Genomic DNA, 115,343 nt, shown 5'->3' with positions numbered 1-115,343 from the left:
GGGTAGAGAAAACCAAAATACGTGCCACTTTTACAGCTTGCCCATCCTGTCCATTACAAACAGGATAACAATAGGAAGCGCCAGCCCCGCAATAAGCAGTGGCTCAGTAGAAAACAATTCGGGTTCACGGCACAGCGTAATTACATAACCACCTATAGCTCCACCAAAGTGTGCATGGTGGCCTATATTATCTCTTTTGGCACGCATACCGTATATAGAAAACAGCAGGTAACCGATACCGAAGAGCCATGCAGGGATTATAAAATTAATTTCAGCATCCGGGTTAATAAGTATACCGGAAAACACCACCCCCATTACCGCACCCGATGCTCCCAGTGCTGTATAGTTATAGTTGTTACGGTTCATGTACAGGGTAAGCAGGCTTCCTGAGGCAAGGCTGACAAAGTAAACCAGCATAAAGCCAAGATCGCCCAGCTTATATAACACTGTAGGTCCAAAGAAATACAGGGTTACCATATTAAATATAAGGTGCTGCCAGTCGGCATGAAGAAACGCACTGCTGAACATGCGTATTTGTTCGCCGGCGCGGATGCTGCCGATATGGAAGTAATACTTTCTAATAAAATTTGGGTCGGTAAACCCTTTGTAACTCACTAAAACATTAATACCTATAATAACCAGTAAAATGAGTGAATGTCCTTGTAACATAGAATAAATTTTGTTCCGCTAAGTAAGGAAAAATTTACCATTTGTGTAAAACAAGACATCTTAAATTGGCATTAATCTTTTTCAACCCTAAAGTAAAAAGCAATAGAGCTACCGAAAAACAGCCGGTACAAGGGTATAAAAAAAAGCCCCCACGCTGTTCTCGTGGGGGCAGGCAAAACGCTATTTAACCTTTTGAAACAGATCCTCCTGATGATGCCTCGGTGTCGGCCGTAATACCACCTTCTGTGTAGTAGGTAACACTGGCCCCTGACGATGCCGAAGCTTTTACGTGCTTAGACGGGCTTACGCTAAGGCTGCTGCCACTCGATGCCTGGGCTTTGGCTTCTTCCACCTTTAATCCCTTTGCGTCGAGGCTACTGCCGCTGGTGCTGCTTGCCGTTATACTCACGGCAACACCCTTAAGCGCCATACTACTGCCACTACCCGACGTACAGCTTACATTTGTAGCCTGCAGGGTTACGTCTATTTCGCTGCCGCTGCCACTTTCCAGTGTAATGGCACCCGATTTTAGCACCGTTTTACTTTCCAGCAGTGAGCCTGCCTGCGCCTGTAACGAATTAACCTGAGGCAGGGTAACATATACATGTACCGAACTACCGTTTTGCAGGTTTTGTTTGCTGTATATTTTCAGCACACCATTACTCACCTCAGTTTGTATCAGTGGCAGCAGGTTGTCATCGGCTTCTACGGTAATGCTGGTTTTATCGCCCTGGCTTACATAAGCAGACAACCCCGAAGAGACTTCTATACCGGTAAACGATTGGTCTACAACCCTGTTATCGGCTTTAATTTTACCGTTTCCGCTTACCCCTGTACACGAGCCAAACAGCAGTGCTGTTATGGCTACAATAAGGGTTTTAATAAGATAAATGGCTGTACGTATCATGGTTTAATGGTTTAATGGTTTTTGATGGCGTCTTGTATGTCTTTTTTAGTCTCCTTTGCCATGTTTTTAGCATCTTCCTTCATTTGCCTGGCTTGCTCCTTCATGTCCTCTGCCTGTTGTTTCAGGTCTTCGGCCTGTTGTTCCAGGTTTTGCTGCATGTCCTTATTCATCTGGTTTATTTCATCCTCGCTCATAGGCGGTGACGGCGGTGCATTAGGATCTTCAAACGGTGAATCTACCGGGTTCCCGTCTTCATCATGACAATCAAGGCAGTACACTTTGGTTTTTCCCATTTCGTAGATATGGTTTTCACTATCGTACCACAAATTAAAGAAATCATTATCACTGTCGTCATAATCCGTTACGTTAGCGCTGGCTGTAAAGTGAAAACCTTCCGGCAGGTACAGATACACTTCTACTTTTTGCGCCCTCCATTTAGAATCTATAGGGGTAGTAAGGTAGTTGTCCAGCAACAGTTCATCGCCAATAAGGGCATAAGTATATTTTATAGCCTTAGACAGGTTTTGTGCCTCGGTAAGGCTCCTGCCTCCTGCAATTTTTTCTATCTGAACATAAGGTACCTTACCTTCTGCCTTCATAATGAACAGGTCAATGTTATTACTGTATATGTGCTGCCTGCCCAGTGTATCCTGTTTCAGGGTAAAATCAGTATGGTGGTCTGCATCTTTGGCATACATGCTGTTGTAACGGAAACGTATGTTAAGCGTGTCTGTTTTGGCAATGTCCAGTTCGCTCCTTTCTATGGTTTTACCCTGGTTAGAATATTGCGTTGTTTGTTCAAAAGTAAAGTAAACACAGGCAGCAAAGCTTACAAACCATAACAATACCAATGTAAGCGAAACGTAACCTTTTACCGGTTTAATATGCGGGATTAATATCCTTAGCCCCAGTAAAAAGAAACCCAGTACCGGTATGGTAACAACAAAGAACGCGCAGATGGTTATAAGCCATATAGGTGCCCCGGTAATATTAAACATTTGCATATACGGGTACCATATAGGCGCAGTAGCCGCAGTAGCAAACATGGTTACCAGCATACCCACAAGCAGGGCTCCCAACCATATACCTGAAACAGTTACTATAAAAGCACCTACTATACGTAGTAGTACATTCAGTATTTTACCCAGGCCGCTTGTTACGCGTTCGGCACCGGTTTTTAAGGGACTGAAATCGGTATTTTTTATTTTGTCGCCTACACGGTCAAACTCTTCGCGTACTTTTTTTTCAATATTCGAAATGTTTATGGCCTCCCCTTTCATTTCCAGCTTTTCGGCAGTGGTTATAGCGGGTGGAATTAATATCCAAAGCAGCACGTATACAATGCTGGTTGTACCTACAAATACCAGCAGCGTAAGGATAAAAATGATGCGTATCCACAATGGGTCTATCCTGAAATAGTGACCCAGGCCGGCGCATACACCGCCTATTACTTTCTTTTCCTCGTCGCGGTAAAACTTCTTGGTACGGTAGTACTCAAATGTTTCTGCCGCCGATGACGAAGCACTACTGCTTTTACTGTTGTCTTCCTCGTCTATACGGTAGTCTTCGGGCTGTCCCATAACGGTAATAACCTCTTCCACTTCGCGTATGCCTATTACCTGTTTTTCTGATTTTACTTTTTCAGAAAGCAGTTCGGCTATACGTGCCTCTATATCGCTCATGATTTCATCTTTGCCATCAGGCGAAAGCGATCGCCTTATCGCGTCGAAGTAGCGGTTCAGCTTCTGGTAGGCGTCTTCATCGATATGGAAGAACATTCCTCCTAAATTGATACTTACTGTTTTATTCATGGCTGTTAGCGTTTTGAGTGGTAATAATGGTTACTGCGTCAGACAGTTCTGTCCAGGTGTTTTGCAATTCTTTTAAAAATACTTTTCCGTTCTCCGTAAGGCCGTAATACTTGCGTGGCGGCCCCGAGGTAGATTCTTCCCAGCGGTAGCTGAGGAGCCCGTCGTTCTTTAGCCTTGTAAGCAGCGGGTACACTGTACCTTCCACCACCAGTAACTTGGCATTTTTTAGTGTGTCCAGTATTTCGCTTGTATAGGCTTCATGTTCTTTTAGTACCGATAGGATACAAAACTCCAGCACGCCTTTGCGCATCTGGGCTTTGGTGTTTTCAACATTCATAGATCCTCATTTTTTATTTGTTAAGGGTTAGCTTTTGCGTATCCCTTTGTATACTGTATGTGTTGGTTCCCGTAATTGTAGTTTTCGGCTCTCCGTAGTAGGTAACGGTAGAAGTACCGTCGGCTTCAGCCTTTATATAGTTATCTGCGTTTACAAATACCACCGAATTTTGTTGTGCCTGTACATCGGCTTTGGTACATAATAGTTTGCCCACCTGAACCGAGGCATTGCTTACATAAAGCTTCACGTCGTTTACACTTCCGGTAGCCCTTATAAAAGAGCCACCCAGTACATCGGCGGTAAGTGTACCGCCGTGCAGCACACCCCTAAATCCCGAACCTGTAGCAGCTTTTACACTACACGTGCCGTTTACTTCCAGTTCACCTATAAGGGTAGCACCTCCACTAAGGCGAATGTCCAGGTTCTCTGCTTTTACTTTTCCATTTAGCTTTAGTAAAGAACCATTTGAAAGATTAAAGTTGGTAATTTCATTTTCAGAAACGTATACTTTTACTGTATTTGCATTGGCAAGGGTATTTGCTTCATCGTTTTTAAAGTAGATTTTCAGTATACCTTTTTTGTATTCGGTAGCTACATTATCCAGCAGCTCCCTGCTACTGGCCTCTACTGTAAGCGACGGGGTTTCACTTTGCGTAAAAACCACTTCTATACCTTTCTTAACTTCAATACCGGTAGCATTTTCTGCCGCTCGGGTTTCTTTTTGTTGTGCCTGCGCCGTAAATCCCATAAAGGCTGCAAAGGCTGTGATGATTGTTGATTTCATGTTACTGTTCGTTTTTTGATGATTTGATGATGATGATGATTGAACCCCTACCCTTTAAAAGCCCCGCGCTGTGATTGATTATTTGACTGATGATTGCTAACTCCTGTTTATTCTTGCGGGGCTTCTATCGGAATATATAATAGCTGTATTTACATAGTATATTTTTATAACCATTAATTTCTTATGCAAATATATATAGTTTATCAGGTAGTTTGTATTACATAGTAGTTTGATTTAACAAAACTTTAACATTTGTAATATTACTAAATAGTTGTACATTAGTGTAAAACCTCAGTATACAATGGAATTTACACCATCTAAGCTTAACACCTTTTTATTGTTGAAGTTGCCTTCGGCATACATAAGCGGCGTAAGGGTTAAGCAAATAAGCCGGGAGCAGTGCACAGTTACCGTAAAGCACCGCTGGATGAATCAAAACCCGTTTAACAGTATGTATTTTGCCGTACAGGCCATGGCTGCCGAGCTAACCACCGGGGCAATGGTAATGCTGCACATAAAAGAAAGTGGTAAAAAAATATCGATGCTGGTAGCTAACAATAAGGGTACGTTTACCAAAAAAGCCCGCGGACGCATCACTTTTTTATGCACAGACGGGCACCTTATTAAAGAAGCAATAGACCGGGCAATAGCCACGGGTGAAGGGCAAACCTTCTGGATGAAATCTACAGCAACAGACGAAGCCGGAGATATTGTTAGCCAGATGGAATTTGAATGGAGTATTAAAGCAAAATAATACAACCCATAAGTATATAAAAAAACAAGGGCAGCAAGTTCCCCCTTTGCTGCCCTCTGTACTGACAAAAATTTGTGTATGTTACTTTCCCCCTTAAGAAAAGTATTGAAAATACCACCTGCTACTCAGTAACAGTACTTATTGCAGTATTGTTTTTTATATTAAGCACCTGACCCGGTTTAAGGCCGCTGCTAAGTTCATTTTTATTTATAGCCGTAATATCTTCTACTGTAGTATGATACTTTGTAGCTATGGTATTTAGCGTTTCGCCGCTTTCTACCTTATGTGCTATAGTACCGGTATCAATATCAGCTTTAGCTATCATACCTCCAGCATTATCAGATATATCACCCGGAAGTATCATAAGGTGCTGCCCGGTCATAAGACCTTTTTTAAGCACATCCTTGTTACCTTCAGTAATAGCAGCTACTGTAGTGTTGTATTTACGCGCCAGTGAAAACAGGGTTTCACCCGCAGCCACATCGTGGGTAATGTATTTTTCAGGATCTCCTACCCTTGGCTTAGTAGTAATATTAAGCACGGTTCCTGTCTCAAGCCCTGACGCAAGCTTATCTGCATTTTCATCTTGTATGCTCCTTACCGAAGTATTGTATCGGCGCGCCAGTGAATATAGTGTTTCTCCACTTTTTACAGTATGCTGAAAAGTTTGCAGCGAACTTGAAGAAACTATTATTGCTTTTGGTGCAACAGGTGCTACAGTTGGTGCCGGTGCCGGTGTTGTGGTAGCTACAGCCTCTTTCTTTTGAGGTGCTACATCACCGTACATTTCATCCGAGTAGCCTGTAAATTTTGCCTTAGCAGGTGTAGCGGTATTTTTTACCGGCTTTTCCTCACTGGCAAACTGCACTTGTCTGTGCATGGGTATCCTTAATATACCATTTGGTGTTAAACCATTTACGGCATCAGGGTTATAATCATAAATATCACGAGGGGTAATGCTATATTTTTTGGCAATCATTATTACCGTTTCACCAGTGTAAACCTGGTGCGTTTTGATGTTCTCTTGCTCTTTTGCCTGCCCTTCTCCCTGGGCAAAAGACATACCTGTTACGGCAAACATCAATGCGAGTGTTAGTAAAACCTTCTTCATACGCATAAAGGCTTTTAGTTAATCAAAATACTTCTAAGAAATTCAGGTCTCCGGATATAAAGGTAATGTAGATTAGGGGTTTCACCAACATTTTTATTAGGAAATATTAGGCAAATAGCCATATTTCCGATAAATAACCTATAAAAATCGACAAAATGCATTTTTATTTAAAATTTGAATAATATCAAGTTAAATAAAAGCGCCTGATTATAACAAATCAGGCGCTTTAAAGTTATTTATATAACAAATAATTATGTTATTCCCACTCTATGGTAGCTGGCGGTTTAGAGCTAATGTCGTAAACAACCCTGTTTACGCCTTTAACTTTATTTATTATTTCATTACTTATACTCATTAAAAATTCATAAGGTAAATGAACCCAGTCTGCCGTCATACCGTCGGTGCTTTCTACAGCGCGCAACGCTACCACCTTTTCATAAGTACGTTCGTCGCCCATAACACCTACACTGTTTACCGGTAGTAGTATGGCGCCAGCCTGCCAAACCTTATCATAAAGACCATGGTTTTTCAGCCCTTGTATAAATATGTAGTCTACCTCTTGCAGTATGCGTACTTTCTCCGGTGTTATATCGCCAAGGATACGGATAGAAAGTCCAGGACCCGGGAATGGGTGACGGCCCAGCAGCTCAGGATCTATACCCAGGGTACGGCCCACGCGGCGCACTTCGTCTTTAAACAACATACGAAGCGGCTCTACCACCTGAAGTTTCATAAAATCAGGAAGGCCACCCACATTGTGGTGCGACTTAATGGTAGCCGACGGCCCTTTTACAGAAACTGACTCAATTACGTCAGGGTAAATGGTACCCTGACCCAGCCACTTAACATCGGTAAGCAGGTGTGCCTCGTCATCAAATACTTCTATAAATACGCGGCCTATGGTTTTACGCTTGGTTTCAGGATCTTCTATACCGGCAAGCTGCGAAAGGAAACGCTCAGATGCATCAACACCCTTAACGTTTAGCCCCATGCCTTTATATTGATCCAGTACGTTTGCAAACTCGTCTTTACGCAGTAGTCCGTTGTTTACAAATATACAGTACAGGTTATCGCCTATTGCTTTGTTTAGTAATACTGCCGCTACGGTAGAGTCTACTCCACCCGAAAGGCCAAGTACTACTTTATCATTACCTATTTTAGTTTTTAGCTCGGCTACAATTTCCTCTACAAACGAGTTTGGTGTAAAGCTTTGCTCCACTCCTGCTATCTTCACCAGGAAGTTTTCCAGCATCTTGGTACCATCAGTACTATGGTATACCTCAGGGTGGTATTGTATGGCGTAAGTAGTTTCACCTTCTATACGGTAAGCAGCATTTGCCACATCTTTAGTACTGGCAAGCACCACACCGCCTTCAGGCAGTTTTTTTATGGTATCGCTGTGGCTCATCCATACCTGGCTGTTTTCAGAAACGCCTTCAAGGAACGGCTCACCTTCTTTAATATAGCTCAGGTTAGCACGGCCATACTCGCGTATGTTACTTGGGGCTACCTCACCACCGTTAAAGTGGGCCAGGTATTGTGCGCCATAGCATACGGCAAGCAATGGTTTTTTGCCACGTATTTCACTAAGGTCAGGATGTGGTGCATCTTCGGCGCGTACCGAAAACGGACTGCCCGATAGTATTACGGCCTTGTATGATGAAATATCGGCCGGAGGATTGTTGTAAGGGAAAATTTCGCAGAAGATGTTTAATTCGCGAACCCTGCGCGCAATAAGCTGTGTGTATTGCGAACCGAAATCTAAAATAAGTACGTTGTGTTGCATGCGCAAAAGTAAGGCAATATTTGAAATTTTAAAAATATTTTAGTGATTAGCTGTCAGCCATCGGCTTTCAACTTTTTTTAAACATACACAACAGGCTAATCGCTAACAACTAAAAGCTAAAAGCGCTACAAATTTCTATTAACAATATCATAATTAATATAATGTTAGGCAAACATCGCTGTACCTTTAATGTATAAATCCAACGGATTATGAAAAAGCTTTTTACCACCCTTATGCTGTTAGTGATGATTGTAGCTAATGCACAAGAAATACAAAAACCCGACTACAATAGTATAGAGCAGAACATACACGATAGTGCTTCAAAGTACTACTACCCTAAACTTTTTGGGCGTTATAAAAAAGCCGACACTACCCTAACATTAGAGGAGGCTCGCCACCTATACTACGGCAGTGCCTACATACAGGCTCCGGTTTCTACCGAGGAAGCTGTGGAAGCCTTGCAAAAGCTAAACGGTATACTTGCCAAATCCGCCCCTACCCAGGCCGACTGCCTTACAGCGCTGGAATATACTGATGTGATACTGGCTTACGAGCCCTTTAGCCTTACGGTAAAACAATACCGTATGGCATGCTATAGGCAACTGGGACGCTACGACGAAGCCATTTTAGAGCGTACCCAATGCGAAATAATAGCCGATGCTATACTCAGCAGTGGCGATGGCACCACTAAAGACCGCAGCATACACGTACTGGACACCGACAACGAAATGGAAGTACTAAGCCTTATGGGATTTAAACCTGCTGCCGGCGATTACGCTGTTACGGGCAACCATGACTATATTACACTTCAAGACAATGCGTACCGTCGTCCTGGCGTGTACTTTTATATAAATAATGCCCCGGTAGCGGTAAGCGGGCTTTAATTTGGATTGTTAGATTATTTAGATTGTTGGACTACTTAGACTACTTAGATTTCTGGATAGCTATAATGAATTCTAACCTTCTAACAATCCAAAAATCTAAAGATCCAATTACCACATTTGGCACAAAATTGGCTGTATCGGAAAAAAATGTAAATTCGCACAATGATGACAAGCGAAGCGATACTTACGGCACAGCAGCTGCTGGCCGAACCAAAAAAAATTGCCATAATACACCACCGCAACCCAGACGGCGACGCACTGGGTTCTGCTTTAGGACTTTACCATTTTTTACTACAACTGGGCCATAAACCTACCATAATAAGCCCTAACGACTATCCTGATTTCCTGGCATGGCTGCCGGGAGCCGAAACCGTGCATATTTTTGAACGCGATATACACAACGGCATAAAACTGCTGGACGAAGCCGAGCTGGTTTTTACACTCGACTTTAACCACCTGAGCCGTACCGGAGATACCATGGAACCCGCACTGCGCAGGGTACAGGCACCGTTTATAATGATAGACCACCACCAGAAGCCCGATGATTATGCCACGGTTACCTTTAGCGATACCAGCTATGGCAGTACCTGCGAAATGGTGTACCACTTTATAACACAGCTGGGCCACAAAGAACTACTGAACAAAACCATAGGTACCTGCCTGTATACCGGAATAGTAACCGATTCGGGGTCGTTCAGGTTTCATACCACTACCGGAACCACACACCGCATAGTAGCCGAGTTTATAGACCTGGGCGTAGACAACAGCGCCATACACAGCCTTTTGTTTGACAACAGCTCGCCAAGCAGGTTGAAAACCCTGGCAAAAGCACTGGAGAATATGGTAATTATGCCCGAACACAGCGCCAGCTATACGTACCTTACCCAGGAAGAGCTTACTACCGTAAACCACGTAAAAGGCGATACCGAAGGTGTGGTAAACTACGGCCTTAGCATTAAAGGCATTGTATTTACAGCCTTTTTTACCGAAAATAAAGATGAAGGCATCATAAAAATATCATTCCGATCAAAGGGTGATTTTGATGTAAACCAGTATGCCCGCGAACACTTTAGCGGCGGCGGACACATTAACGCGGCCGGAGGAAAAAGCACCGAGAGTATGGAGGCTACTATACAAAAATTTATTGCTACATTAGCGGACATTAAAATAGCATAACATGAAGAAGATTACAGGTATAGTACTTGCTATGGCAGCAATGGCTGTTACGGCCTGCTCACAGCAGCAGGCGCGCAGGCCGGTTTCGCACAGCGAAGGGTCGTTTATGGAGGAGAGCATAGAGCGCAATAAAAAACTGATAGCCAATGAGGAGCAGGAAATAGACTCTATTATAAAAAGTACACCAAGTGTAAAATATATAGCCTCGGCAAAAGGCTATTGGTATACTTATAACACCGAAGTGGTAGACGACACCATCAGCCCAAAACTTGGCGACATTGCCTATTTCGACTATGAAATAAAAGACATAAAAGGCAATGTAATATACAGCAAGGCCGAACTGCGCCCGCAGGTATACAAAGTAGACAAGCAGAATATAATGATGGGACTTCGCGATGGCATTAAGCTGATGAACACCGGCGAAACCGTAACGTTCTTATTCCCGTCGCATATGGGTTTTGGTTACCACGGCGATAACAACCGCATAGGCACAAACCAGTCTCTTATTTGTACAGTAACACTAAACGACATAAAAGCCGACACACAGGCAAAGCAGCATTAATTAACTATAAATGAAACCGATGACAAGTCTTTTTTTAAGCCTTATTGCTTTATTTTCTTCTTGCATGGGAGCTCCTTACAAATCAGAAGGACAACCCGTAGTACAACAAAAAATAGAACTTGATAAACTGGGCGATGGCCTATACGCAGAAATGGTAACCAGCAAAGGAACCATATTACTGCAACTGGAATACAAGAAAACCCCGCTTACCGTAGCAAACTTTGTATCGCTTGCCGAGGGTACTAACCCCCTTGTAGAAGAAAAATACAAGAAAGTGAAATTTTATGACGGACTGAAATTTCACCGTGTAATAAAAGACTTCATGATTCAGGGTGGCGACCCTGTAGGTAACGGTTCAGGTGGACCGGGTTATAAGTTTGCCGATGAAATAACCGATCTTAAACACACAGGCCCGGGCATACTTAGTATGGCCAATGCAGGCCCTGCTACTAACGGTAGCCAGTTTTTTATAACCCACAAAGCTACCCCGCACCTTGATGGTATTCACACTATTTTTGGCCACGTAATACAAGGACAGGAAGTAGTAAACGCCATAGAACAGGACGACGTAATAAAGACTGTAAAAATTATACGCGTAGGTAAAGAAGCTAAGAAATTTGACGCTCCTAAGGTATTTAAGGAACTGACAGAAAAAGCTATTGCCGAGCAAAAGAAAAAAGAAGAAGCACTGGCTAAAGCAAAAGCAGATAAAGTAGCTTACTTTGCAAAAATGAAGGCAGAAGGTACTAAAACCGAATCGGGATTAGTATACACCGTTATTAAAAAAGGCGCCGGCGCTAAACCTGCTGATGGTACTGAAGTACTTGTAGACTACTCTGGTTACCTTGAAAAAGATGCTTTCCTGTTTGATTCAAGCATTGCACAGGTAGCTAAGGATATGGGCAACTACATTCCGCAGAAAGATGCAGCCAAAGCATATGTGCCAATACCTTTTACTATTGGTACTAAAGACGGTATGATTCCCGGCTTCCTGGAAGGCCTTGCCAAAATGGCTCCCGGCGACGAGGTTATCATCTTTATCCCTTCGCACATCGGTTACGGCGAGCGCGGTAACCCAAGGGGTAAAATACCGGGTAATGCCGACCTTGTTTTCGAACTGAAAATGGCATCTAAATAGAACATTAGATTTTTAGACTGGTTGGATTTTTAGACAACCGTTTATCATAGATACAGAAAGCCTCCGCTGCAGCGGAGGCTTTTTCTTTTTAGCCACAATGATTATTGGAAAAATGGACTACTTTGATAGTTAGAATATTGGATTATTAGATTTGGGGCGATTCCTGCAAGGTCTTTAATACCTTGTAGGTGTTACAATTAAGTAAAATTAATGAAATCCCCTTGTGGTCACTAGCAACATCCTTCTCTACAAACACAACGCACTCAACCACCTTGTTCACAAATACCTTAGGGATAACTATATGGTCGATATTTTGTTCCAAAGCATTTGTTGGCACATACAAACCTAAACTGTCAAACAAAGCAGTAAGTACGTGTGTGGCAGCCGAATTAATGCAATATTGTTTTTCATTTTCCCTGAACGAAGTATTCAGGTCGCCCACAATAATAAGGTTTTGATTCTTATCGTAAATCCTTTGGCAATCGGTAATAAGATTATCCAGCTCAGTCTGGACATAAGGCTTTTTACGGAACTGCGTACCTACAATTGATGCGTAAATTACATTGCTTCCCGAATCCGTTTCAAATTCAAGCGCTAATGAAGTTCTATTGTCACGCACCTCAAATCGTTTAGTATAAGGATATTTAGAATAGATTACAGTACGGTAAGCTGTTTCACCTTCGAGATATTCGGTATAATTCAGTCCCTCGTATAGTGTATTCTCAGGAATCGGTTCGCAAAGACATTTGTAGGGATAGCCGGGCAGGTTAAGATCAATCCCTTCAGTAATTACCAGTATATCAAAATCAAAACCACTAAAAAACTGCTCTGTTTTATGGCGTTTCAGTTTCCTTGCCCAGTCGATATTTAATGTGGCTATTTTCATTAATGGTGGGTTTGTTCCGTTCAAAAATATAAGTATAAATATTAATCTTAGATTTTTTCGAGTGAAACAATTAAATTTAGCTTCAAAATTTTACAATCTTTAAAAATTTCCTAAATTGCATGCGTAAAATTGAATATAATTCAGGATGGAACCCGTAAAACCCTATATTCCTAAAAATAAAATACGCATAGTAACCGCAGCATCGCTGTTTGACGGCCATGATGCCGCCATAAACATTATGCGCCGCATCATACAATCTACCGGTGTGGAGGTAATCCACCTGGGGCACGACCGTAGTGTGGAAGAAGTAGTAAATACTGCCATACAGGAAGACGCCAATGCCATAGCCATGACCTCGTACCAGGGCGGCCACAACGAGTACTTTAAGTATATGTACGACCTGCTGAAGGAGAAAGGCGCAGGCCATATTAAAATATTCGGCGGCGGCGGAGGTGTTATCCTTCCGTCGGAAATCAGCGAGCTGCACGAGTACGGCATCACCCGTATCTACTCGCCTGATGACGGCCGCGAATTGGGCCTTCAGGGCATGATAAACGACCTTGTACAACGTTCGGATTATCCTATTGGCGAAAGCCTGAACGGCGAGGTGAAGCACCTTACCGAAAAAGAACCAACTGCTATAGCGCGTATCATTTCGGCAGCCGAGAACTTCCCTGAAGTAGCTGCTCCTACGCTGGAAACCATTCATAAAGAAAATGAGGGTGTTAACATCCCGGTGCTGGGTATAACCGGTACGGGTGGTGCGGGTAAATCATCGCTTGTAGATGAGCTGGTGCGCCGCTTCCTGATTGACTTCCCGGAGAAAACCATAGGGCTTATTTCGGTAGACCCGAGTAAGCGTAAAACGGGAGGTGCGCTGCTGGGCGACCGCATCCGTATGAATGCCATAAACAACCCAAGGGTGTATATGCGTTCGCTTGCCACAAGGCAGAGTAACCTTGCCCTTTCTAAATACGTAGCCGAAGCCATTCAGGTACTTAAGGCCGCTAAGTACGACCTGATTATCCTGGAGACTTCGGGTATTGGGCAAAGTGATACTGAGATACTGGACCACAGCGATGTGGCACTGTATGTAATGACACCTGAATTTGGTGCTGCTACACAGCTGGAAAAGATTGATATGCTAGACTTTGCCGATGTAGTAGCCATTAATAAATTCGACAAGCGCGGTGCCCTCGATGCGCTGCGTGATGTAAAGAAACAGTACCAGCGCAACCACAATCTGTGGGATGCCAAACCCGATGATTTGCCGGTATTCGGCACTATAGCTTCTCAGTTTAACGATCCGGGAATGAACACATTGTACCGTAAAATTATGGATACAATAGTTGAAAAGACCGGCGCAGAACTAAAGTCCGATTTTACGATAACACGTGAAATGAGCGAGAAGATTTTTGTAATCCCGCCGCACCGCACGCGTTACCTGAGCGAGATTGCCGAGAACAACCGTAAGTACGACCAAACCGTTGTAGCACAGCAGGATGTAGCCCAAAAACTATATGGAATTTACAAAACCATAGAGTCGGTTACCGGGGTAAAAGCACCGCTGACCAAGTTTGGTTTAGATACTGAATCGCTTGCTAACACTCAGGCTAACAGCGACTTTGTAAAGCTATTGGTAGGTGAGTTTGACCGTGTAAAAATGAACCTTGACCCGTACAACTGGGAAGTGATTTTTACATGGGATGAAAAAGTAAACAAATACAAGAATCCGGTGTATACCTTTAAGGTACGCGACAAGGAAATTAAGATACAAACACATTCTGAATCGCTGTCGCACAGCCAGATACCTAAAATTGCCCTACCGAAATACCAGGCTTGGGGCGATGTACTGCGCTGGTGCCTGCAGGAGAATGTACCGGGTGAATTCCCTTATACCTCAGGGCTTTATCCTTTTAAACGCGAAGGTGAAGACCCTACCCGTATGTTTGCCGGGGAGGGTGGCCCTGAGCGCACCAACAGACGTTTCCACTACGTGAGCCTTGGTATGCCGGCTAAGCGCTTATCTACTGCCTTTGACAGTGTTACGCTCTACGGAAACGACCCGGGGCACAGGCCTGACATCTACGGAAAGATAGGTAACGCGGGGGTTTCCATCTGCTGCCTTGACGATGCCAAGAAGCTATACAGCGGCTTTAATTTGGCACATGCCATGACATCGGTAAGTATGACCATAAACGGCCCCGCCCCTATGCTGCTGGGCTTCTTTATGAATGCCGCCATAGACCAGCAATGTGAGCTTTATATTAAAGCGAATGGTCTTGAAAATGAGGTAAATACTAAGATAGAAGCCATTTATAAAGCCAAAGGAACTGAGCGTCCACGTTATAACGGCGACCTGCCGCAGGGTAACGATGGCCTTGGCCTGATGCTGCTTGGCGTAACCGGTGACCAAGTGCTGCCAGCCGATGTATATAACGATATAAAAATCAAAACGTTAAGCCAGGTAAGGGGTACGGTTCAGGCGGATATTTTAAAGGAAGACCAGGCGCAGAATACTTGTATTTTCAGTACCGAATTTGCCCTGCGTTTAATGGGTGACGTACAGGAGTACTTTATACAGAAAAACGTAAGAAATTTCTACTCTGTTTCGATTTCAGGATACCACATTGCAGAGGCTGGTGCCAACCCTATTACGCAGTTAGCCTTTACGTTAGCTAACGGATTTACGTATGTGGAGTACTACCTGAGCCGAGGCATGGACATCAATGATTTCGGGCCAAACCTGTCGTTCTTCTTCAGTAACGGCATTGACCCTGAGTATGCCGTAATAGGCCGTGTGGCGCGTCGTATTTGGGCTAAAGCCTTGAAAAACAAGTATTCAGCTAACGAACGTGCCCAGATGCTGAAGTATCACATACAAACCTCAGGGCGTTCACTGCATGCGCAGGAAATTGATTTCAACGACATAAGAACCACGTTACAAGCACTTTACGCCATATACGACAACTGTAACTCACTGCATACAAACGCCTACGACGAGGCCATAACCACTCCAACGGAAGAAAGCGTACGTCGTGCCATGGCTATTCAGTTGATTATCAATAAGGAACTTGGTTTAGCTAAGAACGAAAACCCTATACAGGGCTCGTTTATTATAGAAGAACTTACCGATCTTGTAGAGGAAGCGGTACTTACTGAATTTGACCGTATTACAGAGCGTGGCGGGGTGCTTGGCGCTATGGAAACCATGTACCAACGCTCTAAAATTCAAGAGGAAAGCCTTTATTATGAGACACTTAAGCATACAGGCGAGTTCCCTATCATAGGGGTAAATACCTTCCTGAGTAGCAAGGGGTCGCCTACAGTGGTTCCGGCGGAGGTTATCCGCGCTACCGAGGAGGAAAAACAATTCCAGATTCACACGCTTGAAAACCTACATCAATCTAATTCACAGAAAGTTACAGAACAACTTTCGCTGATTCAGGAGGCTGCTATCCAAAACAAAAACATCTTCGAACAGCTTATGGAAGCCACCAAAGTATGCTCATTGGGGCAGCTTACGGCAGCCTTGTTTGAGGTAGGCGGACAGTACCGACGCAATATGTAATTTTTGGTTGATTTGTGGATTTACTTCGTCCGTTCGGTTTTTAAACCTCGGGTGTTAATTCGTTAATTTGACCTTTTACGCATAAAAATCAGTCCCGCTTCGGCGGGACTTTTTTTATATTTAAATTCTTACAGAAAACAGTAAACAAGCGTTTACACACCCGTTAACATAGTGCCAACAATGTATACACTTTGTATGCACTTTGCATACACTTTGTGTACACAAAGCGTACACAATTAGTCTACAGGGTAGCAACAGCAAAAACTCCTGCCTGGGCATGCTGATTTTGGGGTTACAATTTTAGGAATTGGCTCTCAAAAATTACTGAACGATTGCCTTCAGTACTCCTGTCCAAAAGGTGTTGTAATTTTGCGGTGTGAAGTTTTGCACCCAAGCGGTAAAAGTTCTCCGGGTTTTTCATATTTTTAGTCAACCAAAATCCATCCGCCATGAATGATGCTTTCTTACTTTTTGTTTTTGTAGTTTTCGCAGTGATTGTTTTCAAGGGTATCTTTGGGACAATAAATGAATCAGGGAATCCTGAAAGTCAATCATATAAAAATGACGGCGCTGCTACTGATACCAGCCAGCAGTTTTTCGACCCGCCCACCGATGATGCCCTGCTGCACCATCAGCACATGATACATAACCATGACAGCCACAGTAGCAGTCATCATGACAATCATCATAGCAGTCATCACGACAGCAGCCATAGCAGCCATCACGACAGCCATCATAGCGGCAGTGATTTTAGCGATACCGGCCACAGCCATTCGCACAGCGATTTTTAAAGAAAATACCTTCATAAAGTAATTGCGGCTACAAGCCTGTAACCGTATTTTCATTACCTTTATTACTAACTGTCAACCAATTGACATACAACCCAAACAGGGACACAACCAAACATTGCACTTTTTGTATAAAACAGGATGTTTATGAAGTGGTATAATAGTATAAAAAAAATACCCTCTCTCGGCTTCGTTAAGATCCCGAAACACTATCGCCGGCATAAGGAACCTCATCTTGGGCCGTTGTACGCGTTGGGATGCTTCATGTTGTTTCTCTATACAAACCAAAGCTTTGCGCAAAAAGACACCATAACCAATCCGTACTTTTATTCGTATGACGATAAGCTTTCGGTAGATACTTTTATACTGAGGACATCCAATGAATGGAGCATGCAGTTTGGCGACCGCGACGAGTCCATAAAGCTAAAGCCCAATAAAAAAACATCGTTAGGCATTGCCGCCCGCTACGATTTTATTTCGGTTGCGCTGAGTTATGCGTTCGATTTTTTTCCGGGGAATAAGGATAACGACACCTCAAAAACGTTTTGGTACAGTTTTGATTATTGCCGCGGCCAGTTTGTGCAGCACTTTGATTTTTACTACCAGAAAGGCTTTACCCTGCAAGACAAACAATTGCCCGAAGCCACCTACTACCCTGATTTTAAATCGACCAAGATAGGCGGCAGCACCCTGTACGTGTGGAACAAAAACTTCTCGTTCAGGACCACAGCCGTGCGCAGCGAAAAGCAGCTTATCAGTGCAGGGTCGTTTGTGTCGTCCGTTGGTTATTACTACACCTCGCTTAATGCAGAGGATGTGGAAGACCTTAGCTCTAAGGCTACTTTTTTTGATATGGCTTTTTCTCCCGGCTACTACTACAACTGGGTTATTGCAAAAAATTACATGATATCGGGCGGAGCCACCCTGGGCGCCGGGTTTACCGTTTCTGACTACAACGGCGAAACAAATACCAGCCTGCTTACCCAGGGCGCAGCGCGACTATCAGTGGGCTACAATGCCGAGAACGTGTATGCCGGAATAAACTCGCGTGTAAACCTGCTGAACCATATTTATAAGCAAAAAACCTTTGTAAACGATGAGCTTACCTATGTTTCGTTTTTTGTAGGCTATAGGTTTAATGCGCCCCATTTTGTAAAGAAAACCACTAAGGATATTAAAGACGCTACGGGGTTGTAGGTTGAGGGATGGTTTTCAAACTTTATGATTTACATTTTTTATTAACTCAAAGCTTATAAAAAAGAATTCTCCTATTTAAAAAGTTTCTTTGAAAGCATGTAAATTTCAATTCTAACAGGTAAGTAATTGGATTTTTTACTAATTTGCATTTAATTATTACCAGCCTATGCAATTAACATTAGAAGAACTTAAAGATACCTTAGTTTTTTTCAGCCCAGTGCAAAGTGAATTTTGGAAAGAAAATTCAATAGTAGCTTTGGAAAGCCAAAAACATAAAACGGGGTGTAATTTATCTTTACAAGGCGACGATGATAGAAATATTTTAATCGAATGGAGTTCTGATTTTAAAAGGGCAGGGTATACTGAAAAGAAAAAATATACAGAAAAAGGTGCTGAAGCAATATCTTTTCTATTAGCAACTAAACTTACAGAATATGATATTGTTGAGGAGTCTACAATTGGAACTGGTATAGATTATTGGTTAGGATTCACTGAAGGTCACGAACAATATGATGATCTAAATATCTATCATGCGCGTTTGGAAATCTCAGGAATTTTAAAAGAAACAAAGACTAATAATTTGGAAAAAAGAGTCAAGGAAAAAAAAGAACAAACAGACAGTGGAGATAGCGCTTTCAACCATTTGCCCGCTTACATTTCAATTATAGAGTTTTCAACACCTAAAGCCCATTTTTCTAAGAAATGAACTTACGAGAATTACATAGGGAGGCATTAACTAAGTTTAAAGAAGCTAACTTAGAAAAGAAAAATGGTAATAAAGGACTGTATAAACAGCTTATTGAGGAAGCTTTTGATTTAGAAAAAAAGGCAGCCGAACTTCTTATAGATGAAAAACAAATAGAACCGACAAGATCTGTATTGTTTAGAAGTGCTGCAAACTTAGCATTATTATGTAATCGTTTTGAAGAAGCTAAACGACTTGCCGAATTAGGGTTAGAAGGGTCACCTTTCATAGAGTTGAAAAACGAACTAGAAGAAATTATTCAGAAAACGTTACCAGTTGCTTTAATACATAAGCCAGCTGAATTATTATTTGACCTCTCTGAAAAAAATATTATACAACAAGTAGAAGAAAATGCATACTTAGCTTCTTTAAGGAAGAATGCTATACAAATAAAAGTTGAAGAAGAATCACCTAAATTCGGAGGAGCAATCGCTGTAGGTAGTGTTGTGAATTTCCTACAAAACCTTAACGAATCTTTTAAACATTTTGCGCAAGTCAACTTCATAAAGGCTTTACTCGACTCAAAACCCGATAGTGTTTATCAAGATAGTAAACAATTTAGTAAAAATGCTAAACTATTAGCGGTCGATTTGAACTTTCAAAGTTTTGGGATAAGCGTTGCTGCTGATGAAGGTATTATGGATAGCTATAAAGACCATAGTCAAGAATATAAGACTATGCGTAAACAACTTTTCACTGAATTTAAAGAAGATGTCTTAACGGCAGACTATAATGACTACGATTTTCAACAGAAAATTAAAAAAAAATACACAGAAGAGGAAAGGTTAAAAATTTACTCTCCGGTAGTGAATAGTATTTCAAATAAATCTTACAGAGTAGCAATTACAAATGAAGATTATAGTAAAAAAACGAATTCATTTAAACCTTTAAATGAATCTGCTAAGAAAATTTTTAAGCCTTCTTTAAGTAACAATGAGAAGAAAGAAGAAAATAATATTGAATACTTAAATGTCATTGTAGCAGTTGAAACAGGTAAAGCTTTAACAAAGAAAATCAACCTTGAAAACTCACTATTCGACTCAGCAAACACTCTTAAACTAAACAATGAAAAATTTACCGAATTAGGTTTCAAATATGAATTCCCTATTGATATAAATGTTAGCCTTTCATCTGTATCGGGAAAATCACTACTTGAAGCAGTCTATGACGGTATAACTTTTGAAATAATTGGAGATGCTAATAATTTGAGAGATTTATATGAAAAACTTATAAAAAAAGTAGCTGAATATATTGCAAATCGAGACAGCTAGAAGACTACTCTTTAAAAGACTTTTTTTCATAGTACAGTCTAAAAACTAATCTTACATCCTCTCACAATACCCCAGCAGGTAGTACAATATTAAAAAAGCGATAATGGTGCCTATACAGCCCCCTCCTATTTTCTTGGCACCCCAGCCTGCTATAAGGGCGCGAATCAGTTTATTCATGGTCGTAATTTTTTATGTTTGTAGTAAAATTAGCAAGCCTGTGGTATACGGCAACAGGGTTTAACGCAACTATAGCATTTGTAAGAAAATCCACTTAAAGGCGTTAACTTAATGCTGTGCTAATTGGCTTTTTGTTAGCAAAAACATTGGCTAACTTTAGGCTACACACAAAATGAAGAAAATGCTATGAAAAAGATTTACCTGCTTTTAGTACTCCTGCTGCTGGCACAAATGGCCGATGCACAGGTATACGGCTGCACCGATCCGCTTTCGGCTACCTATAACCCCGATGCTACCATAAACGACGGTTCGTGCACCTACCCTTCTACATCAGTTACCCCGGTAGCCAATGTTACCCTGCCCGGCACGGTCGACGAAACATCGGGCCTTGTATTATGGGACAGTTATATATACACCCACAACGACGATACCGATACCCACCTGTACCGCATAGACCCCACTAACGGCGAAATAACACAAACGCTTAATGTGGCAGGCAGCGTAAACCAGGACTGGGAAGACATAGACCAGGACGAGGCGTATGTTTACATAGGCGATTTTGGCAATAATGTAAATGGCAACCGCACCAACCTGCACATACTTAAAGTTGCCAAAGCGGGGCTGCTGGCGGGTGCACCCGTTATAGAAAGCATTAACTTCACCTATTCAGACCAGGCAAGCCTGGCAGCTACGGTTAACAACCATACCGATTTTGACTGCGAAGCCATGATTGTGGGTACTAATTACATTTACCTGTTTACAAAACAATGGGTGAGCAAAAAAACCAGCCTCTACCGCCTGCCCAAAACAGCAGGTAACCAAACGGCCCAACTCCTGGCTACCTATAACGTAAACGGACTTGTTACAGGGGCTACCTGGCTGCCACAAAAGCGCGTTATAGCGCTGTGCGGGTACAGCACTACCCTTTCGCCATTTATATACCTGCTGTACGATTTTCAGGGGGAGGATTTTTTTGGCGGAAACAAACGAAAGCTGAATGTTTCGGTTAATTTCCTGCAAACGGAGGGCATAACCACTAAAGACGGCGTAAATTACTACCTGAGCAACGAGCATTTTGAAAAACCGCCGTTTTTAAACAGTACAGCGCGGCTTTTTACCGTAAACCTTACCCCATACCTGCAAGGCTACCTTTCTACAGCGGCTATAGCCGAAGAAAACGGGTTGCTGCTGTACCCTAACCCGGCTAAAGCTACGGTAACACTGGAAGCCCCCGAAACCTTTAAGGGCAGCACCTACACTATTTTTGACGTGGCCGGCAAAGAGGTGGCCGACGGCGACATTACTGATGTAGCCACAAGCATTGATGTTTCTACCCTGAGCACAGGCATATACACCGTGCGTATAGAAGGCACTGCAAATGGTACTGTGCGCCTTATAAAGCAGTAGTTTTGCTATCTTTGTGCAAAACAAACGCTTTATGAAAATCAAATTAAAATCAGGTATAGACGGGCTACTGTTTGGCATGCGCGAAAAAGACGTTAAGGAGCTGTACGGCAACCCTTCGCGTTCTTATAAAGACGACGAAGACAACACCATATACCTGTACAACGATAAAAAACTGCGCCTTACCTTTTATGCCGATGAGGGTTTCAGGTTGGGCTACATCATAGCATCGCACCCCGATACCGAGCTTTCGGGTACAAAAATCATCGGGCAGGAATGGCCTGCACTGGAAGCCCAACTGCAACAAAACGGGCTAAAAGCCTTTGAACACGAAACCTTCGACTCGGTAGACAACTACTTTAATGAGGACAACTGGACTATTTTCCAGGTAGAGTTTGGCACAGTAGTACGCGTAGAAGTGGGCGCTATTATTAATGCCAAAGACGAATTTGACTGGAAATTTAAATAGAAAGCCGGATGGTTAGATTATTGGATTTTTGGACTTCTTAGATTTCTGGAAATCCAACAATCTAAAAATCTAAGTGGTCTAATAATCCTGAAAACTTACTACCTTTACAATATGAAAGTTACCTTCACTACAAAACAAGAAAGCAAAGCTGCCCAACAGGAAGCCTTTTTAAAGCTGTCCGGTGGCGAGCGATTTGCCAGTTTTGTAAGGCTTTCAAATACTATCCTTTCTACCTTTCCCAGTAACGCACCTGCTAACGACAAAGGAAACTTTGTCATCGATGCTTCAATGAAAAAGAAATGATTGCAGGTAACTGGGATAAGGAAATAGCACAGTTCATACTTCTTGCCAAAGAAGAAAATGTACGTATGCTTATGGTAGGCGGTGGTGCAGTAAACTTTCACGGCTATCAACGCCATTCGGCAGATGTAGACTTCTGGATAGAAACCACCGAAGAAAACTTTGCTAAATTGGTACGTGTATTTACTAAAATTGGGTACGAGATTGATGATTTCCCCGAGGCTGTAAAAAAACAGCAACAAAACATATCGGTAAAATTTTCACCTGAATCACTTTCACTTGAACTTATTACCAATTTTTCGGTAAACCGCCCTTTTGAAACAGCCTACAAAGAAAGTAGGAATGCAGCCCTGGCAGGAAACCCGGAAATTACATGGAAAGTACTATCTATTGACGACCTTATTACCAGCAAAATAAAGGCAGGAAGACCAAAAGACCTTTTAGACATACAGCAATTGAAACAGATAAATAAGTTAGACTAACTAATTTATCATCCCTCAATTCTATTTCCTGTTCACCATTTGCCTCCCCCCCCCATTTTTCTTGACATAGTTCAATGCACAGGCGTATTATATACCTGAAATTTGTCTTGCACAACTATAATACGCAACAACATGGACCGCAAAAGTTTTTTAAAGAAAGGCCTTATGGGTACCGGGATGTTTATAACATCGGCGGCCCTGGGCGATGCCATAACAAATGACATAGACGAACTGAAACCCCTGGAACCTATGGGGCATAACCACATTCCTAACCCCGAAACCACGCTTAACGATTACAGCGTACTGCACCGTGCCGAAACCCGGGGCCATGCAAACCACGGCTGGCTGGACACCCACCATACCTTTAGCTTTGCCAATTACCACAATGCCGACCGTATGCACTTTGGCGTACTGCGCGTACTGAACGACGACCGCGTAAGCGAAGGAATGGGTTTTGGTACCCATCCGCATGATAACATGGAGATCATTTCCATTCCGCTGGACGGGGATTTGGAACACAAAGACAGCATGGGTAACAAAGCCATTATAAAACACGGCGACATACAGGTAATGAGCGCCGGTACGGGCATTACCCACAGCGAATACAACAAGAATACCAATAAGCCTGTAAAATTCCTGCAGATATGGGTGTTCCCTAATAAAAAAGGCGTTACTCCACGCTACGACCAGATAACCCTTAACGTAGCAGACCGCCACAACAGGTTGCAACAAATACTGTCGCCAAACCCCGAAGATGCCGGTGTATGGATTCATCAGGACGCGTGGTTCCACCTGGGAAGGTTTGATAAAGATAAAGGCACTGACTATACCATACAGCGCAAGGGCAACGGTGTGTATGCGTTTGTTATTAAAGGAAGTTTTACACTGGGCAACGTTACCCTAAACGAGCGCGATGGCCTGGGTATATGGAACACTAACAGCATTAACCTTAAAGCAAACTCAGCCGATGCCGAGATACTGCTTATGGATGTGCCGATGGCTTTGTAAAAAAATTGATAAAAATGTTTTTCTTGTCCTAGTTCAATGCGGGGGCAGCGCAGAGTACCGAACTTTGCTTCATCAAAATTGATAAACAAATTATAACCATAAAAAATTTAAAATCATGTCTACAGTAAAATGGTCAATAGACCCAACCCACTCAGAAATAGCGTTTAAAGTAAAACACATGATGTTTACTAACGTAACCGGTAAATTCCAAAACTTTACCGCTGAGGCGACAACAGAAGGCGACAACTTTGAAAACGCTTCATTTGAATTCAGCGCTGATATCGATTCAGTTTCTACCGGTAACGCAGACCGCGACGGCCACCTGCTAAGCCCTGACTTCTTTGATGCTGCCAGCTTCCCGAAACTTACATTTAAATCTACTTCATTCGTTAAAAAAGACGAAGGTGATTATATCCTTACAGGCGACCTTACCATCCGCGACGTTACCGGTTCTGTAACCCTTGCTGTTGACTTTGGTGGTATTGCAAAAGACCCATGGGGTAATGTAAAAACAGGTTTTACCGCAGAAGGTAAACTAAACCGTAAAGACTTTGGCCTTACATGGAACGCAGCCCTTGAAACAGGCGGTGTACTGGTAAGCGAAGAAGTGAAACTGGTTATCGACGCTCAGTTTGTAAAACAGGCTTAATTTTTCTCAAGAGAGAACTATCTACTACCTAAATATTTTTTCACTCCCAAAGCCCCGTACGCAAGTATGGGGCTTTGTTTTTTTAGAAAGCTTCTGAGAGGCTGAGCTTCTAAGCTACTTAGCAGCTTCATCTGATAGCGCGGATCTGTGATCCGTGCCTTATATCTGTTAAAGTACAAAATAGCACGGATTGAAAATCCGCGCTATCGGGTTATATATCAGTACATATGTATTAAGCTTTGTTTTTTTAGATTACACACCCCTAACCCCTCTCAAGAGGGGAATAGCTTCACTCTTACTTGAAAACTACAACCTCGTTGAGTGAAGCTTAAAGAGAATGAATGGCAGCTCACCTCCTGAGTGGGACTGAGGGTGTGTCAATTCCGATAGTACGAATCTGTAATCAGTGCCATCGTGGTTAGAGATATTTATTTAGTTAACTACTTCGCTGCTTTCTTCACGCTCCTTTACGGCCTCATCTTTTTGGCGTTAAGCAAATCGTGAGGTTTGGCGTTAAAAACGATTTGCTGTTTGAGCGCAGCGAGTTCAAATCGTTTAGCCAAAGCGAATGATTTGTAGCCGAAAAAGATGCAGCCTTGATTTTTTGGTTCTTTTGTATCAAGACAAAAGAACAACTAAAACGAATTAACAAATAACCCGTGCCAAACTAATAATAACATAAATATGGATTGAAAATCCACGCTATCGGGGTCGCTTTTTGAGCTTGTTTAGCTTTCCAAAGGAAAGCCCTTGTGTTCATGCTGTGTATATTTCATTCGTTTGTGTGCTTTGTGAAAACTTTGTGAAACTTGTGGTAAAAATTTTCTCGCAAAGGCTCTAAGTCGCCAAGATGTGCCCACACAATAGCCAGAGGATGAGTACACGCGGCGGCGGGCAGGGTGGTTACTTTATCAGTCTATTTACAATAACCTCACAATCCGATTGCGTGGATTTGGTTCTTTTGTATCAAGACAAAAGAACAACTAAAAACGAATTAACAAATAACCGCATCACCAAATAACCAAAAAAATTTGCACATTAAAAAACACTTCGCTAATTTAGCATTCATGATTTCGATAGCACAAAATATAGTTAATAACAGCTGGTGGTGGCACTTTCACAACTCCGTGACGGTGGCCTAAACACGCATATACCTATATGACCTTATATAAACGGCTTGTCACATTTGGCAAGCCGTTTTTTTATACCCATAACTATGAAAATTTACACACAACAATACACCTTTAACGCCGACCTGTATACCCCCGTGGGGTTGTACCTGGGTCTGCGCAACCATTACCGCAAACCCTGCCTGCTGGAGGGTAACGACTACCATTCGCGTACCGACAGTACCTCTTTTGTAGGGCTTAATCCTATAGTTGAGATAACAGTGTTTAACGACCGAATTGTAAAGGATATAAACAACGCTACCTCAACCGAAGCTATAAGCAACCCAAAACAGGTTACGGCACAATTAAAAGGTATTTTAAACAGCTTTGAATTTGATGCCATTCATAACCACAACTCGTTTTTAAGCTACTTCAGTTTTGAGTACGCGCATTTTGAGGAGTCGGTTAGCGGGGCTAAATCATCTGCAAATACATTGCCTTTGGCACAGTTCATTTTGTTTGAATACCTCATCGTGCTCGATCATTTTCACGATACCGGAACTATTTTTCGCAATTCATTTTCGGAAGATGTATTACCCGACAGTGCTTTTGAAGCACTGCTGCGCAGGCAAACCTTCACCCTCCTACCCTTTGAAACCAAAGGCACAGAAACCAGTGTAGACACCGATGCCGATTTCCTTAACCTGGTAGAAAAAGCCAAAGAGCATATTTACCGTGGCGATGTGTTCCAATTGGTAGTGTCGCGCCCGTTTGAACAGCCATTTTTTGGTGATGACTTTCAGGTGTACCGCCAGTTGCGCAGGCTAAACCCATCGCCCTACCTTTTCTATGCCGATATGGAAAGTTACCGTCTTATGGGCAGCAGTCCCGAAACACAAATAGGACTGCAAAATGGCAATGCAGCCATACACCCCATAGCGGGTACCGTACGCAAAACAGGCAATGCCGCAGCCGACCAACTGAGCACCGAAGCCCTGCTAAACGACGAAAAAGAAAACGCAGAGCACACCATGCTGGTAGACCTTGCCCGTAACGACCTGAGCCGTTTTTGCGATAATGTACACATAGCATCGTATAAGGAAGTGCAGCATTTTTCGCACGTTATTCACCTGGTGAGCAAGGTAGCCGGGGAAATGCGCAGTGACGATGCTTCTCTTGATTTGTTTGCGGGTACGTTTCCGGCAGGAACGCTTTCGGGTACGCCCAAGCCTAAGGCATTGGAACTGATAAGCCGCTACGAAAGCACCCCGCGCGACTATTACGGCGGTGCCATTGGCTTCATCAACCCAAATGGAAATGTAAACCTTGCCATAGTTATCCGCAGTATTTTCAGCCAGAATAATACCCTGCATTATCGTGCCGGAGCCGGTGTGGTCATAGACAGCAAGCCCGAAAACGAACTACAGGAAGTAAACAACAAACTGGGCGCGGTACGCCGTGCTATAGTTGCAGCAAACAAACTTTAAATTTTAGACTTTACAACTTTCGACTATGAAAATCGGTATAATAGATAATTTCGACTCTTTTGTATACAACCTGGTGCGCTACGTGCGCGAAACCGACAATGTGGAGGTGGTTGTGCAACGCAACAATGAAGTAGACTACGACGAACTGGACACCTGCGATGCCCTACTATTGTCACCCGGCCCGGGTATTCCCAGTGAGGCAGGCGAACTGCTGAACGTGATTAAGCGCTATTCGGGCAAAAAGAAGATGCTGGGCGTGTGCCTGGGGCATCAGGCGATAGCCGAGGTTTTTGGCGGCGTGCTGGAACAATGCCCGGCACCGGTTCACGGCAAGGCTACAGACATGACCATTTTAACCGATGACCCTTTGTTTGCAAACCTGCCGCAAACCCTTGCCGTAGGAAGATACCACAGTTGGAAAATAACCCCGGCCGACAGCCCGTACCTAAAAGTAACAGCACAAACCGAAGACGGTACGGTAATGGCACTGCGCCACACATCGCACCCTACCTGCGGGGTACAGTTTCACCCGGAATCAGTACTTACACCACAAGGCAGGCAGATTATAGAAAACTGGATACATGAGGAATTTTAAATTACGAATTATAAATTTTGAATGAACTTCCACAGAGATACACGGAGGTACGGAGATACACAGAGATTTTTCCACTTAAACATACACTCAGAAATGACTCCGTGAAACTCTGTGACTCCTCTGTGAAACTCCGTGAAATAACTCACTATGAAAACGATACTCGAAAAAATAATACACCATAACCACCTTACCAAAGCCGAGGCGCACCAATGCATGCTGGCCATAGGCAATGGTGAGGTGAACGATGCCCAAACCGTAGCCTTAGTTACCGGCATACAAATGCGCGGCTTGCAGCTAAACGAACTCATGGGCTTCCGTGAAGCACTCTTAGAGCTTGCCCTGCCTATGAAGTTTAACGTAGGCGACAGCATAGACGTGTGCGGCACGGGCGGCGATGGTAAAAACACGTTTAACATTTCTACGGCTACGGCGTTTGTGTTGGCATCATTAGGCTACAAGGTCGTTAAGCACGGCAACTACGGCGTGAGTTCGCTTTGTGGGTCGAGTAACGTGCTGGAGGCATTGGGGTACACTTTTATAAACGACCGCGACAGCCTGCAACGTCAACTTGATGAGGCCAACATTTGTTTTATGCATGCGCCTATGTTCCACCCGGCACTAAAAGCGGTGGCCCCCTTGCGTAAGGCACTGGGCATTGCCACGTTCTTTAACAGCATGGGACCGTTGGTAAACCCTGCCCACCCCACGCACCAGCTTACGGGTACGTACAGTTTAGAGTTGGCACGTCAATACCAGCACACGCTGCGCAGCGAACGCAAGGAATTTACCGTACTGCACGGCATGGACGGTTTTGATGAGCTGACCTTCATCGGGGTAACCCGTATTTTAGGGCAGCAACGCGATGTGCTTTTGGGTAATAACCCGTTGGAAAAAACCATCTCACTACCTGAAATCAGCGGTGGCGAAACCGTGGAGGAAGCGGCAACGTTATTGGCTAATCTCCTTTCAGGGAAAGGCACCGAACCACAAAATATAGTACTGGCAGGCAACGTAGGGCTTGCGTTGCAAACCTTCCATCCGGAAATGGATTTTGAAACAGCGTTTGCCAAAGGATACGAAGCTGTGAAAAGCGGCCTTGCCATCCATCACTTAAAAAAGATAGCATCATGAACGTACTGCATAACATCATAGAAAACAAGCGTAAGGAAGTTGCCCTGCTGAAAGAGCAACGTACTTTGGAAAGTTTTAGTAAGAGTCCGTATTTTGAGCGTGAAACCCTTTCGCTTAAGGAGTTTATTATGGCTTCGGGGTTTGGAATTATCGCCGAAATTAAACGAAAATCACCCAGCGGTGGCGACATAAAAACCGATGTAAACATAACCGAACAGGCACATTTTTATGAGCAAAACGGCGCTTCTGGAATTTCGATACTAACCGATGAAGCCTATTTTGGCGGATGCATTAACGATGTTGTGGAAGCAAGGGAAGCGGTAAGTATTCCGCTGTTGCGCAAAGAGTTTATCATCGACGAAATTCAACTGTATGAAGCCAAGGCAGCCGGTGCCGATGCCATATTACTCATCGGCGCAGTACTGCAACCCGAAGAAGCAGAGTACTTGACAAAAGCAGCCCACAGCCTGGGATTAGAGGTATTGTACGAAGTGCATACCCGCGAAGAAGTTGCCTTTATTCCTGCCGAGGTAGACCTGGTTGCCGTAAACAACCGCGACCTAAAGGCACAGCAAACCACGTTACAACATTCGTTTGACCTGGCACCAATATTACCTGCAAACGTGCCGCTGATTTCAGCATCGGGGATTAAAACTTCTGAAGATATTGCCTTGCTAAAAGCTGCCGGATTTAACGGGGCGCTCATTGGCGAAAGTATACTAAGGGAAGGACATTTGGCACAACTTACCCAAAACCTGAAGCCATGATTGTTAAAGTCTGCGGGCTGACCGATAATGCCGAAAGCCGTGCCGTTGCTGAATTGGATGGTATAGATATGCTGGGGTTTATCTTTTACGAAGGTTCGTCGCGCTATACCGAAAGTACATTGGCAACAGCCAAAAAGAAAGTGGGCGTGTTTGTAAATGCAGCGTTGGAGTATGTAATTGAGAAAGCACAAACCCACGGGCTGAACGCAGTACAGCTTCACGGTAGCGAACCACCCGAGTATATAAAGCAACTGCCAAAAGGGATTGAAATCATAAAGGTATTTGGTATTGCTTCGGCGGAAGATCTGGAACAAACCAAAGCCTACGAAGGATTAGCTGATATGTTTTTGTTCGATACCAAAAGCCCGAAGCACGGCGGTACCGGCACGGCGTTTAACTGGCAGGTATTGGAAAACTACAAAGGCGAGACGCCCTTTTTGCTGAGTGGCGGTATAGGGCCGGAATCGGTGGAAGCCTTGAAAAATTTTAGCCACCCGAAACTTGCGGGTTACGACCTTAACAGCCGCTTTGAGTTGGCTCCCAAAATAAAAGACGCGACACTGATTGCTAATTTTTTAAACGAAATGAAACCATGAACACATCATATTTAGAAACCGATGCACTGGGCTTTTACGGCGAATTTGGCGGTGCCTACGTACCTGAACTCCTGCGTCCGAATGTGGAGGAACTGGAAGCAGCCTTTAACAGCTATTGCTTTACTGAAGCCTTTGAAACCGAATATACTAACCTGCTACGTGATTTTGTCGGCAGGCCCACGCCGTTGTATTACGCAGCACGCTTAAGCGATAAGTACGGCGCGCACATTTACCTGAAACGCGAAGACCTGTGCCATACGGGCGCACATAAGGTAAACAATACCGTGGGGCAAATCCTGTTGGCAAAACACATGGGTAAAACCGACATTATAGCCGAAACCGGTGCGGGTCAGCATGGCGTGGCTACGGCTACGGTGTGCGCACTTATGGGGCTGAACTGTATTGTGTACATGGGCGAAAAGGACATAGAACGCCAGGCACCAAACGTGCAGCGCATGAAAATGCTGGGTGCCGAAGTGCGCGCGGCGGTGTCGGGGAGCAAGACACTGAAAGATGCTACTAACGAAGCCATTCGCCATTGGATAAACCACCCCGATTCGTATTACCTCATCGGCAGCGTAGTGGGGCCGCACCCCTACCCTAAAATTGTTGCGTACTTCCAGTCTGTTATTTCTAAGGAAATTGAAAAACAGCTGTTGGAAAAAACGGGCAAATCGTCACCCGATAAAGTCGTTGCCTGTGTAGGTGGTGGCAGTAATGCCGCCGGGGCTTTTTACCAATTCTATGACAATAAAAACGTAGAACTTGTAGCGGTAGAAGCCGCAGGTTTCGGGGTAAATTCGGGTAAATCGGCAGCTACGAGTGTGCTGGGTACGCCGGGGGTTTTGCACGGTAGCCTTACGCTGTTAATGCAGGATGAAGACGGGCAGGTAACCGAACCACATTCTATTTCGGCGGGGCTTGATTATCCAGGTATTGGGCCATTGCACGCGCATACCATAGCTACAGGCAGGGCAAAAGCCATTGCCATAACGGACGAAGAAGCGCTCGAAGCAGCACTGGAACTCTCAAGGCTCGAAGGGATTATTCCGGCACTGGAAAGCGCGCACGCTTTATCTGCTTTGGGCAAAATGACGCTGCAAAAAGACGACGTGGTGGTGGTAAACCTCAGCGGCCGCGGCGACAAAGACATGAATACGTATATGGACAAATTCCCGAACCTATGAATCCGTTTAAGAAAGATAAAAAACAACTGAGCATATTTGTAACCGCCGGCTACCCGGAGTTGGACAGCCTGAAACCTCAACTACTGCAACTACAGGAGCTAGGCGTGGACTTTGCCGAAGTAGGTATCCCGTTCAGTGACCCCATGGCCGACGGCCCTGTAATTCAGGAAACGAGTACGATAGCCCTGCAAAACGGCATGAAACTGGAACTGTTGCTACAGCAACTTGAAGCCGCCAGGAGCGAAATAAACATACCGCTGGTGCTTATGGGCTACCTGAACCCGGTGCTGCAATTTGGGTTGGATCGCTTTTTAAGCCGATGCCAAAAGTTGGGTATTGCCTCGCTGATACTACCTGATTTATCGTTGGAACTGTACGAAGCCAAATACAAGGCTGCGTTTGAACAATACGGCGTACCGGTTACCTTCCTGATTACGCCACAAACTCCTGACGAGCGTGTGCAGCGCATAGCCAAAGCCTGTGCCGACAGTTTTGTATACCTGGTGGGGCAAAACAGCATTACCGGGCAGGGTTATAACATTAACGATGCGCTTACCGCCCGTTACAGCGCGCTGAAAGCGCTGTGTGGTGCTACTCCCCTTTTCATTGGCTTTGGTATAGACAGCAGAGAGAAAAAGGAAAAGGCTTTTGAAAGTGTAGATGGTGCTATAGTGGGTACGGCGTACTTAAAGGCGGTGAAAAATGGTAGGGAGAAGGAGTTTGTAAAGGGATTGTTGTAGATTTGGTTAAAACAGACACTATGGCTGATGATATGTACAGCATAAAAGTAACAAACAGGGAAAGCTTTGTAAAGTTCTTGGACCTGGTACTTTTGGATTTTTTACAAAACCCCGATGAGTGGGAAAACAAAACCCTCGCTGATTTTCTTGAATCAATGGGGCGTTACACCAATGACGTTCAGGGGTATTACAACAACATGAAAATGGATGTAAATGCCGACGTGCCCGCCTGGAGTACATTTGCAGATATTTTCAGAGGAGCCAAAGTGTATGAATAGTACTTATCCTAACCCATGGTATTTCACAAATAACGATGAAAACCTTACGTCTCCCGATGGCAAATTCAAGGTTGAATACAAGGACTTTGGCGAGATAGCCATGGGCGGTCCCATACGTGGAAGCTATCAGATAAGCCTAAACGGTAGGGCTTTAAAATTAGTTGAAAGCGGTGGCGGGCCTATCGTTTGGAATGATGCCAGCAATAAAATTGCCATACCTGTCTGGACAAAAAACAGAAAGCAAAAAATCGCTGTTTTTGATGTTCACTCCCAAACCTTAACCATGTATAGAAAAGAGTTTAGTGTTTTGCATCTATCTCAATTTAAAGGAAATACTATATACGGCATTAACAGCCCCGTATATAAGCCTGTAGCGGTACATTTTGAAATTGGAATTGAAAGCATCGAGAAAACTACGTGCCTATAAAGTATAGATTGCCGCACTCCGCTTTGCTACGTTCGCAATGACCAACCGGATTAGATGCGCTTTCTTTACGTCTGTCATCGCGAGGAACGAAGCGATCTATTGCAATAATAAAAGGATTCATCAGTTAGATTGCCGCACTCCGCTACGCTGCGTTCGCAATGACCGCCGGATTAGGTGCGCTTTCTTCACGTCTGTCATCGCGAGGAACGAAGCGATCTATTGCAATTGTAAAAGAAATCGGCAATAGATTACACTCCGCTGCGTTGCGTTCGCAATGACGGGCTTGAATAAAGAATCCGTTTATAATCACTCCGATTTAGGGTACGTAACCGGGCTGCACTGGGCAAACTTTACCGGTGCGGTAATAGGGAATTTATGGTCTTTAATGTACAGGTTCAGCAGGCGGTTAAACTCTTTTTCCTTTTCGGCAGGGAGATCGCGCAGGCGGTACAGGAAATAATCTATTTTACCGTTTGGCGCTATGTATATACGGTTCCAGCCACGGGTGGCATTGTCCCATTTAAAATTATTTTTTAGCAGGAAACTACCAAAATCAGTAAGGAATTTTATATAAGCTTCAGACAGTTGCTGCTGTTCGGTTTCTGTTTTAAAAACGGCTTTGTCAGGTTCGGCATGTACAGCGCTTTTATAAATACTATCAAGGTGTTCTACGGTAATGCCCTGCTCTTTTGCCTCAGGAATGGATAAGCCTTTTTGTGCGTTGACAGTTAACGCAGTAAACAACAGGAGTAAAAGGTATTTATGCATGGTTTTGAAATTGCAGGTACGGTTATTTTAAAAATCTTAGTGGAGCTTGTGGTGAAAAACACACCCCTAACCCCTCTCAAGAGGGGAATAGCTTCACTCAGCCATCAGCCGCCATCAAGCTTTCGACTTTTGACTTTTGACTTTTGACTTTTGACTTTATGACTAATCTTATCGCAATATAATAAAAAACGCCCGCTGTTCAGCGGGCGTTCTTGCAGATATGCTTTAAAAGAAATTACCTTGAATAGTTAGGCGCTTCTTTGGTAATAGTTACATTGTGAGGGTGGCTTTCGGCAATACCGCTTGAGGTAAGGCGTACAAACCTTGACGTTTCCTGTAGTGTTTTAATGTCTTTAGCACCACAGTAGCCCATACCGGCACGTAGCCCGCCCACAAACTGAAGCATGCTTTCAAACAGCTCGCCTTTGTACGGTACGCGGCCCACGATTCCTTCCGGAACCAGTTTTTTAATATCGTCTTCCACATCCTGGAAGTAACGGTCTTTACTGCCTTCCTGCATGGCCTCAACAGAACCCATACCACGGTACGACTTAAACTTACGTCCTTCAAAGATGATGGTTTCACCCGGAGATTCTTTAGTACCGGCAAGCAGCGACCCAAGCATTACACAGTCGGCTCCGGCAGCAAGCGCCTTAGGAATATCGCCTGTATAACGGATACCGCCATCGGCAATAACCGGAACACCACTGCCTTTTATGGCAGCAGCTACCTCAAGCACCGCACTAAACTGAGGGAAACCTACACCGGCTACCACACGCGTAGTACATATAGAACCCGGGCCTATACCTACTTTAACGGCATCGGCACCCGCAGCTACAAGGTACTGGGCAGCCTCGGCAGTAGCAATGTTACCCACCACTACATCAAGCTCAGGGAATTTGGCTTTTACTTCCTGAAGTACTTTTACCACACCTTGTGTATGTCCGTGTGCAGTGTCTATAACTACAGCGTCTACACCGGCAGCTACAAGCGCTTCGGCACGGGTTACAGCATCGGCAGTAACACCAAGGGCAGCAGCCACACGAAGGCGGCCAAATTTATCTTTATTGGCTACCGGTTTTTTGCTCACCTGGGTAATATCCCTAAAAGTGATAAGGCCCACAAGCTTGTTGTTTGCATCTACAACCGGTAGTTTTTCAATTTTATGGTTCTGAAGGATTTCCTCAGCTACATCAAGGGTAGTACCCTCTGGTGCAGTAACCAGGTTTTCAGACGTCATTACCTCAGTAATAGGCCTGGCGAAGTTTTTCTCAAAACGAAGGTCGCGATTGGTAACAATACCTTTTAGCGTACCGTTTTCGTCTACTACAGGAATACCGCCTATACCGTACTCACGCATGGCAGCTTTAGCATCCTTAACCGTAGCAGTAAGTGCCAGCGTAACCGGATCTATGATTAGTCCGCTCTCAGCCCTTTTTACTTTACGTACGTGGGCGGCCTGCTGCTCTACGGTCATGTTCTTGTGCAGTACACCTATACCCCCTTCGCGTGCCATGGCAATAGCCATATCGCTTTCGGTTACGGTGTCCATAGCGGCAGATACCACAGGCGTGTTAAGTACTATGTTTCGGCTAAATTTTGATTGTATGCTTACTTCGCGCGGTAAAACTTCAGAGTAGTTAGGAACAAGTAAAACGTCGTCATACGTTAACCCTTCTCCCATGATCTTAGTTGTGTGTGCTTTCATGTTGCAATTTGTAGTTAAATTGCGTGCAAATATAACACTTTTTTAAGGAATAAAAAAATCAGCGGCTTATAGATTTTTGTTATTTAAACGATAAGTTTACTTTATTGTTTAAACCCTTTATTATAATAATGTCAACTCCTGATAATCCTTCAAGATTTAATACTGTAGTTCTCCCCGTGCTTAAGATAACACTGGGCAGCTTATTATTTTTTGACGGAATCTACTATATACTGTTTATAAGGAACAACCCTGAATGGTTTTCTACAACATCCCATAAAGTGTTACCCGCCTTATATGCCTTGCCTGTAATTATCTTTTTAGTAATATGGTATAAGAAGCGCTACAGGTTATCTAAATCCTCTAACCGCCGTACGTATTTAGGCATGCATTTACTAAGCATGCTGCTCGGGTATATAATCATTGCCTTGGGATTTCACATTTCTATTCCGTTTTTGGAAAAAGCTTTTACAGGGTTAAAAAAAGTAAACACCATAAATGAAATTCCCGCTACAGGCAATACAAGTAGCTTTTATTACATAAACAATTATAGTGTAGACACAGTAAACACTGTAGTACAAACATGGTTTACCAGAAAAAGCCGGAAAAACGGAAGCCATTATTACATATTGCATGCCGATTTTTGTGCACCGGTAAAAGCAAAAACAGATAGTCGCAAGAGCTTAATCTGCCTATACATAAAAAGCTATTGGAAAACACTTAACCAAAATAATATAAACCCGGATTTTTACCTGAAAATATACGAGAGCGGTTGCCGGAAAGACTTTTACGCAACCTGTACCCGCGACCATATCAGGTATTTTGAAAAAATCCCCTCCGAATGGGCATCTCCGGATATACTTAAAGCCGTTAAAGCCAAAATTCCTGATAACAGAAAAACAACTTACATAGCATTAAAACCCCACTATAACTATTTTAGTAATGATTTTAGGTATAGCTTTCTAATCCTTATTGCATATCTTATTTTCCAGTCAATTATGTGTTGGTTACTTACTTTGCAAATAGATCCTAAAGAATAGTTTAGTTTGTCAATGATACTCCAAAAAAACCTTGCTTGCCTCGTTATAGGCACTCTCAAAACTAAGCGAATTCAAGCCATGGTCAGCTTTTGCAGCGGTAAGGTACGACAATAGTTTTTCGGTAGGCATATTCCCTGTAAGCGCATCGGCAGCCATGGGGCAACCGCCAAAGCCCTGTATGGCACCGTCGAACCTGCGGCAACCGGCTTTGTAGGCAGCATCAACCTTTTCGTGCCACTTATCGGGTGTGGTATGCAGGTGCGCGCCAAATTCAATATCAGGGAACGCAGGTATCAGGTTACGGAAAAGGTAGTCAATAACATCGGGTGTAGAACTTCCCACAGTGTCGCTTAGCGAAAGTATCTTCACGCCCATATCAGCCAGCTTTTGTGTCCACTCCCCCACTATCTCCACATTCCAGGGGTCGCCATACGGGTTACCAAACCCCATACTCAGGTAGGCCACCACTTCTTTATCGGCAGCGTGGGCTATGTCCAGTATTTCCTGTAGGACAACAATGCTTTGCGCAATGGTTTTGTGGGTATTACGCATCTGGAAGTTTTCAGAAATAGAAAACGGGAAACCAAGGTACTGTATTTCCTTGTGTTGTGCTGCGGCCTCTGCCCCTATCGTATTGGCTATAATGGCCAGTAGCTTGCTGTTTGTAGCAGACAGGTCTAAGCCGGCAAGCACTTCGGCGGTATCCTGCATTTGAGGAATGGCCTTTGGCGATACAAAGCTTCCAAAATCAATAGAATCAAAGCCCACACGCAGCAGGCTTTGTATGTAGTTTATTTTTAGCTTAGTAGGGATAAACGGTTTTATTCCCTGCATGGCATCGCGCGGACATTCTATTATTTTTACTGTTTCCATTCTTTAGAGCTTCTGAGCCACTTAGCCGCTGAGCCACTTAGCTTTTTAGAAAGTTTTCTAACGTGTAAAATAGCATTATTTAGGTTGCTGAACTGTACAATGACTTTCAAAGCTCAGAAGCTTAGAAGCTCAGCGGCTAAGCAGCTATAAATCTAAAATCCTCTCATTAATATCCTTAATAAGCTGCGGGCCTTCATATATAAAACCGGTATAGAGCTGTACCAGGCTGGCACCGGCTTCCAGTTTTTCTATGGCGTCATCGGCGGTATGTATGCCACCTACACCTATTATAGGGAATGCCTTACCGCTTTTTTCCGAAAGGAAACGGATTACCTCGGTACTGCGCTTGGTTAGCGGCTTACCACTAAGTCCGCCCATTTCGTTTTTATCTTCAGACAGCAGCCCTTCGCGGCTTATGGTAGTATTGGTAGCAATAACACCGGCTATTTTGGTGTCTTTTACTATATCTATAATGTCAAGCAGCTGCCCGTCTGTTAAGTCCGGCGCTATTTTTAGCAGTATCGGTTTTTGTTTCGGTTTGGCAGCATTCTTATCCATCAGTGCCGAAAGCAGCTTGGTAAGCGGCTCCTTATCCTGAAGTTCGCGCAGGTTTGGCGTATTGGGCGAACTCACGTTCACCACAAAATAGTCAACATAATCGTATAGTGCCTCAAAGCAGATAATATAGTCGTTTACCGCTTCCTCATTTGGCGTTACCTTGTTTTTTCCTATGTTACCGCCTATAAGCACGTGGCCTTTTCCGGCAGGATTTTTTTTCAGTCGTTCTACAGCGGCCTGTACACCACCGTTATTAAAACCCATACGGTTAATAAGTGCGCTGTCCTGGCGCAGGCGGAACAGCCTTTTCTTAGGGTTTCCGTCCTGTGCTTTTGGCGTAAGGGTGCCTATCTCTATAAAGCCAAAGCCCATATTACCCAATTCCTTAAAGGCTATGGCATCTTTATCAAGCCCGGCGGCAAGCCCTACCGGGTTTTTAAACTTCAGCCCGAAAACCTCGCGCTCCAGCCTGGGGTCATCTATGGTAAATGCCGAACGGATGATGGCCGGGATACCGGGTATGCTGTTTAAAAATCGGATGGATGAAAAGGTGAAATGGTGTATCTTCTCCGGATCAAACCTGAAAAGCAAAGGCCTTATAAGCGACTTATACATTGATTATTGTTTGTGTTGTTCCTGCAAAAATATGAATTTCAAAATAATTGGCTTTTATTTTATCATAAGACTATAAAATATTCACAACATTTGTGCATTTTGGTATAAAGCTTAATCCTTTTGTCGGTAAAGTATATTTATAAGAGGAATATTATATATAGTGCATTTTACTAATTTATTTTTAAAATGCTTGCATAGCATTTTTCACTGTACTAAATTTAAGTATGTAAACTATGCGCTTATGGAACCTACAGAAACAGGAAAAACCAAAAATGCAGGCTACCAGATGGGGGTACGGTACACCTACCCCGTTTCGCTGCACCAGGCATGGAATTTTATGTTTTCGGCCAAGGGGGCTGCCGTATGGCTTGGCCATGACAGCCAACCCATTTGGAGCAGGGAACGTGCGTTTAAAACCAAAAAAGGCACCGAGATAAACGTTAAGGTGTTTAACGAGCTTTCGCACGTGCGCATGCTTTACAAAATGAAAAAGTGGGAACAGCCCACCACCCTGCAACTGCGCTTTATACCATCTAAAACAGGTACCACGCTCAGCTTCCACCAGGAAAAACTGACCGATGCAGCCCAGCGCGAGGAAATGCTGGCACACTGGCACAAAGTTGCAGAAAAACTCAAAACCCACCTTATACCCCTGCATGGAAGTTACTAACGCTTTTTATAACACGGTTTTAAAATACAGCAACAATCCGGCTACAGCCCAAAGTTTTTTGGTAGAAATAGAAAAAGCTTACAGCAAAAGCAGCCGCCACTACCACAACCTTACCCACCTGCAAAACCTGTACAGCGAACTGTTGCCGGTAAAAGACACCATAGCCGACTGGGATACCCTGCTGTTTGCCATTATATACCACGATGCGGTATACAGCGCATCTAAAAAAGACAACGAGGAAAAAAGCGCCCACATGGCTGCCGAAAGGCTGCAAACCATTGGTTATCCTGAAGACAAGATTGCACTGTGCCACGAAATGATACTGGCTACAAAACAGCATTCACTATCCGGCAATAATGACATTAACCTGTTTACCGATGCCGACCTGAGCATACTGGGTAAACCCTGGCCCGAATATGAAGCTTACTGCAAAAACGTGCGGAAAGAGTACCGCATTTACCCCGATCTACTATACAAACCCGGACGCAAAAAAGCATTAAATCATTTTTTGGAAATGCATACTATTTTTAAGACAAATCCTTTTAAAAATAAATATGAAGAGATAGCCCGGCAAAACATTTATCAAGAAATTATGTTTCTTTAAACATTCTTTGTAAAATGTGTTCAGTAACTTTGGCCTCACAACCGTGGCCAAATCCGTTATAACACAAAAAAATGCATAAAACTACACAAGAAGTTAATAAATCTGATTTACTGGAAGCCGCGTTTAACGCAGCCGACAACAGATGTGTAATATTTACTGCTGTTAGGGAAAAAGGTGTTGTAACTGATTTTGAGTTTACAATTTTAAGCCCTGCCACAATAAAATTAATGGGCAAAGACATTACCGGGCAGCGAATAAGTGAACTGGCACAAGACTACAGAGACTTACTCCCCGAAATGATTAAAGTGCTAAACACCGGTATAACGCACGAATGGGAACGTTGTGTAGATTATCTTACCGAAGAACCGGCCTGGTTTAAAGTAACAGACAGCAAGGCATCTGACGATGTACTTGTACGACAATGGGAAGATATAACGGTAAAGAAAAATGAAGAAAAATACTTACAGGAAGAAATAGCCCGAAAAGCAGAAGAAAAATACCTTTCTTTATTTAATGCCACCGAGCAGGGATTTTGCATTATCGAAATGGTATTTGATGAAAATCAAAATCCGTCAGATTATATTTTCTTAGACTACAACCCTGCATTTGAAAAGCAAACAGGCCTTAAAAATGCAAAGGGTATTTCCATGAAAACCTTAGCTCCTAACCATGAGCAGCATTGGTTTGACATTTATGGTAATGTGGCCCGGACAGGAAAACCTATAAACTTTGAACAAACATCTTCAGAACTGCTGGATGGTGGCTGGTATGAGGTTTCGGCATTTCCGCTTACAGGCGAAAAAGACAATCGTGTAGGTATAATTTTTAACGATGTAACCACACGAAAAAAAGCAGAAAAACAGCTTGAAGAATTTAACAAAGCTTTAGAGGAGGAAGTAAAAGACCGCACCGCCCGCCTGGATGAAACTAATTACCTGCTCGAACTAAAAAACAACGAACTGGCTGAAACGAATAAAGAACTGGAATCGTTTACCTATATAGCCAGTCATGACCTTCAGGAACCATTACGTAAGCTGCAAACTTTTGTAAATCTGCTCGAAGAGCGCATACACAACCCGGAACAAGCAGCACTGTATCTAAAAAGGATTTATACTTCGGCAGGCCGGATGAGTAATCTTATAAATGATATATTGCAATATAGTCGTTTATCGGCAAGAGTGACTTTTGCACCGGTGCATCTTAACGAAGTTATTGCAACTGTTATCAGTGATTTAGAACTGGATGCCCCCGAAAAAGAAATAAGCCTTACCATAGAAGATTTACCCGAAATAGAAGGCGTTAAGGTACAGCTACAGCAACTGTTCAGTAATCTTTTAAGCAACTCTGTAAAATACTGCGATAAGAAACCTAAAATACACATTAGCAGCAAACACATTACCGAAAACAACCGGGATAAAGTACAAATACGCATACAAGATAACGGTATAGGCTTTGACAATAAATTTGCCTCTCAGATATTTGATCTTTTTAAAAGGCTGCATGGAAAATCCGAATACGAAGGCACCGGCATTGGTTTAAGTATCTGTAAAAAAATTGCAGAACGACACAGTGGTAATATAAGCGCTGAAGCATTACCGCAAGGTGGCGCACTTTTTATTGTAACCCTCCCTCTGAAACAAATCGTTTAAATGCAAAATTGTTGTAAATTTGTAGGTATTAACACCAGCAAATGATGCAACATATTATTGATCGTTTTATAAGCTACGTTACCGTAGATACCGAATCGGATCCAAATTCAGACACAACTCCTAGTACAGCCAAACAATGGGACCTGGCCAATAAACTGGTAGACGAACTGAAAGCCATAGGCCTGGAAGACGTTACCATAGACGAAAATGCCTACATTATGGCTACACTTCCGTCTAATGTAGAGCACAATGTGCCCGTTATAGGCTTTGTATCGCATTTTGATACTACCCCTGATTTTACCGGCGCTAACGTAAACCCACAAATTGTACCTAACTACGATGGCGGCGATATAGTACTGAACGCCGAGCAAAACATAGTGCTTTCGCCAAAATACTTTAAAGACCTGCTGCAATATAAAGGGCAAACCATAATAACTACCGATGGTACTACCCTACTGGGCGCCGACGACAAGGCGGGTATCACTGAGATTGTTACGGCTATGGAATACCTTGTGCAGCACCCTGAAATTAAGCACGGAAAAATTCGTGTGGGCTTTACCCCTGATGAGGAAATAGGCCGCGGCGCACACAAGTTTGACGTGGCAAAGTTTGGTGCCGACTGGGCGTATACCATGGACGGCAGCCAGATAGGCGAACTGGAATACGAAAACTTTAACGCTGCCGGCGCTAAGGTTATCTTTAAAGGTAAAAGCGTGCACCCGGGCTATGCTAAAGGCAAAATGATAAACTCTATGCTTATAGCAAACACCTTTATATCTACGCTACCAAAAGAAGAAGTGCCCGAAAAAACAAAGGGTTACGAAGGCTTTTTCCACGTTACGGGGCTTAGCGGCAGTATAGAAGAAACTACGGTGCAGCTTATCATTCGCGACCACGATGCCAAGCTGTTTAAAAAGCGTAAAAAGATGCTTAAAAATATTGTGGACAAGATTAACCGCAAGTTTAAAAAGCAATTTGGCGGAAACATTGCCGAACTACAGATAAAAGACCAGTACTTTAACATGCGCGAAAAGGTGGAGCCGGTATTCCACATTGTGAAGATAGCCGAGAAAGCCATGAAGAAGGTGGGCATTAAGCCCATCATTAAACCAATACGCGGCGGAACCGATGGTAGCCAGCTGTCGTACATGGGGCTGCCGTGTCCTAACATTTTTGCCGGTGGGCACAACTTCCACGGTAAATATGAGTACGTACCGGTAGAAAGCATGGTAAAAGCAGTTGAAGTTATTGTAAAAATTGCCGAGCTTACCGCTAAAGGCGAAAAATAATGGACGAAAAACCAAAACGTACCTGGGATAAATCATCAAAATGGCCTGAGGAGATGCATCTCCTTAAGGCCATTATTGCTAAAACCCCTCTTGTAGAAACTACAAAATGGGGCGGCCCGGTGTATACCCACAATGGTAAAAACGTTTTGGGTGTAGGTGGTTTTACTAATTATGTTGCCCTTTGGTTCTTTAAAGGCGTGTTCCTTAAAGACGAAGCAGGCGTACTGGTAAATGCCAACGAAGAGAATACCAAAGGCCTGCGCCAATGGAGGTTTAGCAGCATGGACCGGATAGATGAAAAGCTGCTGCTGTACTATATAAACGAAGCCATAGCGGTGGAAGAACAAGGCCTGGCCATTACCCCTACAAAAAAGGAAACGGTAATACCCGAATACCTGCAACAACAACTGGATGCAGACAACAGCCTTAAAACTGCATTTGAAGGGTTTACCCCTTTTAAGCAGCGTGAGTTTTGCGATTACATAGCCGAAGCGAAACAGGATAAGACCAAACAGGCTCGCTTTGAAAAAATACAGCCCATGATACTGGAAGGCCGCGGCCTTAACGACCGTTACCGGAAATAACCCCTACTATTTTTACAGCACAGCTATTACCCCTTATTATGTCCCGGGGCATAATTGCGCGCGCTTTTGTCGCCATTAACTTTTTTGGCCTTTCCCGGCGGAAGCGGTTTTGCCGACGAAGCACTACCCCTTGACGAGTGTACTACCGTACAGGCGGTAAAAGATACTGTAAAACAAACCGTTAGCGCCACTGCTATTATATTCCTGAATTTCATTCCGTATAACTTTAAATCCCGGGGCAAGTTACGCCCGCTTTTTGCAAAGTTAATGTTAACCACAGGCAGTTTTAGGAACGATTTAACAAGTGTTGCAGGGTTGGTTGATGGTTGTTGGTTGCTGGTTGTTAGTTGTTAGTTGTTGGTTGATAGCGCGGATTTACAATCTAACAAACGAATAAACATAACTGCCCAGCAAAATTGCTGTTACCATTATCTTTATGATTAACCTGTCTTGCTTTAGCATTTTTAATAACAATACTATATGCAACAGCCCTAAGATGGTATAAATAGCTATGTAAATATTTTCATATTTTTCATATTGTTCCTCGCTACCGGCTCCTGAACCAAATAGCAAAAAGTGGTTTAGTACCAAAAGAAATATTAGCAACGCCGGCACAAACAGGCTTACTATAACTAAGAATATTTTAAAGATGGTTTGCATGGGGAGGTGGTTATGCTCTTATGATTGATAGCACGGATTTGTAATCCGTACTTATTTTGTTATTAGTTTGGCACGGATTGCAAATCCGCGCCGTCGGGTATCAACATCTTTGCCTGATTCAAACTCCTTCAGAATCTTGGCAATCTGCGTAGGTGTGAATTTACTGGTCTTCATAATTACAGTTTTAAAGTTAATAAAAAATTCTACTTTTAAACTGTACTATTTTTGGGGGAGCTTACAACAGGAATTCAGGCAAATCATCTACGGTTACTATCTCCGAAAGGCGGGGATAGTACCTTCTGTTTATGATTGGAGTGGTTGGCATATAATGTTTTATGTTTTAAGTAGAAAAATTAAACTATATCATCATTTGGCAGCATCGGATCAAAACTGTGATAATAAGGATGGTCATTCCAAACAAAAATATCTGCATACGGATCCAACAAAAAATCATTCAAAGAAAAATCCTCATCATCAATATATATTTCGCTAACACTGTTATCTTGATAATAGAAAACGGTTAAATAAGGATATTTATAATTTGAACGCTGATATATATTAATATCTCCATAAAAGTTTTTTCTTTTATCGGTTATCTGATTCGTGTCAATGTTAACCTTACAAAAAGATAGCAATAAGTTGTCACTGTTAAGAACTAATTTACCCTTTTCATTTAATAATCCATATTCATAAAAAAGGTACTCCCAAAAAATGTCTCCATTACTATTAGATTGCTTGTTGTAATAGAAATGCCAGTCACGGGCCAAAGGTAAATGTTGATCAATTACAGTTTGTAAATCTTCATCATTTGACAAATAATATTCGCCGCTTACAACATAAGTCTCGGAAGTTTTCCGTGAAACTTGCAGTCGTTCTACAAGTTTTAATTCTGAATTCACATAAGTCTCTTTATTATAAGATTTTAACAACATAATTTGCTGTAGACTTATTTGTTCTGAATCGTTATTGGTATATTTAATAACTGTACTCATATTAATTTAATAATTGAAATTTAGAAAAGGTTCAATATCGTAAGCACCATTTTCACGTATAATCCCTAAGATGGTATAAATAGCTATGTAAATATTTACATATTTTTCATATTGCCCCTCGCTACCAGCTCCTGAACCAAATAGCAAAAAGTGGTTTAATACCAAAAGAAACACCAGCAACGCCGGTACAAACAGGCTTACTATCACTAAGAATATTTTAAAGATGGTTTGCATTGGGTGGTGGTTATGCTCTTATGGTTGCTAGCCGTCAACTCAACTTTTCGGGTAGGCAGCAAAGGATTGATACATAGTTGCAGATTCCTGCCACTTTTTAAGATTGAAAACTTCCGAGTACAGCACGTTTCCATCGTTACCAATACTTTTAAAGCGTATTTCCTTACCGTTTTTATTTACCGTAAAAACTTCATATTTGGCGTGTTCCTTTAAGCTGTCGGGCGTCATCAAAATAGTATCGGTATACACCTTGTCTTTTTCCCTTACGGGAATTTTCCTGTAAAAATCACCATCGCTAAGACAGGCGGTTAACTTTGGCGAACCTGTGCCGCAGTAAGCACTTGCATAGTCAGGATGTTTATTATAGGTGTCATGTACAATATCATAGGGCATTAACTTTGAATGCAGTATGACCATACAATCATTCATGTATTGTTTAATAATGATTTCTTTTAACCACTCTCGGGTAGCGCCTACTGCCACGACACTTTTTTGAATTTCCACTTTACCGATATACCGATTCGGATTTTCAAGATAGCAATCAAATTTAATCGTTGGCTTAATATTCTTATAAATGGGTAAATATGACAGTATACCAAAAGACCTTTCGGTTTCCTTTATTATTATCCTGTGTTTACCATTTTCGTTTATTACTGTGTCGTTTCCATTCAGTATAAAAACACATGTATAATTTTTTGCACCACTTAACCTACCGTCTACAATATCGGTATTAGAACCCCAATCCGTAGTAGTAACTTCGCCTTTACTCACGGGGCTTAGGTTATCATAAAAGACCAGTACAAAAATTACAATAAGTATTGTCAGCAAAGGTTTGCTCTTTTTCATGAGTCGTTATTTGTTGGTTATATAGTTTGGCTCCCAAATATACCAAAAGAAACACCAGCAACGCCGGTACAAACAGGCTTACTATAACTATGAATATTTTAAAGATGGTTTGCATTGGGTGGTGGTTATGCTCTTATGGTTGATAGCACGAATTTTTAATAACTTTCTTTTAGTTTCTCCATTAGTAGATTAAAGAAAGATATAAATTGCTCCTCATTTATATTTTTATAATTATACTTAAGGTTAGGTAGCATATAATAAAACATCTTTGTGTAACGGTTAATCATTTGCTCTTTTATCAGATTAAAATCATTAACGTCAGAACGAGATAAATTAAACAATAACATTTCAGTTTCATCATAAGCATCTTTCCAGTCTTTATGAGTAACATAATATCCATAATTAGGATTGATGAGATGATGAATACCATCCCATTCTGGATTATCAGTGAAAGCTTTAAATAGTAATGGAAATATTGATGTACGTTTTATATCTTCAATGTTAAGGCCAGCAGTGATTCCATTGGTAATGTGTATATTGTAAATGTGTTGGTAATTTGAAATAACTTTACGCCTTGTTATTTTATATGGTATTTCTGCTGACTTTACCTTCTCTTTTAGTGATTGTTCAAGTTGCTTAAATGCAGATTTCCAATCACGTGATGTTTTTGCGATTTTTTTCCACTCAATAACACTATATGGAAATTCATCTACAAAACATTCTGAGTAAAATTCTCCTGTATAAAACTCAAAACGTGTTGATGAAAGTATATTAATATAAATTTTACTGCCAATATTCTCATTTAAATAACCACTTGATATTATATCTGCCTTAAGATGGATCTCAGTATATGAGTCTTCGTCGGGGTTATAATCGTCTCTTATGGATAAAACGAAATGACCGGTATCAATTTCCTTCGCATCTTCAAGATAATATGGTTTATAATTTTCTTCCTTCATTTTGATTAATTGGTTAAAACAAATATACCAAAAAAACACCCCCATTCCTATAAGCGTCCATCATCTATTATCTTACGTCTATCAGTCTTCTTCAAAATCCCCCATTCCCTAACTTCCTCCCCTTTAATTGTGATATTGCTTCATTTTTAAGATTTACAGCATACATATTAGCACATAAAATTTATATTTACAGAAATATGTTGAAATCTAAATCTTGTTATCTTGAAAAAAATTACCCTTTTATCCTGCCTGCTTTTCGGGGGCAGCCTCTGTGCGCAGATTGTAAACCAGCAGCCGTACATCCTTACCATTGCCCAGCTTAAGGAATGGACACAGGATGGCGCTACCGCCTCAGCCGACCTGGTGTGCACTGTGCCCCTTGCCAGCCGTTTTACAAATACCGAAACACAGTTTAACCCCAACCGCAGTAACAGCATGCAAATTGCCTACCTGCCCGACGGTATGAACAACTTTGGTAACTACTATGGCGAGCAAAGCCAGTTTAACCTGTACAACTTTACCCACTGGGCGTATATAGACAAGTTTGTTTGGTTTGGCGGTACCTCGTCTCAAACCGTACAGGTGCCTTCATCGCCCTGGGCCAATGCCGCCCACCGTAACGGCGTAAAAATATTTGGCGATATATTCTTTTCGCCTACAGCTTACGGAGGCTCTACCGCCACCCTGCAAAGCTTTTTAGAGCAGGACACCGATGGCAACTTCATCGTGCTGCCAAAGCTGATAGACATTATGCAGTACTATAACTTCGACGGTTGGTTCATCAACCAGGAAACTGCTACAAACTCCACCGTAGCGGGTTTAATGCGCAGTTTTGTACAGCAGCTTACCGCCGCTGCCGAGGCCGAAGGAAAAGAAGTAATGTGGTACGATGCCATGACCACCACCGGATCTGTAGGTTGGCAAAACAGGCTGAACACCAGCAACAGCCCCTTTGTACAGGCTAACGACGACGGCGACAGCAGCAACGGCTACGAAACCCGTGTAAGCAGCAGCATCTTTATCAACTTCTTTTGGTCGGGGTCTACCTATCCGTCGGCTTCACGTACCCGTGCCGGGGTTATTGGCCGTTCGGAATTTGACGTGTTTACCGGCGCCGATATTTGGCCGGGGCGCAACCAGGGTAACTTCTCCACAAACGGAAACTCATTCATGGGCTATCTGCACGAAAATGCCTCTACCCCGTACACCTCGCTGGGGCTGTTTGCCACTAACTGCGTGTACAACAGTTCGGCGTTTACCAATTTCAACAACGACCCTACAGATGTTGACTCATTTTACAGCGCCGAAAACCACATGTTTGCCGGTTACGACCGCAACCCTGCCATAGAAGACGCCACTAACTTTAAGGGCTTTGGCAACTGGGTTCCGGCAACGTCGGTTATTACAACACTGCCGTTTGAAACCAGCTTTTGTACCGGGCACGGAACCCAGAAATTTGAGGAGGGCGTACAATCGTCAGGCGCGGCGTGGCACAACGTAGAAAAGCAGGACATACTGCCTACCTGGGAATGGGCGTTTTCTGAAAACGATGCTCTTACAGCAAAATGGGATTTTAACGATGCCTACAACATGGGCAACTCTATAAAAGTAACCGGCGCACTTACTGCCGGAAACGACATAGACCTTTCATTGTACAAAACAAAACTTACCGTAGCAGCCGGTACGGGTATAGACATAGCCCTAAAGGGCAACGTTAACCCAAGCCTGTGGCTAACCTTTGCCGACAGCCCTGCGCAGCGCATTGTGTTCCCGCTGGCCGATGCTACAGGCTCGGGCTGGGAGAAACAAACGGTGGTACTGCCTGCTGCCTATACCGGTAAGGAAATAGCGGTTATAGGGCTGCGTTTTTCATCGGATGCAGGTGTAGATGACTATGTGCTGAATGTAGGCTCGCTTAAGGTATACCAGGACGATGCATTGTTGGCATCAGAATACTACACCATGGCAGAGCAAATTGCGGTAAGCTACCCGCAGCAGGACAAAACCGTGTTGTTTAACATCAACCTGGCGTATGCTAACCAGGTGGCCTATACCGTGTACGACCTGCAGGGCAAGGCCATACGAAACAGCACCATAAAGCTAAACGGCACTACCGAATATGCCTTTAATACCTCGGGCATCAGCTCAGGTATTTATATTGTGAAGTTTGCCGCAGACAACGGTGTAACCGAAACCAAAAAAATTATAGTGAGGTAAAAGGTGTTGTTTATAAATCATGATTTAAAAAAATAAGAAAATAATACACTGTTTAAAATATTTTCTTATATTAGCATTATAATCAATTAACTAAAAATCATGAAAAAATTATTTATCGCCGCCGGGTGCGCTTTACTATTAACTGCATGTGCAAAAAATGCAGAACAGGTTGATGTTGTAAAAGCAAAGTTGAAAGAATGGAAAATGTCTGATGAAGAAATAAAAACGTACGAGTTTAAAACTTCTGAAGTATTAGACAAAGATTTTTACAGCATACTGTCTAAAGAGTATTCTGAAAAATATTACGAATCTAAAGACACTGACCTTGAAAGCGCTAAATATTATATTGAAGAATCGGGTAAGTATGTAGACCTTGCAGGTAAGGCATCAGATAAAAAATGTTTTATCGTTAAAGCCTATGTAGTAACGGCCGGTGATACCATACACGACAAAATATTTTATATCGACGATAAAAATGCTATTGTTGATTTAAACAACCTGAAATAATAGCAGGATAGAAATACAGAGCCGCCTTCATTGGGCGGTTTTTTTATTAAAAATATCCCCAAGAGTATACTTGCATGTTTTTTAATTCTAAATAACCCAGGTAGATTATATTTGCCACACAACCAGTATTCGTCATTTTATGATAGCGCAGCAATTTCAGGAGTTGGCTAACCAACACGATACACAATATTATATAAAGGAACTTAAAGTAAGCGGAACCGTAGGTTCTAAGCTTCCGGTAGCGATATATACTTTACATATTCATCACCGTGATATTCCAATAAATATAAAGTTTGAATTTGGGAACCACAACTTGGCAGAATTTGATTTTGAATTACCCCACTCTGCAACACGGCCGGACTTTGTAATTGAAGCACGCGATGTTTTTGAACGCTTGTTCAGTTTTAATAAAAACCGCTGGAAAATAAACTGTGAGCATGGTGTGTTTAAATCTTCACTTTTGAATTTGGTTGAAAGGTCTACACTTAATGAACTGGCTAAGCAAGAAGCCTTTGAACCAAAGATAACAGGAAAAAAAACTCCGGACAGTTACACCGTCAAAGTAGTCTATTACTTAGGTTTTAACAACAAAGAGCAATCCTTAAAAGTTGTAACCAACTTTTGTACCAGCCTGATTGATTTTATAATAGACAGCAAGCTTTAGTACACGCGTGTGGTTAAAAGCGCGGATTTGTAATCACAAGTGTTCGAAATCTTAATTTTGTCTGTTAGTAAACCCCAGAGGGGTGGCATATCTATAGTAATGAATGCACAAGAGTGAGCAGAGCTCCGGAGGAGCGGCATATTAATACGGTTATATGCCGTTCCTCCGGAACTCCCCCGCTTCCCATGCCGCTATTTTGCTATAGACATACCGCTCCTCCGGAGCTGATGAAATGTTTCGAGCACTTATAATTTGTAATCCGTATTTATTTTATAGTTTAGTTTAGCACGGATTGCAAATCCGCGACATCGGGTTTTAGTTGAGCACGGATTGAAAATCCGCGCTATCGGTTTATAACTACTCAAATTCGCTCGGTAGATAAGCACCTACTTGTTCTTTTAGGTCTCTTAAGTTTATGTCTACGGACCATTGCTTAGGATGGGGGTGGGGATAAAACAACAAATTAACTTCATTCTTATTGAATGCTAACTTATGTAAGATATTAAAAGTTTTATAATCTTCCGATGCTTGTACATAGAGACGCTTTATCTGTTCCTGAGAGTTCTTAATACGCGAGTTATTTAGTTCATAGACATATGTATAATGTTCAATATTTGAACTAATAGCTGAGCTATTAAAAAATCTAGTTATTTGTACCCATTTTTTATATGGAGTCGTATAGACTATATCAAATCCTGAAAACCTATTATTCCGAATATCAGAAAGTATGGCTTTAGGTATGTCCAAATTATCTATTACATTATCCTGATAAATTGCATCGATATGTAATCCCTGTAGCGAATTAACATTATTAAAATCTCCTTTGCTAAAATCTATCTTGATATTTACCTCAGATAATCGATAGTCCCCTTTATGAATCAACATGAATTTCTTGTTAACAATAACCATATAGCAATAACTATCCCCACCGGTCAAGTTTCCAATAAAATTATTTTGCTGATCAATTATTTCTTCTTTTGCTTGAATTGTTTTCTTGAGGTTTTTTAATGTCTGTCTATAAACTTCCCTGACATCCTCTGCAGTTTCCTTGTTTAATTGGTAATTTTCTACAATTTTATCATTGACCTTTTCTAAATTAGAAATTGTAGTATCACCCGTTTTTTTAAGTTGTTGTGTAGTATTTTGTAAACTTTCAGTACTTTCTTTTAATTTCTCCGTGTTACATTTTATTTTGTTCTTTGTTTCCTCGTCTGATTGAGAATTAATAAAAGCAAGTATTGCAACACCTATTGTAAATAAAAGTATAATAAGATTCGGATTCATAAATTTTCTCATATATGGCTGGTTCATTTAAAGATAAATATAAATAAAAAATAGTATTTGTAGATCATAAAAAAACGCCCCCATTCCTGGAGGCGTCTATCATCTATTATCTTAGGTCTTCTGTCTTTTCCGAATTAACGAATCAACAAATCCACTAATTAACGTTGTTCTATCCACTCACGCGCGTTAACAAACGCTTCGTGCCAAGGCGTAACCTCGTCCTGGCGCCCTTCCGGGTAGTACGCCCAGTTCCACTGGAACATAGAACGCTCTATGTGCGGCATCATAACCAGGTGGCGGCCATCGTTGCTTGCCATCATGGCTACGTTGTACGCCGAACCGTTAGGGTTAGCCGGGTAACCTTCGTGTGCGTACTTGGCTACCACATTGTACTGGTCTTCGCTATACGGCAGGCTGAATTTACCCTCACCGTGGCTAATCCATACACCCAGGGTGCTGCCCGCAAGCGTGCTAAGCATTACCGAAGTGTTTTCCTGTACCGTAACCGATGTAAAGCCGCTTTCGTGCTTGTGGCTGTCGTTATGCAGCATTTTCGGTTTGTTTTCGTGGTCAGGGTTTATAAGGCCCAGCTCTACAAACAGCTGGCAACCGTTACATATACCTACCGATAGGGTATCTTCACGCTTAAAGAAGTTTTCCAGCGCCGTACGGGCTTTTTCGTTGTACAAAAATGCACCCGCCCAGCCCTTAGCCGAACCCAGTACATCTGAGTTAGAGAAACCACCCACAGCACCTATAAACTGTATGTCCTCAAGCGTCTCACGACCTGATATAAGGTCGGTCATGTGAACGTCTTTTACGTCAAAACCTGCAAGGTACATGGCGTTTGCCATTTCGCGCTCAGAGTTACTACCCTTTTCACGGATAATGGCTGCTTTTGGCCTTGGCTTGCTGGCATCAATGGCTACTTTCTTACCGGTAAACTGCGCCGGGAAGTTATAGCTAAGCGGTTGAACTTTATAGTTGTTGTAACGCTCGGTAGCTTTATCGTTAGCTGTTTGTTTTTTGTCCAGCAGGTACGATGTTTTGTACCATGTATCGCGGGTTTCGGCAATGTTAAAGGTAAGTTCGGCAGCACCGTTTTTCACGGTTACCACAGCGCCTTCCTTCACTTCACCTATCTTGGTAAAGTTAACGCCGTTAGCGGCAAGTTGCGCCTCTATAGAAGCATCTGCCTGTAGCACAAGACCAATGTTTTCAGAGAATAGTACCTTAACGGTATCAGCCTCCTCAAGGTTGGTAAGGTCGTAAGCAGCGCCAAGGTTTACTTCGGCAAAGCTCATTTCAAGCAGGGTGGTAATAAGGCCACCGCTGCCTATATCGTGACCGGCTGCAATTTTGCCGTCTTTTATTAAATCCTGAATAGTATTGAAAGCCGACTTAAAGTTGGCAGCATCAGTAATGGTAGGTACTTCGTTACCTACTTTGTTTAGTATCTGTGCAAAAGAAGATCCGCCCAGTTTAAAGCTGTCGTTGCTCAGGTTGATGTAGTAAATACTGCCACCGTTGCGTTTTAGTACCGGCTCTACCACTTTGGTAATATCGTTACAGTTACCCGCAGCCGAGATGATTACCGTACCCGGCGCAATAACGTCTCCGTCAGGGTATTTCTGCTTCATAGAAAGCGAGTCCTTACCCGTAGGGATGTTGATGCCAAGTTCGATAGCAAATTCTGAACAGGCTTCTACAGCTTCGTATAGCCTTGCATCTTCACCTTCGTTTTTACATGCCCACATCCAGTTTGCCGAAAGCGATACGCTTTTAAGGCCGTCTTTTAGCGGAGCAAAAACAATGTTACTAAGCGATTCTGCAATAGCAGTGCGGCTTGCCGCAGCAGGGTCTACCAGTGCCGATACCGGCGAGTGGCCTATGGTAGTAGCAATACCTTCTTTTCCGGCAAAATCCAGCGCCATAACACCCACGTTGTTCAGCGGAAGTTGGATTGGCCCTGCACATTGCTGCTTGGCTACGCGTCCGCCCACACAACGGTCTACCTTATTGGTAAGCCAGTCTTTACAAGCCACAGCCTCAAGCTGAAGCAACTGGTTAAGGTAAGTGTGTATGTTTTCCTGGGTATATTCAAGGCCACTGTAGTTAGCAGCAACCGTTTTATCAGTCATTATGGTTTTTGGCGATGAGCCAAACATATCTTCAAGGGCAAAATCCATCGGCTTGGCACCTGTGGTAGCACTCTTAAAGGTAAAGCGGTGGTCGCCTGTTACATCACCTACGGTATACATAGGAGAGCGCTCACGGTCGGCAATGCGCTGTAGGGTTTCAATATCTTCTTTGCCAATAACAAGCCCCATACGCTCCTGGCTTTCGTTACCAATGATTTCTTTGGCAGAAAGTGTAGGGTCGCCCACAGGCAGTTTATCAAGGTCGATAAGTCCGCCGGTTTCCTCCACAAGCTCAGAAAGACAGTTCAGGTGTCCGCCCGCACCGTGGTCGTGGATAGACACTATAGGGTTGGTATCGCTTTCTACCAAACCACGAACGGCATTGGCAGCACGTTTTTGCATTTCAGGGTTACTACGTTGCACGGCATTCAGCTCAATACCCGATGCAAACGCACCCGTATCGGCAGATGATACCGCAGCACCACCCATACCTATGCGGTAGTTTTCGCCACCAAGGATAACTACTTTATCACCTTCCTGTGGTTTTTGTTTTTTGCTCTGGCTTTCCTTACCGTAACCGATACCGCCTGCAAGCATAATCACTTTGTCAAAACCAAGTTTGCGGGCATCTTCTTCGTGTTCGAATGTAAGTACCGAACCCGTAATTAGCGGCTGCCCGAATTTGTTACCAAAATCAGATGCACCGTTAGATGCTTTTATAAGGATGTCCATTGGGGTTTGGTACAGCCATTTGCGCTCGGCCATGCCGTTTTCCCAAGGGCGTGTCTCTTCAAGACGAGAGTAAGCAGTCATGTACACTGCTGTACCCGCAAGTGGCAGTGAACCCTGTCCACCCGCAAGCCTGTCGCGAATCTCTCCACCGCTACCTGTAGCAGCACCGTTAAACGGCTCTACCGTAGTAGGGAAGTTGTGCGTTTCGGCCTTTACCGAGATAACCGAATCAAATTCCTTGATTTCGTAGAAATCAGGTTTGTCAGCACTCTTAGGGGCAAACTGCTGCACGCGTGGGCCTTTTATAAACGCTACGTTGTCTTTGTATGCCGAAACAATATCGTTAGGGTTTTCCTGACTTGTTTTTTTAATCAGCTTGAAAAGTGATGAAGGTTTCTCCTCGCCGTCAATCACAAACGTACCGTTAAATATCTTGTGGCGGCAGTGCTCTGAGTTTACCTGGCTAAAGCCGAAAACCTCGCTGTCTGTCAGTTTCCTGCCCAGTTTTGTGGCAAGGTTGTTCAGGTACTCTACCTCCTCGCTGCTAAGCGAAAGGCCTTCTTTTTCGTTGTATGCCGCTATGTCGTCTATCTCCAGGATAGGCTCCGGCTGTATGTTAATGGTGTAAATGTCCTGCCCAAGGCCGTTGTACTTTTGCGAAAGCATCGGGTCAAACTTGGCGTCGGCCTCATCTACCTTAAAAAATTCTTCAATACGTATAATGCCTTCAATACCCATGTTTTGGGTAATCTCCACAGCATTAGTACTCCACGGAGTGATCATTGTGGCGCGCGGCCCAACAAAAAAATCCGTAAGTACGGATTTCTCTATTTTATGTGCGTCGCCAAAAAGCCAGTTAAGTTTTGAAATGTCCTCAGCCGAAAGTTCGTTTTGCGCCTGTACCGCAAACACTGTATTGGTCTGGTTTCCGAAGAAATGGATCATAGAGTAGTGTGTTGTTGTTTAAAGGCGCAAAATTAAGGAATTATTTGTTTCTGCGAAAGTTGATTTGTGGATGTTATACTCTTTTTTAATTGAATAACATTCTATGTAATATTATTTACATTTACATTCGAGAAATTTGTTTCATTTCCTTCCTTTCTAAAATATAGATTATCATTAATGTACATTTCAACATCTTTTGAGCATAAAATTCCTTTCTTCATTAGTTCAGCCGCCATATCGGCAATTTCTAAACTTGCTTTTAGATTTGATAGTCTAGAAGCTTCATTTTCTAATCTGGCTTTTTCTAATTCATAGCTTGTTTTCAATTGATATTGTTCATTAGTTAATTTTTGTGTTTTATCTCTTTTTAGAATCTCTACTTCTTCTTGTAGTTTTTCAATTTCCTTTCTTTCTTTTTCGAGATTTGAAAGTTTTGAATCAATATAGTATGCAATTGTTGCGTCTTTTCCTTTCTTAAGTAGGTCTATTGTTTGTTCTTTTGTTTTTTCATCTTTTAACCACAATTTCAATTTACTTATAATGCTTCCTTTTGACAGATCTTCTATTTCAAAAGTCAGTCCATCAATTCTCTTAAAAGCAGATAAAATATAATATAAAGATAACGAGAAGTCTTCAGATACTACTCTCTTAACATTTTTGTAGTAAATGATTTGCAATGAAATATAAAATATAGATTCTTCTACAAAAAAACTGAATGTATTATCATTCCATATTATTCTTTTTGCAACATACCCATTACAGTAAATGAGTATTCCATTATAATCCTCTTTTATATAGACCACTCCACTTAACTCATTCTTCTCTATACCCATCCTTCGTCCAATAGATTCCTCAAACTGCTTAATACTCTTGTATTCTTTAGGAGGGTTTAATTCAAATTCATAATAAGGATCAATCTTCGACTCAAAATCTGAAAGTGAAATTATATTATTGAAGTTTTCAAGGTGTTCTTTAGTGGATTTTACTTTCAATGTATTATTAGATAAGTATATTAAGAATTCAATATACTTTCTGAAAGAGAAATAAAGCACATCGTTATCAAATTTTCTTATGCGGAATGAATCATAAAACTTACTAAGTGTTAAATTTAGATATATATAAAATGTGTTTTCCCAAAATTTATCTTCGATAAACAGTTTTTCCTGCAGTATGTTCTCTAGAGAGTTTAATCGCTCTTGTAATTCCTCAAGATTTATAATAATTGATTTACCATTTAAAATTTCTTCGGTAATAAGTTCTTTAAAATCCTCGAATATATTTTCTTCTTTAGAAAAAAAATTTGCTGTCATGGTTGAGTTTTAATAATAAATCTAAAATAATCTTTATTTTTTAATTATATATATTACCGACTAAAATACTCTCATCAACAATTTAAACACCTAACAAACACATTTATAGAGTTCAAGGAAAACTATAATAAGTACAGCCACGAAAAAATTAAAAATCTAACATCTTAAGGATTTGGCACATAAAAAGCATCCTACCACATACATTTATTTTTGATACCTTAGTACAAACCTTAGTGTCAAAACCTATGATAACCCAAACCCCTCGCCTGCTGCTGCGCAACCTTACCGAAACCGACGCACAACACTTTTACGAACTGAACCTGGACCCAGATGTGCTGCAATACACCGGCGACAGCGTATTTGAAAGCGTAGAAGCCGCCCGCGTATTTTTAACCAATTACCAAAACGTATACAAAAAATACGGTTTTGGCCGCTGGGCGGTCATCCGGAAAGAAGACAACGCGTTCCTGGGCTGGTGCGGACTCAAGTACTCTGAAGATACAAAGGAGCACGATTTAGGTTTCCGGTTCTTTAAAAAATACTGGGGAAACGGCTATGCCACCGAAGCGGCACTGGCATCGGTACAATGGGGTTTTACACAGCCCGCCATTACCGAAATTGTGGGCCGCGCCATGGAGGCAAACAGCGCCAGCATCCGCGTACTGGAAAAATGCGGCATGAAGCTGCGCAACTTCTTCGATTTTGAAGGCGAAGACGGCGTAGTGTACAGCATTAACCGCTAAGCACATTAATTACCCTAATTTTATTAATTTCGCTCCCGTATTCTATCGTGCAGACACATCTTGGCGACTTAGCGGCTTTGTGAGAAATTTTTCACCACAAGGTTCACAAAGTGACTTGTTGCACACAATAACTCGAATTACCAAATTACCGAATCACCGCATAACCCATAAGCCATAAGCCACATGCACCCCACTCCCCCACAGGAACCGCTTTATTCTATACCGCTGCGCTACCGCCGGCTGGAGAACCTGCATATTGTTTTTTGGTTACTGAAAGACCTGTGCTGGGTAATGCTCTGGAAACCCCTGGGTCTAATTATGATAGTCCCCACCATAGCCGCCGCGCTGATTATTACCTGGCAAACCCGCCACATTGTTAGCGAACTGCTACACAACGTAGCCGTGGCGTTTTGGATTATGGCCAACTTTTACTGGATGCTTACCGAGTTTTTTAGTAAAGACGACAGCCTGCGCTACTATGCCGTTATCCCCTTTTCGCTGGGTATAGTGGTAATAGCGTATTATTACATTGGCGTTGTTTTTAACCGTATAAAGGACAAAGGCACCGCCAAAGGTTAATTTTTAACAGTTGAAATGAAAATTTCAAAAAAATTATGCGTGCATAATTTTATTATCCTAATTTTAAGCCTGAATAATTTTTTTTTCATAATTTGCAGTAGATATACTGACAACGACAAACTTATATGAACGCAGTAACACGCCTGTTTGATTTCCCATACTACCAGCTTGAAAAATACAACCTTAGCGAAGCGCTTGTAACCAAGTACAACGATAAATGGGTAGCCACCTCTACGCAGGAATATATAGACAAAGCCAATGCTTTTAGCCGTGGGCTGCTGCGCATGGGCATAAAAAAGGACGATAAAATAGCCGTAATAGCGCACAACAACCGCACCGAGTGGAACATAACCGATATAGGCATACTGCAAACCGGCGCACAAAACGTACCGGTATACCCTACCATAGCCGAAGAGGATTTTGAGTATATACTAAACCATTCGGGGGCGCAGTACTGCATTGTTTCAAACGAGGACTTGTTCCAGAAAATCAGTTCGGTTAAAAGTAAAGTGCCGTCGTTAAAGGAAATCTACTCATTTGAGCAGGTAAACGGCTGCAAAAACTGGGAAGAAATACTGGAACTGGGCAAAGACACCTCTAACCAGGGCGAAGTAGACGCTATAAAAAACAGCATATCTACCGATGACCTTGCTACCATAATATACACATCGGGTACTACCGGAAGGCCAAAGGGTGTAATGCTTTCGCACAAAAACATTGTAAGCAATGTACTGATGAGCGAGGAGCGCGTACCGTTTGAAAAAGGCAAAAGCCGTTCGCTGAGCTTCCTGCCCGTATGCCACATTTACGAACGTATGATACTGTACATTTACCAGTACGTAGGTGTATCTATATACTTTGCCGAAAGCATAGAAAAAGTAAGTGCCAACATAAAAGAATGCCAGCCCGACGTAATTACTGCCGTACCAAGGCTGCTGGAAAAAGTATACGACGCCATTATAGCCAAAGGCAGCGAGCTTACAGGCATTAAGCGCAAGCTGTTCTTCTGGGCGGTAGACGTAGGCCATGCCTATGAACCGTATGGAGCTAACGGCGCCTGGTACGAGTTTAAACTAAAAATAGCCCGTAAGCTTATTTTTAGCAAATGGAAAGCCGGTCTTGGCGGTCGCCTGGGGCTTATGGTAAGCGGTAGTGCTGCCATACAACCACGGTTGGCCCGCGTGTTTGCTGCTGCCGAAATTCCGGTTATGGAGGGTTACGGCCTTACCGAAACCTCTCCGGTTATTGCAGTAAACGATATGCGAAACCGTGGCTTTAAAATAGGCACGGTGGGCAAACCACTTATAGGCGTGGAGGTAAAAATAGCCGAAGACGGTGAAATACTTACCAAAAGCGACAGCGTAATGATGGGCTACTACAACGACCCTGAAAAAACCGCCGAAGCCATTACCGATGGGTACTTCCATACGGGGGATATAGGCGAGATAGACAGCGAAGGCTTCCTGAAGATAACCGACAGGAAAAAGGAAATGTTTAAAACATCGGGTGGTAAGTATGTGGCACCGCAGCTTATAGAAAACGCCATGAAGCAAAGCCGCTTTATAGAGCAGATTATGGTTATAGGCGAAGGCGAAAAAATGCCTGCTGCCTTTATTCAGCCTGATTTTGCATTTACAAAACAATGGGCTGCCCGCCATGGTCTTAAACTGGAAAGCAATGCCGACATAGCCAACAGTAAGGAGGTACACGACCGCCTGCAGGAGGAAATAGAGGCCATAAACAAAAAATTTGGCCACTGGGAGCAGGTGAAAAAATTTGAGATAACCCCAGAAGTTTGGAGCGTAGAGGGCGGCGAAATGACCCCTACCCTGAAACTGAAACGAAAGCAGATTAAAGAAAAATATAAAACCCTGTATGATAAGATATACGGCGGGGACAGATAGATTTTCTTTTGGATTATTGGATTTTTAGACAATTAGAATCTTAGATTTCCGGAGAATCTTAATATACAGACATACCGTTTAAACAGACATAAAAAACGAAGCCTTATAAGGGCTTCGGTTTTTTTATCTGTTTAATATTCTATTTCAATATAATAACCATTATCTATACACCATCAATCAAAACAAATCCGGAAAATGCCTTTTATCGGTCTTTACTATATTCCTCTACGCTCCACTCATCATTTTCAGGGCTCATAAGCCTTTCTATAGCTACTGGCTTGCCTAATTTATAATATTCGATATTTTCTACTCCCCCCCTTAAGGCCCATTTGTTAGTGTTTCTATCAATATTGAATAAAGCTACAATTTTTAAATTATCATCAATTTTAGAAATAAACAAACAACTTGATATTGATTTGACCTTGACTGTAACAGGATTTGCTACAGAAACATAACAAGCCCATACTTTTCCATATGTGGGATGGTTATATTCTGATATTTTGTATAGATGACGTTTACATATTTGGGGTAATAAATCCATATTGTCTAAAAACACCTTGCTATGTTGTTTAAACATAGACGATAACCCAAAGCCAATTTCACTATCCACCTTATCATTAATAGTTAATAAATTGAGTTCTTTTAACGAGTTAAGGTAATTTTCAACATTATCTATTTTTCTGTATTCTGTATGTGCAATACTTTCGACTGAAAAAAAATGTTCTAAAAACTTTATAATCTCTTCCATTATTTTTAATTAAACGTTTGTTATTTCCATATTTTAAAAACCTGAAAATCTATGAATTATAATCCGCCAGGCTTGTTTCTTCTTCCGGTGCATGGTATTTTTCAACCTCTATAAGCTGGCCAGAGGTTAATACCTGTCCGGCTTCTAAATCATGGGCATGCTCCCATTTGAAAGTTCTTAAATTGTACCTGATGTAATAGATTATTTTAAGCCCTTCATCAGTATTGGCAATGTAAAAAATTCTTGCGTAATCTAAAGGACTCCCAGTATCCTCCGTATAACTCACATAACAGGCATACAAATCATCACCTACTACAATTCGCTTTAAGACATCTCCTAATATAGGGTTTTGATAGTGCTTGATTTGAAATAAGGTTCGGGGAACAGCATCTAATGAATTTTTTTCAAACGCTTTTATTTGCTCTGCCGTAAAATATTGAAGGTTTTCTGCGGCAATCCCTCTTATAAACAAATTACGTGATTCGATTGAATGATAAAATGTAAGTGCTCTGCTTTTCAACACATCAAATTCCTCATCGGTTACGGAAGATATATATTCATTACGGTTGCAATCATATTCACTTTCTATAAATGCTGTTATAAATTCTTTGACAACTTTAATTTCCATAATAATTTATTTTGTTGTTGGTTAGTAATATACATCCCTTTTTACGTAAGTAAAAAATAAAACCCGGAAAACCGGGCTTGTATATTTACATCAACTTTATTTTATCTACAAACGTAAAGTCGCTCACTACTTTATTATAATAATCCTGTTTACCTACAGTGCTTACACCACCTTTAATAACATCAGTATGCCAGGATTCATTCTTGCCATAGCCATACACAACCTGAGCTGTTTTGTGTACAAATTCGGTTTCGCCCGCGGCCTCTAGGGCATCAAGGGCATAGTACAGCGCGGTAAAGCCTGTATATTTTGTTTCTGCAAGCACGCCTACATATTTCTTTAAAGCTGCAACATTATTGGCATCATCCGGGTTGTTTTTCACCGCGCCTATAAGGTCTTTCTTAACCAGTATGGCGTAAGCCAACTGCTGCTTAGCCGTAGCAGACAATGACGGCTTGTAAAGTCCGTCAAAATACTCCCAACCCACTTTTGTATCGTCCTGCTTTCCCGAAATATTATGCTCCAGGTCGAATCCCGCCTGGGCATCCTCATTAGCTACCTCAACATACATCAGTTGGGTTTTATACTCCTGTGCCTGTATTTCCTTATGCCCCGAAAACAGCTTGTTCCCGGATGCATAAGAAACAACTATTACCCCGCCGGCTAACAATGCCGTAAGCACGCCTAATTTTATGGTATTCTTTTTCATATAGATATAACGAATGTGATGGTTACAATACAACTATGCCTTAAACAAAAAGCCCAAGACTAAAAAACGTAAAAAACTGTGAATAATAAAGATGTGCGCCGCAGCATAAAATACCTGCGTGGTTGTTGGTTACAAGTCTATCTTTACTCTTACAAATGTATAATTTAATACCGAAAACAAAAGAAAAAAATTTGCATAAAAACAGTATATTAGCAAGCATTAAAACCACCTAAAATGCACAAAAAACTACTTGCACTGCTGCTGTTTGTAACAGCGGTTTCTTTTGCCCAAACCACCATTAAAGGCACCCTTAAAGACATTAGTACCAACCAGCCCATAGAACTGGCTACCATTTCGGCAGACGGCACCAATATTGTTACCGTAAGCAACAGCGAGGGAACTTTCCGTATTACGGTACCACAGAGCGTTACCCAGGTTACCATAAGCCACCTGTCGTACCGCGATTACACCATTAAAAAAGAACAGTTCGGCCAGGAAGATATTTTCCTGGAACCATCGGGCATAGAGCTGGAAGAAGTAGTGGTAAGCAATCTTACCCCTCAGCAAATGCTGAAACAGGTAGTAGATAAAACCAAGAAACGCCTGGAAAAATCACTGCTGCTTAACACCTATTACCGCGAGTTTATAAAGGTAGACGGCACCTACACCAAGTTTTCGGACGGGCTACTGGACTTTAACGTAAAAAACAAATCGGGCAAGGCTGATGTTTATGTAAAGCAAAGCCGCGCCGTACGCCTGGCCGATGCTAAAAGTAATACCCCCGAAAGTACTGAGGCTATAGATGCATTAACCATGTTTGAGGTAGATGAATCTATAGCAGACGGGTACAACCTGAAAATGGCAAAAAGAATTTTGGCAAGTCCTGTTTACACCTTTGAGATAAAAACAAGAACCGGCAATGACGGCAAGAGCATTAACATTGTAAAAATTATCCCAAATCCTGATTACGAAGGCCTATTATACGAAGGAACCATAATATACGACACCGCTACCGAACTGATACTGGATGTGGATGTAAAAACAGCCGAATCGCATAAGAAATATGCTAAGGAAATAAACATCAAACTTTTCAGCCTGAAGTTTACGGTATACGACCACCAGAAAAAGACTTCCTTTAAGCTCGATGGTGACAAATATATTATGACGTACAACAGGCATTTGTTTGATGTAAAAATAACCTTCCGCGATGATATAGACAACACCTTCCTGTTTATGAGCGACAACCTGGTTATGGACTACAAAGAAGGCGAATTTGATTTTGACCGCAGCAAGCGCTTTAAAGAGAAAAGCCTGTTTAAAGCCGGTACAAACTACACCGAAGAGTTTTGGAAAACCGCCAATGCCATACCACTAACCACCGAAGAAGAATCGGTAATAAAAAACCTGGAAACCGTAAAATAACACGGCCTACCCACCAATGAACGAAAAACACATAAAACACATTAGTAAATTCCTGAGTCTTATACTGCGCCATGCCCCCGAAACCATAGGCATTACCCTCGATGAAAACGGCTGGACGGATGTAGATACGCTACTGGCACAAATGAACCTTAAAGGTGAAGCCATAAACCGGGAAATCCTCAACGTTGTAGTAGACACCAATAACAAAAAACGTTTTGCCTTTAATGAAGACGGAAGTAAAATCAGGGCAAGCCAGGGGCACTCGGTAGACATAGACCCGGGCTACGTTCCACAACAACCTCCGGAATTACTGTACCACGGCACAGCGCTTAAGCACAAAGACAGCATTTTAGAAAAAGGCATCCTGAAACAAAACCGTACCCACGTACACCTTAGCGCCACAACAGACACGGCACACAATGTAGGCAGCCGCCACGGCAAACCGTATATATTTGAAGTAAAAGCGGGGGAAATGCACCGCAATGGTTACAATTTCTTCATATCCGAGAATGGTGTTTGGCTTACCGATGAAGTTCCGGCAGAGTTTTTAGTAAAATAATAACATAAAAACAGACATATCACCCCACGCGGGTGATTTTTCTTTTACTGCCAAATCTAAAAAATCCTTATATTTACTAAGGCATGCATAGCATTATGTATAATTTTAAGCCGATAATTTTTAAGGACAGATAAAAATATTTTTAATTTAATATGCGTGCATAATATTTTTTTGTATATTTGAAACACAAGTTCTATGAAAGATAAAACTATTGACTATACGCTAAGGGCTACCTGGCAGGCTGTATCAAGGATGTATAATGAAGAGGCTTCTAAGTACGGTGCCACCATGTCGGTAGGGTTTGCCCTGCTGAGCATTGATAAGGAAAACGGTATACCCAGCACTGCACTGGGGCCACAAATGGGCATGGAGCCTACCAGCCTTACCCGTACCCTAAAAAGTATGGAAGACAAAGGGCTGATAGTACGCAAGAAAAACCCGGTAGACGGACGCGGTGTACTGATACACCTTACCAAACAGGGTAAGGAAAAACGCGACCTTAGTAAACAGGTGGTGCTTACGTTTAACGACGTGATAAAGCAGCACATACCACAGGACAAACTGGATGCCTTTATGGAAGTGGCCGAAAAGATAAACGAGCTGATAGCCGAGCGCCAGATTTTTGCCTCTGAAGAAAAAAAATAAGCATTGCCGAATGGCAAGCAAACAACTATAAACTATAAACCACAAACTTCGAATTATAAAGAATGAAACGCACTATTAAAAAGGCAGCCGTAATAGGCTCCGGCGTTATGGGTAGCGCTATTGCGGCCCATTTTGCCAATATAGGTGTAGAAGTGCTGCTGCTGGATATCCCGCCGAAGGAACTTACCGAAGCAGAGCAAAAGAAAGGCCTTAGCCTTACTGACAAAGCCGTAAGGAACCGTATAGTGAACGACCATTTGGCCAATTCACTAAAAAGCAAGCCCTCTCCTATTTACCACCAAAAATTTGCCAGTCGTATATCTACCGGAAACACCGAAGACGATATGCACAAACTTGCCGAAGTTGACTGGATTATTGAGGTAGTAGTTGAAAGGCTTGACATTAAGCAAAAGGTATTTGAACAAGTTGAAAAATACCGCAAACCGGGTACCCTGATTACCTCTAACACATCGGGTATTCCTATACAATTTATGAGCGAGGGTCGCAGCGAGGATTTCCAGAAACACTTCTGCGGTACACACTTCTTTAACCCTCCGCGCTATCTTAAGTTATTCGAAATCATTCCGGGCCCTAAAACCGACCCTGAGGCACTTGCCTTCCTAAACAATTATGGCGAGCAATACCTGGGCAAAACATCGGTAGTGGCAAAAGATACTCCTGCCTTCATTGGCAACCGTATAGGTATTTACGGTATTATGAGCCTGTTCCACCAGGTTAAGGAAATGGGACTTACCATAGAGGAAGTAGATAAGCTTACCGGCCCTGTTATTGGCAGGCCGAAAAGTGCAACCTTCCGTACCGTAGACGTGGTGGGGCTTGACACCCTGGTACACGTAGCCAATGGTTTATACGAAAACTGTCCTAATGATGAACAGCACGAACTGTTTAAACTGCCGGGTTTCATCAGTACGATGATGGAAAACAAATGGCTGGGCAGCAAAAGCGGACAGGGTTTTTACAAAAAAGTAGACAAAGACATACTGGCACTCGACCTGGATACACTGGAATACCGCGCACAGAAAAAAGCATCGTTTGCTACCCTTGAGCTAACCAAGACCATAGACAAGCCTATAGACAGGTTTAAAGTACTGGTAGGCGGAAAAGACAAGGCTGGTGAATTTTACCGTAAAAACTTTGCGGGAACCTTTGCTTATGTAAGCCATCGTGTACCCGAAATTACAGACGACCTGTATAAAATAGACGACGCCATGAAAGCCGGTTTCGGTTGGGAAAACGGCCCGTTTGAAATATGGGATGCCGTAGGTGTACAAAAAGGGCTTGAGCTTATTAAAGCCGAAGGTCTTGAAGCCGCTGCGTGGGTAAACGATATGCTTGCAGCAGGTATAAACAGCTTCTATACTATTAAAGACGGTGCTACCTATTACTACGACATTGCATCTAAATCGCACAAAAAAGTGCCGGGACAAGATGCGTTTATCATACTTAACAACATTCGCGAAAGCAAAAAAGTGTGGAGCAACAGTGAGGCCATTATCCAGGATCTGGGCGATGGCATCCTTAACCTGGAGTTCCAGAGCAAGATGAATACCATAGGCGGAGGTGTACTTCAGGGCATCAACAAAGCCATAGACCTTGCCGAAAAAGAATACGACGGCCTTGTTATAGGTAACCAGGCGGCCAACTTCTCGGTGGGTGCTAACCTTGCCATGATTTTTATGATGGCGGTAGAACAGGAATACGATGAGCTGAATATGGCCATTAAACTATTCCAGGACACCATGATGCGTGTGCGCTACTCATCTATACCGGTAGTAGTGGCTCCTCATGGCATGACCCTTGGTGGCGGTTGCGAAATGAGTCTGCATGCCGATAAAGTTGTGGCTGCTGCCGAAACTTATATTGGCCTTGTAGAATTTGGCGTGGGCGTTATTCCGGGCGGTGGTGGCTCTAAAGAAATGGCGCTGCGTGCATCGGATCTTTGGCACAAAGACGACGTGGAACTGAATGTACTGCGCGAGCACTTCCTTACCATAGGTACCGCTAAAGTATCAACCTCTGCTTACGAAGCATACGATCTGGGTATCCTACAAAAAGGCAAAGACGTTGTGGTGGTAAACAAAGACCGCCAGATAGCCGAAGCCAAGAAATACGCCAAGATTATGGCCGAAGCGGGCTACACTGCCCCTATCCGCCGTAAGGACGTAAAAGTACTGGGCAAACAGGCACTGGGTATGTTCCTTGTGGGTACTGATAGTATGGCTGCCGGTAACTACATAAGCGAGCACGATAAGAAAATTGCCAACAAACTGGCCTATGTTATGGCAGGTGGCGATTTAAGCGAAGCTACCCTTGTGAGTGAGCAATATCTGCTAGACCTAGAAAGAGAGGCATTCTTATCTCTATGCGGAGAAAGGAAAACACTTGAAAGGATTCAATTTATGTTAACCAAGGGTAAACCGCTACGTAACTAATTTATTTTGAATGTTGAATTATAACTCGAGTCCAAAGGCGAACTGAACGAAGTTAATTTTAAATGACTCGGAGTCAGGTTCAACATAATTCAAAATGTAAAATTCAAAATTTAGAATAATGACCAAGACCGCATATATAGTAAAAGCCTATCGCACGGCGGTAGGAAAGGCTCCCAAGGGAGTTTTTAGGTTCAAGCGTCCCGACGAGCTGGCCGCCGAAACCATACAGCACATGATGAAAGAGCTGCCTGATTTCGACAAAAGCCGTATAGACGACGTGATTGTGGGCAATGCCATGCCGGAGGCTGAACAGGGGCTTAACTTTGGGCGTTTCATCTCGCTTATAGGGTTAGATACTGTTGATGTTCCGGGGGTTACCGTAAATCGCTACTGTGCTTCGGGGCTGGAAACCATAGCTATGGCTACTGCCAAAATACAAAACGGTATGGCCGAGTGTATTATAGCAGGTGGGGCTGAAAGTATGAGCTACATTCCTATGGGTGGTTACAAGCCCGTGCCGGATTACAGTATTGCAAAACAAGGCCATGAAGACTATTACTGGGGTATGGGACTTACCGCCGAGGCTGTTGCAAAACAGTTTGGCGTAAGCCGTGAAGACCAGGACGTGTTTGGGTACCAGTCGCACCAAAAAGCGCTGAAAGCCCAGGCTGAAGGTAAATTTGACAAGCAGATAGTGCCTATTACCGTAGAGCAGGTTTATGTAGATGCTAACGGTAAAAAGGCTACCAAATCATACACCGTAACCAAAGACGAAGGCCCACGCGCCGATACCTCAGTAGAAGCATTAGGCCGACTAAAACCGGTTTTTGCAGCCGATGGTAGCGTTACCGCCGGTACATCATCTCAAATGAGTGATGGTGCTGCCTTTGTACTGATTATGAGCGAAGACATGGTTAAGGAACTCAACCTTGAGCCTATAGCCCGCCTGGTAAGCTATGCCGCTGCAGGTGTAGAACCAAGGATTATGGGTATCGGCCCGGTTAAGGCTATTCCAAAAGCAGTGAAACTTGCCGGACTTACCCAAAACGACATCGAACTTATAGAGCTTAACGAAGCCTTTGCTGCTCAGTCGCTTGCTGTAATCCGTGAGCTTGGATTAAACCCTGATATCATCAACGTAAACGGCGGTGCAATTGCATTGGGTCACCCGCTGGGTTGTACCGGTGCTAAGCTATCGGTTCAGTTGTTTGACGAGGCCAAACGCCGTGGCAATAAGTACGGTATGGTAACCATGTGTGTGGGTACCGGACAGGGCGCTGCGGGGGTGTTTGAGATACTGTAAAAAGACCTTAAGATAATAGATGAGAGATAATAGACTGAGATAGGCGACAATAGATGAGTGACTTTAAAAGACACAATTTCAAGAAGATGAAAATCTGGCAGTCTGCAATGGAAATTGCAAGATTAATCCTTGATGTTACTGATACGTTTCCTCCTCACGAAAAGTTTGGACTAAAAAACCAAATGGATCGTAGTGCTATATCCATACCATCAAATATTGCTGAAGGTTCGAGCCGTACAAATAAATCGTTCAGGCATTTTATAGATATCGCATTAGGTTCATCATTTGAACTGCAAACGCAACTCTTGCTTGCTAATCACAGGCAATATATTTCGGAAGAAGTAACACAAACCATTGAAAATAAAATAGAAGAATTTCAACGGATGACGATGAGTTTCCAAAATACTCTTGGTACCGAGTAGGCGTCTTTCATCTATCATCTATTATCTTAAAATCTATGGAAACAACAGATAAACCAATTGCTCGCGGCGGACAGTTCCTGGTAAAGGAAACAGCCAGCGAAGACATATTTACTCCGGAGGATTTTTCGGAGGAACAATTAATGATGCGCGACTCGGTTAAGGAGTTCATAGACCGCGAAATATGGCCGAATAAAGACCGTTTCGAGAAGAAAGACTATGCCTTTACTGAAGAAAGTATGCGCAAAGCCGGGGAGCTTGGCTTCCTTGGAGTAGCCGTACCTGAAGCGTATGGCGGACTGGGTATGGGCTTTGTAAGCACTATGCTTACTTGTGACTATATTAGTGGCGCAACAGGTTCGTTTTCAACAGCTTTTGGTGCACACACCGGTATTGGCACCATGCCTATAACCCTATACGGAACTGAAGAACAAAAACTTAAATATGTACCTAAACTTGCCAGTGGCGAGTGGTTTGGTTCATACTGCCTTACCGAGCCGGGCGCAGGTTCTGATGCTAACTCGGGTAAAACCAAGGCGGTACTGAGTGCCGATGGTACACATTACCTGATAACAGGCCAGAAAATGTGGATTTCAAACGCTGGTTTCTGTAATGTAATGATTGTATTTGCCCGTATTGAAGACGATAAGAACATTACCGGTTTTATTGTAGAATACGACCCTGCAAACGGTATTGTACTGGGCGAGGAAGAACATAAACTGGGCATCCGCGCCTCCTCTACCCGTCAGGTATTTTTTAATGAGACCAAGGTTCCGGTAGATAATATGCTGAGTGAGCGTGGCAATGGTTTTAAAATAGCCATGAATGCCCTGAACGTAGGACGTATCAAACTTGCGGCTGCCTGCCTTGATGCACAGCGTCGTACGATTTCTGGGGCGGTCAAATATGCCAATGAGCGTGTACAGTTCAAAACCCCGATAGCCAACTTTGGTGCTATTCGTGCCAAGATAGCCGAGATGGCAACCAGCTGTTATGCAGGCGAAAGCGCTTCGTACCGTGCTGCAAAAAACATTGAAGACCGTATCAACACCCGTGTAGCAAATGGCGAAACCCACCAGGATGCCGAGCTGAAAGGCGTTGAGGAATTTGCCATAGAATGCTCTATCCTTAAAGTAGCGGTGAGCGAAGACGTACAGAACTGTACCGACGAAGGAATCCAGATATTTGGAGGTATGGGCTTTAGTGAAGACACCCCAATGGAAAGTGCCTGGAGAGATGCCCGCATAGCCCGTATCTATGAAGGAACCAATGAGATAAACCGCATGTTATCAGTAGGTATGCTGATTAAAAAAGCGATGAAAGGCCATGTGGATTTACTAGGACCAGCGATGAAAGTTGCCGAGGAATTAATGGGTATACCGTCTTTTGATACGCCCGATTACAGCGAGCTTTTCGCTGAAGAAAAGGAAATCATTGGCAAACTGAAAAAAGCATTCCTTATGGTAGCCGGTAGCGCTGTACAAAAGTATGGCCCTGCGCTTGATGAACATCAGCAACTGCTTATGGCAGCATCGGACATATTGATAGAAATTTACATGGCAGAATCAGCCATCCTGAGAACCGAAAAACTGGCCAAAGCCAAAGGTGCTGAGAACGTTAAGGAGCAGATAGCCATGGCGCAGTTGTACCTGTATCATGCTGTGGATCTGGTAAATACAAAAGGTAAAGAAGGCATTGCATCATTTGCCGAAGGCGACGAACAACGCATGATGCTTATGGGGCTTAAGCGTTTTACAAAATACACTAACCTACCAAATGTGGTAGCGCTACGTGAGGCTATTGCTGCTAAAATTATAGCAGAAAACGCATATCCGTTTTAATATATTCTAGTTTTTAAGTTGATCAGAAAAGCCGTGCGGTATACCGGGCGGTTTTTCTTGGTATTTGATTTTACTGGGAAATACAATTTGTATATTAGACAAAGAAATTAACAATCATTCTTTTGTTCTAAGACCAACCTGAAGAAGCTATCTTATATGAAAAACATAACCCAAGAACTCCTGGATTTTTCTCTTTTTATGGATGCTAATTTCGAATTAGCAAAAAGAGTATACAATTTAGATTCGAAAGAAACTTCCCAGGAAGACATTATGAAATCTTCATTCAGGCAAAATCTAATAATCTAAAATTCTAACAATCCAAAATAATACAAATCCGCCCTGATACTTTCGGGGCGGATTTTTCGTTTTTTAAGTACCTTTATACCCCTAACCAACTCTTTATGAAGAAACTTATTCTGATACTACTATTTACATCATCGCTTTTTGCACAAAGTCCGTTTTCGGCGCTAATACCCGAAGGAAGATACACGATGTCTATTACACCATCAGATAGAATATGGATGGCCGGAATATCAGGAGAAGTATTTTACAGTGATGCTCCTTATACACTTTGGCATAGATTACCCATAATAAATCCAGATGACGAAGGGTTTAGCAAAGGCACTTTTGAGAACATTTCGTTTTTTAATGATGAAATAGGATTCATATCAGGATTTATTTTTGGTGAAAACGGTAACGAGGATTTTATTTTCCGTACTGAAGATGCGGGAAAAAGCTGGCAAAAAGTTTATTTCGGTAGAAATAGCTGGATTAATGATCTTAGCATTACAACTGATGGCAAAGCCTGGATGACGGGTTCATCAGGATTGATTTATTACAGTGATGATTTTGGTAAAACGTGGAATGAGTTTAGCAACCCCGATGAAGAAAGTGAACGTCTTTCGGCTATTTATTTTAATAAAGATGGTATGCATGGACTTGCCGGTGCCTTAGACCATAACAAACTGTATTATACACAGGATAACTGTAAAACATGGAAACAGTTACCTACACCTTTTACTCAAAAAAAGTACAGCTCCTACAGAATAAACGACAGGCATACCATTGAAAAAATTAGAACATTTGGCAATGGAAAGTTTTATATTCTTGAACAGCAAGGCCGTATTTTTTATTCTGCTTCACAAAATATAGATTGGAAAGAATTACCCGAAGTAACTAATTATGAAGTTACAGACCAAGAAGGCATCGCCCTTAAGTATAAAGACGGAACTTTTGAATGCTTCAACAAAGACTTTGAAAGCACCTGGAAAAACAGTGAAGAGAAGATTCCATACATGAGAAATATAATATTTTCAAAAAACACAATATATGGCAAAACTCAAGATGAAATATACAAAATAAACAAAGATAACACTATACATAATGAACTACTTACAGACGACATCGGTATTGAGAAGCCATATGTAAAAATAAACTTTAAAGGTAAAGAATATGGAAATTACTATCATTACATCATTTCATATGATAGCGTAAAAGAAAAATGGTACAGATTTTTAAAAACGCCTTTTTACATTAACGGATTAACAATTAATAACAACAAATTGCTGGTTAGTTGTTTTCGTCTTCATAAAAATGTTTATGCAGATATAGATTCTAAGGAAATTACCCCTTATATAGCACCGGAGAATATTATTTCCCCCTCCGCTTCTGTAATATCAATAGAGTTTGAATCAGGGAGTCGCGGTTGCTTCCATAACGGAAAGACTTCGGTTATTTATAATCATGAAAGTGAATTGTATATAAGAAAATCAGAAAATAAAAACCTGAAATTACCAGAAACAATCAATAAAACCGAAATAGAGGAATTGGTAAAACAAATCAACAGTTCGCAACACAGAGAAATTTTAATTAATGATTTTGGTTTTACAGAAAAAGACATTCAGGAATTTATAAAGTTTATAAACAAATCTGAACGCGAAATAAAAAAGGGAAAATATCAATATGACAATTACAAGCCCATGAAATTTGATGCTGGGTTTTCGGATTTTGAATATTACAGAAAAAAAGCACTGCTAATAAACTCAGTATCCGAAGAAATAATAAAAAAGGCTTTTACCGAACCTGAAAGTATTAGCAGTACAACTGTGGATTGGAATAAAATAACATTGAAATTAAGTAATGGCAGTACGATTATACTCACAAACGATGACTATGCACCTAAATATCTCTCTACCCCTTGGGAAATAAATGTTGATGGAGCTTTATTAAGTGTAAATTCGGTTAAAATAGGAAATATTATTAATCAAATAACCAAAGGAAAATTTCTTTCTAAAGAACAGACAAGTAAAACATATGCACTTTTTACAATCATTGATTATATGTATCGTGAGAGTCTGGAAAAAGAAATATTAAAATAATTTTCGGGGCGGATTTTTTTATATTTACCAAAAACTAACTATTATGAGTAAAATCAGCCCAAAAGCTATAAACTGTCCTTTTTGTAACGAAAGCCAGGTAGCCAATATCTACGATTCAGTAAATGTAACCATAGACCCATCGCTTAAGCAGAAAGTGCTTAATGGTACACTAAACGATAAAAACTGCGATAGCTGTGGCAAAGCCATAAACATTATAAGCGGACTGTTGTACCATGACATGACCCAAAAGTTAATGATATCACTCAATACTTCCGATGAACCGGGAATTACATTTGACAATAAGAATCCATTTTTAAAAATGGAAGGCTACATTGTTAGGGAAGTAAAAGAATACTATGACCTGATTGAAAAAATTACCATTTTTGATAACGGCCTGAATGACGAGGTACTTGCGGCACTTGCCGAAGGCTTCAGTTCGTCTTTAAACGAAATTGTAAAGGATGCCAAGCTCTACGTGTTTTTTGACAGGATAGAAAAAAGCCTGTTTAAAAAGAAGATTGTTTTTAAATGCTTTACCCACCCTTCTCAAATGATGGAACTAAAACAACCCATAAGCAAACTGGACAAAGCACAGCAAAGCTTGTTGTTCAACATGGATGTGCTTAGAAACTAATTCAATCAATTACAATAGCATTTTCAAAAATAACCGTCACAAACCATGAAACCATTGCGTATTTTTACCCTGCTGCTCATAGCGTTTACTTCTTTTTCATTTACTGCTTCTTCCGGTTTGCCCGAAGATTTTAAAAAGTTGCTTGACAGGAACAAGATGAGCTATATACCAGCAGAAGGTTATGCAGAAGTACCGGTAATTGCTAACGACCAAATGGAATATGAATATGCCGTAAAGCACAAAACCGTAGCACTGGAAGTACGCTACGCAATTCGCCCAATGGATAACGAAATTACCGAATACAAAAAGTGGCTGAAAAACAAGCCGAAAGGCTCTACAATGATAAACCCGGACAACCTTTATGAAGCGCTATTTCAAACAACGCTTTTAAACATTTCGGGCGGCAACCTTCCTGAAATCGGGCCCTTTCCTCCGGCAGCCGTAAAGTCTGAGTTTAACGCCGATTGGGGTGCATCTTCCATAACTACGGCACACGGTGGTTTTGCCGGAAAATACAAATACTGTTTTGCCATAGCACTAAACAAAAAAGGCGTGGGCAATGCTTATATTTTCTTCATGGCAAATGATCAGCAATTAATCACAGATCATTTTGAGGAAGCATTCCATTCCTTGAAATTCAAATAGACCTTGAAAAGAAATGTAATACAATTAGCATTACATTTATACCGGTTTAAAGTTCTTACGTAACTTTATGCAGCAATTAACCATCACATTATGCTTGTAGACAAAATTCCGCCACTGCGGTACATATTCGGGAATATAAAATACGAAATGCTAAGCGTGCTTGTAGTAGGTGTAATAATACACTACGCTGCCGAAATTTTGGCGGTACACCTCCCCGAAATGCCGCTTACCATACCGGCATTTATAGGTACAGCCATATCGGTACTGTTATCGTTCCGTATGAGCCAAAGTTACGACCGCTGGTGGGAAGCCCGTAAAATATGGGGTGCCATAGTAAACGATTCGCGCAGCTTTGTACTGCAACTACAGGCTTTTATAAAGAACCCCGAACTTGAGCCCCAGATAAAAACCATGGCGTACAGGCAAATAGCCTGGAACTACGTTTTGGGCCGCTCGTTAAGGGGGCAGCCATCACTGGAAGGTTGCGAAAAACTGTTAAGCCATACAGACATTGAAAACCTGAAAAAACACAACAACAAAGTACTGGGCATATTACAGCAAAATGTACTACAGGTAAGCGAACTGCACAAACAAGGCGTAATTTCAGACTTTACCCATGTGCAATTCAACAATATTTTTATCCGCTTTTCAGACAACATGGGTATGGCCGAACGCATAAAGAATACCGTTTTCCCTACTACATACCGCATATTTCTGCACTTTGCCATTTACCTGTTTGTTATTACACTTTCAATAGCACTTAACAATGTAAAAATACTGTTTGAATTACCGTTGTTACTACTTATAAGTATGGTGTTCTTCCTGCTGGAAAAAGCTGCAGATGACTTGCAGGATCCGTTTAGCAACAGGCCAAGCGATACTAACGTTACTACCATAGCCCGCAATATAGAAATAAACATCCGCCAGCTACTGGGCGAAGAAGATGTACCGCAACCTATAGAAAAGGATAGTTTTTATAGTTTGTAACACTGAAGATGTATTAAACAAAACATCAACAAAAAATAGTACCTTTGCCCCTCAATTTTTTTTAAAATGAGATTACACAGGAATTTATGCTTTACGGTGATTGACTCACTGGGCTATATTTTTAATGACGGAGAGTATGCTGACAAGGTAGTAGCACGCGCACTTAAAAAAGACAAGCGCTGGGGCAGCCACGACCGCAAGTTTGTGGCCGAAACCATTTACGAAATTGTACGCTGGAAACGCCTTTATGCCGAAATAGCCGAAGTAAAAGAACCGTATGACCGTGATAACCTGTGGCGCATTTTTGCCGTATGGGCAGTATTGCGCGGCATTACCCTACCCGACTGGAAGTATTTTGAAGAAACTCCGCTGCGCCGTATTAAAGGTAAATTTGACGAGCTGAGCAAAATACGTAAGTTCCGTGAAGCCATACCGGACTGGATGGACGAGCTGGGTGTAGCCGAACTTGGCGAAGCAAAATGGAGCAAGGAAATTGCCGCACAAAATGAGCAGGCCCAGGTAATACTACGTGTAAATACACTTAAAACTACCAAAGAGAAACTGCAAAGCATACTGCGCGAAAGCAATATAGAAACCGAAACCCTCAAAGATTACCCGTTTGCGCTAATACTTAAAGAGCGTGCTAACGTATTCCTTACCGATGCTTTTAAGGAAGGATTGTTTGAGGTGCAGGATGCATCGTCGCAGCTTGTGGCACCGTTCCTGGATGTAAAACCGGGCATGCGCGTGGTAGATACCTGCGCTGGTGCAGGCGGAAAAACCCTGCACATGGCGGCTCTTATGGAAAACAAAGGCCAGCTTATAGCCATGGACATCTACGAAAGCAAACTGAAACAGCTTAAAATACGTGCCAAACGCGACAGCGCCTTTAACATAGAATACCGTGTTATAGAAAACACCAAGGTAATAAAAAAACTACACGAAAAGGCCGACCGCGTACTTATTGATGCGCCTTGTAGCGGCCTGGGTGTACTAAAACGTAACCCGGACAGCAAGTGGAAACTGGAGCCTGAATTTGTAGACAACATTCGTAAAATACAGGCCGAAGTACTGGAAAACTACAGTAAAATAGTAAAACCGGGCGGCAAGCTGGTGTATGCTACCTGTAGTGTATTGCCAAGTGAAAACGAGCAACAGGTAAAACGCTTTTTAGCAGAAACCGAAATAGGAAAAGAGTTCACTTTTGTACAGGACAGAAAAATCCTTGCATCAGAAAGTGGTTTTGACGGGTTTTACATGGCCCTGATGGAACGCAAAAAATAACTTTAGTCCATATTAGATGTTAAATTTAAGCCAACATTAATGTATTTGTAACTACATTTGTTGGCTTAAATTTTTGGAATGAAAAACATTATTACTTTTTTATCTGTATTTGCTTCGTTAGGCAGCTTTGCCCAGGCACCTGCAGGTTATTACGACAATGCAACCGGAACCGGTTATACACTTAAAACCCAACTTCATGATATTATAAAAGATCATACCGATCAGGGTTATTCTGGGTTGTATACCACATTTGAACTTTCTGATAAAGACCTATATTACGAGAACAACGGTTCTATCCTGGACATTTACTCAGAAAACCCAAATGGCCCCGATGCTTACGAATACTACTACGGCTCAGCACAACAGGATGATGGCAGCGGCGGTACATCGGAAGGGCAAAAATTCAACCGCGAGCACATTATACCACAATCGTATTTCAGCTCTCAGTTACCTATGTATGCCGATGCGCACTACATACTGCCTACAGATAAGTACGTAAACGCACAGCGCGGAAACTATCCTTTTGGAGTAGTAGGTACGGCTAACCAAACGTATACTAACGGTTCTAAACGCGGAAGCAACCTTAACTCAGGGTATTCTGCCGGATATACCGGTGTTGTTTTTGAGCCAATAGACGAGTTTAAAGGCGATGTGGCACGTATGTTCTTTTACTTTGTTACCCGCTACGAAGGGCAACTAAACGGTTTTTATACCGCAGTAAACGAATCGTCTACACAATCTAAAGCGATGTTTGACGGCACTGAAAACCATTCATTTTCGGCTACTTTCCTTAGCATACTGCTTACCTGGAATGCACAGGATCCTGTAAGCCAGCGCGAAATAGACCGTAATAACGCTATTTTCACCCGCCAGGATAACCGTAACCCGTTTATAGACCACCCGGAATATGCCACAACAATATGGGGTACAGTAGCAGCTGTAGACCAAGCAATTAACAACATTGTTACCGTATATCCTAACCCGGCTGTAAACCACGAGGTAAACATTTACAGCAATAACAGTTTAGATAACATACAGGTAATTAACCTAAATGGTCAGCTGGTACAGCAAATAAACAAGCCACAGGCAGTTAATAACACTTACACTGTAAAAGACCTTCCTAGTGGTTTCTACATCTTAAAAGCTACTTCAGGCAACCAGACTTCAGCTAAAAAAGTTGTAGTAAACTAAACCTGAAAAAATATTATTTGAGAGCCTCCCTTTGCGGAGGCTTTTTTGTGTCTGTGAGTGAAATATTTGGTTACATTTGAATATACCTAAAGTATTCCATCATGGAAAACCAAAAACTATCAATAAACGGTGATGATTTCGAGGACATCCTTATAAGGACTGAAAACTCGTTCGGAATAACATTTAATGAAGATGATTTTTATACAGGGATGACCTTTGATGATTTTTGCAAATGCATTGAATCTAAAATCGATGGAGAGAACACGGGTGGATGCACGTCTCAACAGGCATTTTACAAAGTAAAAGAAGCCCTGATTACACTGAACATTTCTGATAAACAAAGTATAAAACCCAATACTCCGATAGCTGACGTATTAGGACAGAACAGAAAACAGTCTGCAAACTACTTGAATTCACAATTGGGCATCAAACTCGACTTATTTGAAATACCCGGTTATATAGCTGCTCCTTTCGGAATAATTTGTCTTATCTCTTTTATAGCCATGTTCTTCAAATGGGAATTTGCGTCGGGATTTGGCATATCAATAGCCACTCTTTATGTTGCTTCAAAACTAACCACGAATCTTCGATATAAAACAGTTTCAGAACTGGTAAATCATTTGGTTATTCACAACTATAAAGATGTAAGACGTAACAAAGACTCCTACAACAAAAATGAAATTGAAACACTCATAAAACAGTTGTTTTTAAACATCTGCGCTCTTGAGGAAGATGAATTATCTCCAAAAACAATACTATTATAACCTCCCCTTCACCTCATTAGCATCAATACCATCGTGTGATTCGTTGTACACAGCGGTTCCGTTTTTAATAACCAATACCTGAGGGCTTTGGTGCATTACATTAAAACGGCTGGCTATTTCGTTGCTTATATCGCGGTGGTTTAATAAGTCCAGAAAATAAGGTTTTGCCTGCTCCTCCCCTATACTGTATTTATTTTCAAAACCCTTAAGCGCCATACGGCTAATACCGCAGCGGGTACTGTGTTTAAAGATGATAACGGGCGTATCGGCAGACTCCGCTACAATATCGTCCAGCTGTGTTATTTCTGTTAAATCGTTCCACTTAACCGCCGAAGTGTTTGTATCTTTATTGTCAGAATTACCGAACATACCACCAAATAAACCCATATTTTTGAAAATTTACGACATTTTGACCGATTAAGCTATCAACTTCATATCAAAAACAGTCTTTTTGTCAGATTATACGTATTGGAACATAAATTGTCTTACAGTTACCAAATTTAAGGAAATACGATATGAACTTTGCTAATTATACTATAAAATCGCAAGAGGCCATACAAAGGGCACAACAGCTTGCCCAGGGCCTTGGTCATCAACAGATAGAAAACGAACACATTGTTAAAGCTATCCTGGAGGTTGACGAAAACGTGACCCCGTTTTTGCTTAAAAAGCTAAACGTAAACGTGGGGCTGTTCGGGCAAATACTGGACAGTACCCTGAACAGTTTCCCGAAAGTACAGGGCGGTGAAATGGGAATTTCCCGCGAGGCCAGCACTGCGCTTAACGAGGCAAGTAATATTGCCCGTAAAATGAATGACGAGTACGTAAGCATAGAACACTTACTGCTTGCCATATTTGGTACAAAAAGTAAGGTAGCCCAGATTTTAAAAGACCAGGGTGTTACCGAAAAAGGCCTTAGGAGCGCCATAGACGAACTGCGTAAAGGCGAAAGGGTAACCAGTGCAAGCGCTGAGGAAACCTATAACTCGCTTAACAAGTACGCCAAAAACCTGAACCAGTTGGCCAATGACGGTAAGCTGGACCCGGTAATAGGCCGTGATGAAGAAATTCGTCGTGTACTGCAAATCCTTAGCCGCCGTACCAAAAACAACCCGATGCTTGTGGGTGAACCGGGTGTGGGTAAAACCGCCATTGCCGAAGGTTTGGCACACCGTATTATTCAGGGTGACGTACCCGAAAACCTTAAAAACAAGGTGGTGTACTCACTGGATATGGGTGCGCTGATAGCCGGTGCCAAGTACAAAGGTGAGTTTGAAGAAAGGCTGAAATCAGTAGTGAAAGAAGTAACTTCTGCCGAGGGCGATATTGTACTGTTTATAGACGAAATACACACCCTTGTAGGTGCAGGCGGTGGCGACGGCGCCATGGACGCGGCCAACATACTAAAACCTGCCCTTGCCCGTGGTGAGCTGCGTGCTATAGGTGCAACAACACTGGACGAGTACCAGAAATACTTTGAAAAGGATAAAGCTCTTGAAAGGCGTTTCCAAAAGGTAATGGTAGATGAGCCGGATACCGAAAGTGCTATTTCGATTCTGCGTGGTATTAAAGAAAAATACGAGGCACACCACCAGGTACGTATTAAAGACGACGCTATTATAGCCGCTGTAGAGCTTTCGCAAAGGTATATAACCAACCGTTTCCTACCCGATAAGGCGATTGACCTTATGGATGAGGCCGCGAGTAAACTCCGTATGGAAATTAACTCGAAGCCAGAGGAACTGGATGTGCTGGATCGTAAAATAATGCAGCTTGAAATTGAGATTGAAGCCATTAAACGTGAAAACGACGAGCCTAAACTAAAAGCATTAGGACTTGAATTGGCTAATCTTAAAGAAGAGCGCAACGAGATATTTGCCCGCTGGAAAAGCGAAAAAGATGTGGTAGACAGCATACAGGCTACAAAAACCGATATAGAAAACTATAAGCTGGAAGCCGAAAAAGCAGAACGCGAAGGTAATTACGGTAAAGTGGCTGAGCTGCGCTACGGTAAAATAAAGGAGTCTGAAGAAAAGCTGAACGATTTACAGCAACAACTTCAGGAAACACAAAAAGGTCAAAGCCTTATTAAAGAGGAAGTAACCCACGAAGACATAGCGGAAGTAGTAGCAAAATGGACCGGTATACCGGTAACCAAAATGCTACAAAGCGAGCGTGAAAAACTCCTTAACCTGGAAGCCGAACTGCACAAACGCGTGGTGGGTCAGGAAGAAGCTATAGAAGCTGTGAGTGATGCCGTGCGTCGTAGCCGTGCCGGGTTACAGGATCAGAGGAAACCTATAGGCTCGTTCCTGTTCCTGGGTACTACAGGTGTGGGTAAAACAGAGCTTGCCAAAGCCCTTGCCGGTTACCTGTTTGACGATGAAAACGCCATGACCCGTATAGACATGAGCGAATACCAGGAACGCCACAGCGTAAGCCGACTTGTAGGAGCGCCTCCGGGATATGTGGGTTATGATGAAGGAGGCCAGCTTACCGAAGCCGTGCGCCGTAAACCATACAGTGTAATTCTGCTTGATGAGATTGAGAAAGCCCACCCTGATACCTTTAACATACTGTTACAGGTACTGGATGAAGGTCGACTAACGGATAACAAAGGACGTTTGGCCGACTTTAAAAACTCAATTATTATTATGACGAGTAATATGGGCAGCCATATTATCCAAGAGAAATTTGAAGCCGTAAAGGACATAGATACCGCTATAGAAGCCGCTAAGGTAGAAGTACTTGGTCTGCTGAAACAAACCGTAAGGCCGGAGTTCATCAACCGTATAGACGACATTGTAATGTTTACGCCGCTTAGCGCAGACAACATACGTGAGATTGTAGGTTTGCAGCTTAAGAGTGTTACCAAGCTGCTTGCTCAGCAAAACATTACTCTGGATGCTACTCCTGAGGCGATTGATTACCTGGCCAAAAAAGGTTACGATGCCGATTTTGGTGCGCGCCCGGTAAAACGTGTAATACAAAAAGAGGTAATGAACCAGCTAAGTAAAGAAATACTTAGCGGTAAGGTTACTACAGACAGTATTATACTACTGGATAGCTTTGACGGACAACTGGTGTTCCGCAACCAAAGCGATTTGGTACACAACAACTGAACAGATTTTTTAGATAGTAAAGAAGCCATCCTGTAAAGGATGGCTTTTTGTTTTTAAAAAATATGTAGGTGTGTGCTATCTGGCACTCTTGTACTGATAATACTGGCGTATGGTCATTACATCTTTATCGTTTTGCCTGCGCTTTATTGAAAAATATACGCCTGCCGCAACAGCCACTATGGTTATAGGTATAAGCACAAAAAGGGTATCTATAAGCACTACGCTAATGGTAGCGTTGTCATAATCAAAGCTGTCGGCTACAAAATAACCGGCAAGGGCTACTGCAACAATGGTAAGTAAGATGTAAAAGAGTTTCATAATGCTTTGAATTTGAAGTTTGCAACTATTTTCAGGATCAAATTTCCAAAAACAAAACATTCAAAACCAGAACTTTATAACCGCTATAACATTTAATTATCGTTTATTTATAAGCCAAAATCTTACAGAACAGTATTAACAAAAAAATAAGCGTTAAGGTTTTAACAAACTGTGATTTAAACTGTAAAATTCCTATGAACTTTGGGATAGAAACACTAAAAAAAACACAGCTATGAACTTAAAACGCATCTTTGGGACACTGCTTACCATACTGGGAATCATAGGGCTTATTTACGCTGCATACATATTTATAAACAGCTCTACAGGAGAGCAAAGCATAAAAACACTGGTTATCTACGGGGTGTTGGGACTTATCTTTTTTGGGTCGGGAATAGGCCTTATAAAACGCACACGCGACGAAAGCAACCCATAAAAAGCAAGCAGATTAAGTAAACGGCGGGGTTAACTTGTTTTGGTATGAAAACAGCACCAGCCCTACTTTCGATTTGATTTTAAATTTCTCAAACAGCGCACTACGGTACGACTCCACTGATTTTACCGAAACACACATTATATCGGCCATTTGGTCATAGGTAAGTTCGCGCTCATCGCACACAAGCTCTAGAAACTCAAGCTCGCGGCGGGTTATGCCGGGCAACGGCCTGTCTTGTAAGCCATGAGCAGCAGTATCAAACCGTTTTACCCTACGCAGTATTTCCACTACATTAGCGTAACCTGTAGCCGCTATACTGTCTATGGCATATTTAAGATCTTGGGCAGCACAGTTTTTATGAAGAAAACCACGGGCTCCGTAGTAAAAAGCTTCGTCTATTATACTGTCTTCCAGGTGCTGGGTTAGCAGCAGTACTCGGTGTGTCTTTGGTTCAGTATCAGTAGCATCCTCGCTACGCCTTTCCAGTTCTTTTAGCAGATCAGTACCGCTAAGATCGGGCATGGAATAATCTACGATTAAAACATCGGGGGGGGTGGTAGTATGGTCGTTTAAAAAAGACATAGCGCCGTCGTACTCAGATACAACCGAATAGTTACCTAATTTCTCTATAAGCTCTCTAAGACCCGTCCTTACAAGTTGGTGATCGTCAACGAGGCCAATTGTAATTTTATGCATAGTGTTATTTTTGGGACAATATCACTTCGGTACCCTTACCCGGTGCTGAGTTTAAGGCAAAATCCAGGCCTACTATATCAGCCCGGTTTTTCAGGTTGTGTAAGCCAAGCCCCTCTTCTTTGTTTACGGCTCTCACATCAAAACCTTTTCCGTTATCAGCTACGGTAAGCTCAAAAGGGTTTGCAATAAGGTGTATGCTTATTTCGGTAGCCTGGGCATGCTTTAAAATATTATTAATTAATTCCTGAAAAATTCTGTAAATAACTATTTGGCTGCCGGAATCAATCCCTTTTGGTTCGTCTCCTTCAAATTTAAACAAAATTTTTATTCTTCCCAAGTGTTGTAGCCTTGAAACTTCGGCAGAAATTGCTTTTACAACATTTTGCTGCACCAAAAGCTGGCCGCTAAGTGAGTGGCTTGCCCTGCGAATAGATTGAGAAAGCGCCGAAACAGCCGTAGACACGGGCTCCATTGTTTCTGAGAGTTGAGGGCTGTCCAGTTTTAAATTTTCTACTAAAAAATTAATGTAGGTAAGCTGCTGGCCGGCATCGTCATGGAGTTCCTGCGAAATATTATTAAACACCTGCTCCTGGGTTTCCAGTATGGTTTCGGTAAGTGTCTTTTGAAACTGCAGATCTTTTTCATAAATAAGCCGGGTATAATTTCTTATCTTATTTATATATAATTTTATCAGTAATGCACAAAACAACACTATGACGCTAACAAACGCTATGGTAATAAGTATCCCTATAACAAGATTATCTATCATTTTTTGAATTGTTTTTCTTTAAAAAAGTAAATGTTTATTATAGAATAAGATATTAGGTTAGGAAAATTTACGGCAATCTCATATAAACTTGTATCACCTATTATCTTAGTTTCAGATAATGTAGTATCATTAAAAGTAAACATAATACTCACTCCCATAAAAAAGAGTATCGGACTAAACAGAAGCAAACTTTCATTTTTTTGAAAAAAGGCAAAATCTTCGTTGTTAAGCTTTGTAATGTATTCTTTTATAAACATGGATATATAAAGAGCAGCACCAAGTAAAAAACTAAAAGTATTAAAATCTGTATATCCTTCCCAAAAAAGTGTGTCAAGTATGCATAGAACAAAATAAGCCCATACAATGTACAAAAACTTAGTACCCTTATTAAAAGTTTTACCCAGTATTAAGAGCCAAACTGTATTATGAATAGTAGTGCTGGGCGCATAAATCCACCCCACTGCAACTAAAAATGCATTAGCATATATTAATGCAATTTCCGAAATAAAAAATGTAAACAATAATATTAGCAGCCAGTTATGTATGTTCTTTTTATAGTTAGCACATATAAAACCAGTAATTACACTAAAAAAAATGTAATATTCTACAAACCCCACTTCAGCTATAAACTTATAAAACATATTCAGCCTTTAATACAGGCTGAATATACTATTTTTTACTTTAACAGATGTTCTTCAGGGTTAAGGTTTCGGGTTTGTCTTTGAAAAATTATAATAGCCTATAAAATTTCCGTTATCTGTTACCTTAAAGAAAATGTCGTTTCCTGTAGCAAAATTACCTTTAGCAAAAGAAAAAACCGTATTAGTACCCGAAAGCGAGTTATTACTCATAATAGCCCTTATAAACGGAATAGAAAAGAGGGTTTCAAGGGTCATATCTGTAGTTTTTGTAAAGCGCAAAGTAGTGCTATCATAATACACCCTAAGGTATTCATTATAATGGTCTGAATATGAAAGCGAAATACTTGACAAATCAGTTTGCAATGCCGAAAAAGTAACATTAGTATACAAACCTGAAGAAACCGCAGAAGCCACCGTATATTCGGCACTGCCGGATGATATAACATGCGCCTTTTCTATGCTTTCATACATAGCAGGGAAATTTATATACATGTAGTTAGCTTTAAGCCATGCAAATATGGTAGCAGAATCAGTAGAAATCCTTAAAACATCTACATGAATTTCTGTTGCATTTGAAGACACAATGATTGAGGCATTTGTAGCTGCCCAGCCTGTAGGTACAGCGCTCGCGGTGATGATAAAAATAAAAGTTGGCATAAATAATTGGTTTTAAATTTTTAACAAATGTTTCACCTCAAATATGCAACAACAAACTCAAAAAATTAATAGGTAAAACCCTAGTTTTCCGCATAGATATTTACATTATATTTAGCCAAAAATCTAAATAACAAATAATTACACCTTTTAAAAGCAGCTTAACACAGCCTGAATACCTAAGACCGAAAAAATGCGTAAATTTGCACCTCAATTTTATAATAAACCAAAATGGGTAAAGTAAAAGTAGGACTGGTACAGATGAGCTGTGTAAAAGAAAAACAGCCAAACCTGGACAAAGCCATACGCGAAATACGCAACGCTGCTGCACAGGGCGCACAAATTGTTTGCCTTCAGGAGCTTTTCACTTCGCTTTATTTTTGCGATGTGGAAGATTATGAAAACTTTAAGCTGGCCGAAGCCATACCGGGCCCGAGTACTGATGTACTGAGCGCTGTAGCAAAAGAGCTTAACGTGGTTATTATAGCATCGCTTTTTGAAAAGCGCACCGAAGGATTGTACCACAACACCACCGCGGTTATAGATGCAGACGGTACTTACCTGGGTAAATACCGCAAAATGCACATACCGGATGACCCTGCTTTTTACGAAAAATTCTATTTTACCCCCGGCGACCTGGGCTATAAAGTATTCCAGACGAAGTATGCCAAAATAGGTATCCTTATCTGCTGGGACCAGTGGTACCCGGAAGCAAGCCGTATTACTGCACTTATGGGTGCCGAAATTATGTTTTACCCTACCGCTATCGGGTGGGCTACAGACCAGGACGAAGCTACCAATAAAGAGCAGTATGATGCATGGCAAACCATACAGCGCAGCCATGCTGTAGCAAACGGTGTACACGTGGTAAGTGTAAACCGCGTAGGTTTTGAGCAGGATGGCGCCATGAAATTTTGGGGTGGCAGCTTTGTAGCTAACCCACAAGGCACATTAATGTACCTGGCAGACCACGAAAACGAAATAACAACTGTTGTAGAGGTAGACACCAAACTTACAGACCATTACCGCACACACTGGCCGTTTTTAAGGGACAGAAGGATTGATAGCTACCAGCCTATTACCAAGAGATACCTTGATGGCGAATAGTAAAAAAGGTGACATTTAACGTTTTTATGTGAAATTAACATAATTAAAGCGTTTTTTTTAGTAATGTTGTAGTGTCAAAACCAATACACACACATGGAAATTACGCACTTTAAATTTGAGCGCCTACAGGTGTGGAATCAGGCCATGGATTATGGTGAACGCATTCATCAAATATCCGTAGATTTTCCACCTAATGAGCTGTACAGCCTGCAAACACACATTACAAAAGCTGCAGACAAAATTGCCTTCCACATTTCGGAAGGAATGGCCGAAGAAACTAACGACGATTTCAGGAAATACCTTGGTAATTCTATGAGATCAATTTCAGAGGTAGTATGCTGCCTGCACAAGGCGCAACGGCGAAATTATATATCACAGGAAATCTTCAGTGAACTGTATACAGAGTCTTATTTATTACTAAACCACACTAAGGCCCTGAAAAAATCACTGAAGTCAAATAGAAATTAATGGCAATACAAACAGGACAAACTCCTAAAGCATTAGGGTTTCATTTCCCGGCAGAATTTGCACCCCAGCGTGCGCTATGGCTATCTTGGCCACATAAAGAAGAATCTTGGCCAGGTAAGCTGCACACCATTTATAAACCGTATTGTGAGTTTATACTACAGGTAAGCCGCCACCAAAAAGTATGTATTAACGTAGCTAATGAAGCTATGAAACAGTTTGCCCAGAACGAACTGAATACCTACATGCCACTGGTGCCGGGTGCTAAGCTGAGTGAAGTTACTTTTTACTTCCACCCTACAAACGATGCCTGGTGCCGCGACCACGGCCCTGCCTTTGTAGTAAACCGTACAACCGGAGAAAAAGCTGTTGTAGACTGGGGGTATAATGCGTGGGGAGGAAAATACCCTCCGTTTGACTTGGATGATGTAATACCTACCCGTATAGGTGAAGCATTAGGACTAAAAGTTTTTAATGCCGATATTGTTATGGAAGGTGGCAGCGTGGAGTTTAACGGTAAAGGTACTCTACTTACCACAACGGCCTGTTTGCTTAATGAAAACCGTAACCCACACCTTAACCAAAGCCAGATAGAGGAATATCTTACCGAATATTACGGTGTAGAGCACATACTGTGGCTGGGCGACGGTATTGTAGGCGATGATACCGATGGGCACATAGATGATATTACCCGTTTTGTAAATGAAGATACTGTGGTTACCGTAGTTGAAGAAGATAAAAACGACGACAACTACCACCTGCTACAGGAAAACCTTGATTTACTAAAAACCATGCGCCTGCAAGACGGCAAGCAGCTTAATATTATAGAGCTGCCAATGCCTAAGGCGGTTATATGGGAAGACCAAAGGCTACCGGCATCATACGCTAACTTTTATATAGCTAACGAAAGCGTGATTGTACCTACGTTTCGTGATGATGCTAACGATAAAAAAGCACTGGATATATTAACCGATTGCTTTAAAGGCCGCGAGGTTATAGGCATAGACAGCACCGACCTTATATGGGGACTGGGCAGCTTCCATTGCCTTAGCCAGCAGGAACCTTTGTAGATTTCAGAATTAAGATTTTAGATTTCAGATTGAACCACACTGTGTTTAGTGCATAAGTGGAATCTGAAATCTAAAATCATAAATTACTATTTGCAGATTCCGAATTAAACCACACTCAGATATTACACATGAGTGGAATCTGAAATCTTAATTCTGAAATCGTAAATTACTACTGTACGCTTTTTATCCTGCTTACAATTTCTTCTTTTGGCACTACGCCTGCCTGTTTCCACAGTATTTTGCCTTCTTTAAACAGCATTAGCGTAGGTACTCCGCGCAACTGAAACTGCGGACTGGCCATAAGCTCCTGGTTTTTATCTACATCTATTTTTATTATAGTAACGCTGTCACCCAGGGTTTCTTTTACCTCGGTAAGTATAGGCGACATCATTTTGCACGGGCCACACCAGGTAGCAAAAAAATCTACAAGTACGGGCTTGGCACCATTTATAAGGGTTTGAAATCGTTCCATGTCATAGTGTTTTTTCTAAAATTACTGAAAAACTAAAGCCCCGCCAAACGAATTAACAGGGCTTTACAAAAAAGAATAATGTGGTATGAGTTTATTATAATAATGTACTCGGACAAACGTATTCTGTCCTCTCTACATTGGTTTTACTTATCTCTGTATATCCGCCTGTAACATCGGCAAAGCCACCATACCCCAGCTGCCTTAATATAGAAGCGGCTATCATACTGCGGTAACCACCGGCACAGTGTAGTATAAATTTCTTGTCTTTAGGAAACAAAGCCAAATGCTCATAAATCGTTTTAAGCGGTACATTGGTCACCCCTACCACGTGTTCGGCATTAAACTCACTTTCTTTTCGCACATCAAAAACAGGAACTCCCGCATTGTAATACTCCTCAAAATCAGCAGCAGAAATACGTACCACCGTGTCAAACGGCTTATTAGCAGCTACCCATGCGGCATATCCGCCCTGCAGGTAACCTATGGTATGGTCATACCCCACACGACTAAGGCGTATCATGGCTTCTTCTTCCTGGCCAGGCTCGGCTACTAACAATATCTTTTGGTTAATATCCATTACCAGCTCCCCTACCCAGGTAGCAAAACTTCCGTTTAGCCCCACGTTTATGCTGTTAGGTATAAATCCTTTTGCAAACACCTCGGGGTTACGCACATCCAGTATCAATGCCCCTGTAATGTTAGCCGTAACTTCAAACTCCACCGGATTTAGCGGACGCATGGCTCTTTTTAAAACATTATCAAGGCTTTCATAGCCCTTCATATTCATTACCACATTCTTCGGAAAGTAGCCCGGAGGAGCCGTAAGTCCGTTTAGTACTTCATTTACAAACTCATCTTCGGTCATATCGGCTCGCAGCGCATAGTTTGTTTTCTTCTGGTTACCCAACGTATCTGTGGTTTCCTTACTCATTTTTTTGCCACAGGCGCTTCCTGCACCGTGATTAGGATACACTATTAAATCATCTGGTAGCGGCATAATCTTGTCCCTAAGCGAACGGAACAAATGACGTGCAAGCTTTTCCTGCGTCAGCTCAAAAACCACATGACGTGCCAAATCAGGCCTGCCTACATCGCCTATAAAAAGTGTATCGCCGGTTATAATACCGTGCCCCTTACCCGTTTCATCAATAAGCAGGTAGGTGGTGCTTTCCATATTATGCCCGGGGGTATGCAAAGCTTTTACAGTATAGTTACCTACAGCAAACTCCTGCCCGTCTTCGGCTATAACAGCATCATAATCCGGACGTGCATTGGGGCCGAAAACAATCTGCGCACCGGTTTTGGCACTCAGGTCGAGGTGTCCGCTTACAAAGTCGGCATGAAAATGGGTTTCAAAAACATACTTAATCTTGGCACCATCCTTAGCCGCACGGTTAAGATACGGTTGCACCTCCCGAAGCGGGTCGAATATGGCCGCCTCACCGTTATTTTCTATGTAATACGCCGCATGCGCCAGGCAGCCTGTATATATTTGTTCTATCTTCATGGTATTACAGTTTTAATACCCTAAAAGTAAATCAGCTATGCCATGCAAACTATGATATTTATCATACTCATCAGTTTAACAGCTGTTTGGCTATAAGTGCTAATTATGCGTTAATCTGTAGCATACCATTATTATTTATTAGAATTCTTCCTACATTTATCAAAATTGAAAACCAATACAATGAAGAAGATATTTTTAATGGCCGTACTGTGTATTACGGCAGCACACTTTACTTCGTGCAAGAAAAAAGACGCAGCCGATGTGGAAACGCATGAGCACGATGAAAAAATGATAGCGCTGGATACCAATGGCTTTTCTGCTTTTTATGAGCGCTACCCGGACTATACACCTTATAAAAAACAAATAAGCGAACTCTATAAAAAACACCCGCATTACATTTGGCACGAAAAACGTGGGCTTATAGAATTTGCCGAGGTACTGTACAACCGTGTAAACCAGCTTGACGATGAGGGCTTACCCAGCAAAATACCTTATAAATCTACCCTCGACGATTTATTCCAGGATTCGGGGCGTGGTGAACGCCCGAATGTACAGTCGGAACTACTGATTTCTGCCATGTACTTTTATTGGGCAGATAAAACCCTTGAAGGATTGCCAACTGAGCAAAGGCAACAAACAGGCTGGTTCCTTCCGCGCCAGCATACTGATTATGTAGCTTATCTGGATACGCTGATGCAGGAGCCGCAAAAAATTAAGGGTGATAAAAAAGAGCTGTTCAGCCAGTACTATAACCTGAAAAAAGGCCTGCAAAAATACCGCGAAATAGAGAAAAAAGGCGGCTGGCCTGCCATAACCCTGCCCGAAGGCACAAAAGAGCTTAAAGAAGGCGATAGCGGTGATGCCGTAGCCCAACTGCGTACCCGCCTGGCGGCTGAAGGTTACCTGGGTAAAGACAACAAGAGCGCTACATTTGATAAAGAGCTTAACGATGCTGTAAATGCTTACGAGCAAAGCCATTTCCGTACGTATGCTAATAAAGTAACAGAATCGATAATAAAGGAATTAAACATACCGGTAACCGAGCGTATAAAAACCATAGCCGTAAACATGGAGCGCTGCCGCTGGGTACCTACCAGTATAGATACACAAAAGGAATACATAGCGGTAAACATACCATCGTACAGGTTGCGCTATGTTATAGACGGCAAACCGGAGCTGATTTCTAATGTAGTAGTGGGCAAGGATGCAAACCGCACCGTAATATTTAGCGGTAACATGAGCTACCTTGTATTTAGCCCGTACTGGAATGTGCCGCCAAGCATAGCCGAAAAAGAGATATACCCAAGCATAGCCAAAGACCCGAATTATCTTGCCAAACACAATATGGAATATTATAACGGTAAGCACATACGCCAAAAACCGGGTGGCAATAACTCGCTTGGTTTAGTAAAGTTTATGTTCCCGAATACGAATAACATTTACCTGCACGACACCCCTGCCAAGAGCCTGTTTACCGAAAACGACCGCGCCTTTAGCCACGGTTGTGTACGTGTGCAAAAAGCCCGCGAGCTGGCCATAATGATTACCAAAAAAGACGGTGGCTGGAACGAGGCCAAAGTAGACAAGGCCATGAATGCCGGTAAAGAGAACAGCTACGTACTGAAGAAAAAGATACCGGTATACCTAACCTACTTTACTGCCTGGGCCGATGAAAAAGGGAATGTTGCCTTTTTTGACGATGTTTACCAGAGAGACGAAAGCCTTGCTACACTAATGTACACCAAATAAAAACTCTACCCTAACCTAAATACAAAAGCCCGTAACCTTTTAGTTGGTTACGGGCTTTTAATGTATCATTTGGCTTAAAAACCTTTTATAGCTTCATTATAGTCAAATCCCTGGAGGTACGAAATTTTCCATTTACCGCCTTCTTTCACGACCCTGAATGTATAACTAAATTCTCTCCAACTTGGGTCATCGCCGGGATGGGTTTCAAATTGCCAGTACAATTCACCTCTGTCAGCATACAAGATGACTACTTCTGTTTTAACTTTGTTCCAGTCTCGGTGATCCTGGCAGTCGCACCAAGGATTCACTTCACTGTAAATATTAAAAGGTGGGTATTCACGCGAATCCCATGGCCCATATTCATTAGCTTTCACTTTTTTGTCAATCGTTTTTGCAATTTTGTCGCAATTGTCAATAAACTCTTTGGCAAAAAAGCCTGTATCTTTTACTAATTCAAGGTTCTTTTGCAGCTGCTCAAAATCAACACCGCTGTAAATACTGTCTCCTTCTTTTAGTACACCGGGCAATAAATGCGGGGCTTTCCCATCTGCCCATACCAATGTTTTACGGATAAGCTGGGTAATTTCTTCCTTATCTTTGTCTTCTTCATGTGCAACCGGAGTTGCAGGTTTAGCTACAATTGAGTCGGTTGTAGTAGTATCAGCATTGGTTTCTTCCTTTTTACAGGCAGTAAAAAACGATGCCAGCAATAATGTGGCAAGGATGGTTTGTTTCATAAAATGGTTTATAATTGGTATAAAATGCTTACTGCTCTTCCAGCACTACATCTATGGGTTTGTTCATTTTTCGCCCAAACTTTATGGCTGCCTGCTGGCTCTCGTTACTACACAACACGTACATATTGTAGGCATATAGCGGCAGTATAATGGTTTTAAACTGCCCGCCGTTTTCCTTACCGTCTACATCTTCTATCTTAAAGCTAAAACGGTCTGCCGGAAAGGTGTTGGCTATAGACAATATATAATTATCCTTAGCATACGGAAAAAACCAGCGCTCGTTGCCCGTAAGCTTAGTACCTTCGGGCAAGGCCTTATTATCATCGCCTATAGGGTAGTTTTGTTTAAAACGCATGGGTTCATTGGCGCGGCTCCAGCTGTATACGTTGCCCACATTTATTACCTCGCGCCCCAGGCTGTCTACCACGGTTATCTTCAGGTTTTTTATGTTCTCTTTTTTACCGTCTTCGTGCACATCAAGCACCAGGTAAGAAGTAAAATCGTAACCGCAGTGCATGGTAACCTGCTGGGCTTTGGCCGAAAGGCTTATAAAAGCTAATAGAATAACAATATATCGCATGGTGCAAATGTACGTATTTTGGGTATTTGCCGCACAGGCATTAAAAAACCCGCACATATTTTATAACACTGAACAATAAAACAGTTATATCGTAAATTAGCGAGGGTTTATTGTGATTTTTTCAATAATTTAGCGTCCGGAAATTTTATTCTCTAAAAAATGAAAAATACCGCGCTTACGCACATACACGAACAACTGGGTGCCAAGATGGTGCCGTTTGCAGGCTACAACATGCCTGTACAATATGAAGGGGTAAATGCAGAACACGAAACCGTGAGGAACGGCGTAGGCGTTTTTGACGTTTCGCACATGGGAGAGTTCTTCCTGAAAGGGCCAAACGCTCTTGCCCTGATACAAAAAGTTACCAGTAACGATGCTGCTACCCTTACTATAGGCCGCGCACAGTACTCTTGCCTGCCAAACAACGAGGGTGGTATAGTAGACGACCTTATTGTATACCGCCTGGGTGAAGAAGAATACCTGCTTGTGGTAAATGCCAGCAACATAGATAAAGACTGGGCATGGATATCTCAGCACAACGACCTGGGTGTAGATATGACCAATGCCAGCGAAGACTATTCGCTACTGGCCATACAGGGACCTAAGGCTGTAGAGGCTATGCAGGCACTTACATCTATAGACCTTGCCGCTATAAAATACTACCACTTTGAGGTGGCCGATTTTGCTGGTGTAGATAATGTTATCATTTCGGCTACAGGATATACCGGTAGTGGTGGTTTTGAAATCTACGCTAAGAATAGCGATATAGAAACCATATGGAACAAGGTATTTGAAGCAGGTGCCGGTTTTGGCATTAAGCCCATAGGCCTTGCTGCCCGCGATACCCTGCGCCTGGAAATGGGCTTCTGCCTGTACGGTAACGATATTAACGATACCACATCGCCAATAGAAGCCGGACTGGGCTGGATAACTAAATTCACTAAAGAATTTACAAACAGCGAAGCGCTTAAAAAACAAAAAGAAGAAGGTGCAAGCCGTAAGCTGATAGGTTTTGAACTTACAGACCGTGGTATTCCGCGTCACGACTATGAAATAGTAAACGCCGCAGGCGAAGTTATAGGTGTGGTAACATCGGGTACACAATCGCCATCGCTGGGTAAAGGTATTGGTCTTGGTTATGTAACCACCGAGTTTGCCCCGGAAGGCAGCGAAATATTCATCCGCATCCGTAAAAACGATGTGGCTGCAAAAGTGGTAAAACTACCGTTTTACAAAAAATAAGCATACAATTTATACAAGCTATAAGCCGTTTTCTATTAAAGGAAACGGCTTTTTTAGTTAAAGGCTATTTTACTCCCGCTTATTTTTCATTAAATTTGAGATATATCACCTTAGCTATGAAACTATATTTCCACGTAATGCTGCTTATTACAGCTGTAATGAGCGCCCAGGACAACAGGAATGCCTGCCGCGTTTTTGCACGCATAAATACCCTTATGCAGGAAAAACACTATAGCCCAAAGCCACTGGACGATAGCCTTTCGGTGTATGTATTTAATACGGTTATAGACCAGCTTGATGATAACCACATCCTGTTTACTGAAGACGAATACAATAGTTTACTGGTGCATAAAACCAGTATAGACGATTATATAAAGCAGCAAAAGTGTTCGTTTTTTGACGGTTTTATAAACACCTACCGTACTGCATTGCTGCGCAATAAAAAATACATAGAGGAAATTGCAGCCGAAAAGCTTACATACAATACAACCGATACCATTTTCTATTCTAAAAAGGTATATCCGTTTGTAAAAGACCCGCAACGCATAAAACGCTACCTGCGCAAAAAAATAACCTACGACATACTGGAAGATATATCTGAGCTGAGTAAAAACAAAGACTCGCTTGCAAAGCAATTGCCTAAGCTTTTTGAAGCCACAAAACAAAAGGTGCTGGAAACCTACCTGTGCCGTGCCGACAACCTGCTGTCGCCACCCGAAGGTTTCGAAAACAGTATGTACAACCGTTTTTATAGTGTGTTTTGCTCGTATTTCGATCCGCATTCCACTTACTTTAACTACAACGAAAGGGCTTCGTTTGTATCTACCATAAGTACCCAAAGCTATACCCTGGGCCTGTATGTAAGCCAAACCGAAAATGAAGAAATGGTTGTAGACGAAGTGGTACCTGGTGGGCCTGCCTTTAATACCAATAAAATAGAAAAAGGCGACAGGATTATAAAGCTTGCCTCTAACAATAATGAATACGTAGTATCGTGCGCCTCTATGGATGCCATAAACAATATAGTAAGCAGCGATTCATATAAAAATGTAGACCTTACCCTGCGCAAAAAAGACGGCACTTTGTATACCGTTACCCTCCGTAAGGAGATAATGAAGGACGATGAAAACCTGGTGTACAGTTACGTACTAGGTAAGGGTAATGAAAAGTACGGCTACATAAAAATACCCAGTTTTTATACAAACTACGATAATTCTGACGGTAATGGCTGTGCCGCTGATGTAGCTACAGAAGTACTGAAACTTACAAAACAAGACATTAAGGGCATTATTATAGACCTGCAGTACAATGGTGGCGGCTCTATGGATGAGGTTATACAGCTTTGTGGTATGTTTATTAACTACGGCCCTGTGGCAGTACTTACAGACCGCCAGATGAAATACAACACCCTACGCGACTACAACCGTGGCATGGTTTACGATGGCCCACTTGTGGTACTGGTTAACGCCTTTAGCGCATCGGCAAGCGAGTTCTTTGCAGGCGTTATTCAGGATTATAACCGGGGCATTATAGCAGGCAGCCCCACACACGGAAAAGCCTCTATGCAAAACATAATACCTGTAGAAGAAAACGATAATAACGATTTTATAAAAATAACCGTAGACCGTTTTTACCGGGTAAGCGGCAAGAGCAGCCAGTACACCGGCATACTGCCCGATGTAGAACTGCCCATGCTCTTCAGCCCCATACTGCCCCGTGAAAAGGGAATGGCAAATGCCCTGAAAAATGATTCAATAGATGTGCACCTCCGCTATACCAAACTGCCGGAACAACCGCTTAACGAAGCCATTTTCAGGAGTAAGGAACGTGTAGTAAAAAATACATCGTTTACTACAATTTCAAATCTTAACAACCGTATAAACCTGTTGTATAACAACGACCGTAAAAAACTGCCTGTAACTTTTACGGCCGTATACGACGATGTACACAGCACAGACGGATTATACAAAGAAATAAAAGATAATGCCGAAAAGGAGAACGTTATTACCGTTACCGGCACCTACACACCACAGGGCAGTGAAGCTTATGTAAAAAGTGTAAACGACTTTAAAATAAAGGGAATTAAAACCGACCCGTATGTTTTTGAGGGCATGAATATACTGTATGACCTTAGCTTGTATAAAAAGCGATAAAAAGGCTACCGTTTTGTTTTGGCAAAAGCGCGAATAATTATATTTTTGTGCTCCAAATAAATAATCATTATGGGAAGAGCGTTCGAATTCAGGAAAGCCAGGAAAATGAAACGTTGGTCTGCCATGGCCAAAACCTTTACGCGTATAGGTAAAGATATAGTGATGGCCGTTAAGGAAGGTGGGCCAAACCCTGAAACCAACTCAAGGCTAAGGGCGGTAATACAAAATGCCAAGGCAGCTAACATGCCTAAGGATAACGTAGAGCGTGCCATTAAAAAAGCATCTGATAAAGATACAGCTAACTTTAAAGAAGTACTTTTTGAAGGCTATGCACCACACGGCATTGCCATACTTATAGAAACCGCTACTGATAACAACAACCGTACTGTGGCTAACATCCGCAGCTACTTTAATAAGTGTAACGGTACTATGGGTACGCAGGGTTCTGTAGAGTTTATGTTTGACCACACTTGTAACTTCCGTATTCCTGCCGAAGGCCAGGATGTAGAAGAACTGGAACTAGAAATGATAGACTTTGGTGTAGAAGAAATTTTTGCAGATGAAGACGGTATTATCATGTATGCCCCTTTTGAAAGCTTTGGTGCTATACAAAAAGAACTTGAAAACCGTGGCCTTGAAATCCTGTCTTCAGGTTTTGAAAGGATACCTCAGGTAACCAAGCAGCTTACCGAAGACCAGGTAGCCGATGTGGAAAAACTTCTTGAAAAAATTGAAGAAGATGACGACGTGATGAACGTGTACCACACTATGCAGGAGTAATCCTATTTCAGATTTATGATTTTAGATTTCAGATTGGGCTTCACTCAATTACTGAATAAACTATAAACAAAAGGCTGCCCATGGCAGCCTTTTGTTGTTTATAACGTTTACGGGTACAAATTACAAGTCAAACGACGCGCCTATCTGAAAGGTAAACTGGTTGTTGTAGTGGTCAAATCCGTGTACACTGCTATCATAGCGCGCAAACGGGAAAAGAACTTCAGAATAAATACCGAAACCTTCTGTAAAGAAATAACGTGCTCCTACGTGTCCGCCAAAGTTGCGCAAGCCCAGGTTAAGCCCAGGGTATACATCTACCTTCTCCCCTATACCTATTACATCGCCTATATTGGCATTCAGCCTTACTTTAAGGTCGGCACGATCGCCAAAATCAGGTTTCTCGCCGGCTATGTCATCTGCACCTAACAAATACGTGGCAGAAAAACCATACGACAGGTTTTTACCAAGGCCAAAGTCTACAGTACCGGTAATACCATTAGCATTATCCTGTCCGTTAAAACCTATTTGTAATTTCGTGTCGCCTTTACCATGAAAAGCCTGTGCACCGGCCAGCGTGGTAAACGCAAGCGCTACGGGGAGTAAAAGTTTTTTCATCCTAAAAAAAATTAGTAATACTATACCCGTAAATTTACACTTAAAACCTTACAAAAACAAGGCTTTTATGTTTTGTGGATAAAATGAATATCAAATTATTGTAAGTTTTTTTAGGCACTACTGTAACAAATACATTTAAGTGGCAGTCATTATACTAAAACCTATAACAAATACATTGACGGTACCAAACCAGAATATCGACGAGCTTGTGGCCCTGTGCAGGGAGGGCAACCGCAGTGCGCAGTTTGAAGTGTACAACCGCTATTATAAAGCCATGTACAACACAGCACTGCGCATAGTTAAAGATGTTCATTGGGCCGAAGATGTAATGCAGGAGGCTTTTTTAAAGGCGTTTACAAAAATCTCGGCTTACCGTGGAGAGGTAGCCTTTGGTGCCTGGCTAAAGCGTATAGTGGTAAACCACAGCCTGGACAGCTACAAAAAAATAAACCGGGATATAGCCGAACCGCTGGAAGATATACTGTATAAAGTGGAAGATGACGGTTACAAAGAAGAAGCTAAAGTCGATTTTCAGAGTATGCAGGTACAGCAGGTAGGCGCTGCCATACAAAGCCTTAAAGAAAGTTACCGTCTTGTACTTACCCTGCTGTATATAGAAGGTTACGATCAGGAAGAGATTTGCGAAATTATGGCCATTACACCGGGTAATTGCCGCACCACCATAAGCCGGGCAAAGGAAAGCCTGCTTAAAAAACTAAGAGGATAATGAAAGACGAAAAACACAATGAAATGGACCACCTTTTTGCCGGGTTAAATGGGCAGTGGGATACCGAAGAGCCTGCAATAGGGCATCATCACCGTTTTATGCAAAAGCTGGAAGGTAATGACGGTAAAAAGAAGAAAGGTATTTTTTGGATTGCCGTACCCGCTGCGGCCATGATAGCCATGATAGTGGGACTGGCATTTATATTTACAAACCGCCCCACTGATGCTGAAATGGCATATAACAGCATGTCTCCTAAAAACCGGGAGGCGCAGGAATATTTTAATACCGTAATAAAAAAAGAGCTGGCGCAGGTAGAAAAAGAAAAATCGCCCGAGACCAAAAAACTTGTAGCCGACGCTCTGGCACAAATGGACAAACTTGACAAAGATTACGACAATCTGCTTACAGAGCTTGAACAAAAAGGCGAAAACAAAAAAATAATCCATGCAATGATAACCAACCTGCAAACACGGATATCATTCCTGGAGGAAGTGCTTACACAAATTGAAAACATCAAAAAATTAAAAGAAACTTACCATGAAAACAATCTATAAACTAACCTTGTTTTTCTTGCTGTTACCCGTGGGGCTTTCTGCAAGTATCGTTAAAGGGAAGTACACAAAGGAAAAGAAGATAGAAAAAGGCTTTGGCGTGAATAGCAATGCCGGGCTACAGGTAGGAAATAAGTTTGGTAACATAGCCATAACTACCTGGGACCAGGACCGTACAGAGATAGAAGTAGTTATTACCGTAAGCGGTAATAATGAAGATGACGTGGTAAAAAGGCTAAACAGCATAGACGTAGAGTTTGACGCTACAAAAGCCCTGGTAACTGCCATGACTCGTTTTGGCAATGCAAAAGGAAAATCAAGTATGGAGATAAACTACACCATACGTATCCCTAAAAACGGCACACTGGGTATTAACAATCAATACGGCAGTATTAAGCTGGGCAAAATATACGGAGGCATGAACATAGACCTCCAGTATGGCAACATTATTATAGATGAGGCTAATTCTGAGGTTAACAAGCTTAACCTGCAGTATGCTAACGGTAGCAGGATAGGTTACATAAAAACAATGGACCTGAAAATGCAGTATAGCGATATGAACATCGTAAAATCTGGTGCTATTACCGCTAATACCGATTATTCTCAGATTAAGGTAGATGAGGTACGCACCATAAGCCTGGATATGGACTATGGCGACCTGAATGTGGGGTATGCCAACATCATTAACCTGAAATCAGACTACAGCGGCTTTAAATGTGGAAGACTGGATAACCTGCTAAATGCTTCGGTAAACTATGGCAATGTAAAAGTAAACAGTATTACACAATGGGCACGCAGCATAGTGGTAAAGGGTACCTATAGCGAAATAAAGTTGGGGTTTGCACCCGAAACTGCCTTTAGTTTTGAGTTTGATACCGAATACGGTGGGCTTGGCGGAAAGGAGCTGCTAAACTTCTCTGAAAAGACCGAGAAAGACATAAAGGCACATTATGTAGGCTCAAGCAAGGCGGGCGAAGGAAACTGTAAGGTATATGCCAAATCAGAATACGGAGAAATAAGGATAAGCAGGAATTAATCACCCCTGCTTTTAAATATCATCATCAATCATCATTTATTTATCAATCATAAAAACGAGCAGTTATGAAAAACGCAATGTTATGGGTTGCAGGGATATTTTTTTCCCTCACCGCAGCGGCACAGGAGGGCACGGCTATAACGCCTTCGGCACACAAGGTAAAAGAGGAACGAAACACGGGTACTTTTGAAAAACTGAAAGTAGACGGGCCATTTGAAGTAATACTTACCGAAGACACCACACAAAAACTTACCCTGCAAGGAGCAGACAACCTGCTGTCGCTTATAGAAACCTCAACAGAAAACAACACGCTTAGTGTAGTACTGAAAAAGGGCTATAAAGTAGCACCATCTAAACACAGCAAGATTACTGTGCGCATACCCTACTCCCAACTTACCGAGATACATCTGGTAGGTTCGGGCAGTATTACCTCTAAAAATACAATACGCAATAAAGTACGCTTTTTACTGGATGGGGCAGGCAGCCTTAATTTCGATGTTTATAATCATGATACCGAAGTGGCTGTTATAGGATCGGGTACCGTAAGTGTACAAGGTACTACAGGAAATTTATACTGCAAACTTACGGGTAGCGGCAGCATACGCACTGCCGGGGTAGACTGCCTTACTGCCGATGTTCAGCTTACCGGTAGCGGTAATATAAAGGTAGCAAGCACACAGTCTATTAAAGGCAGGCTAGACGGAAGTGGCACCATAGCCTTTGGTGGCCAGCCCGGAGGACAGGACCTTATGCGTACCGGAAACGGAACCTTCAGTGTTTTCTAATACATACAAGTTTTAGGTTAGCCGGCTGGTTACAGCCGTAAAAGAAAAGCATCGGCCTGATACCCGATGCTTTTTGTTTTTTTAATCTTCCAGATAGTGTAGCGGCGTAAGGTCGGCACGTTCTTCCTCTGTATACAACCGCGAATCTATAATAAAGCGTTTACCCAGTGGTATTTCCAGCGAAAAACTGGCTCCCCTCCCATCTACAGCTGTAAGGGTAAGGTGTGTATGTTGCCAGTATTCAAACTGGTCTTTGCTCATCCAGAACTCGCAGCCCTCTACTTCGCCCAGGCATACATCGCTATACCCCAGTTTAAAATCGCCTTTTTCAAAGCACATGGGTTGGCTGCCGTCGCAGCACCCGCCACTCTGGTGAAACATCAGTTCGCCGTAGCGGCCTTTCAGTTCGTTTATTAATGCTATTGCCTTTTCATCGGCTTCTATCCTCTTGTACATGGTTTTTCTTTTTTAATTCTTCCATTTCGAGCGAAACACAGTGTGGTCGAGAAATCTCTAATTATGATCAAAATTTAACATTGCTCATTCTATTCATCGATGGCGCGAATTTACAACCATAAGTGTTCGAAACTTTCATCAGCTCCAGAGGAGCGCCATATCTATAGTAAAATGAATGATTTGGCAATTATGAGGAGTTCCAGAGGAACGGCATATAATCGTATAAATGTGCCGCTCCTCCAGAGCTCAATTTACTCTTGCCTATCCAATAACTATAGATATGCCACCCCTCCGGGGTTTACTAACGGGCAAAATTATGGTTTCGAACACTTATGATTATAAATCTGCGCTATCCCTAACAATAACTGTTTTTGTTTCAATACGAAAAAACACCAAGGCTTTACATCGGCCTATATAAATATAGTGATTTATCGTAAAACCTTGGTGTAGCTATAAAAACCTTAAAACTTAAGCTTTTGCAATTTCAAGGACCATACGGCCCTCTATTTGTCCTTTCTTCATTTTATCAAATACGTCGTTTACGTCTTCCAGCTTTGCAGCGGTAACGTTTGCCTTCACCTTGCCTTCAGCAGCAAAGTCTATCGCCTCCTGCAGGTCTTTACGCGTGCCCACAATAGAACCACGTATGGTAATCCTGTTTAGCACCGTATCAAAAATAGAAAGGTCGAAATTCCCCGGAGGCAGGCCGTTTAGCGCCATAGTACCTTTACGCCTAAGGGTTTCAAGCCCCTGCTTAAATGCAATAGGCGAAACAGCTGTAATCAGCGCACCGTGCATACCACCGGTTTCTTTTTTAAGGTACTCGCCCGGGTTTTGTTCTTTGGCATTTACCACAAGGTCGGCACCAAGGCGTTTGGCTAAATCCAGCTTATCATCGGCCACATCTATAGCTGCCACATGCATACCCATAGCCTTAGCATATTGCACCGCAACGTGACCAAGACCTCCAATACCAGATATGGCTACCCATTCTCCCGGCTTTGTTTCGGTTTCTTTTAACCCTTTGTATACGGTAACACCAGCACACAGTATAGGAGCCATTTCTAAAAAGTTAGGATTTTTAGGCAGGTGCCCCACATAGCGTGCATCGGCAATTACATATTCGGCAAAACCGCCGTCTACACTATAACCGCCGTTTTGCTGGCTTTCGCACAGGGTTTCCCACCCGGTGATACAATGATCGCAGCAGCCACAGGCACTGTACAGCCACGGCACACCCACAGCATCGCCTTCCTTAACATTTTTTACATCAGGCCCTACAGCCACTACATAGCCTACACCTTCATGCCCCGGAATCAGTGGCATTTTAGGTTTTACGGGCCAGTCGCCGTCTACAGCATGCAGGTCGGTATGGCATACACCACTGGCTATAACTTTAACTAATATCTGGTTGCTTCCCGGCATTTTTACCGGAACTTCCTCAATTTGTAACGGCTGGCCGAATTCTCTCACAACGGCAGCCTTCATGGTTTTTGGTATCATGATGGTTCTTGTTTAGCGGATTATTAAATTAACTCTGGCAGGTGGCAGATTGGCATAAAAAAACAGGCTGCCATGAGGGGCAGCCTGCCTTCAAACTACTTAATCTTAGAAGAATCCTAATTTTTGTTTGCTGTAAGATATCAGCATGTTTTTAGTTTCCCTGTAGTGCTCCAGCATCATTTTGTGGTTTTCACGGCCAAAGCCTGATTTTTTGTAACCTCCAAATGGTGCGTGTGCAGGATAAGCATGGTAGTTGTTTACCCATACACGGCCTGCTTTAATAGCACGTGGCACCTGGTACAGTTCATGGGCATCGCGGGTCCATACACCTGCGCCAAGTCCATAAAGGGTATCGTTAGCTATTTCTATAGCTTCCTCTACAGTTTTAAAGGTAGTTACACACACCACAGGCCCGAAGATTTCTTCCTGGAAAATGCGCATTTTGTTGTTGCCTTTAAATATTGTAGGCTGAATGTAGTAACCTGTGGCAAGATCGCCTTCCAGTTTGTTCACGTCACCTCCTGTAAGTACCTGTGCACCTTCTTCCTTACCTATTTTAAGGTAGCTTTGTATTTTTTCGTACTGGTCGTTGCTGGCCTGCGCACCTATCATGGTAGCTTTGTCTAACGGGTGGCCTGCTACTATGGCATTAGTACGTTCTACCACACGGGCAATAAACTTATCGTAAATATCCTCATGCACCAGCATACGGCTCGGGCAGGTACATATTTCACCCTGGTTAAGGGCAAACATTACCGCACCTTCTACTGCTTTATCAAAGAAATCGTCATCAGCATCACCTACTGATTTAAAGAAGATGTTTGGCGATTTACCTCCAAGCTCCATAGTACTTGGTATAATGTTTTCTGCAGCATACTGCATAATCAGGCGGCCTGTTGTAGTTTCACCCGTAAACGATACCTTACTGATGCGTGGCGAAGTAGCCAATGGCTTACCTGCTTCTACACCAAAACCGTTTACAATGTTAATTACACCCGCAGGCACTACATCCTGAAGCAGTTCCATAAGCACCATAATAGATACCGGGGTTTGCTCAGCAGCCTTAACTACAGTACAACAACCCGCAGCAATAGCCGGAGCTATTTTCCAGGTAGCCATAAGCAGCGGGAAGTTCCACGGAATAATTTGTCCTACAACACCTATAGGCTCGTGCAGCACAATGCTCACAGTATTCTCGTCGTGTTCAGAAATGGTACCTTCTTCAGCACGGATAACACTTGCAAAATAACGGAAGTGGTCCACACACAGCGGAAGGTCGGCAGCAAGGGTTTCGCGAACCGGCTTACCGTTGTCTATGGTTTCCACAGCAGCAAGATATTCAAGATTTGCCTCAATGGTATCGGCTATTTTGTTCAATACGCCACTGCGGTATGCAGGTGATGTTTTGCTCCAGGTTTTAAATGCCTCGTGGGCGGCATCAAGAGCCAGGTCGATGTCTTCTTTAGACGAACGTGCGGCCTTGGCAATAAGTTTACCATCTATAGGCGAAGTATTATCAAAATACTCTCCTTTTACAGGTGGAACAAATTTGCCACCAATGAAATTATCATATTTGTCTTTAAATTGCGGACGTGCTACAATAGTACTCATAACTTTAAACTTTAAAATTTGTTTTTTGTTTAATCCAAAGTTACCATACTACATCGTTTTAGAAGTAGCACAAATCTTCCAATCAATAGCACAAATTTTCCAATTAATGAGAATATGATTTTTTTGGTAATTGTTTTTTAAAAAGTAGTGAAAAATATTTCCAAAAAAATAACAGTATCATAAAGAACACTGTATTTCTGTATACCACAAAAAAACCTGAAACAAAAATTAGAGCCACTCAATCAGTGAAATACCCAGACCCACAGTAGTTTGCCTGTTATTATAGTCAATTAGTGTTTCGCCATAGCCGTGAGTAACCTGCAAATAGCCTTTCAGGTTCCCTTTAATTTTATACGACCACGAAGCCTCGGCATAGCCCCTGAAATTACTGTTGATTTCAAAATTACTGCTACCGGTAAGGGTTACCGTATGCCTGCCGCTGCAATAAATACCTACAGCCTCTCCCCTGCCTATGTAGCTTGTTATATCAGGATTGTCGTCTTTACCCTCCTCATCGGGTATGCGGAACCAGGGACGCAGGTAGATTTGCCAGTCACCGGTTTCAAAACCCGCCTGTACAATGATACGGTTCCAACTGCGGGAGTTGGGCAAATCACGCCCATTACTTTGGTGGTTAAAGCTCACACCCAGCAGGCGGTTCTTTACACCCCATAAATCTACATTCGTGGCAAAGTTTAATATAAGTTCAGGTTCGTAGTTTATTTCCCTGAACGGGCGCGACAGGCTGGCGTTGTACACCTGCCAATGGCTCTTTTGGGTATAAGCCCCCCCACAAATCGCCATGGCCCCAAAACAGTCCCTGGAATATCTTCATCTTAAAACTCAGCTGAAACTTGGCCTCAAGGTTATTCAGGTCGAGATTATTGGGGTTGTCGTATTGTTCACCTGAATTACCGCTACGGGGTTGCCCAGCGGGGCTGCTGCTCCAGCGCATGGGCAATAAATATATAGGCTTATACGGTGTAAGTATAAAAGTACCCGGAGATGAAAGCGTATCCAGCTCCCAGCGCTGCGACATCGATTTGGGGCGTTCGGTATTAAATACTGATGCCTGTGGGTGCTTTATTTGTGAAAAAAGCGGATGTATGAATAGTATAACTAAAAACAGGGGTAACAACTTCCTCATGCGGCAGGGGTTTTACCCAAATTTACGGAACTGCCTTACAAAGGGTAGTTAAGTTAGTCATAAAGTCGAATGTTTATAAAGTCGTAAAGGCCATTTTGCCAGAATTGACTTCATAAACCCTGACTTCAACTTATTTATCCGAATTCTTCCGCATTTTCATATTTAAGAACTCTACCGCGAGTGAAAACGCTATGGCAAAGTACAGGTAACCCTTAGGCACTTCGCCTACGTATTGGCCTGCCAATACCGCACCGCTAAGGTGCATGCTTTCGGTTATCAGCATAAAACCGATAAGAATAAGGAACGAAAGCCCCAGTATTTGTATAGATGGGTTACGGTTAATAAACGTGCCCACCGGAACGGCAAACAGCATCATAATACCTACCGATACCACCACAGCGGCTATCATTACCGGCAATGCACCGTGCATACCATTTGTCATACCCACAGCAGTAAGTATAGAGTCTATAGAAAATATAAGGTCTATAAGCAATATCTGTACAATAGTAGCAGCCATAGACCTGCTGGCGCTTGCCTTAAGCTCTTTTTCCTCCTCTCCTTTTTCGTCTACCTTTTCGCGGATTTCCTTGGTACTTTTATAAATAAGGAAAATTCCCCCGGCAAACAGTATGAGCGCCTGCCCGGTGAAGTCGGCTTTGAACCAGCCCCAGTCTACCCCAAAAAGCGCGCTCTTCATACGGATAAGCACCGTAATACCACTAAGTAATCCTATACGCAAAAACATGGCAAGGAAAAGCCCTATACGTGTGGCCTGTTTCCGGCTGGCTTCGGGGAGCTTACCGGTTACTATACTGATAAAGATAATGTTATCTATACCCAATACAATTTCCAGAAAGGTAAGTGTAATCAGGGCAATCCATGTATCAGGGTTGGCCAGGAAGCTAAAATCCATCGGGGTAAGGTTTTAATTAGTCGAGTTTTGTAACGGTTCCTTTTTGCTTTTGGGTATCGCCCACCAGCGAAAACTCAAAGGTATAGGAATTTCCTTTGGTTGTCAAAATTTTCATGTGTACGCCTTTCTTTTCCGCTGCCGATTTCGGGTTTACCTTTTCCAGTACAAACTCGCAGTCGTTTATCCAGCGTACCGAAGCCGTATCGGTTTTGCCTTCGTAAGTGGCGATTTCAAACTTTTCATCGCGGGTAAACTCGGTTACGTTCTTTTTGCCGTTTATCTCCACTTCAGATCGGAATTTCCCGGTTTTAAAATCGGCACAGTTGCGTTCCTGTTCGTAGCAGCCTGTAAGCAGCAAAGCTACAGCAGGTACAAATAATAGTTTTTTCATTTATTGGTTATCGTTAAGCCTTTTCAGCTCGTTATCGGTAAAATTACGGATGCCTTTTTCCTGTGCAAACTTCCCGGCATTGTACGCCGCCGAATTGTTCTTGGGTATGCTCAGGCTGTCCCATGCGGTTTGCTTCAGCATTTTGGCATAGAATACCATCTGCCCCACGTGGTACGGATAGTGCGCCAACTGCCTGTTAATGGCCTCTACCACCGTATGTCCCTCATTGCGGATGTAAATAATACTGTCCAGGTTATCGGGTGTTACGGTATCAAGCGCTGTAAACAGGCATGCCCAACCTTCCTCCCATGCTTTTAGCAGGCTCTCCTTATCGGCAAAATCACTTTCAAACTCGGCATCGCGGTTACGCCACTCCTTTTCGCCGTCGCTGGTAAGGAAATCCGTCCAGCGGCTCAGCATGTTGCCGTGCAGGTGCTTTACTATTACGGCAATACTGTTGGTATCCTCATCAGGCGAATAGAAAAGCTGTTCCGGCGCCAGTTGTGCCATAGCTTTTTCGCCCAGTGTTTTGTAGTACAAAAACTGTTTGCGGACGCTTTCTATGTAGGCTTGTGTTGCTTGCATAATTAGTTTATTGATGCTGATTTCCTTTAACTTAAACCTACAAGGTTTTGGAAACCTTGCAGGTTGGCGGAACCCGGATTGTCTTTAGTTTCCTGCAAGGTCTTTGAGACCTTGTAGGTATTATTGACATACAAAAATACGGGTTTAAAGGATATGTTGTGGCAGATGTTTGTGTTGTTTTATTTTGTTATTTTGTTATTTTGAAGAATCAACCATACTTATTAGATTATGAAATTAGATAATTTCGAACTTGACATTGAGAATATTGAATTTAAGCAAGCCATTGACTTAGTAAATTCAAACACTCCCTTGATTTATCTTACTGGAAAAGCTGGTACAGGAAAAACAACTTTTCTTAAATACCTGAAACAAGAAACCTCAATGAATATGGCAATCGTTGCCTTTACAGGTGTAGCAGCTATAAATGCAGGAGGTCAAACAATAAACTCTTTCTTCAAAATACCTTTTGGACCATTTATCCCAAACGATATTAGATTACGTATTTCACCTGGAATTAGTGACATAGATCGAAGTACCATTTATAATCACTTTAGATATACTCAAGATAGACTTGATGTTATTAATAAATTAGAATTGCTGGTTATTGATGAAGTATCAATGGTACGTTGCGATATGCTTGATGTAATAGATCAATTACTTAGAGTATTTAGAAAAAAAATGTTCTTACCTTTTGGTGGTGTACAGGTAGTATTAATTGGAGATACATTTCAATTACCTCCGGTTGATAAAGATTGGCATATTCTTGAACAGTATTATTCGAGCCCATTTTTTTTCAGTTCGAAAGTCGTAGAACAGAATATTCCTATTTATATCGAATTGAAGAAAGTATATCGCCAAAAAGAAAAAGAGTTTATTGATATTTTAGACAGGATTAGAATAAACCAGGTCAGTCAAAATGAGTTAAACTTTTTGAACTCAAAATACAATCCTGGATTTATACCTAAAGAAAATCAGAACTATATAACTCTAACCAGTCATAATGCCAGTGCCGACAATATAAATCTCACCAAGCTCTCTAGCTTGCCAAGTGATGAAATAGTATTTGAAGCAGAGATTTACAAAGAATTCCCCGAAAGAAATATGCCTACTGAAAGAATACTTAGGCTAAAAGAAAATGCTCAAATCATTTTTGTAAAAAATGATCTTACACAAGGTATTTATAACGGTAGAATCGCCAAGATAAAAAAAATTGACCATGTTAATATTTTCGCAGAATATGAAAAAGAAAATGGAGAGGTAATTGAAGTTAAAGTTGAAAAACAAACTTGGAATAATATTATCTATAAATGGAACGAAGAAGAGAAAAAAATCGAAGAAGAAATTGTTGGTAGCTTCACTCAATTTCCAATTAAATTAGCTTGGGCAATTACCGTACATAAAAGTCAAGGCTTGACTTTTGATAAAGTAATCGCTGATGTTGGTTCAGCGTTTGCCTCTGGACAAGTCTATGTAGCACTTAGCAGATGTACAAATTTGAATGGATTAGTCTTAAAATCCAGAATTGAACGAAATGCTATAAAAACTGATTATAGAGTAGTTGAATTTGCGAGAAATGAAACTCCTTCAACGTTAATATTAGAAGAAATTAATTCCGGGAAAGCTGATATCTATTATAAGAAAGCAAGGGAAGCAGTATCAACTTTTAATTTTGAAGAGGCCTATAGCAACATTATTAAAGCTTTCAAATTTAGAAATGATTTAGAAACTGACATTTTTAGAAAGTATTTTACAATTAAATCTAAAGCCATTTCGGTATATAAAAATAAATTTATCAAAAGGGAACAAGAATTTAATTCACTTATAACCAAATATAATAATCTTAAAATCAAGTATAATAATACACAAACATTAACTACAGAACAACAACAAGAAATAGAAAGTTTGAAAATTTTTAACCAATCACAGATTGAAGCTATCAAAATTTTATCCGAAAAATTTAAAACTTCTGAAACAATATTAGCTGAACTAGCTAGGCAGAAAATTGAACATACAAATCAAATTGCTTTATTGCAATCAAACAACAATCATCTAACCAACAAAAAGCTAGAACTTCAAAAAATAAAAAAACAAAAAAACTTAGAAATTGAAAACTTAAGATTGGAAATTGAGAGAAAAGATAAACAATTAGAAACATTCAATACAGAATTAAATAGAATCAAATCTATTACATGGTATCAAAAACTAATCGGCAAAAAATAATCCATATCCCTCAATCCTTCATACTGCTCATCACTGTCCGTAACCCTAAAAACATAAACCACATCCCTATAAGGCATAAAATACAGCCCAGCCCCAGTATGGGCATAAAGAATGGGTGCTTTTTGTTTTGGAACGCATTATTTACCACTACCGGTCCTATGAAAAATAGTGGCAGTGCAGCAAACAGGTAGCGCAGGCCGCGCATCAGTATTTTTTTATCTGTTGGCATAAGCTTCTATGGCTTTACGTACGTTTTTATGTTGTTCTAAAAGGGCTTCGGCTTCGGTTTGGCTTATGCCCAGCTCATCTATAATCATCCCCACCGCACGGCCTACCAGCTTGTGGTTGCTCAGCTGCATGTCTACCATTTTGTTGCCTTTCACTTTACCCAACTGTATCATGGTAGCGGTGCTTATCATGTTCAGCACCAGCTTTTGTGCGGTACCGGCCTTCATACGGCTGCTGCCGGTTACAAACTCAGGCCCCACCACTACCTCTATCGGGAATTTAGCCGTTTGTGAAAGCGGGCTGCCGACATTACAGGTAATACAACCTGTGGCAATACCCAGTTCGTTGCACTTTTCCAGCCCGGCTATAACATAAGGCGTAGTCCCCGAAGCGGCTATACCTACCACCACATCATTTTCATTAATGTTGTATGCAGACAGGTCGTTCCAGGCGGCCTCGCGGTCATCCTCGGCAAACTCCACCGCACGGCGTATGGCGGTATCTCCCCCGGCTATCAGCCCGATAACCAAATCAAACGGTACACCAAACGTTGGCGGGCATTCGCTGGCGTCTACTATGCCTAAACGTCCGCTGGTACCGGCACCTATGTAAAACAGGCGTCCACCCTTTTTCATTTGGGTTACTACGGTTTGTACCAGGGCTTCAATCTGCGGAAGCGCCTTCTCCACCGCTAGCGGAACGGTTTTGTCTTCGTTGTTTATGTTGGCCAGCAGTTCGGCAACGGGCATCTTTTCCAAGTGCTCGTACTTGCTGCTTTGTTCGGTAGTGCGAATGAATGACATCGGTTAAGCTTTGTTGGTAAAATTACAGATAATAGGCCAAAACCACACCCAAACCAATACTTAAAAGTTTGGCAAGGTTAAATTTATGGTCTTCGCCACTCTCAAAAATAATGGTGCTGGATATGTGGAACAATATACCCACTACTACAGCAGATATGTACGGATAATATTCCTCTACAACTGTTAGCTGCCCCGATAGCAGCGTGCCCAGCGGCGTCATGGCTGCAAAAGCTGTCATAAACAACAGCACCGGTATTTTTTTCATGCCGGAGTTTACAAAGAACGCCGTAAGGATAATAGCTATAGGAAAATGGTGTATACCGATACCCCACGCCAAATCAGGGTGGTGGCTTACCGGCATACCTTCCAGCAGCGCATGGATACAAAGGCTTATAAACAGCAGCCACGGCATACCATGATGGTGCCCGTGATTGTGTACATGCCCATGCTCGGCTCCTTGCGAGAAGTATTCCAGAATAATCTGGAAAATGATACCCGCCATAATGAAGATGCCCACAGTGTGGCCTCCCCCATGCTCATGCCCGTGGTCGTGTCCTTCATGCCCGCCTGCGTGCAGGGTGGCTTCGTACACTTCGGGCAGCAGGTGCAGTACAGTAAGCGAAAGCAGGAACGCACCGCTGAATGCCAGCAGCAGTTTCAGGCTTTTTTTTCCGGTAGGTTTCAGCAATAATGCTACGCCTATACCTACAAGTACCGATAAAAACGGAACTATATATACTGTCATAAAATAGTTTACTTAAAGATCATAATAAGCCTGTCCGACTCGTTTTTATAAAACTTACGCAGGCGGTAGTCGCCAAAGGTTTCCAGCAGGTAAATACCCGCTTCTTCCATCATCTGCTCAAAGTCGGCCAGTGTAAGCGCCTTTACTTTTTCGGTAAAATGGAAGTCTTTGCCTTTATCGGTAAATTTAATGTCTTTTATAATATGATTGTCTACCACGCTGCGGTGTATATGGAAATCGATACCGTCTACCGTTTTCACCTCCTGTGGCACCAGGTTTTCTATTACCTTATGCACATTCATAAAATCGATTACCGCAAAACCATACTCGGTAAGGCTCTGGCTGATGGCTTTTAGCGTAACAATGTTATCAGCATCATCCTCAAAATACCCAAAACTGGTAAACAGGTTAAAAATGGCATCGTACTGCGTAGGAAACGGCTCGCGCATGTCCTGCACTACAAAATGCAGGGTATCGTTGGCATACTTGCTGGCCTCACGTATGCTGTTTTCGCTTAGGTCGGCTCCGGTAACATCGTACCCCAGCTTGTTCAGGTAAATGGAGTGGCGGCCTTTGCCACAAGGTAAATCCAGTATCCTGGCTTCATCGGGCAGATTTAGGTAAGCGGTAAGGTTGTCCATAAAAAGCTGGGCTTCCTCATAGTCGCGGTCTTTATATAGTATGTGGTAGTATGGCGTATCAAACCAGGATGCGTACCATGTACATTGTTCCTCCTGTGGCATAGTATTTTATAAATTGTAGAATGCAAAGTTAGGTTTTATACCCCAAACCTGCGGTGCTTTTATATATTTTTTGCAGTCTTTACAATAATAACCTTTACGTTGTTTAGCATGTTTTTAATAGACAAACCCGTGCAAAATGCTTATATTTACAAACACAATCTTAACTTAAAAACATAATAATTATGGAACAACAAATAGCTATTTACAACTCGCACAAAGAGGCAGTAGCTGCGCTAAAAACCCTGCACGCCAATGGCTATCCTACTAACCACCTTTCTATAATAGGAAGAGCAGGAATAGCTGACGACGAACACCTTCACCTTGATGAAACCGACAGGGAAACAAACGTACCTGCTTATATAGGTATGGGTGCGGGTACTGTTGTAGGCCTGCTTACAGGTATAGGCGTGTTTGCCATACCGGGCTTTGGTGCGCTGTATGGTGCCGGTGCGCTTGTAGGTGTTTTTGCAGGTGCAGAAGTAGGTACTATAGGTGGTGGTATTGCATCGGTACTGGCTAAATATTTTACCAAAGACGAGCATATAGAAAACATTAAAGACCATATGGAAGCCGGAAAATTTGCCCTGGTGGTTGCCGGTGACGCAGAAGAAATTGCCAAAGCAAAAGAGATATTACATATAGATGCGGCACATACGCACTACTACGGGTAACATAGTTTAAGAATATATAAAGGACTGTCTCAAGGGTTCCATTTCGAGCGAAACGCAGTGTAGTCGAGAAATCTCAAAATCATTTTTAAGAGATTTCTCCATTCCGCTTCGCTGCAGTCGAAATGGAAAACAGTAGTACCAACTACTCCTGAGACAGTCCTTTTTTTGTACAGATAGCCAACTTCCATTTATAAAATGTATTTTTGCAGCTTGAAACTACTGCCCGATGGAAAATTTTAAGATGGTGGCCAAAACCCTGTTTGGCCTTGAAGAAGTATTGGCGAAAGAACTGCAAATGATGGGTGCACAAAGTGTAGAACCCGGAGTGCGCATGGTAAGCTTTGTAGGCGATAAAGGCTTTATGTACAAAGCCAACCTGGCACTGCGCACCGCCCTGAAAATACTTAAACCCATACACAGCTTTAGGGCGTGGAATGAAAAGGCGCTGTATGCCGGCGTGCAAAGCATAGACTGGAGCAAGTACCTGAATGTAAACCAAAGCTTTGTGGTAGATGTTACCGTAAGCGGAGAAGAGTTTACCCACTCGCAGTTTGTGGCCCTTAAAACCAAAGACGCCATTGTAGACCAGTTTCGGGATAAATTTGGTAAACGTCCTAACATCGATAAAGATTTCCCGGACCTGCGCATAAATGTGCATATATTTAAAGAGCAATGCAGCATAGCGCTTGATACCAGTGGCAGTTCACTACACCACCGCGGTTACCGCAGTGCTACTAACATAGCCCCTATAAACGAGGTACTGGCTGCCGGTATGCTACTACTTAGCGGCTGGGATGGCAGTACACATTTCCTTGACCCTATGTGTGGTAGCGGTACTATACTGGCAGAGGCTGCTATGATAGCCTGCAACATACCGGCAAACATAAACCGTAAGGAGTTTGCCTTTGAAAAATGGGCCGACTGGGATAACGACCTGTTCGATAAGATTGTAGATTCGCTAATGAACAAAACGCGCGAATTCCATTACACCATAAAAGGTTATGACAAAGCGCCATCGGCAGTGCTTAAAGCCAAAGACAACATACGCAATGCTAACCTGGAAGACTATGTAACCATAAGTCAGGAGAATTTCTTTGACACTAATAAAGAAACCGAAGGCCCGCTGCACATGGTATTTAACCCGCCGTATGGTGAGCGTCTGGATATAGACCTGGAGCGTTTTTACCGCGAAATAGGCGACACCCTTAAACAGGGCTACCCTAATACTAACGGTTGGTTTATTACCGGTAATCTTGAGGCTCTGAAATTCGTTGGACTAAAACCATCACGCAAGATAAAACTGTTTAACGGTAAGCTGGAAGCGCGCCTGGTAAAATACGAAATGTATGAAGGCAGTAAAAAGGCTAAGTTTCAGCAATAAGATTTAAAACCAACCAACATGAAAAAGTTATTACAGTTAAAACACTGGCAGTTGTTTATAATAATATTTGCCATACCTATGATTTTACAAACAGGCTTTAGCGTTTATATGTTTGTAAACATGTTTGCCATGACGATGAAAAATCCTGAAGATCCTCAGATAATAATTGACGGAATTTCTTCAATGACAAGGATATTACCCATTATCTTAGTGATAGTAACGACTTTACAGTTTTTATGGCAGTACACATTAGGAACTAACCTGTATAAAAAAATACCGGAAGGAGTTAACCTCAATCTCAGACTTTTTAAACTGTCATTAATTGTACCTATTGTGTATTTGTTAGTCATTTGTTTTATAATGATAAATATATCCATCACTTTAGATGAGAGCAGTATTCCAAATCCATTTTTAATTTTGATAATACCCTTTAATTTTTTAACTATACTTTGTGTAGTATACTGTTACTATTTTAGTGCAAAAGCATTTAAAAGTATTGAATTACAAAGAAATGTGGTATTCAATGACTTTATTGCCGAATTTTTTCTGATATGGTTTTTCTTCATAGGCGTATGGATACTTCAGCCCAGAATTAATAAAATTTTTGAACAACAATAAAAAGAGGGTAGCTAAAAGCTACCCTCTTTTTATTGTTCCCGGCTTATCCTGCATAAACAGGAATGCCAGCACTTTATCAAATCGTTCTTGCCAGGCTTTCTCGGTATGTGGCGCATTTTCTGCCTTTACCGTAAGCCAGTTCCTGTTTTCTAAATAGCCCTTACTGCGTAGCATATCATCAATCATGCGCTGGTGAACTTCGTAGTACTGATCTAAGGTTACGGTACCGTAGTCAAAATACAGCCTGTGCGTTT

Annotated in this window: 118 protein-coding genes (1 of these 118 cut by a window edge); 68 read left to right on the top strand and 50 right to left on the bottom strand. The window is 42.1% G+C overall.

Going from position 1 to position 115,343, the window contains the following annotated elements:
* Positions 1-30 precede the first annotated feature (30 nt).
* The 5 genes from ACLI1A_RS07325 to ACLI1A_RS07305 form a co-directional block, all read right to left on the bottom strand.
* Positions 31-669 carry a rhomboid family intramembrane serine protease gene (locus ACLI1A_RS07325; protein WP_411407654.1) on the bottom strand — a complete coding sequence of 213 codons (639 nt, stop codon included), beginning with the start codon at positions 667-669 and terminating at the stop codon, positions 31-33.
* Between the two features lie 184 nt (positions 670-853).
* Positions 854-1,576 carry a head GIN domain-containing protein gene (locus ACLI1A_RS07320; protein WP_411407652.1) on the bottom strand — a complete coding sequence of 241 codons (723 nt, stop codon included), beginning with the start codon at positions 1,574-1,576 and terminating at the stop codon, positions 854-856.
* Positions 1,577-1,587: 11 nt separating this feature from the next.
* Positions 1,588-3,387, bottom strand: coding sequence for a PspC domain-containing protein (locus ACLI1A_RS07315; protein WP_411407650.1), 1,800 nt, complete (start codon positions 3,385-3,387; stop codon positions 1,588-1,590).
* A complete protein-coding gene (locus ACLI1A_RS07310) occupies positions 3,380-3,724 on the bottom strand; it encodes a PadR family transcriptional regulator (protein WP_411407647.1) in 345 nt (114 codons plus the stop codon). The genes ACLI1A_RS07315 and ACLI1A_RS07310 overlap by 8 nt, the downstream gene beginning before the upstream one ends.
* Before the next feature lie 13 nt (positions 3,725-3,737).
* Positions 3,738-4,508: a GIN domain-containing protein gene (locus ACLI1A_RS07305; protein WP_411407645.1), complete on the bottom strand. Its 771-nt coding sequence runs from the start codon at positions 4,506-4,508 to the stop codon at positions 3,738-3,740.
* Between the two features lie 301 nt (positions 4,509-4,809).
* Here ACLI1A_RS07305 and ACLI1A_RS07300 point away from each other — a divergent pair, with 301 nt between their 5' ends.
* Positions 4,810-5,262, top strand: coding sequence for a DUF4442 domain-containing protein (locus ACLI1A_RS07300; RefSeq protein ID WP_411407643.1), 453 nt, complete (start codon positions 4,810-4,812; stop codon positions 5,260-5,262).
* Positions 5,263-5,383: 121 nt separating this feature from the next.
* Here ACLI1A_RS07300 and ACLI1A_RS07295 read toward each other — a convergent pair whose 3' ends face one another.
* Together ACLI1A_RS07295 and guaA are read right to left on the bottom strand one after the other, a co-directional pair.
* A complete protein-coding gene (locus tag ACLI1A_RS07295) occupies positions 5,384-6,373 on the bottom strand; it encodes a LysM peptidoglycan-binding domain-containing protein (protein WP_411407641.1) in 990 nt (329 codons plus the stop codon).
* Between the two features lie 256 nt (positions 6,374-6,629).
* On the bottom strand, positions 6,630-8,159 hold the full coding sequence (gene guaA / locus ACLI1A_RS07290) for a glutamine-hydrolyzing GMP synthase (RefSeq protein WP_411407639.1): 1,530 nt from the start codon (positions 8,157-8,159) through the stop codon (positions 6,630-6,632).
* A 209-nt stretch (positions 8,160-8,368) separates the two neighbouring features.
* Between guaA and ACLI1A_RS07285 the strand changes: the two genes are divergently transcribed.
* The 4 genes from ACLI1A_RS07285 (at position 8,369) to ACLI1A_RS07270 (ending at position 11,919) form a co-directional block, all read left to right on the top strand.
* Positions 8,369-9,043, top strand: coding sequence for a DUF4919 domain-containing protein (locus tag ACLI1A_RS07285; RefSeq protein ID WP_411407637.1), 675 nt, complete (start codon positions 8,369-8,371; stop codon positions 9,041-9,043).
* A gap of 162 nt (positions 9,044-9,205) precedes the next feature.
* The gene (locus ACLI1A_RS07280) at positions 9,206-10,219 is read left to right on the top strand and encodes a DHH family phosphoesterase (protein ID WP_411407635.1); all 1,014 of its coding nucleotides are present in this window, start codon (positions 9,206-9,208) and stop codon (positions 10,217-10,219) included.
* 1 nt (position 10,220) lies between these two features.
* Positions 10,221-10,781 carry a gliding motility-associated peptidyl-prolyl isomerase GldI gene (gene gldI, locus ACLI1A_RS07275; RefSeq protein WP_411407633.1) on the top strand — a complete coding sequence of 187 codons (561 nt, stop codon included), beginning with the start codon at positions 10,221-10,223 and terminating at the stop codon, positions 10,779-10,781.
* Positions 10,782-10,791: 10 nt separating this feature from the next.
* Positions 10,792-11,919 (top strand): peptidylprolyl isomerase, encoded by a 1,128-nt coding sequence (locus ACLI1A_RS07270; RefSeq protein ID WP_411407631.1) that lies wholly within the window; start codon positions 10,792-10,794, stop codon positions 11,917-11,919.
* A gap of 145 nt (positions 11,920-12,064) precedes the next feature.
* On the opposite strand, the gene ACLI1A_RS07265 is transcribed toward ACLI1A_RS07270, so the two are convergent.
* Positions 12,065-12,805 carry an endonuclease/exonuclease/phosphatase family protein gene (locus ACLI1A_RS07265; protein WP_411407629.1) on the bottom strand — a complete coding sequence of 247 codons (741 nt, stop codon included), beginning with the start codon at positions 12,803-12,805 and terminating at the stop codon, positions 12,065-12,067.
* A gap of 145 nt (positions 12,806-12,950) precedes the next feature.
* On the opposite strand from ACLI1A_RS07265, the gene ACLI1A_RS07260 reads away from it, so the two are divergent.
* The 5 genes from ACLI1A_RS07260 to ACLI1A_RS07240 all read left to right on the top strand — a co-directional run bounded on the left by ACLI1A_RS07260 (position 12,951) and on the right by ACLI1A_RS07240 (position 20,377).
* The gene (locus ACLI1A_RS07260; protein ID WP_411407627.1) at positions 12,951-16,376 is read left to right on the top strand and encodes a methylmalonyl-CoA mutase family protein; all 3,426 of its coding nucleotides are present in this window, start codon (positions 12,951-12,953) and stop codon (positions 16,374-16,376) included.
* A gap of 491 nt (positions 16,377-16,867) precedes the next feature.
* Positions 16,868-17,167: a hypothetical protein gene (locus ACLI1A_RS07255; protein ID WP_411407625.1), complete on the top strand. Its 300-nt coding sequence runs from the start codon at positions 16,868-16,870 to the stop codon at positions 17,165-17,167.
* A 261-nt stretch (positions 17,168-17,428) separates the two neighbouring features.
* Positions 17,429-18,361 (top strand): DUF4421 family protein, encoded by a 933-nt coding sequence (locus ACLI1A_RS07250; protein WP_411407623.1) that lies wholly within the window; start codon positions 17,429-17,431, stop codon positions 18,359-18,361.
* Between the two features lie 166 nt (positions 18,362-18,527).
* On the top strand, positions 18,528-19,067 hold the full coding sequence (locus tag ACLI1A_RS07245) for a hypothetical protein (protein WP_411407621.1): 540 nt from the start codon (positions 18,528-18,530) through the stop codon (positions 19,065-19,067).
* A complete protein-coding gene (locus ACLI1A_RS07240; protein WP_411407619.1) occupies positions 19,064-20,377 on the top strand; it encodes a hypothetical protein in 1,314 nt (437 codons plus the stop codon). Before ACLI1A_RS07245 ends, ACLI1A_RS07240 begins: the two co-directional genes overlap by 4 nt.
* A gap of 51 nt (positions 20,378-20,428) precedes the next feature.
* On the opposite strand, the gene ACLI1A_RS07235 is transcribed toward ACLI1A_RS07240, so the two are convergent.
* Positions 20,429-20,554 (bottom strand): hypothetical protein, encoded by a 126-nt coding sequence (locus tag ACLI1A_RS07235; RefSeq protein WP_411407617.1) that lies wholly within the window; start codon positions 20,552-20,554, stop codon positions 20,429-20,431.
* 186 nt (positions 20,555-20,740) lie between these two features.
* Between ACLI1A_RS07235 and ACLI1A_RS07230 the strand changes: the two genes are divergently transcribed.
* From ACLI1A_RS07230 to ACLI1A_RS07160, 15 genes are all read left to right on the top strand, one after another.
* Positions 20,741-21,961 (top strand): T9SS type A sorting domain-containing protein, encoded by a 1,221-nt coding sequence (locus ACLI1A_RS07230; protein WP_411407615.1) that lies wholly within the window; start codon positions 20,741-20,743, stop codon positions 21,959-21,961.
* Positions 21,962-21,992: 31 nt separating this feature from the next.
* A complete protein-coding gene (locus ACLI1A_RS07225) occupies positions 21,993-22,427 on the top strand; it encodes a hypothetical protein (protein WP_411407613.1) in 435 nt (144 codons plus the stop codon).
* A 111-nt stretch (positions 22,428-22,538) separates the two neighbouring features.
* Positions 22,539-22,730 (top strand): hypothetical protein, encoded by a 192-nt coding sequence (locus ACLI1A_RS07220; RefSeq protein WP_411407611.1) that lies wholly within the window; start codon positions 22,539-22,541, stop codon positions 22,728-22,730.
* Positions 22,727-23,209 carry a nucleotidyl transferase AbiEii/AbiGii toxin family protein gene (locus tag ACLI1A_RS07215; RefSeq protein ID WP_411407609.1) on the top strand — a complete coding sequence of 161 codons (483 nt, stop codon included), beginning with the start codon at positions 22,727-22,729 and terminating at the stop codon, positions 23,207-23,209. Before ACLI1A_RS07220 ends, ACLI1A_RS07215 begins: the two co-directional genes overlap by 4 nt.
* A gap of 249 nt (positions 23,210-23,458) precedes the next feature.
* Entirely contained in the window at positions 23,459-24,217 is a 759-nt protein-coding gene (locus ACLI1A_RS07210) for a pirin family protein (RefSeq protein ID WP_411408032.1), read from the top strand.
* A gap of 115 nt (positions 24,218-24,332) precedes the next feature.
* The gene (locus ACLI1A_RS07205; RefSeq protein ID WP_411407607.1) at positions 24,333-24,866 is read left to right on the top strand and encodes a YceI family protein; all 534 of its coding nucleotides are present in this window, start codon (positions 24,333-24,335) and stop codon (positions 24,864-24,866) included.
* A gap of 1,216 nt (positions 24,867-26,082) precedes the next feature.
* Positions 26,083-27,462 carry an anthranilate synthase component I family protein gene (locus ACLI1A_RS07200; protein WP_411407605.1) on the top strand — a complete coding sequence of 460 codons (1,380 nt, stop codon included), beginning with the start codon at positions 26,083-26,085 and terminating at the stop codon, positions 27,460-27,462.
* Positions 27,463-27,487: 25 nt separating this feature from the next.
* Complete coding sequence (locus ACLI1A_RS07195) at positions 27,488-28,057, top strand: anthranilate synthase component II (RefSeq protein ID WP_411407603.1); 570 nt, start codon at positions 27,488-27,490, stop codon at positions 28,055-28,057.
* Positions 28,058-28,204: 147 nt separating this feature from the next.
* The gene (gene trpD / locus ACLI1A_RS07190; RefSeq protein WP_411407601.1) at positions 28,205-29,188 is read left to right on the top strand and encodes an anthranilate phosphoribosyltransferase; all 984 of its coding nucleotides are present in this window, start codon (positions 28,205-28,207) and stop codon (positions 29,186-29,188) included.
* On the top strand, positions 29,185-29,955 hold the full coding sequence (trpC, locus tag ACLI1A_RS07185) for an indole-3-glycerol phosphate synthase TrpC (protein ID WP_411407599.1): 771 nt from the start codon (positions 29,185-29,187) through the stop codon (positions 29,953-29,955). The genes trpD and trpC overlap by 4 nt, the downstream gene beginning before the upstream one ends.
* A complete protein-coding gene (locus ACLI1A_RS07180; protein WP_411407597.1) occupies positions 29,952-30,551 on the top strand; it encodes a phosphoribosylanthranilate isomerase in 600 nt (199 codons plus the stop codon). The genes trpC and ACLI1A_RS07180 overlap by 4 nt, the downstream gene beginning before the upstream one ends.
* Positions 30,548-31,738: a tryptophan synthase subunit beta gene (gene trpB / locus ACLI1A_RS07175; RefSeq protein ID WP_411407595.1), complete on the top strand. Its 1,191-nt coding sequence runs from the start codon at positions 30,548-30,550 to the stop codon at positions 31,736-31,738. Before ACLI1A_RS07180 ends, trpB begins: the two co-directional genes overlap by 4 nt.
* Positions 31,735-32,478 carry a tryptophan synthase subunit alpha gene (gene trpA, locus ACLI1A_RS07170; protein ID WP_411407593.1) on the top strand — a complete coding sequence of 248 codons (744 nt, stop codon included), beginning with the start codon at positions 31,735-31,737 and terminating at the stop codon, positions 32,476-32,478. The genes trpB and trpA overlap by 4 nt, the downstream gene beginning before the upstream one ends.
* Before the next feature lie 20 nt (positions 32,479-32,498).
* On the top strand, positions 32,499-32,756 hold the full coding sequence (locus ACLI1A_RS07165; RefSeq protein ID WP_411407591.1) for a hypothetical protein: 258 nt from the start codon (positions 32,499-32,501) through the stop codon (positions 32,754-32,756).
* Positions 32,749-33,183, top strand: coding sequence for a hypothetical protein (locus ACLI1A_RS07160; RefSeq protein WP_411407589.1), 435 nt, complete (start codon positions 32,749-32,751; stop codon positions 33,181-33,183). Before ACLI1A_RS07165 ends, ACLI1A_RS07160 begins: the two co-directional genes overlap by 8 nt.
* Before the next feature lie 306 nt (positions 33,184-33,489).
* Here the strand turns inward: ACLI1A_RS07160 and ACLI1A_RS07155 are convergent, their stop codons facing one another.
* Positions 33,490-33,951: a hypothetical protein gene (locus tag ACLI1A_RS07155; protein ID WP_411407587.1), complete on the bottom strand. Its 462-nt coding sequence runs from the start codon at positions 33,949-33,951 to the stop codon at positions 33,490-33,492.
* Positions 33,952-34,186: 235 nt separating this feature from the next.
* Positions 34,187-35,659, bottom strand: a complete 1,473-nt coding sequence (gene guaB / locus ACLI1A_RS07150; protein ID WP_411407585.1) for an IMP dehydrogenase — start codon at positions 35,657-35,659, stop codon at positions 34,187-34,189.
* 128 nt (positions 35,660-35,787) lie between these two features.
* On the opposite strand from guaB, the gene ACLI1A_RS07145 reads away from it, so the two are divergent.
* Positions 35,788-36,696 carry a hypothetical protein gene (locus ACLI1A_RS07145; RefSeq protein WP_411407583.1) on the top strand — a complete coding sequence of 303 codons (909 nt, stop codon included), beginning with the start codon at positions 35,788-35,790 and terminating at the stop codon, positions 36,694-36,696.
* A gap of 9 nt (positions 36,697-36,705) precedes the next feature.
* Here ACLI1A_RS07145 and ACLI1A_RS07140 read toward each other — a convergent pair whose 3' ends face one another.
* Positions 36,706-37,569, bottom strand: a complete 864-nt coding sequence (locus ACLI1A_RS07140; protein WP_411407581.1) for a hydroxymethylglutaryl-CoA lyase — start codon at positions 37,567-37,569, stop codon at positions 36,706-36,708.
* Between the two features lie 144 nt (positions 37,570-37,713).
* Entirely contained in the window at positions 37,714-38,742 is a 1,029-nt protein-coding gene (locus tag ACLI1A_RS07135; RefSeq protein WP_411407579.1) for a quinone-dependent dihydroorotate dehydrogenase, read from the bottom strand.
* A 241-nt stretch (positions 38,743-38,983) separates the two neighbouring features.
* On the opposite strand from ACLI1A_RS07135, the gene ACLI1A_RS07130 reads away from it, so the two are divergent.
* The 5 genes from ACLI1A_RS07130 (at position 38,984) to ACLI1A_RS07110 (ending at position 43,538) form a co-directional block, all read left to right on the top strand.
* Entirely contained in the window at positions 38,984-39,412 is a 429-nt protein-coding gene (locus ACLI1A_RS07130; protein WP_411407577.1) for an SRPBCC domain-containing protein, read from the top strand.
* Positions 39,399-40,016, top strand: coding sequence for a hypothetical protein (locus ACLI1A_RS07125; RefSeq protein ID WP_411407575.1), 618 nt, complete (start codon positions 39,399-39,401; stop codon positions 40,014-40,016). Before ACLI1A_RS07130 ends, ACLI1A_RS07125 begins: the two co-directional genes overlap by 14 nt.
* A 71-nt stretch (positions 40,017-40,087) precedes the next feature.
* A complete protein-coding gene (locus ACLI1A_RS07120) occupies positions 40,088-41,665 on the top strand; it encodes a sensor histidine kinase (protein WP_411407573.1) in 1,578 nt (525 codons plus the stop codon).
* Positions 41,666-41,709: 44 nt separating this feature from the next.
* Positions 41,710-42,954 carry a peptidase T gene (gene pepT / locus ACLI1A_RS07115; RefSeq protein WP_411408030.1) on the top strand — a complete coding sequence of 415 codons (1,245 nt, stop codon included), beginning with the start codon at positions 41,710-41,712 and terminating at the stop codon, positions 42,952-42,954.
* Positions 42,954-43,538, top strand: a complete 585-nt coding sequence (locus ACLI1A_RS07110; RefSeq protein WP_411407571.1) for a YdeI/OmpD-associated family protein — start codon at positions 42,954-42,956, stop codon at positions 43,536-43,538. Before pepT ends, ACLI1A_RS07110 begins: the two co-directional genes overlap by 1 nt.
* A 26-nt stretch (positions 43,539-43,564) precedes the next feature.
* On the opposite strand, the gene ACLI1A_RS07105 is transcribed toward ACLI1A_RS07110, so the two are convergent.
* From ACLI1A_RS07105 to ACLI1A_RS07075, 7 genes are all read right to left on the bottom strand, one after another.
* A complete protein-coding gene (locus ACLI1A_RS07105) occupies positions 43,565-43,753 on the bottom strand; it encodes a hypothetical protein (protein ID WP_411407569.1) in 189 nt (62 codons plus the stop codon).
* Positions 43,754-43,913: 160 nt separating this feature from the next.
* Positions 43,914-44,198, bottom strand: coding sequence for a hypothetical protein (locus ACLI1A_RS07100; protein ID WP_411407567.1), 285 nt, complete (start codon positions 44,196-44,198; stop codon positions 43,914-43,916).
* Positions 44,199-44,249: 51 nt separating this feature from the next.
* Positions 44,250-44,372 carry a hypothetical protein gene (locus ACLI1A_RS07095; RefSeq protein WP_411407565.1) on the bottom strand — a complete coding sequence of 41 codons (123 nt, stop codon included), beginning with the start codon at positions 44,370-44,372 and terminating at the stop codon, positions 44,250-44,252.
* A 179-nt stretch (positions 44,373-44,551) separates the two neighbouring features.
* On the bottom strand, positions 44,552-45,190 hold the full coding sequence (locus ACLI1A_RS07090; protein WP_411407563.1) for a hypothetical protein: 639 nt from the start codon (positions 45,188-45,190) through the stop codon (positions 44,552-44,554).
* 6 nt (positions 45,191-45,196) lie between these two features.
* Positions 45,197-45,424: a hypothetical protein gene (locus ACLI1A_RS07085; protein ID WP_411407561.1), complete on the bottom strand. Its 228-nt coding sequence runs from the start codon at positions 45,422-45,424 to the stop codon at positions 45,197-45,199.
* A gap of 39 nt (positions 45,425-45,463) precedes the next feature.
* Entirely contained in the window at positions 45,464-46,270 is an 807-nt protein-coding gene (locus tag ACLI1A_RS07080) for a hypothetical protein (protein WP_411407559.1), read from the bottom strand.
* A 155-nt stretch (positions 46,271-46,425) separates the two neighbouring features.
* Positions 46,426-47,229, bottom strand: coding sequence for a hypothetical protein (locus tag ACLI1A_RS07075; RefSeq protein WP_411407557.1), 804 nt, complete (start codon positions 47,227-47,229; stop codon positions 46,426-46,428).
* 222 nt (positions 47,230-47,451) lie between these two features.
* Here ACLI1A_RS07075 and ACLI1A_RS07070 point away from each other — a divergent pair, with 222 nt between their 5' ends.
* The 3 genes from ACLI1A_RS07070 (at position 47,452) to ACLI1A_RS07060 (ending at position 50,617) form a co-directional block, all read left to right on the top strand.
* Complete coding sequence (locus ACLI1A_RS07070) at positions 47,452-49,446, top strand: endo-beta-N-acetylglucosaminidase (RefSeq protein WP_411407555.1); 1,995 nt, start codon at positions 47,452-47,454, stop codon at positions 49,444-49,446.
* Positions 49,447-49,545: 99 nt separating this feature from the next.
* Positions 49,546-49,953, top strand: coding sequence for a hypothetical protein (locus ACLI1A_RS07065; protein WP_411407553.1), 408 nt, complete (start codon positions 49,546-49,548; stop codon positions 49,951-49,953).
* 139 nt (positions 49,954-50,092) lie between these two features.
* On the top strand, positions 50,093-50,617 hold the full coding sequence (locus ACLI1A_RS07060; RefSeq protein ID WP_411407551.1) for a hypothetical protein: 525 nt from the start codon (positions 50,093-50,095) through the stop codon (positions 50,615-50,617).
* A gap of 357 nt (positions 50,618-50,974) precedes the next feature.
* On the opposite strand, the gene ACLI1A_RS07055 is transcribed toward ACLI1A_RS07060, so the two are convergent.
* From ACLI1A_RS07055 to ACLI1A_RS07045, 3 genes are all read right to left on the bottom strand, one after another.
* Positions 50,975-51,913, bottom strand: a complete 939-nt coding sequence (locus ACLI1A_RS07055) for a hypothetical protein (protein ID WP_411407549.1) — start codon at positions 51,911-51,913, stop codon at positions 50,975-50,977.
* A gap of 146 nt (positions 51,914-52,059) precedes the next feature.
* Entirely contained in the window at positions 52,060-55,719 is a 3,660-nt protein-coding gene (gene purL / locus ACLI1A_RS07050; RefSeq protein ID WP_411407547.1) for a phosphoribosylformylglycinamidine synthase, read from the bottom strand.
* Between the two features lie 101 nt (positions 55,720-55,820).
* Entirely contained in the window at positions 55,821-57,029 is a 1,209-nt protein-coding gene (locus ACLI1A_RS07045; RefSeq protein ID WP_411407545.1) for a hypothetical protein, read from the bottom strand.
* A gap of 245 nt (positions 57,030-57,274) precedes the next feature.
* Here ACLI1A_RS07045 and ACLI1A_RS07040 point away from each other — a divergent pair, with 245 nt between their 5' ends.
* From ACLI1A_RS07040 to ACLI1A_RS07030, 3 genes are all read left to right on the top strand, one after another.
* Positions 57,275-57,772, top strand: coding sequence for a GNAT family N-acetyltransferase (locus ACLI1A_RS07040; RefSeq protein ID WP_411407543.1), 498 nt, complete (start codon positions 57,275-57,277; stop codon positions 57,770-57,772).
* A gap of 183 nt (positions 57,773-57,955) precedes the next feature.
* The gene (locus ACLI1A_RS07035; RefSeq protein WP_411407541.1) at positions 57,956-58,351 is read left to right on the top strand and encodes a hypothetical protein; all 396 of its coding nucleotides are present in this window, start codon (positions 57,956-57,958) and stop codon (positions 58,349-58,351) included.
* A gap of 125 nt (positions 58,352-58,476) precedes the next feature.
* The gene (locus ACLI1A_RS07030; RefSeq protein ID WP_411407539.1) at positions 58,477-60,255 is read left to right on the top strand and encodes an AMP-dependent synthetase/ligase; all 1,779 of its coding nucleotides are present in this window, start codon (positions 58,477-58,479) and stop codon (positions 60,253-60,255) included.
* Between the two features lie 202 nt (positions 60,256-60,457).
* Here the strand turns inward: ACLI1A_RS07030 and ACLI1A_RS07025 are convergent, their stop codons facing one another.
* From ACLI1A_RS07025 to ACLI1A_RS07015, 3 genes are all read right to left on the bottom strand, one after another.
* Positions 60,458-61,003, bottom strand: coding sequence for a hypothetical protein (locus ACLI1A_RS07025; protein ID WP_411407537.1), 546 nt, complete (start codon positions 61,001-61,003; stop codon positions 60,458-60,460).
* A gap of 49 nt (positions 61,004-61,052) precedes the next feature.
* The gene (locus ACLI1A_RS07020; protein WP_411407535.1) at positions 61,053-61,631 is read right to left on the bottom strand and encodes a hypothetical protein; all 579 of its coding nucleotides are present in this window, start codon (positions 61,629-61,631) and stop codon (positions 61,053-61,055) included.
* Positions 61,632-61,716: 85 nt separating this feature from the next.
* The gene (locus ACLI1A_RS07015) at positions 61,717-62,340 is read right to left on the bottom strand and encodes a hypothetical protein (RefSeq protein ID WP_411407533.1); all 624 of its coding nucleotides are present in this window, start codon (positions 62,338-62,340) and stop codon (positions 61,717-61,719) included.
* 234 nt (positions 62,341-62,574) lie between these two features.
* Between ACLI1A_RS07015 and ACLI1A_RS07010 the strand changes: the two genes are divergently transcribed.
* The 14 genes from ACLI1A_RS07010 to ACLI1A_RS06945 all read left to right on the top strand — a co-directional run bounded on the left by ACLI1A_RS07010 (position 62,575) and on the right by ACLI1A_RS06945 (position 78,865).
* On the top strand, positions 62,575-63,762 hold the full coding sequence (locus tag ACLI1A_RS07010) for a carboxypeptidase-like regulatory domain-containing protein (RefSeq protein WP_411407531.1): 1,188 nt from the start codon (positions 62,575-62,577) through the stop codon (positions 63,760-63,762).
* Between the two features lie 16 nt (positions 63,763-63,778).
* The gene (locus ACLI1A_RS07005) at positions 63,779-64,321 is read left to right on the top strand and encodes an RNA 2'-phosphotransferase (RefSeq protein ID WP_411407529.1); all 543 of its coding nucleotides are present in this window, start codon (positions 63,779-63,781) and stop codon (positions 64,319-64,321) included.
* Between the two features lie 195 nt (positions 64,322-64,516).
* The gene (locus ACLI1A_RS07000) at positions 64,517-64,966 is read left to right on the top strand and encodes a MarR family winged helix-turn-helix transcriptional regulator (protein WP_411407527.1); all 450 of its coding nucleotides are present in this window, start codon (positions 64,517-64,519) and stop codon (positions 64,964-64,966) included.
* A 62-nt stretch (positions 64,967-65,028) separates the two neighbouring features.
* A complete protein-coding gene (locus ACLI1A_RS06995) occupies positions 65,029-67,419 on the top strand; it encodes a 3-hydroxyacyl-CoA dehydrogenase/enoyl-CoA hydratase family protein (protein WP_411407525.1) in 2,391 nt (796 codons plus the stop codon).
* 118 nt (positions 67,420-67,537) lie between these two features.
* Entirely contained in the window at positions 67,538-68,722 is a 1,185-nt protein-coding gene (locus tag ACLI1A_RS06990) for an acetyl-CoA C-acyltransferase (RefSeq protein ID WP_411407523.1), read from the top strand.
* Between the two features lie 53 nt (positions 68,723-68,775).
* The gene (locus ACLI1A_RS06985) at positions 68,776-69,144 is read left to right on the top strand and encodes a four helix bundle protein (RefSeq protein ID WP_411407522.1); all 369 of its coding nucleotides are present in this window, start codon (positions 68,776-68,778) and stop codon (positions 69,142-69,144) included.
* A 35-nt stretch (positions 69,145-69,179) separates the two neighbouring features.
* A complete protein-coding gene (locus ACLI1A_RS06980; RefSeq protein ID WP_411407520.1) occupies positions 69,180-70,982 on the top strand; it encodes an acyl-CoA dehydrogenase family protein in 1,803 nt (600 codons plus the stop codon).
* A 401-nt stretch (positions 70,983-71,383) separates the two neighbouring features.
* Positions 71,384-73,360 (top strand): WD40/YVTN/BNR-like repeat-containing protein, encoded by a 1,977-nt coding sequence (locus tag ACLI1A_RS06975; RefSeq protein WP_411407518.1) that lies wholly within the window; start codon positions 71,384-71,386, stop codon positions 73,358-73,360.
* Positions 73,361-73,403: 43 nt separating this feature from the next.
* Positions 73,404-73,994 (top strand): CpXC domain-containing protein, encoded by a 591-nt coding sequence (locus ACLI1A_RS06970; RefSeq protein ID WP_411407516.1) that lies wholly within the window; start codon positions 73,404-73,406, stop codon positions 73,992-73,994.
* Between the two features lie 45 nt (positions 73,995-74,039).
* Complete coding sequence (locus ACLI1A_RS06965) at positions 74,040-74,639, top strand: hypothetical protein (RefSeq protein WP_411407514.1); 600 nt, start codon at positions 74,040-74,042, stop codon at positions 74,637-74,639.
* Positions 74,640-74,729: 90 nt separating this feature from the next.
* Positions 74,730-75,626, top strand: coding sequence for a bestrophin family protein (locus tag ACLI1A_RS06960; protein ID WP_411407512.1), 897 nt, complete (start codon positions 74,730-74,732; stop codon positions 75,624-75,626).
* A gap of 66 nt (positions 75,627-75,692) precedes the next feature.
* Positions 75,693-76,910: an RsmB/NOP family class I SAM-dependent RNA methyltransferase gene (locus ACLI1A_RS06955; protein ID WP_411407510.1), complete on the top strand. Its 1,218-nt coding sequence runs from the start codon at positions 75,693-75,695 to the stop codon at positions 76,908-76,910.
* Between the two features lie 78 nt (positions 76,911-76,988).
* Positions 76,989-78,101, top strand: a complete 1,113-nt coding sequence (locus tag ACLI1A_RS06950; RefSeq protein WP_411407508.1) for an endonuclease — start codon at positions 76,989-76,991, stop codon at positions 78,099-78,101.
* 101 nt (positions 78,102-78,202) lie between these two features.
* Positions 78,203-78,865, top strand: coding sequence for a hypothetical protein (locus ACLI1A_RS06945; protein ID WP_411407506.1), 663 nt, complete (start codon positions 78,203-78,205; stop codon positions 78,863-78,865).
* On the opposite strand, the gene ytxJ is transcribed toward ACLI1A_RS06945, so the two are convergent.
* Complete coding sequence (ytxJ, locus tag ACLI1A_RS06940; RefSeq protein WP_411407504.1) at positions 78,860-79,252, bottom strand: bacillithiol system redox-active protein YtxJ; 393 nt, start codon at positions 79,250-79,252, stop codon at positions 78,860-78,862. The genes ACLI1A_RS06945 and ytxJ overlap by 6 nt on opposite strands.
* Positions 79,253-79,380: 128 nt before the next feature.
* On the opposite strand from ytxJ, the gene clpB reads away from it, so the two are divergent.
* Positions 79,381-81,987, top strand: a complete 2,607-nt coding sequence (clpB, locus tag ACLI1A_RS06935; RefSeq protein ID WP_411407502.1) for an ATP-dependent chaperone ClpB — start codon at positions 79,381-79,383, stop codon at positions 81,985-81,987.
* Between the two features lie 75 nt (positions 81,988-82,062).
* Here clpB and ACLI1A_RS06930 read toward each other — a convergent pair whose 3' ends face one another.
* Positions 82,063-82,305 (bottom strand): hypothetical protein, encoded by a 243-nt coding sequence (locus tag ACLI1A_RS06930; protein ID WP_411407500.1) that lies wholly within the window; start codon positions 82,303-82,305, stop codon positions 82,063-82,065.
* Positions 82,306-82,537: 232 nt separating this feature from the next.
* Here ACLI1A_RS06930 and ACLI1A_RS06925 point away from each other — a divergent pair, with 232 nt between their 5' ends.
* The gene (locus tag ACLI1A_RS06925) at positions 82,538-82,738 is read left to right on the top strand and encodes a hypothetical protein (RefSeq protein ID WP_411407498.1); all 201 of its coding nucleotides are present in this window, start codon (positions 82,538-82,540) and stop codon (positions 82,736-82,738) included.
* Between the two features lie 12 nt (positions 82,739-82,750).
* Here ACLI1A_RS06925 and ACLI1A_RS06920 read toward each other — a convergent pair whose 3' ends face one another.
* Genes ACLI1A_RS06920 through ACLI1A_RS06905 form a run of 4 tightly spaced genes read right to left on the bottom strand, consistent with a single transcriptional unit; the run spans position 82,751 to position 85,501 of the window.
* Positions 82,751-83,434 carry a response regulator gene (locus ACLI1A_RS06920; RefSeq protein ID WP_411407496.1) on the bottom strand — a complete coding sequence of 228 codons (684 nt, stop codon included), beginning with the start codon at positions 83,432-83,434 and terminating at the stop codon, positions 82,751-82,753.
* Positions 83,435-83,438: 4 nt separating this feature from the next.
* Positions 83,439-84,203 (bottom strand): sensor histidine kinase, encoded by a 765-nt coding sequence (locus tag ACLI1A_RS06915; protein WP_411407494.1) that lies wholly within the window; start codon positions 84,201-84,203, stop codon positions 83,439-83,441.
* Positions 84,200-84,844, bottom strand: a complete 645-nt coding sequence (locus tag ACLI1A_RS06910; protein ID WP_411407492.1) for a hypothetical protein — start codon at positions 84,842-84,844, stop codon at positions 84,200-84,202. The genes ACLI1A_RS06915 and ACLI1A_RS06910 overlap by 4 nt, the downstream gene beginning before the upstream one ends.
* Positions 84,845-84,904: 60 nt before the next feature.
* Positions 84,905-85,501, bottom strand: a complete 597-nt coding sequence (locus ACLI1A_RS06905; protein WP_411407490.1) for a hypothetical protein — start codon at positions 85,499-85,501, stop codon at positions 84,905-84,907.
* Positions 85,502-85,729: 228 nt separating this feature from the next.
* On the opposite strand from ACLI1A_RS06905, the gene ACLI1A_RS06900 reads away from it, so the two are divergent.
* The 3 genes from ACLI1A_RS06900 (at position 85,730) to ACLI1A_RS06890 (ending at position 88,140) form a co-directional block, all read left to right on the top strand.
* Complete coding sequence (locus ACLI1A_RS06900) at positions 85,730-86,605, top strand: carbon-nitrogen hydrolase (RefSeq protein WP_411407488.1); 876 nt, start codon at positions 85,730-85,732, stop codon at positions 86,603-86,605.
* Between the two features lie 93 nt (positions 86,606-86,698).
* A complete protein-coding gene (locus tag ACLI1A_RS06895; RefSeq protein WP_411407486.1) occupies positions 86,699-87,073 on the top strand; it encodes a four helix bundle protein in 375 nt (124 codons plus the stop codon).
* Positions 87,073-88,140: an agmatine/peptidylarginine deiminase gene (locus ACLI1A_RS06890; RefSeq protein ID WP_411407484.1), complete on the top strand. Its 1,068-nt coding sequence runs from the start codon at positions 87,073-87,075 to the stop codon at positions 88,138-88,140. Before ACLI1A_RS06895 ends, ACLI1A_RS06890 begins: the two co-directional genes overlap by 1 nt.
* A gap of 169 nt (positions 88,141-88,309) precedes the next feature.
* On the opposite strand, the gene trxA is transcribed toward ACLI1A_RS06890, so the two are convergent.
* Positions 88,310-88,612 carry a thioredoxin gene (trxA, locus tag ACLI1A_RS06885; protein ID WP_411407482.1) on the bottom strand — a complete coding sequence of 101 codons (303 nt, stop codon included), beginning with the start codon at positions 88,610-88,612 and terminating at the stop codon, positions 88,310-88,312.
* A 94-nt stretch (positions 88,613-88,706) separates the two neighbouring features.
* Complete coding sequence (locus ACLI1A_RS06880) at positions 88,707-90,119, bottom strand: MBL fold metallo-hydrolase (RefSeq protein ID WP_411407480.1); 1,413 nt, start codon at positions 90,117-90,119, stop codon at positions 88,707-88,709.
* 180 nt (positions 90,120-90,299) lie between these two features.
* Between ACLI1A_RS06880 and ACLI1A_RS06875 the strand changes: the two genes are divergently transcribed.
* Entirely contained in the window at positions 90,300-91,868 is a 1,569-nt protein-coding gene (locus tag ACLI1A_RS06875; RefSeq protein ID WP_411407478.1) for a L,D-transpeptidase family protein, read from the top strand.
* Positions 91,869-91,942: 74 nt separating this feature from the next.
* Here the strand turns inward: ACLI1A_RS06875 and ACLI1A_RS06870 are convergent, their stop codons facing one another.
* Both ACLI1A_RS06870 and ACLI1A_RS06865 read right to left on the bottom strand, forming a co-directional pair.
* Complete coding sequence (locus ACLI1A_RS06870) at positions 91,943-92,605, bottom strand: hypothetical protein (protein ID WP_411407476.1); 663 nt, start codon at positions 92,603-92,605, stop codon at positions 91,943-91,945.
* A 28-nt stretch (positions 92,606-92,633) separates the two neighbouring features.
* Entirely contained in the window at positions 92,634-93,185 is a 552-nt protein-coding gene (locus ACLI1A_RS06865) for a hypothetical protein (protein ID WP_411407474.1), read from the bottom strand.
* Positions 93,186-93,344: 159 nt separating this feature from the next.
* On the opposite strand from ACLI1A_RS06865, the gene gcvT reads away from it, so the two are divergent.
* The 3 genes from gcvT to ACLI1A_RS06850 all read left to right on the top strand — a co-directional run bounded on the left by gcvT (position 93,345) and on the right by ACLI1A_RS06850 (position 97,360).
* On the top strand, positions 93,345-94,427 hold the full coding sequence (gene gcvT, locus ACLI1A_RS06860; RefSeq protein ID WP_411407472.1) for a glycine cleavage system aminomethyltransferase GcvT: 1,083 nt from the start codon (positions 93,345-93,347) through the stop codon (positions 94,425-94,427).
* Positions 94,428-94,543: 116 nt separating this feature from the next.
* A complete protein-coding gene (locus ACLI1A_RS06855) occupies positions 94,544-96,580 on the top strand; it encodes a S41 family peptidase (protein ID WP_411407470.1) in 2,037 nt (678 codons plus the stop codon).
* Positions 96,581-96,649: 69 nt separating this feature from the next.
* Entirely contained in the window at positions 96,650-97,360 is a 711-nt protein-coding gene (locus tag ACLI1A_RS06850) for a YebC/PmpR family DNA-binding transcriptional regulator (RefSeq protein ID WP_411407468.1), read from the top strand.
* Between the two features lie 120 nt (positions 97,361-97,480).
* Here ACLI1A_RS06850 and ACLI1A_RS06845 read toward each other — a convergent pair whose 3' ends face one another.
* Positions 97,481-97,975 (bottom strand): DUF6646 family protein, encoded by a 495-nt coding sequence (locus ACLI1A_RS06845; protein ID WP_411407466.1) that lies wholly within the window; start codon positions 97,973-97,975, stop codon positions 97,481-97,483.
* 139 nt (positions 97,976-98,114) lie between these two features.
* On the opposite strand from ACLI1A_RS06845, the gene ACLI1A_RS06840 reads away from it, so the two are divergent.
* The 4 genes from ACLI1A_RS06840 to ACLI1A_RS06825 all read left to right on the top strand — a co-directional run bounded on the left by ACLI1A_RS06840 (position 98,115) and on the right by ACLI1A_RS06825 (position 101,074).
* On the top strand, positions 98,115-98,702 hold the full coding sequence (locus tag ACLI1A_RS06840; RefSeq protein ID WP_411407464.1) for an RNA polymerase sigma factor: 588 nt from the start codon (positions 98,115-98,117) through the stop codon (positions 98,700-98,702).
* Positions 98,702-99,256 carry a hypothetical protein gene (locus ACLI1A_RS06835; RefSeq protein WP_411407462.1) on the top strand — a complete coding sequence of 185 codons (555 nt, stop codon included), beginning with the start codon at positions 98,702-98,704 and terminating at the stop codon, positions 99,254-99,256. The genes ACLI1A_RS06840 and ACLI1A_RS06835 overlap by 1 nt, the downstream gene beginning before the upstream one ends.
* Positions 99,240-100,289 (top strand): hypothetical protein, encoded by a 1,050-nt coding sequence (locus tag ACLI1A_RS06830; protein WP_411407460.1) that lies wholly within the window; start codon positions 99,240-99,242, stop codon positions 100,287-100,289. Before ACLI1A_RS06835 ends, ACLI1A_RS06830 begins: the two co-directional genes overlap by 17 nt.
* A 65-nt stretch (positions 100,290-100,354) precedes the next feature.
* Positions 100,355-101,074, top strand: coding sequence for a head GIN domain-containing protein (locus ACLI1A_RS06825; protein WP_411407458.1), 720 nt, complete (start codon positions 100,355-100,357; stop codon positions 101,072-101,074).
* An 81-nt stretch (positions 101,075-101,155) separates the two neighbouring features.
* Here ACLI1A_RS06825 and ACLI1A_RS06820 read toward each other — a convergent pair whose 3' ends face one another.
* The 8 genes from ACLI1A_RS06820 to ACLI1A_RS06785 all read right to left on the bottom strand — a co-directional run bounded on the left by ACLI1A_RS06820 (position 101,156) and on the right by ACLI1A_RS06785 (position 107,680).
* The gene (locus ACLI1A_RS06820; protein WP_411407456.1) at positions 101,156-101,530 is read right to left on the bottom strand and encodes a DUF779 domain-containing protein; all 375 of its coding nucleotides are present in this window, start codon (positions 101,528-101,530) and stop codon (positions 101,156-101,158) included.
* Between the two features lie 468 nt (positions 101,531-101,998).
* Positions 101,999-103,033, bottom strand: a complete 1,035-nt coding sequence (gene adhP, locus ACLI1A_RS06815; RefSeq protein WP_411407454.1) for an alcohol dehydrogenase AdhP — start codon at positions 103,031-103,033, stop codon at positions 101,999-102,001.
* Between the two features lie 105 nt (positions 103,034-103,138).
* The gene (locus tag ACLI1A_RS06810) at positions 103,139-104,644 is read right to left on the bottom strand and encodes an aldehyde dehydrogenase family protein (protein ID WP_411407452.1); all 1,506 of its coding nucleotides are present in this window, start codon (positions 104,642-104,644) and stop codon (positions 103,139-103,141) included.
* A 228-nt stretch (positions 104,645-104,872) separates the two neighbouring features.
* Positions 104,873-105,403, bottom strand: a complete 531-nt coding sequence (locus ACLI1A_RS06805) for a phospholipase A (protein ID WP_411407450.1) — start codon at positions 105,401-105,403, stop codon at positions 104,873-104,875.
* Positions 105,351-105,791 (bottom strand): phospholipase A, encoded by a 441-nt coding sequence (locus tag ACLI1A_RS06800; protein ID WP_411407448.1) that lies wholly within the window; start codon positions 105,789-105,791, stop codon positions 105,351-105,353. The genes ACLI1A_RS06805 and ACLI1A_RS06800 overlap by 53 nt, the downstream gene beginning before the upstream one ends.
* Positions 105,792-105,921: 130 nt before the next feature.
* The gene (locus tag ACLI1A_RS06795; protein WP_411407446.1) at positions 105,922-106,704 is read right to left on the bottom strand and encodes a TerC family protein; all 783 of its coding nucleotides are present in this window, start codon (positions 106,702-106,704) and stop codon (positions 105,922-105,924) included.
* A 16-nt stretch (positions 106,705-106,720) separates the two neighbouring features.
* Positions 106,721-107,095 carry a DNA topoisomerase IV gene (locus ACLI1A_RS06790; protein WP_411407444.1) on the bottom strand — a complete coding sequence of 125 codons (375 nt, stop codon included), beginning with the start codon at positions 107,093-107,095 and terminating at the stop codon, positions 106,721-106,723.
* Positions 107,096-107,680, bottom strand: a complete 585-nt coding sequence (locus tag ACLI1A_RS06785) for a DUF1572 domain-containing protein (RefSeq protein ID WP_411407442.1) — start codon at positions 107,678-107,680, stop codon at positions 107,096-107,098. It abuts the gene before it with no gap.
* Between the two features lie 228 nt (positions 107,681-107,908).
* On the opposite strand from ACLI1A_RS06785, the gene ACLI1A_RS06780 reads away from it, so the two are divergent.
* Positions 107,909-109,900 carry an AAA family ATPase gene (locus tag ACLI1A_RS06780; protein WP_411407440.1) on the top strand — a complete coding sequence of 664 codons (1,992 nt, stop codon included), beginning with the start codon at positions 107,909-107,911 and terminating at the stop codon, positions 109,898-109,900.
* Between the two features lie 10 nt (positions 109,901-109,910).
* Here ACLI1A_RS06780 and ACLI1A_RS06775 read toward each other — a convergent pair whose 3' ends face one another.
* The 4 genes from ACLI1A_RS06775 to ACLI1A_RS06760 are packed head-to-tail and all read right to left on the bottom strand — an operon-like array spanning position 109,911 to position 112,419.
* The gene (locus ACLI1A_RS06775) at positions 109,911-110,129 is read right to left on the bottom strand and encodes a DUF6095 family protein (RefSeq protein WP_411407438.1); all 219 of its coding nucleotides are present in this window, start codon (positions 110,127-110,129) and stop codon (positions 109,911-109,913) included.
* Positions 110,116-110,931 carry an N-acetylmuramic acid 6-phosphate etherase gene (murQ, locus tag ACLI1A_RS06770; RefSeq protein ID WP_411407436.1) on the bottom strand — a complete coding sequence of 272 codons (816 nt, stop codon included), beginning with the start codon at positions 110,929-110,931 and terminating at the stop codon, positions 110,116-110,118. The genes ACLI1A_RS06775 and murQ overlap by 14 nt, the downstream gene beginning before the upstream one ends.
* Before the next feature lie 22 nt (positions 110,932-110,953).
* Positions 110,954-111,676, bottom strand: coding sequence for a ZIP family metal transporter (locus tag ACLI1A_RS06765; protein WP_411407434.1), 723 nt, complete (start codon positions 111,674-111,676; stop codon positions 110,954-110,956).
* A gap of 8 nt (positions 111,677-111,684) precedes the next feature.
* Positions 111,685-112,419: an SAM-dependent methyltransferase gene (locus ACLI1A_RS06760; RefSeq protein WP_411407432.1), complete on the bottom strand. Its 735-nt coding sequence runs from the start codon at positions 112,417-112,419 to the stop codon at positions 111,685-111,687.
* 182 nt (positions 112,420-112,601) lie between these two features.
* On the opposite strand from ACLI1A_RS06760, the gene ACLI1A_RS06755 reads away from it, so the two are divergent.
* The 3 genes from ACLI1A_RS06755 (at position 112,602) to ACLI1A_RS06745 (ending at position 115,089) form a co-directional block, all read left to right on the top strand.
* Positions 112,602-113,090, top strand: coding sequence for a hypothetical protein (locus ACLI1A_RS06755; RefSeq protein ID WP_411407430.1), 489 nt, complete (start codon positions 112,602-112,604; stop codon positions 113,088-113,090).
* A 226-nt stretch (positions 113,091-113,316) separates the two neighbouring features.
* Positions 113,317-114,471: a THUMP domain-containing class I SAM-dependent RNA methyltransferase gene (locus ACLI1A_RS06750; RefSeq protein WP_411407428.1), complete on the top strand. Its 1,155-nt coding sequence runs from the start codon at positions 113,317-113,319 to the stop codon at positions 114,469-114,471.
* 18 nt (positions 114,472-114,489) lie between these two features.
* Positions 114,490-115,089, top strand: a complete 600-nt coding sequence (locus ACLI1A_RS06745; protein WP_411407426.1) for a hypothetical protein — start codon at positions 114,490-114,492, stop codon at positions 115,087-115,089.
* 18 nt (positions 115,090-115,107) lie between these two features.
* Here the strand turns inward: ACLI1A_RS06745 and ACLI1A_RS06740 are convergent, their stop codons facing one another.
* Positions 115,108-115,343: the 3' end of an alpha/beta hydrolase gene (locus ACLI1A_RS06740; protein ID WP_411407424.1), read on the bottom strand. The gene runs 697 nt beyond the window's last position; 236 of the gene's 933 nt are visible here — the last part of the coding sequence; the start codon falls outside the window, past its right edge — the gene reads right to left on this strand; its stop codon occupies positions 115,108-115,110.

Origin of the sequence: Flavobacterium sp. RHBU_3 (assembly GCF_046613565.1) — a bacterium.
In the GTDB taxonomy this organism is placed as follows: domain Bacteria; phylum Bacteroidota; class Bacteroidia; order Flavobacteriales; family Flavobacteriaceae; genus Flavobacterium.
The sequence above is the reverse complement of the archived record's forward strand: the minus strand, read 5'-3'. Positions and strand labels throughout refer to the sequence as shown.

Coding starts and splice junctions, on each gene's coding strand:
- ACLI1A_RS07325 (WP_411407654.1), bottom strand. CDS start 669: ATGTTACAAGGACATTCACTCATTTTACTGGTTATTATAGGTATTAAT.
- ACLI1A_RS07320 (WP_411407652.1), bottom strand. CDS start 1,576: ATGATACGTACAGCCATTTATCTTATTAAAACCCTTATTGTAGCCATA.
- ACLI1A_RS07315 (WP_411407650.1), bottom strand. CDS start 3,387: ATGAATAAAACAGTAAGTATCAATTTAGGAGGAATGTTCTTCCATATC.
- ACLI1A_RS07310 (WP_411407647.1), bottom strand. CDS start 3,724: ATGAATGTTGAAAACACCAAAGCCCAGATGCGCAAAGGCGTGCTGGAG.
- ACLI1A_RS07305 (WP_411407645.1), bottom strand. CDS start 4,508: ATGAAATCAACAATCATCACAGCCTTTGCAGCCTTTATGGGATTTACG.
- ACLI1A_RS07300 (WP_411407643.1), top strand. CDS start 4,810: ATGGAATTTACACCATCTAAGCTTAACACCTTTTTATTGTTGAAGTTG.
- ACLI1A_RS07295 (WP_411407641.1), bottom strand. CDS start 6,373: ATGAAGAAGGTTTTACTAACACTCGCATTGATGTTTGCCGTAACAGGT.
- guaA (WP_411407639.1), bottom strand. CDS start 8,159: ATGCAACACAACGTACTTATTTTAGATTTCGGTTCGCAATACACACAG.
- ACLI1A_RS07285 (WP_411407637.1), top strand. CDS start 8,369: ATGAAAAAGCTTTTTACCACCCTTATGCTGTTAGTGATGATTGTAGCT.
- ACLI1A_RS07280 (WP_411407635.1), top strand. CDS start 9,206: ATGATGACAAGCGAAGCGATACTTACGGCACAGCAGCTGCTGGCCGAA.
- gldI (WP_411407633.1), top strand. CDS start 10,221: ATGAAGAAGATTACAGGTATAGTACTTGCTATGGCAGCAATGGCTGTT.
- ACLI1A_RS07270 (WP_411407631.1), top strand. CDS start 10,792: ATGAAACCGATGACAAGTCTTTTTTTAAGCCTTATTGCTTTATTTTCT.
- ACLI1A_RS07265 (WP_411407629.1), bottom strand. CDS start 12,805: ATGAAAATAGCCACATTAAATATCGACTGGGCAAGGAAACTGAAACGC.
- ACLI1A_RS07260 (WP_411407627.1), top strand. CDS start 12,951: ATGGAACCCGTAAAACCCTATATTCCTAAAAATAAAATACGCATAGTA.
- ACLI1A_RS07250 (WP_411407623.1), top strand. CDS start 17,429: ATGTTGTTTCTCTATACAAACCAAAGCTTTGCGCAAAAAGACACCATA.
- ACLI1A_RS07245 (WP_411407621.1), top strand. CDS start 18,528: ATGCAATTAACATTAGAAGAACTTAAAGATACCTTAGTTTTTTTCAGC.
- ACLI1A_RS07240 (WP_411407619.1), top strand. CDS start 19,064: ATGAACTTACGAGAATTACATAGGGAGGCATTAACTAAGTTTAAAGAA.
- ACLI1A_RS07235 (WP_411407617.1), bottom strand. CDS start 20,554: ATGAATAAACTGATTCGCGCCCTTATAGCAGGCTGGGGTGCCAAGAAA.
- ACLI1A_RS07230 (WP_411407615.1), top strand. CDS start 20,741: ATGAAAAAGATTTACCTGCTTTTAGTACTCCTGCTGCTGGCACAAATG.
- ACLI1A_RS07225 (WP_411407613.1), top strand. CDS start 21,993: ATGAAAATCAAATTAAAATCAGGTATAGACGGGCTACTGTTTGGCATG.
- ACLI1A_RS07220 (WP_411407611.1), top strand. CDS start 22,539: ATGAAAGTTACCTTCACTACAAAACAAGAAAGCAAAGCTGCCCAACAG.
- ACLI1A_RS07215 (WP_411407609.1), top strand. CDS start 22,727: ATGATTGCAGGTAACTGGGATAAGGAAATAGCACAGTTCATACTTCTT.
- ACLI1A_RS07210 (WP_411408032.1), top strand. CDS start 23,459: ATGGGGCATAACCACATTCCTAACCCCGAAACCACGCTTAACGATTAC.
- ACLI1A_RS07205 (WP_411407607.1), top strand. CDS start 24,333: ATGTCTACAGTAAAATGGTCAATAGACCCAACCCACTCAGAAATAGCG.
- ACLI1A_RS07200 (WP_411407605.1), top strand. CDS start 26,083: ATGAAAATTTACACACAACAATACACCTTTAACGCCGACCTGTATACC.
- ACLI1A_RS07195 (WP_411407603.1), top strand. CDS start 27,488: ATGAAAATCGGTATAATAGATAATTTCGACTCTTTTGTATACAACCTG.
- trpD (WP_411407601.1), top strand. CDS start 28,205: ATGAAAACGATACTCGAAAAAATAATACACCATAACCACCTTACCAAA.
- trpC (WP_411407599.1), top strand. CDS start 29,185: ATGAACGTACTGCATAACATCATAGAAAACAAGCGTAAGGAAGTTGCC.
- ACLI1A_RS07180 (WP_411407597.1), top strand. CDS start 29,952: ATGATTGTTAAAGTCTGCGGGCTGACCGATAATGCCGAAAGCCGTGCC.
- trpB (WP_411407595.1), top strand. CDS start 30,548: ATGAACACATCATATTTAGAAACCGATGCACTGGGCTTTTACGGCGAA.
- trpA (WP_411407593.1), top strand. CDS start 31,735: ATGAATCCGTTTAAGAAAGATAAAAAACAACTGAGCATATTTGTAACC.
- ACLI1A_RS07165 (WP_411407591.1), top strand. CDS start 32,499: ATGGCTGATGATATGTACAGCATAAAAGTAACAAACAGGGAAAGCTTT.
- ACLI1A_RS07160 (WP_411407589.1), top strand. CDS start 32,749: ATGAATAGTACTTATCCTAACCCATGGTATTTCACAAATAACGATGAA.
- ACLI1A_RS07155 (WP_411407587.1), bottom strand. CDS start 33,951: ATGCATAAATACCTTTTACTCCTGTTGTTTACTGCGTTAACTGTCAAC.
- guaB (WP_411407585.1), bottom strand. CDS start 35,659: ATGAAAGCACACACAACTAAGATCATGGGAGAAGGGTTAACGTATGAC.
- ACLI1A_RS07145 (WP_411407583.1), top strand. CDS start 35,788: ATGTCAACTCCTGATAATCCTTCAAGATTTAATACTGTAGTTCTCCCC.
- ACLI1A_RS07140 (WP_411407581.1), bottom strand. CDS start 37,569: ATGGAAACAGTAAAAATAATAGAATGTCCGCGCGATGCCATGCAGGGA.
- ACLI1A_RS07135 (WP_411407579.1), bottom strand. CDS start 38,742: ATGTATAAGTCGCTTATAAGGCCTTTGCTTTTCAGGTTTGATCCGGAG.
- ACLI1A_RS07130 (WP_411407577.1), top strand. CDS start 38,984: ATGGAACCTACAGAAACAGGAAAAACCAAAAATGCAGGCTACCAGATG.
- ACLI1A_RS07125 (WP_411407575.1), top strand. CDS start 39,399: ATGGAAGTTACTAACGCTTTTTATAACACGGTTTTAAAATACAGCAAC.
- ACLI1A_RS07120 (WP_411407573.1), top strand. CDS start 40,088: ATGCATAAAACTACACAAGAAGTTAATAAATCTGATTTACTGGAAGCC.
- pepT (WP_411408030.1), top strand. CDS start 41,710: ATGCAACATATTATTGATCGTTTTATAAGCTACGTTACCGTAGATACC.
- ACLI1A_RS07110 (WP_411407571.1), top strand. CDS start 42,954: ATGGACGAAAAACCAAAACGTACCTGGGATAAATCATCAAAATGGCCT.
- ACLI1A_RS07105 (WP_411407569.1), bottom strand. CDS start 43,753: ATGAAATTCAGGAATATAATAGCAGTGGCGCTAACGGTTTGTTTTACA.
- ACLI1A_RS07100 (WP_411407567.1), bottom strand. CDS start 44,198: ATGCAAACCATCTTTAAAATATTCTTAGTTATAGTAAGCCTGTTTGTG.
- ACLI1A_RS07095 (WP_411407565.1), bottom strand. CDS start 44,372: ATGAAGACCAGTAAATTCACACCTACGCAGATTGCCAAGATTCTGAAG.
- ACLI1A_RS07090 (WP_411407563.1), bottom strand. CDS start 45,190: ATGAGTACAGTTATTAAATATACCAATAACGATTCAGAACAAATAAGT.
- ACLI1A_RS07085 (WP_411407561.1), bottom strand. CDS start 45,424: ATGCAAACCATCTTTAAAATATTCTTAGTGATAGTAAGCCTGTTTGTA.
- ACLI1A_RS07080 (WP_411407559.1), bottom strand. CDS start 46,270: ATGAAAAAGAGCAAACCTTTGCTGACAATACTTATTGTAATTTTTGTA.
- ACLI1A_RS07075 (WP_411407557.1), bottom strand. CDS start 47,229: ATGAAGGAAGAAAATTATAAACCATATTATCTTGAAGATGCGAAGGAA.
- ACLI1A_RS07065 (WP_411407553.1), top strand. CDS start 49,546: ATGAAAAAATTATTTATCGCCGCCGGGTGCGCTTTACTATTAACTGCA.
- ACLI1A_RS07060 (WP_411407551.1), top strand. CDS start 50,093: ATGATAGCGCAGCAATTTCAGGAGTTGGCTAACCAACACGATACACAA.
- ACLI1A_RS07055 (WP_411407549.1), bottom strand. CDS start 51,913: ATGAGAAAATTTATGAATCCGAATCTTATTATACTTTTATTTACAATA.
- purL (WP_411407547.1), bottom strand. CDS start 55,719: ATGATCCATTTCTTCGGAAACCAGACCAATACAGTGTTTGCGGTACAG.
- ACLI1A_RS07045 (WP_411407545.1), bottom strand. CDS start 57,029: ATGACAGCAAATTTTTTTTCTAAAGAAGAAAATATATTCGAGGATTTT.
- ACLI1A_RS07040 (WP_411407543.1), top strand. CDS start 57,275: ATGATAACCCAAACCCCTCGCCTGCTGCTGCGCAACCTTACCGAAACC.
- ACLI1A_RS07035 (WP_411407541.1), top strand. CDS start 57,956: ATGCACCCCACTCCCCCACAGGAACCGCTTTATTCTATACCGCTGCGC.
- ACLI1A_RS07030 (WP_411407539.1), top strand. CDS start 58,477: ATGAACGCAGTAACACGCCTGTTTGATTTCCCATACTACCAGCTTGAA.
- ACLI1A_RS07025 (WP_411407537.1), bottom strand. CDS start 61,003: ATGGAAGAGATTATAAAGTTTTTAGAACATTTTTTTTCAGTCGAAAGT.
- ACLI1A_RS07020 (WP_411407535.1), bottom strand. CDS start 61,631: ATGGAAATTAAAGTTGTCAAAGAATTTATAACAGCATTTATAGAAAGT.
- ACLI1A_RS07015 (WP_411407533.1), bottom strand. CDS start 62,340: ATGAAAAAGAATACCATAAAATTAGGCGTGCTTACGGCATTGTTAGCC.
- ACLI1A_RS07010 (WP_411407531.1), top strand. CDS start 62,575: ATGCACAAAAAACTACTTGCACTGCTGCTGTTTGTAACAGCGGTTTCT.
- ACLI1A_RS07005 (WP_411407529.1), top strand. CDS start 63,779: ATGAACGAAAAACACATAAAACACATTAGTAAATTCCTGAGTCTTATA.
- ACLI1A_RS07000 (WP_411407527.1), top strand. CDS start 64,517: ATGAAAGATAAAACTATTGACTATACGCTAAGGGCTACCTGGCAGGCT.
- ACLI1A_RS06995 (WP_411407525.1), top strand. CDS start 65,029: ATGAAACGCACTATTAAAAAGGCAGCCGTAATAGGCTCCGGCGTTATG.
- ACLI1A_RS06990 (WP_411407523.1), top strand. CDS start 67,538: ATGACCAAGACCGCATATATAGTAAAAGCCTATCGCACGGCGGTAGGA.
- ACLI1A_RS06985 (WP_411407522.1), top strand. CDS start 68,776: ATGAGTGACTTTAAAAGACACAATTTCAAGAAGATGAAAATCTGGCAG.
- ACLI1A_RS06980 (WP_411407520.1), top strand. CDS start 69,180: ATGGAAACAACAGATAAACCAATTGCTCGCGGCGGACAGTTCCTGGTA.
- ACLI1A_RS06975 (WP_411407518.1), top strand. CDS start 71,384: ATGAAGAAACTTATTCTGATACTACTATTTACATCATCGCTTTTTGCA.
- ACLI1A_RS06970 (WP_411407516.1), top strand. CDS start 73,404: ATGAGTAAAATCAGCCCAAAAGCTATAAACTGTCCTTTTTGTAACGAA.
- ACLI1A_RS06965 (WP_411407514.1), top strand. CDS start 74,040: ATGAAACCATTGCGTATTTTTACCCTGCTGCTCATAGCGTTTACTTCT.
- ACLI1A_RS06960 (WP_411407512.1), top strand. CDS start 74,730: ATGCTTGTAGACAAAATTCCGCCACTGCGGTACATATTCGGGAATATA.
- ACLI1A_RS06955 (WP_411407510.1), top strand. CDS start 75,693: ATGAGATTACACAGGAATTTATGCTTTACGGTGATTGACTCACTGGGC.
- ACLI1A_RS06950 (WP_411407508.1), top strand. CDS start 76,989: ATGAAAAACATTATTACTTTTTTATCTGTATTTGCTTCGTTAGGCAGC.
- ACLI1A_RS06945 (WP_411407506.1), top strand. CDS start 78,203: ATGGAAAACCAAAAACTATCAATAAACGGTGATGATTTCGAGGACATC.
- ytxJ (WP_411407504.1), bottom strand. CDS start 79,252: ATGGGTTTATTTGGTGGTATGTTCGGTAATTCTGACAATAAAGATACA.
- clpB (WP_411407502.1), top strand. CDS start 79,381: ATGAACTTTGCTAATTATACTATAAAATCGCAAGAGGCCATACAAAGG.
- ACLI1A_RS06930 (WP_411407500.1), bottom strand. CDS start 82,305: ATGAAACTCTTTTACATCTTACTTACCATTGTTGCAGTAGCCCTTGCC.
- ACLI1A_RS06925 (WP_411407498.1), top strand. CDS start 82,538: ATGAACTTAAAACGCATCTTTGGGACACTGCTTACCATACTGGGAATC.
- ACLI1A_RS06920 (WP_411407496.1), bottom strand. CDS start 83,434: ATGCATAAAATTACAATTGGCCTCGTTGACGATCACCAACTTGTAAGG.
- ACLI1A_RS06915 (WP_411407494.1), bottom strand. CDS start 84,203: ATGATAGATAATCTTGTTATAGGGATACTTATTACCATAGCGTTTGTT.
- ACLI1A_RS06910 (WP_411407492.1), bottom strand. CDS start 84,844: ATGTTTTATAAGTTTATAGCTGAAGTGGGGTTTGTAGAATATTACATT.
- ACLI1A_RS06905 (WP_411407490.1), bottom strand. CDS start 85,501: ATGCCAACTTTTATTTTTATCATCACCGCGAGCGCTGTACCTACAGGC.
- ACLI1A_RS06900 (WP_411407488.1), top strand. CDS start 85,730: ATGGGTAAAGTAAAAGTAGGACTGGTACAGATGAGCTGTGTAAAAGAA.
- ACLI1A_RS06895 (WP_411407486.1), top strand. CDS start 86,699: ATGGAAATTACGCACTTTAAATTTGAGCGCCTACAGGTGTGGAATCAG.
- ACLI1A_RS06890 (WP_411407484.1), top strand. CDS start 87,073: ATGGCAATACAAACAGGACAAACTCCTAAAGCATTAGGGTTTCATTTC.
- trxA (WP_411407482.1), bottom strand. CDS start 88,612: ATGGAACGATTTCAAACCCTTATAAATGGTGCCAAGCCCGTACTTGTA.
- ACLI1A_RS06880 (WP_411407480.1), bottom strand. CDS start 90,119: ATGAAGATAGAACAAATATATACAGGCTGCCTGGCGCATGCGGCGTAT.
- ACLI1A_RS06875 (WP_411407478.1), top strand. CDS start 90,300: ATGAAGAAGATATTTTTAATGGCCGTACTGTGTATTACGGCAGCACAC.
- ACLI1A_RS06870 (WP_411407476.1), bottom strand. CDS start 92,605: ATGAAACAAACCATCCTTGCCACATTATTGCTGGCATCGTTTTTTACT.
- ACLI1A_RS06865 (WP_411407474.1), bottom strand. CDS start 93,185: ATGCGATATATTGTTATTCTATTAGCTTTTATAAGCCTTTCGGCCAAA.
- gcvT (WP_411407472.1), top strand. CDS start 93,345: ATGAAAAATACCGCGCTTACGCACATACACGAACAACTGGGTGCCAAG.
- ACLI1A_RS06855 (WP_411407470.1), top strand. CDS start 94,544: ATGAAACTATATTTCCACGTAATGCTGCTTATTACAGCTGTAATGAGC.
- ACLI1A_RS06850 (WP_411407468.1), top strand. CDS start 96,650: ATGGGAAGAGCGTTCGAATTCAGGAAAGCCAGGAAAATGAAACGTTGG.
- ACLI1A_RS06845 (WP_411407466.1), bottom strand. CDS start 97,975: ATGAAAAAACTTTTACTCCCCGTAGCGCTTGCGTTTACCACGCTGGCC.
- ACLI1A_RS06835 (WP_411407462.1), top strand. CDS start 98,702: ATGAAAGACGAAAAACACAATGAAATGGACCACCTTTTTGCCGGGTTA.
- ACLI1A_RS06830 (WP_411407460.1), top strand. CDS start 99,240: ATGAAAACAATCTATAAACTAACCTTGTTTTTCTTGCTGTTACCCGTG.
- ACLI1A_RS06825 (WP_411407458.1), top strand. CDS start 100,355: ATGAAAAACGCAATGTTATGGGTTGCAGGGATATTTTTTTCCCTCACC.
- ACLI1A_RS06820 (WP_411407456.1), bottom strand. CDS start 101,530: ATGTACAAGAGGATAGAAGCCGATGAAAAGGCAATAGCATTAATAAAC.
- adhP (WP_411407454.1), bottom strand. CDS start 103,033: ATGATACCAAAAACCATGAAGGCTGCCGTTGTGAGAGAATTCGGCCAG.
- ACLI1A_RS06810 (WP_411407452.1), bottom strand. CDS start 104,644: ATGAGTACTATTGTAGCACGTCCGCAATTTAAAGACAAATATGATAAT.
- ACLI1A_RS06800 (WP_411407448.1), bottom strand. CDS start 105,791: ATGAGGAAGTTGTTACCCCTGTTTTTAGTTATACTATTCATACATCCG.
- ACLI1A_RS06795 (WP_411407446.1), bottom strand. CDS start 106,704: ATGGATTTTAGCTTCCTGGCCAACCCTGATACATGGATTGCCCTGATT.
- ACLI1A_RS06790 (WP_411407444.1), bottom strand. CDS start 107,095: ATGAAAAAACTATTATTTGTACCTGCTGTAGCTTTGCTGCTTACAGGC.
- ACLI1A_RS06785 (WP_411407442.1), bottom strand. CDS start 107,680: ATGCAAGCAACACAAGCCTACATAGAAAGCGTCCGCAAACAGTTTTTG.
- ACLI1A_RS06780 (WP_411407440.1), top strand. CDS start 107,909: ATGAAATTAGATAATTTCGAACTTGACATTGAGAATATTGAATTTAAG.
- ACLI1A_RS06775 (WP_411407438.1), bottom strand. CDS start 110,129: ATGCCAACAGATAAAAAAATACTGATGCGCGGCCTGCGCTACCTGTTT.
- murQ (WP_411407436.1), bottom strand. CDS start 110,931: ATGTCATTCATTCGCACTACCGAACAAAGCAGCAAGTACGAGCACTTG.
- ACLI1A_RS06765 (WP_411407434.1), bottom strand. CDS start 111,676: ATGACAGTATATATAGTTCCGTTTTTATCGGTACTTGTAGGTATAGGC.
- ACLI1A_RS06760 (WP_411407432.1), bottom strand. CDS start 112,419: ATGCCACAGGAGGAACAATGTACATGGTACGCATCCTGGTTTGATACG.
- ACLI1A_RS06755 (WP_411407430.1), top strand. CDS start 112,602: ATGGAACAACAAATAGCTATTTACAACTCGCACAAAGAGGCAGTAGCT.
- ACLI1A_RS06750 (WP_411407428.1), top strand. CDS start 113,317: ATGGAAAATTTTAAGATGGTGGCCAAAACCCTGTTTGGCCTTGAAGAA.
- ACLI1A_RS06745 (WP_411407426.1), top strand. CDS start 114,490: ATGAAAAAGTTATTACAGTTAAAACACTGGCAGTTGTTTATAATAATA.